This window comes from Chthonomonas sp. (assembly GCA_016788115.1).
In the GTDB taxonomy this organism is placed as follows: Bacteria; Armatimonadota; Fimbriimonadia; order Fimbriimonadales; family Fimbriimonadaceae; genus UBA2391.
Genome location: JAEURR010000005.1, coordinates 113924 through 229266, shown reverse-complemented (window position 1 = coordinate 229266; position 115343 = coordinate 113924). Strand labels below are relative to the sequence as shown.

General features: G+C 60.5%; 102 protein-coding genes and 2 tRNA genes (2 of these 104 running past the window's edge). 58 read left to right on the top strand and 46 right to left on the bottom strand.

Features of this window, described 5'->3' with window-relative positions; all coding sequences use genetic code 11:
• The 3 genes in view from pilO to JNM85_03665 are tightly spaced (at most 25 nt apart) and all read left to right on the top strand, a layout consistent with a single transcriptional unit that may run on beyond the window.
• Window positions 1-110, top strand: partial view of a type 4a pilus biogenesis protein PilO gene (gene pilO, locus JNM85_03675; GenBank protein ID MBL8087155.1) — the 3' end only. It extends 559 nt beyond the left edge of the window; only the last 110 of its 669 coding nucleotides appear in the window; its start codon lies off the left edge, out of view; the stop codon is at window positions 108-110.
• On the top strand, window positions 103-996 hold the full coding sequence (locus JNM85_03670) for a hypothetical protein (protein MBL8087154.1): 894 nt from the start codon (window positions 103-105) through the stop codon (window positions 994-996). Before pilO ends, JNM85_03670 begins: the two co-directional genes overlap by 8 nt.
• 25 nt (window positions 997-1021) lie before the next feature.
• Complete coding sequence (locus JNM85_03665; GenBank protein ID MBL8087153.1) at window positions 1022-3667, top strand: hypothetical protein; 2646 nt, start codon at window positions 1022-1024, stop codon at window positions 3665-3667.
• 69 nt (window positions 3668-3736) lie between these two features.
• On the opposite strand, the gene metG is transcribed toward JNM85_03665, so the two are convergent.
• The 7 genes from metG to JNM85_03630 all read right to left on the bottom strand — a co-directional run bounded on the left by metG (window position 3737) and on the right by JNM85_03630 (window position 14752).
• The gene (gene metG / locus JNM85_03660) at window positions 3737-5665 is read right to left on the bottom strand and encodes a methionine--tRNA ligase (GenBank protein MBL8087152.1); all 1929 of its coding nucleotides are present in this window, start codon (window positions 5663-5665) and stop codon (window positions 3737-3739) included.
• Between the two features lie 27 nt (window positions 5666-5692).
• Window positions 5693-7102 carry a hypothetical protein gene (locus JNM85_03655; protein ID MBL8087151.1) on the bottom strand — a complete coding sequence of 470 codons (1410 nt, stop codon included), beginning with the start codon at window positions 7100-7102 and terminating at the stop codon, window positions 5693-5695.
• A gap of 11 nt (window positions 7103-7113) precedes the next feature.
• The gene (locus JNM85_03650) at window positions 7114-8001 is read right to left on the bottom strand and encodes a hypothetical protein (GenBank protein ID MBL8087150.1); all 888 of its coding nucleotides are present in this window, start codon (window positions 7999-8001) and stop codon (window positions 7114-7116) included.
• A complete protein-coding gene (locus tag JNM85_03645; protein MBL8087149.1) occupies window positions 7998-10658 on the bottom strand; it encodes a hypothetical protein in 2661 nt (886 codons plus the stop codon). Before JNM85_03645 ends, JNM85_03650 begins: the two co-directional genes overlap by 4 nt.
• 41 nt (window positions 10659-10699) lie before the next feature.
• A complete protein-coding gene (locus JNM85_03640; GenBank protein ID MBL8087148.1) occupies window positions 10700-12007 on the bottom strand; it encodes a carboxypeptidase regulatory-like domain-containing protein in 1308 nt (435 codons plus the stop codon).
• A gap of 85 nt (window positions 12008-12092) precedes the next feature.
• A complete protein-coding gene (gene asnS / locus JNM85_03635; GenBank protein ID MBL8087147.1) occupies window positions 12093-13490 on the bottom strand; it encodes an asparagine--tRNA ligase in 1398 nt (465 codons plus the stop codon).
• Window positions 13491-13504: 14 nt separating this feature from the next.
• The gene (locus JNM85_03630) at window positions 13505-14752 is read right to left on the bottom strand and encodes a hypothetical protein (GenBank protein ID MBL8087146.1); all 1248 of its coding nucleotides are present in this window, start codon (window positions 14750-14752) and stop codon (window positions 13505-13507) included.
• Between JNM85_03630 and JNM85_03625 the strand changes: the two genes are divergently transcribed.
• Window positions 14753-16066, top strand: coding sequence for a CPBP family intramembrane metalloprotease (locus tag JNM85_03625; GenBank protein MBL8087145.1), 1314 nt, complete (start codon window positions 14753-14755; stop codon window positions 16064-16066).
• Window positions 16054-17187, top strand: coding sequence for a cysteine desulfurase (locus tag JNM85_03620; GenBank protein MBL8087144.1), 1134 nt, complete (start codon window positions 16054-16056; stop codon window positions 17185-17187). Before JNM85_03625 ends, JNM85_03620 begins: the two co-directional genes overlap by 13 nt.
• Here the strand turns inward: JNM85_03620 and JNM85_03615 are convergent.
• Window positions 17180-18046, bottom strand: a complete 867-nt coding sequence (locus tag JNM85_03615) for a polyprenyl synthetase family protein (GenBank protein ID MBL8087143.1) — start codon at window positions 18044-18046, stop codon at window positions 17180-17182. The two genes, JNM85_03620 and JNM85_03615, sit on opposite strands and share 8 nt — an antisense overlap.
• A 52-nt stretch (window positions 18047-18098) precedes the next feature.
• On the opposite strand from JNM85_03615, the gene JNM85_03610 reads away from it, so the two are divergent.
• The 3 genes from JNM85_03610 (at window position 18099) to JNM85_03600 (ending at window position 21272) form a co-directional block, all read left to right on the top strand.
• The gene (locus JNM85_03610) at window positions 18099-19373 is read left to right on the top strand and encodes a DUF1015 domain-containing protein (protein MBL8087142.1); all 1275 of its coding nucleotides are present in this window, start codon (window positions 18099-18101) and stop codon (window positions 19371-19373) included.
• Between the two features lie 14 nt (window positions 19374-19387).
• On the top strand, window positions 19388-20194 hold the full coding sequence (locus tag JNM85_03605) for a hypothetical protein (GenBank protein ID MBL8087141.1): 807 nt from the start codon (window positions 19388-19390) through the stop codon (window positions 20192-20194).
• 163 nt (window positions 20195-20357) lie between these two features.
• The gene (locus tag JNM85_03600; GenBank protein MBL8087140.1) at window positions 20358-21272 is read left to right on the top strand and encodes a tetratricopeptide repeat protein; all 915 of its coding nucleotides are present in this window, start codon (window positions 20358-20360) and stop codon (window positions 21270-21272) included.
• Here the strand turns inward: JNM85_03600 and JNM85_03595 are convergent, their stop codons facing one another.
• Window positions 21273-21656, bottom strand: a complete 384-nt coding sequence (locus JNM85_03595) for a hypothetical protein (protein MBL8087139.1) — start codon at window positions 21654-21656, stop codon at window positions 21273-21275.
• Between the two features lie 100 nt (window positions 21657-21756).
• Window positions 21757-22677, bottom strand: coding sequence for an NTP transferase domain-containing protein (locus JNM85_03590; GenBank protein ID MBL8087138.1), 921 nt, complete (start codon window positions 22675-22677; stop codon window positions 21757-21759).
• Between the two features lie 83 nt (window positions 22678-22760).
• On the opposite strand from JNM85_03590, the gene JNM85_03585 reads away from it, so the two are divergent.
• A complete protein-coding gene (locus JNM85_03585) occupies window positions 22761-23984 on the top strand; it encodes a hypothetical protein (GenBank protein MBL8087137.1) in 1224 nt (407 codons plus the stop codon).
• A gap of 1 nt (window position 23985) precedes the next feature.
• Here the strand turns inward: JNM85_03585 and JNM85_03580 are convergent, their stop codons facing one another.
• Window positions 23986-24522 (bottom strand): SRPBCC family protein, encoded by a 537-nt coding sequence (locus JNM85_03580; protein MBL8087136.1) that lies wholly within the window; start codon window positions 24520-24522, stop codon window positions 23986-23988.
• A 123-nt stretch (window positions 24523-24645) separates the two neighbouring features.
• Window positions 24646-25671, bottom strand: a complete 1026-nt coding sequence (locus JNM85_03575) for a PEP-CTERM sorting domain-containing protein (protein MBL8087135.1) — start codon at window positions 25669-25671, stop codon at window positions 24646-24648.
• 172 nt (window positions 25672-25843) lie between these two features.
• Here JNM85_03575 and JNM85_03570 point away from each other — a divergent pair, with 172 nt between their 5' ends.
• From JNM85_03570 to JNM85_03560, 3 genes are all read left to right on the top strand, one after another.
• Window positions 25844-27103: a hypothetical protein gene (locus JNM85_03570; protein MBL8087134.1), complete on the top strand. Its 1260-nt coding sequence runs from the start codon at window positions 25844-25846 to the stop codon at window positions 27101-27103.
• 443 nt (window positions 27104-27546) lie between these two features.
• Window positions 27547-29514, top strand: coding sequence for a hypothetical protein (locus tag JNM85_03565; GenBank protein MBL8087133.1), 1968 nt, complete (start codon window positions 27547-27549; stop codon window positions 29512-29514).
• 94 nt (window positions 29515-29608) lie between these two features.
• Window positions 29609-30112: a hypothetical protein gene (locus JNM85_03560; GenBank protein ID MBL8087132.1), complete on the top strand. Its 504-nt coding sequence runs from the start codon at window positions 29609-29611 to the stop codon at window positions 30110-30112.
• On the opposite strand, the gene JNM85_03555 is transcribed toward JNM85_03560, so the two are convergent.
• Both JNM85_03555 and JNM85_03550 read right to left on the bottom strand, forming a co-directional pair.
• The gene (locus JNM85_03555; protein ID MBL8087131.1) at window positions 30105-30533 is read right to left on the bottom strand and encodes an OsmC family protein; all 429 of its coding nucleotides are present in this window, start codon (window positions 30531-30533) and stop codon (window positions 30105-30107) included. The two genes, JNM85_03560 and JNM85_03555, sit on opposite strands and share 8 nt — an antisense overlap.
• Window positions 30534-30573: 40 nt before the next feature.
• On the bottom strand, window positions 30574-31845 hold the full coding sequence (locus tag JNM85_03550; GenBank protein MBL8087130.1) for a hypothetical protein: 1272 nt from the start codon (window positions 31843-31845) through the stop codon (window positions 30574-30576).
• Window positions 31846-31922: 77 nt separating this feature from the next.
• On the opposite strand from JNM85_03550, the gene JNM85_03545 reads away from it, so the two are divergent.
• Window positions 31923-32321, top strand: a complete 399-nt coding sequence (locus JNM85_03545) for a hypothetical protein (protein MBL8087129.1) — start codon at window positions 31923-31925, stop codon at window positions 32319-32321.
• On the opposite strand, the gene JNM85_03540 is transcribed toward JNM85_03545, so the two are convergent.
• Window positions 32318-32980: a response regulator transcription factor gene (locus JNM85_03540; GenBank protein MBL8087128.1), complete on the bottom strand. Its 663-nt coding sequence runs from the start codon at window positions 32978-32980 to the stop codon at window positions 32318-32320. The two genes, JNM85_03545 and JNM85_03540, sit on opposite strands and share 4 nt — an antisense overlap.
• 43 nt (window positions 32981-33023) lie before the next feature.
• Here JNM85_03540 and JNM85_03535 point away from each other — a divergent pair, with 43 nt between their 5' ends.
• Complete coding sequence (locus JNM85_03535) at window positions 33024-33962, top strand: ABC transporter ATP-binding protein (GenBank protein MBL8087127.1); 939 nt, start codon at window positions 33024-33026, stop codon at window positions 33960-33962.
• Here JNM85_03535 and JNM85_03530 read toward each other — a convergent pair.
• The 7 genes from JNM85_03530 to JNM85_03500 form a co-directional block, all read right to left on the bottom strand.
• The gene (locus JNM85_03530) at window positions 33959-34528 is read right to left on the bottom strand and encodes a TetR/AcrR family transcriptional regulator (protein ID MBL8087126.1); all 570 of its coding nucleotides are present in this window, start codon (window positions 34526-34528) and stop codon (window positions 33959-33961) included. The genes JNM85_03535 and JNM85_03530 overlap by 4 nt on opposite strands.
• Window positions 34529-34702: 174 nt before the next feature.
• Window positions 34703-35710, bottom strand: coding sequence for a SurA N-terminal domain-containing protein (locus tag JNM85_03525; protein ID MBL8087125.1), 1008 nt, complete (start codon window positions 35708-35710; stop codon window positions 34703-34705).
• Between the two features lie 121 nt (window positions 35711-35831).
• A complete protein-coding gene (locus JNM85_03520) occupies window positions 35832-35996 on the bottom strand; it encodes a hypothetical protein (protein ID MBL8087124.1) in 165 nt (54 codons plus the stop codon).
• Between the two features lie 75 nt (window positions 35997-36071).
• Window positions 36072-36851 carry a FliA/WhiG family RNA polymerase sigma factor gene (locus tag JNM85_03515; GenBank protein ID MBL8087123.1) on the bottom strand — a complete coding sequence of 260 codons (780 nt, stop codon included), beginning with the start codon at window positions 36849-36851 and terminating at the stop codon, window positions 36072-36074.
• 14 nt (window positions 36852-36865) lie between these two features.
• Complete coding sequence (locus tag JNM85_03510; protein MBL8087122.1) at window positions 36866-37132, bottom strand: hypothetical protein; 267 nt, start codon at window positions 37130-37132, stop codon at window positions 36866-36868.
• Between the two features lie 149 nt (window positions 37133-37281).
• Window positions 37282-38049: an MBL fold metallo-hydrolase gene (locus tag JNM85_03505; GenBank protein ID MBL8087121.1), complete on the bottom strand. Its 768-nt coding sequence runs from the start codon at window positions 38047-38049 to the stop codon at window positions 37282-37284.
• A 4-nt stretch (window positions 38050-38053) separates the two neighbouring features.
• Window positions 38054-38659: a hypothetical protein gene (locus JNM85_03500; protein ID MBL8087120.1), complete on the bottom strand. Its 606-nt coding sequence runs from the start codon at window positions 38657-38659 to the stop codon at window positions 38054-38056.
• 66 nt (window positions 38660-38725) lie between these two features.
• On the opposite strand from JNM85_03500, the gene prfB reads away from it, so the two are divergent.
• The 5 genes from prfB to JNM85_03475 are packed head-to-tail and all read left to right on the top strand — an operon-like array spanning window position 38726 to window position 43488.
• The gene (prfB, locus tag JNM85_03495) at window positions 38726-39841 is read left to right on the top strand and encodes a peptide chain release factor 2 (protein MBL8087119.1); all 1116 of its coding nucleotides are present in this window, start codon (window positions 38726-38728) and stop codon (window positions 39839-39841) included.
• Window positions 39842-39897: 56 nt separating this feature from the next.
• Window positions 39898-40812: an ABC transporter ATP-binding protein gene (locus JNM85_03490; GenBank protein ID MBL8087118.1), complete on the top strand. Its 915-nt coding sequence runs from the start codon at window positions 39898-39900 to the stop codon at window positions 40810-40812.
• Window positions 40809-41804 (top strand): ABC transporter permease subunit, encoded by a 996-nt coding sequence (locus tag JNM85_03485; protein MBL8087117.1) that lies wholly within the window; start codon window positions 40809-40811, stop codon window positions 41802-41804. Before JNM85_03490 ends, JNM85_03485 begins: the two co-directional genes overlap by 4 nt.
• A complete protein-coding gene (locus JNM85_03480; GenBank protein ID MBL8087116.1) occupies window positions 41801-42718 on the top strand; it encodes an ABC transporter ATP-binding protein in 918 nt (305 codons plus the stop codon). The genes JNM85_03485 and JNM85_03480 overlap by 4 nt, the downstream gene beginning before the upstream one ends.
• A 2-nt stretch (window positions 42719-42720) precedes the next feature.
• The gene (locus JNM85_03475) at window positions 42721-43488 is read left to right on the top strand and encodes an ABC transporter permease subunit (GenBank protein ID MBL8087115.1); all 768 of its coding nucleotides are present in this window, start codon (window positions 42721-42723) and stop codon (window positions 43486-43488) included.
• A 3-nt stretch (window positions 43489-43491) separates the two neighbouring features.
• On the opposite strand, the gene pheA is transcribed toward JNM85_03475, so the two are convergent.
• The gene (pheA, locus tag JNM85_03470) at window positions 43492-44577 is read right to left on the bottom strand and encodes a prephenate dehydratase (protein MBL8087114.1); all 1086 of its coding nucleotides are present in this window, start codon (window positions 44575-44577) and stop codon (window positions 43492-43494) included.
• An 89-nt stretch (window positions 44578-44666) separates the two neighbouring features.
• Here pheA and JNM85_03465 point away from each other — a divergent pair, with 89 nt between their 5' ends.
• The 3 genes from JNM85_03465 to JNM85_03455 are packed head-to-tail and all read left to right on the top strand — an operon-like array spanning window position 44667 to window position 47244.
• A complete protein-coding gene (locus JNM85_03465) occupies window positions 44667-45536 on the top strand; it encodes a TIGR00159 family protein (GenBank protein ID MBL8087113.1) in 870 nt (289 codons plus the stop codon).
• On the top strand, window positions 45533-46474 hold the full coding sequence (locus tag JNM85_03460; GenBank protein MBL8087112.1) for a hypothetical protein: 942 nt from the start codon (window positions 45533-45535) through the stop codon (window positions 46472-46474). The genes JNM85_03465 and JNM85_03460 overlap by 4 nt, the downstream gene beginning before the upstream one ends.
• Window positions 46471-47244 (top strand): GNAT family N-acetyltransferase, encoded by a 774-nt coding sequence (locus tag JNM85_03455; protein MBL8087111.1) that lies wholly within the window; start codon window positions 46471-46473, stop codon window positions 47242-47244. Before JNM85_03460 ends, JNM85_03455 begins: the two co-directional genes overlap by 4 nt.
• Here the strand turns inward: JNM85_03455 and JNM85_03450 are convergent.
• Window positions 47241-47744: a hypothetical protein gene (locus JNM85_03450; protein MBL8087110.1), complete on the bottom strand. Its 504-nt coding sequence runs from the start codon at window positions 47742-47744 to the stop codon at window positions 47241-47243. The genes JNM85_03455 and JNM85_03450 overlap by 4 nt on opposite strands.
• A gap of 72 nt (window positions 47745-47816) precedes the next feature.
• Between JNM85_03450 and JNM85_03445 the strand changes: the two genes are divergently transcribed.
• On the top strand, window positions 47817-49691 hold the full coding sequence (locus JNM85_03445) for a hypothetical protein (protein ID MBL8087109.1): 1875 nt from the start codon (window positions 47817-47819) through the stop codon (window positions 49689-49691).
• 52 nt (window positions 49692-49743) lie between these two features.
• Here JNM85_03445 and JNM85_03440 read toward each other — a convergent pair whose 3' ends face one another.
• Together JNM85_03440 and JNM85_03435 are read right to left on the bottom strand one after the other, a co-directional pair.
• The gene (locus JNM85_03440) at window positions 49744-52794 is read right to left on the bottom strand and encodes an SEC-C domain-containing protein (protein ID MBL8087108.1); all 3051 of its coding nucleotides are present in this window, start codon (window positions 52792-52794) and stop codon (window positions 49744-49746) included.
• An 80-nt stretch (window positions 52795-52874) separates the two neighbouring features.
• Window positions 52875-53234 carry a hypothetical protein gene (locus JNM85_03435; GenBank protein MBL8087107.1) on the bottom strand — a complete coding sequence of 120 codons (360 nt, stop codon included), beginning with the start codon at window positions 53232-53234 and terminating at the stop codon, window positions 52875-52877.
• Between the two features lie 107 nt (window positions 53235-53341).
• On the opposite strand from JNM85_03435, the gene JNM85_03430 reads away from it, so the two are divergent.
• The 5 genes from JNM85_03430 (at window position 53342) to JNM85_03410 (ending at window position 60146) form a co-directional block, all read left to right on the top strand.
• A complete protein-coding gene (locus JNM85_03430; protein MBL8087106.1) occupies window positions 53342-54961 on the top strand; it encodes a DUF1573 domain-containing protein in 1620 nt (539 codons plus the stop codon).
• A 1-nt stretch (window position 54962) separates the two neighbouring features.
• Entirely contained in the window at window positions 54963-56162 is a 1200-nt protein-coding gene (locus JNM85_03425) for a hypothetical protein (protein ID MBL8087105.1), read from the top strand.
• A 236-nt stretch (window positions 56163-56398) separates the two neighbouring features.
• Window positions 56399-57412 carry a hypothetical protein gene (locus JNM85_03420; GenBank protein ID MBL8087104.1) on the top strand — a complete coding sequence of 338 codons (1014 nt, stop codon included), beginning with the start codon at window positions 56399-56401 and terminating at the stop codon, window positions 57410-57412.
• A gap of 179 nt (window positions 57413-57591) precedes the next feature.
• Window positions 57592-58449 (top strand): diguanylate cyclase, encoded by an 858-nt coding sequence (locus tag JNM85_03415; protein MBL8087103.1) that lies wholly within the window; start codon window positions 57592-57594, stop codon window positions 58447-58449.
• 50 nt (window positions 58450-58499) lie between these two features.
• Window positions 58500-60146 carry an AAA family ATPase gene (locus JNM85_03410; protein MBL8087102.1) on the top strand — a complete coding sequence of 549 codons (1647 nt, stop codon included), beginning with the start codon at window positions 58500-58502 and terminating at the stop codon, window positions 60144-60146.
• Here JNM85_03410 and JNM85_03405 read toward each other — a convergent pair.
• From JNM85_03405 to JNM85_03385, 5 genes are read right to left on the bottom strand one after another with little or no spacing between them, the layout of a single operon-like run.
• The gene (locus JNM85_03405) at window positions 60139-61779 is read right to left on the bottom strand and encodes a hypothetical protein (protein ID MBL8087101.1); all 1641 of its coding nucleotides are present in this window, start codon (window positions 61777-61779) and stop codon (window positions 60139-60141) included. The genes JNM85_03410 and JNM85_03405 overlap by 8 nt on opposite strands.
• A gap of 27 nt (window positions 61780-61806) precedes the next feature.
• Complete coding sequence (locus JNM85_03400) at window positions 61807-62952, bottom strand: peptidoglycan DD-metalloendopeptidase family protein (GenBank protein ID MBL8087100.1); 1146 nt, start codon at window positions 62950-62952, stop codon at window positions 61807-61809.
• Window positions 62949-63821 carry an ABC transporter permease gene (locus JNM85_03395; GenBank protein MBL8087099.1) on the bottom strand — a complete coding sequence of 291 codons (873 nt, stop codon included), beginning with the start codon at window positions 63819-63821 and terminating at the stop codon, window positions 62949-62951. Before JNM85_03395 ends, JNM85_03400 begins: the two co-directional genes overlap by 4 nt.
• Window positions 63814-64503 (bottom strand): ATP-binding cassette domain-containing protein, encoded by a 690-nt coding sequence (locus JNM85_03390; GenBank protein MBL8087098.1) that lies wholly within the window; start codon window positions 64501-64503, stop codon window positions 63814-63816. Before JNM85_03390 ends, JNM85_03395 begins: the two co-directional genes overlap by 8 nt.
• A gap of 46 nt (window positions 64504-64549) precedes the next feature.
• Window positions 64550-65083, bottom strand: a complete 534-nt coding sequence (locus tag JNM85_03385; protein ID MBL8087097.1) for a hypothetical protein — start codon at window positions 65081-65083, stop codon at window positions 64550-64552.
• A 100-nt stretch (window positions 65084-65183) separates the two neighbouring features.
• Between JNM85_03385 and JNM85_03380 the strand changes: the two genes are divergently transcribed.
• Window positions 65184-65765 (top strand): DNA-3-methyladenine glycosylase I, encoded by a 582-nt coding sequence (locus JNM85_03380; protein ID MBL8087096.1) that lies wholly within the window; start codon window positions 65184-65186, stop codon window positions 65763-65765.
• Here JNM85_03380 and JNM85_03375 read toward each other — a convergent pair.
• Window positions 65762-66337 (bottom strand): response regulator, encoded by a 576-nt coding sequence (locus tag JNM85_03375; protein ID MBL8087095.1) that lies wholly within the window; start codon window positions 66335-66337, stop codon window positions 65762-65764. The two genes, JNM85_03380 and JNM85_03375, sit on opposite strands and share 4 nt — an antisense overlap.
• Window positions 66338-66442: 105 nt before the next feature.
• Between JNM85_03375 and gap the strand changes: the two genes are divergently transcribed.
• Together gap and JNM85_03365 are read left to right on the top strand one after the other, a co-directional pair.
• A complete protein-coding gene (gap, locus tag JNM85_03370) occupies window positions 66443-67450 on the top strand; it encodes a type I glyceraldehyde-3-phosphate dehydrogenase (GenBank protein MBL8087094.1) in 1008 nt (335 codons plus the stop codon).
• A gap of 51 nt (window positions 67451-67501) precedes the next feature.
• A complete protein-coding gene (locus tag JNM85_03365; protein MBL8087093.1) occupies window positions 67502-68575 on the top strand; it encodes a glycosyltransferase in 1074 nt (357 codons plus the stop codon).
• A 176-nt stretch (window positions 68576-68751) separates the two neighbouring features.
• On the opposite strand, the gene acnA is transcribed toward JNM85_03365, so the two are convergent.
• The gene (gene acnA / locus JNM85_03360) at window positions 68752-71433 is read right to left on the bottom strand and encodes an aconitate hydratase AcnA (GenBank protein MBL8087092.1); all 2682 of its coding nucleotides are present in this window, start codon (window positions 71431-71433) and stop codon (window positions 68752-68754) included.
• Between the two features lie 109 nt (window positions 71434-71542).
• On the opposite strand from acnA, the gene JNM85_03355 reads away from it, so the two are divergent.
• Window positions 71543-71983, top strand: a complete 441-nt coding sequence (locus JNM85_03355; GenBank protein MBL8087091.1) for a hypothetical protein — start codon at window positions 71543-71545, stop codon at window positions 71981-71983.
• Between the two features lie 143 nt (window positions 71984-72126).
• A complete protein-coding gene (locus JNM85_03350) occupies window positions 72127-72507 on the top strand; it encodes a hypothetical protein (protein ID MBL8087090.1) in 381 nt (126 codons plus the stop codon).
• Here JNM85_03350 and JNM85_03345 read toward each other — a convergent pair.
• Entirely contained in the window at window positions 72504-73148 is a 645-nt protein-coding gene (locus tag JNM85_03345) for a hypothetical protein (GenBank protein ID MBL8087089.1), read from the bottom strand. The genes JNM85_03350 and JNM85_03345 overlap by 4 nt on opposite strands.
• Window positions 73149-73203: 55 nt before the next feature.
• Window positions 73204-73953, bottom strand: coding sequence for a methyltransferase domain-containing protein (locus JNM85_03340; protein ID MBL8087088.1), 750 nt, complete (start codon window positions 73951-73953; stop codon window positions 73204-73206).
• 51 nt (window positions 73954-74004) lie between these two features.
• Here JNM85_03340 and JNM85_03335 point away from each other — a divergent pair, with 51 nt between their 5' ends.
• The 3 genes from JNM85_03335 (at window position 74005) to JNM85_03325 (ending at window position 77608) form a co-directional block, all read left to right on the top strand.
• Window positions 74005-74628, top strand: a complete 624-nt coding sequence (locus JNM85_03335) for a DedA family protein (GenBank protein ID MBL8087087.1) — start codon at window positions 74005-74007, stop codon at window positions 74626-74628.
• 41 nt (window positions 74629-74669) lie between these two features.
• Window positions 74670-75278, top strand: coding sequence for a DUF4230 domain-containing protein (locus JNM85_03330; GenBank protein ID MBL8087086.1), 609 nt, complete (start codon window positions 74670-74672; stop codon window positions 75276-75278).
• An 86-nt stretch (window positions 75279-75364) separates the two neighbouring features.
• The gene (locus JNM85_03325) at window positions 75365-77608 is read left to right on the top strand and encodes a hypothetical protein (protein ID MBL8087085.1); all 2244 of its coding nucleotides are present in this window, start codon (window positions 75365-75367) and stop codon (window positions 77606-77608) included.
• 1 nt (window position 77609) lies between these two features.
• On the opposite strand, the gene JNM85_03320 is transcribed toward JNM85_03325, so the two are convergent.
• Window positions 77610-78572 carry a lytic transglycosylase domain-containing protein gene (locus JNM85_03320; GenBank protein MBL8087084.1) on the bottom strand — a complete coding sequence of 321 codons (963 nt, stop codon included), beginning with the start codon at window positions 78570-78572 and terminating at the stop codon, window positions 77610-77612.
• 14 nt (window positions 78573-78586) lie between these two features.
• A tRNA-Ser gene (locus JNM85_03315) sits at window positions 78587-78677 on the bottom strand.
• Between the two features lie 105 nt (window positions 78678-78782).
• Here JNM85_03315 and JNM85_03310 point away from each other — a divergent pair.
• The 3 genes from JNM85_03310 to JNM85_03300 all read left to right on the top strand — a co-directional run bounded on the left by JNM85_03310 (window position 78783) and on the right by JNM85_03300 (window position 86058).
• A complete protein-coding gene (locus JNM85_03310) occupies window positions 78783-79394 on the top strand; it encodes an aminodeoxychorismate/anthranilate synthase component II (GenBank protein MBL8087083.1) in 612 nt (203 codons plus the stop codon).
• A gap of 14 nt (window positions 79395-79408) precedes the next feature.
• Complete coding sequence (locus JNM85_03305) at window positions 79409-80503, top strand: Mrp/NBP35 family ATP-binding protein (GenBank protein MBL8087082.1); 1095 nt, start codon at window positions 79409-79411, stop codon at window positions 80501-80503.
• 143 nt (window positions 80504-80646) lie between these two features.
• A complete protein-coding gene (locus tag JNM85_03300; GenBank protein ID MBL8087081.1) occupies window positions 80647-86058 on the top strand; it encodes a hypothetical protein in 5412 nt (1803 codons plus the stop codon).
• Window positions 86059-86365: 307 nt separating this feature from the next.
• Here JNM85_03300 and JNM85_03295 read toward each other — a convergent pair whose 3' ends face one another.
• The 3 genes from JNM85_03295 to JNM85_03285 are packed head-to-tail and all read right to left on the bottom strand — an operon-like array spanning window position 86366 to window position 88383.
• A complete protein-coding gene (locus JNM85_03295; protein MBL8087080.1) occupies window positions 86366-86863 on the bottom strand; it encodes a hypothetical protein in 498 nt (165 codons plus the stop codon).
• Entirely contained in the window at window positions 86860-87471 is a 612-nt protein-coding gene (locus tag JNM85_03290; GenBank protein MBL8087079.1) for a 2,3-bisphosphoglycerate-dependent phosphoglycerate mutase, read from the bottom strand. Before JNM85_03290 ends, JNM85_03295 begins: the two co-directional genes overlap by 4 nt.
• Before the next feature lie 33 nt (window positions 87472-87504).
• Window positions 87505-88383 (bottom strand): hypothetical protein, encoded by an 879-nt coding sequence (locus JNM85_03285; GenBank protein ID MBL8087078.1) that lies wholly within the window; start codon window positions 88381-88383, stop codon window positions 87505-87507.
• Window positions 88384-88516: 133 nt separating this feature from the next.
• On the opposite strand from JNM85_03285, the gene msrA reads away from it, so the two are divergent.
• The 3 genes from msrA to JNM85_03270 are packed head-to-tail and all read left to right on the top strand — an operon-like array spanning window position 88517 to window position 91790.
• Window positions 88517-89149, top strand: a complete 633-nt coding sequence (gene msrA, locus JNM85_03280) for a peptide-methionine (S)-S-oxide reductase MsrA (GenBank protein ID MBL8087077.1) — start codon at window positions 88517-88519, stop codon at window positions 89147-89149.
• Window positions 89150-89193: 44 nt separating this feature from the next.
• The gene (locus JNM85_03275) at window positions 89194-90900 is read left to right on the top strand and encodes a DUF1957 domain-containing protein (protein ID MBL8087076.1); all 1707 of its coding nucleotides are present in this window, start codon (window positions 89194-89196) and stop codon (window positions 90898-90900) included.
• Between the two features lie 5 nt (window positions 90901-90905).
• On the top strand, window positions 90906-91790 hold the full coding sequence (locus JNM85_03270; protein ID MBL8087075.1) for a hypothetical protein: 885 nt from the start codon (window positions 90906-90908) through the stop codon (window positions 91788-91790).
• On the opposite strand, the gene JNM85_03265 is transcribed toward JNM85_03270, so the two are convergent.
• Window positions 91787-93052 (bottom strand): MFS transporter, encoded by a 1266-nt coding sequence (locus JNM85_03265; GenBank protein MBL8087074.1) that lies wholly within the window; start codon window positions 93050-93052, stop codon window positions 91787-91789. The two genes, JNM85_03270 and JNM85_03265, sit on opposite strands and share 4 nt — an antisense overlap.
• A gap of 237 nt (window positions 93053-93289) precedes the next feature.
• Between JNM85_03265 and JNM85_03260 the strand changes: the two genes are divergently transcribed.
• The 4 genes from JNM85_03260 to rpmF all read left to right on the top strand — a co-directional run bounded on the left by JNM85_03260 (window position 93290) and on the right by rpmF (window position 95599).
• On the top strand, window positions 93290-95032 hold the full coding sequence (locus tag JNM85_03260; protein MBL8087073.1) for an Rne/Rng family ribonuclease: 1743 nt from the start codon (window positions 93290-93292) through the stop codon (window positions 95030-95032).
• Between the two features lie 25 nt (window positions 95033-95057).
• Window positions 95058-95131 (top strand) — tRNA-Gln (locus JNM85_03255).
• A 94-nt stretch (window positions 95132-95225) separates the two neighbouring features.
• Entirely contained in the window at window positions 95226-95393 is a 168-nt protein-coding gene (gene rpmG / locus JNM85_03250) for a 50S ribosomal protein L33 (protein MBL8087072.1), read from the top strand.
• A 23-nt stretch (window positions 95394-95416) separates the two neighbouring features.
• Window positions 95417-95599 (top strand): 50S ribosomal protein L32, encoded by a 183-nt coding sequence (gene rpmF, locus JNM85_03245; GenBank protein MBL8087071.1) that lies wholly within the window; start codon window positions 95417-95419, stop codon window positions 95597-95599.
• Between the two features lie 46 nt (window positions 95600-95645).
• Here the strand turns inward: rpmF and JNM85_03240 are convergent, their stop codons facing one another.
• Window positions 95646-96575 carry a cation transporter gene (locus JNM85_03240; protein ID MBL8087070.1) on the bottom strand — a complete coding sequence of 310 codons (930 nt, stop codon included), beginning with the start codon at window positions 96573-96575 and terminating at the stop codon, window positions 95646-95648.
• 77 nt (window positions 96576-96652) lie between these two features.
• Between JNM85_03240 and JNM85_03235 the strand changes: the two genes are divergently transcribed.
• Genes JNM85_03235 through JNM85_03215 form a run of 5 tightly spaced genes read left to right on the top strand, consistent with a single transcriptional unit; the run spans window position 96653 to window position 100951 of the window.
• Window positions 96653-96994 (top strand): DUF4870 domain-containing protein, encoded by a 342-nt coding sequence (locus JNM85_03235; protein ID MBL8087069.1) that lies wholly within the window; start codon window positions 96653-96655, stop codon window positions 96992-96994.
• Window positions 96995-97005: 11 nt separating this feature from the next.
• Complete coding sequence (gene recN, locus JNM85_03230) at window positions 97006-98664, top strand: DNA repair protein RecN (protein MBL8087068.1); 1659 nt, start codon at window positions 97006-97008, stop codon at window positions 98662-98664.
• 27 nt (window positions 98665-98691) lie between these two features.
• Complete coding sequence (locus JNM85_03225) at window positions 98692-99171, top strand: hypothetical protein (GenBank protein MBL8087067.1); 480 nt, start codon at window positions 98692-98694, stop codon at window positions 99169-99171.
• Complete coding sequence (locus JNM85_03220) at window positions 99171-100496, top strand: dihydroorotase (GenBank protein ID MBL8087066.1); 1326 nt, start codon at window positions 99171-99173, stop codon at window positions 100494-100496. The genes JNM85_03225 and JNM85_03220 overlap by 1 nt, the downstream gene beginning before the upstream one ends.
• Window positions 100487-100951: a hypothetical protein gene (locus JNM85_03215; protein MBL8087065.1), complete on the top strand. Its 465-nt coding sequence runs from the start codon at window positions 100487-100489 to the stop codon at window positions 100949-100951. The genes JNM85_03220 and JNM85_03215 overlap by 10 nt, the downstream gene beginning before the upstream one ends.
• A 54-nt stretch (window positions 100952-101005) precedes the next feature.
• Here the strand turns inward: JNM85_03215 and rpsT are convergent, their stop codons facing one another.
• Together rpsT and JNM85_03205 are read right to left on the bottom strand one after the other, a co-directional pair.
• Window positions 101006-101275, bottom strand: coding sequence for a 30S ribosomal protein S20 (gene rpsT / locus JNM85_03210; protein ID MBL8087064.1), 270 nt, complete (start codon window positions 101273-101275; stop codon window positions 101006-101008).
• A 111-nt stretch (window positions 101276-101386) separates the two neighbouring features.
• A complete protein-coding gene (locus JNM85_03205; GenBank protein MBL8087063.1) occupies window positions 101387-103210 on the bottom strand; it encodes a hypothetical protein in 1824 nt (607 codons plus the stop codon).
• 137 nt (window positions 103211-103347) lie between these two features.
• On the opposite strand from JNM85_03205, the gene glmS reads away from it, so the two are divergent.
• Both glmS and JNM85_03195 read left to right on the top strand, forming a co-directional pair.
• Window positions 103348-105177: a glutamine--fructose-6-phosphate transaminase (isomerizing) gene (gene glmS, locus JNM85_03200; GenBank protein ID MBL8087062.1), complete on the top strand. Its 1830-nt coding sequence runs from the start codon at window positions 103348-103350 to the stop codon at window positions 105175-105177.
• 217 nt (window positions 105178-105394) lie between these two features.
• Window positions 105395-106045 carry a sugar transferase gene (locus JNM85_03195; protein ID MBL8087061.1) on the top strand — a complete coding sequence of 217 codons (651 nt, stop codon included), beginning with the start codon at window positions 105395-105397 and terminating at the stop codon, window positions 106043-106045.
• On the opposite strand, the gene JNM85_03190 is transcribed toward JNM85_03195, so the two are convergent.
• The gene (locus JNM85_03190) at window positions 106042-106893 is read right to left on the bottom strand and encodes a glycosyltransferase family 2 protein (protein MBL8087060.1); all 852 of its coding nucleotides are present in this window, start codon (window positions 106891-106893) and stop codon (window positions 106042-106044) included. The two genes, JNM85_03195 and JNM85_03190, sit on opposite strands and share 4 nt — an antisense overlap.
• An 88-nt stretch (window positions 106894-106981) precedes the next feature.
• On the opposite strand from JNM85_03190, the gene JNM85_03185 reads away from it, so the two are divergent.
• The 5 genes from JNM85_03185 to JNM85_03165 all read left to right on the top strand — a co-directional run bounded on the left by JNM85_03185 (window position 106982) and on the right by JNM85_03165 (window position 113813).
• Entirely contained in the window at window positions 106982-107785 is an 804-nt protein-coding gene (locus JNM85_03185; protein MBL8087059.1) for a WecB/TagA/CpsF family glycosyltransferase, read from the top strand.
• An 86-nt stretch (window positions 107786-107871) separates the two neighbouring features.
• A complete protein-coding gene (locus tag JNM85_03180; GenBank protein MBL8087058.1) occupies window positions 107872-109959 on the top strand; it encodes a hypothetical protein in 2088 nt (695 codons plus the stop codon).
• Window positions 109960-109978: 19 nt separating this feature from the next.
• Entirely contained in the window at window positions 109979-110815 is an 837-nt protein-coding gene (locus JNM85_03175; GenBank protein ID MBL8087057.1) for a glycosyltransferase family 2 protein, read from the top strand.
• Between the two features lie 59 nt (window positions 110816-110874).
• Entirely contained in the window at window positions 110875-112263 is a 1389-nt protein-coding gene (locus JNM85_03170) for a hypothetical protein (protein MBL8087056.1), read from the top strand.
• Window positions 112260-113813 (top strand): lipopolysaccharide biosynthesis protein, encoded by a 1554-nt coding sequence (locus JNM85_03165; protein ID MBL8087055.1) that lies wholly within the window; start codon window positions 112260-112262, stop codon window positions 113811-113813. Before JNM85_03170 ends, JNM85_03165 begins: the two co-directional genes overlap by 4 nt.
• Window positions 113814-113874: 61 nt before the next feature.
• Here JNM85_03165 and JNM85_03160 read toward each other — a convergent pair whose 3' ends face one another.
• On the bottom strand, window positions 113875-115343 hold the 3' portion of the coding sequence (locus JNM85_03160) for a right-handed parallel beta-helix repeat-containing protein (protein MBL8087054.1). 652 nt of this gene lie beyond the right edge of the window; only the last 1469 of its 2121 coding nucleotides appear in the window; its start codon lies off the right edge, out of view — the gene reads right to left on this strand; its stop codon occupies window positions 113875-113877.

Here is a 115343-nt window from a genome sequence, read left to right as displayed (position 1 = left end):
CAGACGGTTCGCCTCAGCTAGAGTTGACGCTGACCCTGAAGGCGTACGCCTTCCCGGAGAAGGACAACGATCGATCCGATTCCACCAACGAGGACACGAACAATGAGTAATCCTGCAGACAAGAAGAAAGTCCTCATCGTCGGCGCCATGGTTGTGGTACTCGCTGGCATCGGCGCATTCCAGTTCATGGGCAGCGGTTCCTCGACCGCCGCCAAGGCGACGAAAAAGGTGACGAAGTCGTCCAAGGCCAATCACGTCAAGGCTTCGGAAGAGCCCAAGACGATCGCCGGCTCGGACGGCGCGCTGGACAATGCTGCCAATCCGGTCGCACCCGAAGCGGTTGACGAAGGGATCAATCCCCACAACGCAACCAATGTCGGGACGGACGAAGCCGGAACCCTAGGGACCACAGATGCGGATACCGCGCAGAATGTCGCGACTACTCAGGGAGTTGAATCGTCACTGAAGAGTGATGTAGCACTTTCCCCGCTGGACATACGGGATCCGTTTTCGGTTCCTGCACCAGCGCGAGACAAGGAACGAACCCGCGAGGGCAATAAACCGGCACTTGCGGTGACACAACCGAATACGAATCCAACGACGATGAAGGGACCTGGACGAAATGCGGAGATTGCGCGCAACGTGGCGGCGGGTGCCGCGCCGTTGCCACCGCTGGGGTTAGAGGGTCTACCTCCGGTGGTTCCAGGCGGCGCGATCACGGGACAGCCGACGGCCAAAGCTGGCGGCCCCAAGCTCGCACCTAGCACGCCCCTTCGAGTCCCAGATGAATATGCGTACAGCCTGATGGGGGTTGTCCAGGGTACGAGTCCGCTCGCGATCCTTCAGGACGACTCGGGCAGTCAGCGCATGGTCCGACTAGGCGGTGAACTAGGCGGAGGCAAGATCGTAGCTATTCGGGGTGATCGCGTCGTTGTCGAGCACAAGGGCAAGAAAGTGACACTACGGATAGGAGGCGGTTCTGGAAAGACTAATTAGATCTCGATGGGGATTAACCCTGAGTTTGGTCGCACTCGTGGCGGCCGCTCAGGCAGCCCCTAAGTTGGACGCAGTAACGTTTGAAAAGGTCGGTACATCCCTCAAGGTAGCCATTCGTGGCACTGAACTGGGTGAGCCGAAGCAGCTTCGCGTAAACAGCGGGCGCTCGTTCATTTTGGAGTTTGCCGCCTCGTTGGGCTCCGCGGTTAAGCTGCTGCGCGTCGATACGGCCGGAGTGACCACGGTGCAAACCGGTTGGTTCAGTGCTCGCCCGCCACGCGTGCGTGTCCACTTCCGCATGGACTCCGCGATCACGCCTACCGTTACGCCTGTCGAAGGCGGCGTTGATGTTTTGATCGGTACCGCCGCTGCGGGCAAGGTGCCGAGTCCGAAGGACGCGTTCCTCGAAGCCGCTGGCGTGACTGCCGGATCGGGCGACGGACGCACTCCGGTGCTGAATCCCGTCGAGCCGAAGAACTCAAATGGCGGAGACGGACGCCTCCCGTCGATTATCGATCCGCTGGACAAGCCGCAGGTCGATCAGCCGATGGACGGGGTGATCGCCGACGCTTTCACCGACCCCACAGAGAAGAAACCCGCACCGAAACCGGCCGACAAGCCGAATCCCAAAGACACGTCGAAGCCCGTGGTGAAAGCCTCTAACCCGGGAACTGATGCGGGAGTCTTTGCGGTTCGATCGGCGAGCAATGTCTCGATCGACTTCGTGAACACCGATGTCTCGCTCGTGCTGAAGGCGCTTGCCTTGCAGTCGGGGGCGAACATCGTCACCGCGCCGGACATCAAGGGCAACCTCACCGTCAAGCTCAGCAACGTCACCACCGAGCAGGCACTGGACATCGTCACCGCGATGGCCGACTTGCGATATGCATTGGTGGGCCGAACCTACGTCGTTGCCCAGAAGGACAAGTTCAACGATCTCCTGAAGGCGGTCAGTAAGACGGCCAACACACCTTCAGAGACTCGACTGGTCCCCATCTACAGTGGCGAGCCGGCACAGATTCGCTCGGCAGTCATGCGGGCCTTCCCAGCGGAAACCGCAGGCGGTGGATATGACATCTTGCTTGCGGGTGATGACGACGGTGAAAAGGCAACTCCTGCGGCCGGTCCTGACGGCAAGCCTGATCCGAAGGGTACTTCCGTACCCAAGACCTTTAGCACGCTCTACGTGATTCTGGTCGGCCCAACAGCGGTTCTCGACCGAACTGAGCCCCTGATCCACAGCATCGACAAACAGATCTGTGCGGTGAAGGGTGTACCGATCTCTGAGAACGCCGACATGGTTCAGGAGACGTACCTGATCACGTCGGAGTCCATGCCGGCGAAGAACCTGCTGGATACGGTCCGCAACCTGAAAGCCAGTGCGTTCCAGAACATTGAGATGTACCCCTCGCCGCTCGGCAGCGAGCGACAGGCGATCATCATGGTCGGCCGGAAGGAAGAAGTACTGCGCGCCAAGAAGCTCCTTGAGGAGTTTGACGGTGCGTCGGACGATTCCATCATCTACGACATCCGGTTCTCGGAGCCGCGGTCATTGCGTGATCAGCTGATGTCTGCGATCCCTGGTATCCGAGTGGATATTCCGCCTGGAGCGGTTAGCCAGCCGCGTATCTACGAAGCCCCTCCCAAGAAGTCGACGAAGTCGAGTTCGGAAAGTGGCAACGAGAACGTCAGCGAATCGACCGAGGGACCAAAGGTTCAAGAAGTCGGCGTGAAGACGGAAAAGGCCGACGTCGAGGGCATCACTCTCCCGTTCAGTGACACGGAGCGTGTCGCAAAGCCCATGCGACTGTTCCTGCGAGGGAACAAGAGCCAGCTGGACCGAGCGAAAGCGCTGCTGGACAAGCTCGACATCGAGCCCAAGCAAGTCGCGATCGACCTGCGAGTCATGGAGATGAGCAAGGAAGAGGCCCTAAAGGTCGGTCTTGACTGGAGCATCTTGACGGGTGGTGTGGTGAACCTGGTTCGCTTGAATCAGAATCCGGGCCTCTCCGCGGGATCCCCAGGCGCAATCTCGGCTGGTACGAGCGGAGTGGACAAGTACTCGGTACTCGGGACCCTCGATGCGCTGAACGGCAACCGCAGCCTGATCGCCCGCCCGAACTTCCTCGCGACCGACGGTCGCGAAACGGAGTACTTCGTCGGCGACGTCATCCGCTACATCGAGTCGATTCAGTCTTCGCAGAACGGCGTCACCGTCACGACCAATTCGGTCCGAGTCGGCGTGCGCTGCTCGATCCTCCCGAGGATCGGTGCAGACAATCGCATCTTCATGGATCTCCGTCCGGTCGTTAGTTACCTGCGCGGCTTCACCCCGGTTCCCGGTGGTGGTCAGCTCCCGCAGACCAGCGAGCGCATCGCTCAGAGCAATGTGATGATGGACGACGGCGAGACGATTGCTCTTGGCGGCCTCATCCGCGATGAAGATCGCCGAGAAGTCAGCGGTATCCCGATCCTGAAGGACATCCCGATCATCGGCAAGCTCTTCTCGCGCACGGATACTTCGCGCCAACGAACGGAGATCGTGTTCTTCATCACCGCCAAGGTGGTGGGTAAGGGCGCACGAGACGACGCTGCGATGCCGCGAGCCAATGTCGAGCGAAACGGTCCGGCTCCGACCGAGCGTTTCCCCGACCCGCACAAGAAAAAGTAAGGAGCTGCGCGGCTAACAACAGAACGTGGGCTACCCTGCAAAGGGTGGCCCACGTTGGTTTTTGGTTGCCTAGTGGACGCTCGTGCCTTCGGGCGCTTCTTGCTCTGGCTGGAGAAGGATTGCCTGACCATCGGGACCGTCCGCCGCCAAAATCATGCCTTGGCTCTCGTGGCCCATCAACTTCGCTGGCTTGAGGTTCGCGACCACGATCACCTGCCGTCCGACGAGGTCCAGTGGATTGTACGATTTGCGAATCCCGGCCAGAATCTGACGCTTCTCCGTGCCAATCAGGACTTGGAGCTTCACGAGCTTGTCGCTCTTCTCCAGCGTCTCCGCTTCGAGCACGCGGCCAACTCGCAGTTGGACCTTCATAAAGTCCTGGATCGTGATCGGCTCGGCGGTTTGCTCGATGGGAGCGGCGTCGACAGGGGCGGCGGGTGCAGCAGGTGTTTCCATGGCTTCTTGTTTCTTGGGGTCGATACGGGGGAAAAGGGGTGTAGGGGTGCCGAGCTGGGTGCCACCAGGGATGGTCCCCTCAGTACCGATGTCGCTCCAGCGGACCAGTGGAGGCAGCCCCAACTGCTGGGCAATGGCGTCGGCGGCCCAAGGCATGATCGGGCGGAGCATGCCTTCCGCGGCGCGTAGGGCAAAAAGCATGGAGCGCAGGACTCCGCCCAACGCTGGGTCTTCGCTCTTGGCAAGCGCCCAAGGCGCCCGGGTGTCGATGTATTTGTTCAGGAATCGGACGAGCCCCAGCGCGGCTTCGGTCGCGTGGTCGATGTGCAAGATGTCCATCGCCGCGTCAAAGTCAGTGACCGCGGTCCGGACGGCGGCGACCATCTCCGATTCGATCGGTGCTTCGGGCACCACTCCGCCTGCGAACTTGTGCGCCATCGACAAGCTGCGGTTCAGCGCATTGCCCAAGTCGTTGGCAAGGTCCGAGTTGTAGTGTTTGTCGACTTCGGCGCGGGTGTAGTTCGTGTCGCCGTCGTAGGGAAGCAGCCGGGCGAGCGAGAAGCGAACGGCATCGACCGCCATCGCGTGCTCAGCTCCAGTTTTAGCCTTGATCTCCTCAACGAGCTCTAACGGTGCAATGATGTTGCCCAGCGATTTGCTCATCTTCTGGTCGCCGAACACAAACCAGCCGTGCGCGATAATTGTCTTGGGCAGAGGCAAATCCATCGCCATCAGCATCGCGGGCCAAAAGGTTGCGTGGAATCGGGTGAAGATCTCTTTGGCCATCCAGTGGATCTCGGCGGGCCACAGGGCCTCCCATCCGTTATCGGGCCAACCGGTGCCGCTGATGTAACTGATCAGCGCATCGAACCAAACGTAGAACACCTGCTCTTCTTCGCCTGGAACCGGGATGCCCCATCCGCTGATCTTGCGGCTGATCGCCATGTCGCGTAGCCCTTGTTTGATGTACGCGACGACTTCGTTGCGGCGTGATTCCGGTAGCAAGAACTTGGGATTCGCCTCGATGTGCTCAAGCAACTGGTCGCCAAATGCGGAAAGCCGGAAGAACCAGTTCTTTTCGCTCACCCACTGGACCGGGTTGCCATCCGGGCTTTTTCCGTCCACGATGTCGGCTTCTTTGTAGAAGGTCTCGCTGCTGACGTCGTACCAACCTTCGTAGGTGCCCTCGTACACATGGCCGCGCTCGCGCAACGTGTTGAAGAACAGGTGCACCGCACGCTTATGGTGCTCGTCGGTGGTGCGTACGAAGCGGTCGTACTGCATGTTCATCGCGGTGAAGGTCTCGCGGAACCGGTCCGAAATCTCGGTGACGAATTCCATGGGATCGCGACCGCTCTTGATCGCCGCTTCCATCACCTTCGGGCCATTCTCGTCGGTTCCGGTCAGGTACGTCGCCTCGTTGCCGCGCATCCGTTCGTAGCGCATACACATGTCCGCCACCAAAGTCGTGAGGGTGGTGCCAATGTGCGGCACGCTGTTCACGTAGTAGATCGGCGTGGTGATGTAGGTTTGCTTGGGCATGAGTCGCCCTATTGTACTTGTCGAGCCTTAACGACCGATGGGGCCCCGCAGCCGTGGCGTAGTCCCGTCTGCTGGTGGGGGCTCAGTCGCGGGAGGGGAATCCTGTAAATCCTCGTCCTCAACCGATACTTCTCCGGCCAAGCTCTTGGCTTCGTAGCTATCGTCGCCGTCGCGCGTACTGACTTTGAACCACGAGGCGGTGAGGTCGTCCCCCAACGAGGTCTTGATCCGCACCCGTTGGTCACCGCTCTTCATCTCGAGCGTCTCGCGTTCGCGGTCGTAGATGGCTTCCGAGCACCAGGCCGCCCGCCACCGCCCGCCGGGCAGCTCTTGTCGCGCCTGCGGCGAGCCCGTGATGACCGCGCGTCGACTGCCGCGAGCGTAGTTGTAGTCGACCTTAGAGGCGTAAATCTGGATTGGATACTTGCGGCGGTTCGATCCGCTACGAACCTCATCATCCGCAGTTCGTTCTTCTTCCGTACGCGCCGCTGAGGGACGACTGCTAGCTATCGAGTCCGGCACGATGGGGCGCAGGGGCGGGATCTCGACGACCTCAAGCTTCTGGGCGTCCTGGGGTTTGACCAGCATGCTGACCTCCCCTTCCAACACCGCGCGCTTCTGCTTGCGGTACACGGTCGCCTTCTTGCAGGTCATGTTCGTCTCGCGGCTGTAGTAGCGGACGTTTCCGGTCGCCACGAGCACATCCGTCTTCACGTTGCGCTCGATTCGGTCCGCGCGGACAATGACATCCCCGTCCGTGGCCTGGGCGGTCGTCCAGACTTCGGTATCGCCCGCGCCGCGGGTCGCGCCGTCAGCCTTGATTGTCCAGCGCGTGCGCTTGAGCGACTTGTCGTCCTCCTGTAGCATGCCGACCCACTCGACCGGTCCCAGTTGGTACGTCTTGGTGGGGATGTGATACAGCAGGCGTTGCGCCTTCAGATCTCCTTTGAAGAACTTCCCAGCGATCTGCCCCGGAATTCGCAGGAGCTCACGCGAGCTCTCAAACAGTGCCGAAGCAGTTTTGAGGTCAAAGTCACCGCTGAATAGCCGCACTCCTTGGCTGAGCGAAAGCATCTTGGCCATCTGGTTCCACACGCCGACCGGAGCCTCAAAGCGGATGACTTGGTTCTTCTCGCCCAGGTACTCGCCCTTGTCGATGCCGCGCATGGTCACGCGCTCGCGAGATTGGGTGATGTCCATCTCGCGTACATGCCCGCGGGTGACGAGTCGGTCCCCATCGTAATGGCTGAAATCGACATCCCGCAGGAACGTCGTGGACTTGTCGGGGTCGAGCGCGCCGCTACCGCTGCGATAGGCGCTGAGCGTGTCGCTCTTGGCGAACTTCAGCAGCGCAGGTCCGCCGAAGTAAACAGTCGCAGCCACCAAGCCCAGACCGAGGGTCCAGCCTATCGAGGATTTTCGCTTGTTCGTCTGCATGCTTCGCCAGTCTACTGCAGCGTGAGCGTGGGTCGAACGACATCGGTCGGGCTCGTGAGCACCACGGTGACGTCACCAGAACTCTTGCCCGACGCGCTATTCGACGCGCGCAGAATGTAGCTGCCAACCGGCACCCAGAAACCAAACTTGCCGTTGCTGCCGACCGTCACCGATCGGATGACCGTGCCGCTATGCACGAGCTGAACAACGGTGCCGGTCCCGCCCACCACACCCGGGGTGACCGTCCCGTCCACGGTCGACGGCGTTCCTGGAGGCTCGACTCCGATATCCGCGGATAGGAAGATGTCGTCGATGGTCACGACTCCCGAAGACGGCCCCGCATTTGCGGAGAGCGTCGCGGGGAAGAAGCCGGATTTGATCACTGTCCCTTCGAGCGACAAGAACGCGGCCAAAGCAGTGGAGTCGAACGCGACGTCGGTCAGCGTGTAGGTACCGGAACTGTCGGTCGTGGTGGATCGGCCCGCGAACCGGACCGTCGCGCCGGGTACGGGAGCAGAATCAGCGGCGGCCAACGCCTTGCCGGTGACCGTCACCGTCTCCGGAGCAACAAAGAGTTCACCCAGATCGAGGTCCCCCGTCGCGGGTGCAAACGTGTACGTCATGGTTTGAGTACCGCCACCGGGAACCTGGAACAGGATGACGATGCTGCTGGTGCCCGACGCCGCCGACATGACAAAGCTCCCGTCGGAGGCATTCGACTTTGTGCTGCGACTTCCCGCCTGGATGGTCGCTTGGGGTGAAGGCGGTGCGCCCGTCGATAGGTAAGTCACGACGCCCGTGAGGTTGACAAAAGAGGTTGTGCCGCCTCCTCCGCCTCCACCACCGCATCCGGCGAGGACCAATACAAGAGTTAGGAGCAGTGCACCGATCCACTTCATTTCTTCACCCGTGGTACCGCCACCACAATGTTTGCGTCGGGCCGTTTGACGGTGAATTCAACGACCCCCGATTTTGTGAGTCGAGTCCGACCGCCGCCGGGCACGATGACCACCACCGAGCCGATCTTTCCTCGCAGGAATTTCAAGTCCAGCTTGACCTTCGTCCCCGCCGCCAGATTCTGAGTGCGGATCAGATAGTTCTCGGCCTTGCCGAATCCGCGCATGTCACGGTACAGGTTCTGCTTTCCGCCGAGCGAGATCTGGAGGCCACCCATCGTGGGGGGCAGTTCCACATCGTACCGATCGACCGTTCCCGTCGCGCCTTCTAGTCCGCCGATGCGAGCATTGGCGACGGCCGTGGTCGTCGACATTTGCAAAGCGATCTCCCATCGTGCGGGCTCAGAGTTGCCTCCGCGATTCGCGGTCCCGCTGGGGCGGAAGAGCAGCGTCGCGCCAGTGGACGCCAAGCACTTTACGTAGGCCGCTTGACCCGCGCCCAGAGTATTCGTGCCGAGCAGAGACCCCGCAAACTCGCCGGTCGGCGAGAAGCGGAAGAAGTCACCCGCGATCAGCCCACTGGAAACTGCGTCACTGAACGCGCGAGGGAAGTTCGACGCTGTCACCACTTCGATCTGCGTGTCTGCGGTCACGTCAACCGGCAATGGGTTCACGATCAGGTTCCAACCTGGCTTCAGCGCTACCGTAAGCGCGTCGCCATCCGCGACTCGGGTGAGGTAGCTTCCGGGCAGCGCCGAGGTGGACTGAACGAAGAACCCTTGACCCGTTCCAGCAACCCCAAACTCTGGGTAGTACTCGAACTTGGATTTCGTCGGGTTCCAGCGCGCGGCGAGGACTGAACCGCCGACCAGGTCCGGAATATGGCTCGTGTCCGGTTCGCCCATCGCACCGATCATTTGCAGCCCCTGTCGGATGCCGATCCCATCAAAACTGACCACTCGGTCGGTCCCGACATACAGGTTGAGGGCAATTGGCCCGGGCCCCTTGTTCACGAGTCGCGTGTTCAAAACAACGGTGGCACCGCTCGTGGGGATGCGGAGCAGTTCGACCAGCATCCGGCGCTGACTGAGTTCAAAGTTCGCGGTGTTGAGCGTCACACCGAAGGCCCCATGCGTGACCGGGACAACGACTTGTTCTGCGCCGAACGAGATCCGAACGGCATAGCTTGCATTCGGCCCCGGGTCTGGGCCGACCACACAGCCGTAGAAATTGTTCTCGGCCGGATTTGCGGCGGTGGCGACGGCTCCGGCGGGAAGCACGATGCGTGCGACCTGATCCCCAGCGGGGACGTCCACCGTCACCCGGTAGGGCTCGCCATTAAAGGCCGTTCCGGGAAAGTTTGGCGCGACCGACCCGTAGCCGAGGAAAAACGACATCTTGTCGTCCTGGCCTGACGTAAAAAAGCGGGTGTAGTCCGGCGACCAAAAGATCGGAAAGGCGTTCCCCGAGAGTAGCGTCTCGGTGCCGTCCTGGTTCGTTCGGAAACTGTGCGCCTCGATGCCAAAGACCCCAAACTCCGAGCCCTGAAGCCCGGATGTGATCGGGAACGCTTGGACGGCGAGCTTAGTGCCTGGCTGCAGGGTCGTGTCGAGTATCCGTTGCTTGGCGACCCATTGTGCGAAGGTTTGCCCTTCGACCAGCGAACCCGATCCCCCGAGCGCGTTGATGCTCGCTTGCCCTGCGGCAAGCAACGAAGCTCGGGAAGGGGCCGCACCTAGCAAGTAAGTGCGGCTCAAGAACTCGGAGGCGAATGCCGGGTACTCAACGAGCACCTTTTGGAATGCCGAGCCCGCCATTTGGTAGCGCAGCAAGTAAAGGCCGCCGCGGGACCCCCCGATGGGGAGCGCTTCGCTGACGAGGTTCGGAGCGATGAATTCGGGTCCGGCGAGCGCTCGTTGGTTGCCCCAATCGTAAAGCCCTCCGACCTCATACGAGCTTTGCAGCACTTGCTCCAGGGATGTGGAATCCAAAGTCGGCGGCATCGCACCGGGCGTGCGCGCGATCTGGAGAACCGCGGCTCGGACGATCCCCTCGTTCCAGCCGTCACCCGGCAGCGAGCGCGGACCGATGGTCGCGAGCAGCAGGCAGTGCAAGAAGTTGACCGCGGTGACCTCAAGCTTGTAGCCGATTGCGTCCGAATAGACTGGAAAACGAATCTCTTGTGCCGACCCATCGAACGTGTAGTATCCGCCCGCGATGGCGTCGCGGTCGCCCATGTCCACATCGTAGTTGGAGACGGTGACGTTGCCACCGACACTCGGTGCGCCAAAGGTAGCGTCGATGCGTGGCTTCAGACGGGTGTAGAGGTCTTGTAGAAACGCTTGGTAGTCGGTCGGGAAGGACCGTGCGCCGGAAGCAAACTGGAGGGTGATGTCGGTGCCGCCGCGAGTCGCCGATGGTGGCGGCACGGGCTGCCCGTTTCGGGTGAGCTGGACCCGAACCGGGATCGAAGCGAGGACCTGTTGGCCTTGGGTCCTCGCCCGGAGTTCGCGTTCGCCACGGGTGAGGATCGCAAGATTCCGAGTGAACGTCCGGACCGCATCATCCGAACGGCTCAGGCTGGAGTCGCGCCCCAAAGGGCTCGCCTCGACTTTGAGGATCGTGGCCGACGCGGGAAGGGCCGCCATGATCGCAATCATGGCGGCCCAGATGTTCCATTTCGAACTTGTGGACGTGGGTTTCATTCCTGGTAGATAAACGCACCAACCTCGCTGATGGTACGGCTAGAGTCCGAGTCCCCCAGCCCCAGCACCATGAAGTAGTACTGCTTGCCGGTGACGAGTCGGATCGAGCCATTGTAGCGCTTTGAGTTGCCCGTTGCTCGGTCGCTGGCGTTGTTCCAGATCGAGTCAACCCCAAAACCAGGGTAGCGGTCGAAGAGATAGACCACATAGTTGTCCGCGCCGAGTACTGGCTCCCAGGCGAAGGTCAGCGGAGCGAGCGTGGTGGATCGCAGGCGCATGTCGTCCAAGGGTGTGACGGCGACATCCGCACTCGGATCCGATTCGCTGCCATTGTCGTACGGATAGCGGGTGTTGCACGCCGTTACGTGGTACGAGTATTCGCTGTTCGGCGTGAGGTTCACGTCCGAGTCCAAGTAGACGCTGCCCAGCGGCTCGCGGAAGAAGTCCAACCCACTGAACGAACCGTTACTGCGGGCGCGATAGATCCCCCAGCCGTACAGATCGGGATTGGAAATCGAATCCCATTCGAGTTCGATCTCAACCGGGTTACCGCTGGACGAGAGGCGACCCGACGTCTTGGGTCGCTTCGGATCGACTAGGCGCTTAAGGTTCTCCACCGCTGCCGAAAGCGATTCGTCACGGCTGACGGGCGACGTCCACGCGATGGCGGACAAGTTCTGCGGCGGACCAAATACCGGCGATCCCGGATTACCGAGTACGAAACGGATGAACCGCTTCTCGCCGACGTTGAGCGTGACGCTCTCGGAGTCGCTACGGTAGTCGCCTCCTCCCGCGCTCACTTCATAGTTGACGTTACCGAGCAGGTATCGCAAGGTGAATTTCCCGTCCTTGTCGGTAAGGACGCTCGTGCTACTCAGTGCCCCTGCGCCGAGCGCGAAGACTCGAGCGAGCTCAAGCGGATTGCCATTTCGGTCTTCCACGACGCCTTCGACGGTGGCCGTCTGGTTCTGGGGGACGACCATGATATTCACGTTCGGATACTGCTCGCCTTCGTACGTGCGCGCCAAATTCTGCCCGATGTACTTCGTGCCGTTGTCGGTGATTTCGGCCTTGATGACCAGGTCGGCAGCGCGTTGACCGGTCAAAACAAAGCTGCCATTGGTTGTAGTAATAGCGCTACCATCGCGTCCTGTGACGACCGCACCCCGCGCGGGAAGCCCGTCCTCAAACGTGACCCGTCCACTGATGATCGACGTTGTGGTCTTGGGTGTCCCGCCACCGCAGCCCACGACCGTGAGTGCCAGTGCGAGTGCCCAAACGACAAAAATACGCGGCCATTGCATCGTGCTTAACTCCGGAGCCAGCCTGGGCCGGCTCTCATGCACGTTAACGATTCACGCCTGCGCGCGTGTCATCGGGTCCTAGGGCTCAGAATTCAGCGCTTCCGGGCGTGCGGTGGTATGGGATTACGTCGCGGATGTTCTTCATACCCGTAAGGTACATGAGCAACCGCTCGAACCCCAGCCCGAAGCCCGAGTGGGGTGCTGAACCAAATCGGCGGAGGTCCAGGTACCACTGGTACGGTTCCAATGGCAGCTCCATCTCCGCGATGCGCGATTCGAGAACATCCAATCGCTCTTCGCGCTGCGAACCGCCAATGATCTCGCCAATCCGTGGAGCAAGAACATCCATGGCCCGGACCGTCTTCCCGTCGTCGTTACCGCGCATGTAAAACGCCTTGATCTCGCGCGGATAGTCCGTTAGGATCACTGGCCGTCCGACTTTCACCTCGGTGAGCCACCGCTCGTGCTCGCTCTGTAAATCGATTCCCCAGCCCACCGGGAACTCCCACTTCTCGCCGCTCGATTCCAGATGCTTGACCGCCTCGGTGTAGGTCATTCGCTCGAACCCAGAAGTGACGACGTGCTCGAGCGTCTTCAGGAGCTCAGGCTCGATCCGTTGATTGAAGAACTCCAGGTCGGACGCGCAGTGGCTCAGCACATCGCCAATGACCGCTTTCAGGAACTCCTCCGCGAGGTTCATGTCCCCCTCAAGATCGCAAAATGCCATCTCGGGCTCGATCATCCAGAATTCGGAGAGGTGCCGGGCGGTGTTGCTCCGCTCCGCGCGGAAGGTCGGGCCAAAGGTGTAAACGTTGGTCATCCCCAGAGCGAACGTCTCGGCTTCGAGCTGACCGGAAACGGTGAGGAATGCGGGCTTGCCGAAGAAGTCCTCGGCGTACTCTGCGGTCTTTAGTTTCGCCTGTTGATCGTGCTTAGGCTCGTCAAGCATGGTTGTGACCGCAAACATCGCGCCTGCGCCCTCGCAATCGCTAGCGGTAATGATCGGCGTGTGGACGTAGTGGAATCCGCGGTCGTTAAAGAACTTGTGAATCGCGTACGCCGCCCGGCTGCGCACGCGGAAAACTGCACCGAACGTGTTGCCGCGCATCCGCAAATGGGCAATTTCGCGCAGAAACTCCATCGTCGCCCCTTTCTTCTGGAGCGGGTATTGCTCGGGATTCGCGGCTCCGTAGAGCGTGACTCCCGAAGCCTTGAGCTCGACCGCTTGACCCGAGGCGGGCGAAGCCACCACCTCGCCGGTGAACTTGGCGCATGCGCCGGTCGTGAGCGACTTCAGCAGTTGCTCGTCGATGGATCCGGATTCGATCACGACTTGCAGGTCTCGAAAGGTCGAACCGTCCGAGAGTTGGACGAAGCTGACTTCCTTGCTGTCGCGTCGTGTTTTGACCCAACCGTACGCTTCAGTTTGCGTTCCCGGTGCGAGTTCGAAGAGGTCCTTGAGATACGTTCGGCGGTAATCCATGCAATGGGCGGAGTTTACCGCTCGGGAGCTTGGCCAAACGGGGGTGCGAGCAGAGCGAACGGAGTCGTATCCATCGCCACGTAGAACCCGATCCCGCCGGGTTTGGTGTCGTCCTTGCGTCCGTTGAGTGGACCGCCGCCCCAGCGCGAGCCGACTGCGAGCATCTCGAACTGTGTCCAGGTCTGCGCGCGCCGATCGTATCGGGCTCGGCCCAGCACTTGCAGTTCGATCCCGCGATTCTGATCTGAGGGGGCCAAGCTGCCATCGTCCGCATCGAGACTCCACTCTCCACTTGCGGAGCGGGTGAGGGTACCGGCGATACGCCAGCGCACGGAATCGCTGTCTGCGCTTGACACTGTGCTGACGAACCGCCCGACTTGGATGGCATCGATGCTGAAACTGAGGGGCACCCCGCGCACCGCATCGAGCCAGAGCGTCGCCGCGGATCGCTGCAACAGCGCGGTGGGCCACACCGTCGCGGTCCCATCAATCGCGGTCTTCGGGGCAAAGGCGTCCAGATCAGCGGCGGTTAAGTCGAATGCCAGCGTGTTCACCGCCTTCTTGTGCCAATCGATGCTGGTCGTGGGTGTGGAAAGGTCTCGCACGACGGCCACCAGACGCATGGCCGGGGCCGGAGGGCGAGGCGGCTCCTCAAGCCAATCGCGAGCGGCGTTTGCGCCTGGCGCGGCAAAGCTCATCGTCTGTAGCCTTGCCAGTCGGTCGGCGATTTCGGCCGGGTCCGTACTTGCGATCCGGTCCACTACGGATCCGTCGGGAGCGACGATGACCAGCCCCTCAAATGGCTTGGTTGCGGCGAGCTTCGGAAAGACCGAACTCCAAAACTCGGTCTCGCCGGGTGTGCGCGGTTTGGGGGGAATCGACTCTGCAACCAGCACCGAACGTCCCAGATTCGAGCGCACTCGGTCCGAAGTGAAAACCTGAGTGCGCAGGACGACACCGTGCGAGGATGTCGTCCCGAGCGGGTGTCCGCGCTCAACCCAAACGATGAGCGGCTTGCGCTCGCGGATGCTCTTTCGTCGCGCTGCGGTCAGCGAGCTCTCCCAAGGGAGCGTTTCGAAGACGAGTTCGCGGGAAGTGGGAGCCAGCTTGGCGCGCCACGACTCGTAGCTCGCATCCGTGAGTTGGAGCGGTTGCGTTTGTGCTAGCGCGACCATGGCCAGTGCTTGAAGCATCACCTTGTACATTAGGACCGTCCGGCACCCGCAGAAGTTTCCTGCGCCCGAATCTCGTACAATCAGCACGTGAGCGATTCACCGTCCCCTGTGCAGTTTGAGGTGCCGCAAAGCACGCCCCGATTTCGCATGGGGTGGTACCTGCTGTTCTCGCTGATCGGCCTGCTCATCACCATGTCGGTGTGGTTTAGTTTCGTGCGTTCCGAAGACGGCACAGCGCTTGAAAGCAAGCAGTTGCTCTTCAATTTGGCGGGCGCGATGGCGCAACCCGACAGCGCCGCAAAGGACGCGTCGCTGGCCAAGCTTGTCCCGACTGGTGCGACCGCCCCAAACTTGGGTGCTGGCGATGCACTCATGCTGCTGGGAATTGAGCGCGAATCGAAGAAGCCGCTGCCCGCCAAAACGCGGGAGGCCGCGGTCAAGTGGCTCAAGGAGAGCTGGTACCCGGCGGACCGGATCGCCCTTGAGGTTTACGACAGCAAACCCACGACGGCCCGCGCGCTGCAAATCTCCCAACTGCTCCCTATGGAGAAGATCTACAAGCCCGCACGAGTTCACGCAGCGGAGATCGGAGGCGACAAGAAGCTGCGCCCTGCTCTGATGGGAACGATCGTGAGAACGACGATGATCTTCGGAGCGATTATCGTGTTCGCAATTGCGCTCGGGATCTTGGTTTGGCTGATTTACTTCATGTACGGCGACAAGGAGCCCCTGGCGACCAAGGCATTTCCCATAAGGCTTGCAGACCCGGGTGAGGCCGATTGGCTGGCATTCCGGGCGTTCCTTTGTCTGTGCCTCTTGATTGGCATGCAGCTTTTTCCGTTGCCAGAGTGGGTGATGGCATTCGCGGTCATCGGGTCGGTCATTGGGGTCGCTTGCCTCCGCCTGCCCGGGCCGAGAGTCGACCTAAAAACGCTCTTCGGCCCGTTCCGATCTCGCTATATCCTATGGGCGATCGGCGCAGAACTTGCGCTCGTCCCCCTTGCAACCGTGGCGGTCGTGGTTTCGAGCACTGTCAGCAAATACTTACCGGATCCGTCGCACCCGGCTACGGACCAGCTTGCTCAGAGCCAGTCCCTAACGGCGCTGGTTGGGCTCTTTCTATTAGCAGTTGTCCAGGCACCGATCGTGGAGGAGATTATCTTCCGGGGCATGCTAGCCCCTGCCATCGGGCGTGTTACCAGTGCGTCGCTCGGAATCTTGGCCAGCAGCCTCTTGTTCGCCAGCATCCATCCTCAGGGGATCGCAGGGTGGCTTCCGCTCATGGTCATCGGCGTCATGGCGGCCATGGCGTCCTATCACACCAAGTCGCTCTGGCCCGCGGTGATCATGCACGCCATCCACAACGGGGCCTTGATGATTTTTAACCTATGGCTGTTCTGAGCGATCGGATTTATCTGGATTACGCGGCCACCGCGCCGCTGCTGCCGGAGGTTCGTAGCGCCATGGAGCCGTGGTTGACCGGGCAACACGGAAACCCCAGCTCATTGCATGCGGAAGGGCGGGCCGCACGGGCCGCGCTCGACGAGGCGCGCGAGGTGCTGAGCGAGCGGCTAGGCTGCCTCTTTGGTGAAATCACCTTCTGCAGTTCGGGTACCGAGGCCGCCAACTTGGCGATTCTCGGAACGGCGCTCGGAAACGAGGATCGTCAGCGCAACCACATTCTCTTGGGAGCGGCGGAGCACCACTGCGTGTTGCACTGCCGCGAGCGGCTCGAACGCTACGGCTACCGCGTCTCGCTCATTCCGGTCGATGCGCAGGCGCGAGTGCGACCCGAGTCGCTGACGGAGAGGGTCGGCGAAGACACGGTCCTGGTGAGTGTCATGCACGCCAACAACGAGACCGGGGCGATCAACGGCATCCGCCAGCTCTCGGACATTGCACATGAGGCAGGGGCGCTGTTCCACTGCGACGCGGTCCAGACACTGGGTGCCCTACCCTGGACCGTGAACTCGCTGGACGCGGACCTTGTCTCGGTTTCGGCGCACAAGATCGGCGGGCCCAAGGGGGTGGGGGCGCTCGCGCATCGCGCTCAAGTCTCGCTCAGTCCGCTCATCTTGGGTGGTGGTCAAGAGCGTGAGATGCGCGGTGGGACAGAAAACGTCGCTGGCATCGTCGGATTCAAAGCGGCGGTCCAAGCACTCGCCGGACGCCTCTTCGGACCCGAGGCGCGCGACGCCTTTGCGGCTGGACTGGGCGTTGGGGTCGTATGGACTACTCCTGGCTTCGAAGATGTGCTGCCCGGCCACTGCCACATCCGCTTACCAGGCGTTCGGTCGGAGACCGCGCTGATCGCTCTGGATCGAGCTGGGATCAGTGCGAGTAGCGGCGCGGCCTGTAGCTCGGGCGCAGTCGAGCCGTCTCACGTCCTGCGGGCAATGGGGCTTAGCGAGTCGGAGGCCAACGAAGGACTCCGATTCACGCTGGGGCCGAGCTTCGGAATCGAAAACGCCCGGCACGCTGGTCAGCGCGTGGCCTCAGTGCTTGCCCCGCTCGCTACTTAGATCGCTCGATGGTGAACCAAGCCAGAGATCGTAGCCAATCCGTGTCATCCGGGAGATTGTCGAGCGCCTTGAGCGCCGAATGGACTGCCCGGCTCGCCAGCTCCCGGGAGTGCTCCAGACCGTACACTGCCGGATAGGTGAGCTTGCGCATGGCGGCGTCGCTGCCAGCAGCTTTTCCCAGCTGCTCCGACGTGCTGGTCTCGTTCAAGATGTCGTCCGCGATCTGGAATGCTAGCCCGAGACTCATGCCATAGTCGCGGAGTTCGACGATTCGTTCATGCGACGCCCCGGCGCACATCCCCCCGAGCGCGCACGCAGCGGAGAAGAGCGCACCCGTCTTCTCTCGGTGGATGCGCGTGAGCGTGCCTGCATCGTGCTCCGCGTTCTCGCTGAGAATATCAAGCGCCTCGCCGCCTACCACGCCACCGTAACCGACCGACTGCGCCAATTCCAGCACACCCGCGGCACCGCAAGGTGTTCGCGCAAGCGTCTCGAAGGCCAGTGCAAAGAGTGCGTCACCGGCCAAAATCGCCATCGGTTCGCCGTAGACGACGTGGCAGGTTTTCCTTCCGCGTCGCAGATCGTCGTTGTCGATCGCCGGAAGATCATCGTGGATGAGGCTGAAGCAGTGGACAAACTCGACCGCGCACCCGGCATCGAGTGCTTGCTCGGGTGCGGTACCGCACGCCGCGCAGCAGGCCATGGTCAGGGCGGGTCGAAGCCGCTTTCCCGGGCCCAGAACGCCGTAGCGCATGGCCGAAGTGAGGGGCTCGGGAGACAAGCCTTCTTTGGGCAACAGAGATTCTAGCCGCGATTCGATCTGCGGGACGTAGGTCCTCAGTCCTATCTCCACTTGCACAGATCGAGTTTACCAGTGAGTCTGAAGGACCCTTTGGTACACTCCATTCCGTATGGCAACGATCAGGCCTTTTCGTGGATTGCGCTACGGACCCGACGCGGGCCCTTTGGATAACCTCGTTGCACCCCCGTACGATGTGCTTTCGCAATCACAGCGCGATGAGCTTGCGTCGCGCAGCGCCCACAACGTCGTCCACCTGACGCTGCCTGAACAGGAGCCCGACGATCGGAGCAAGTTCGTCAAGTACGCGCGCAGCGCAAGCCGCTTGACCGGTTGGCGACAACAGGGTGCGCTCGCTGTCGAACCCGCGCCCACCTTCTACCGCTACCGACAGAACTTCAACATCCCGGGCAAGCCCGAAACGATGGAGCGACTCGCCCTGATTGCCCTGATCAAGGTTGAGCCCTATGAGAAAGGCGTCGTCCTTCCCCACGAGCAAACATTCCCGAAGCACAAGGAAGATCGACTGCGGATCCTTGAGGCGACTCGGTCGCACCTAGAGTGCATTTTCGGCCTGTATGAAGACGACGAGCGCGCCGTGCTCGACCACGTCATGAACTCGAATGGCGAATCCGTGGCCGATGTGACCACCGACGACGGCGTGCGCCACCGGGTTGAAGCGATCTCCGATAGCGCAGCCACGAAGAGTATCCAGGACGCCATCTCGACGAAGAAGATTTGGATTGCCGACGGGCATCATCGCTACGAAACGGCGCTCGCGTTCAGGCAGATGCTTGGCGAGCGAGACGGCGAGGTCGCCGAAGATTACATGATGATGGCGCTCACCAGCATGGCCGACCCGGGCCTCGTGCTTCTGCCGACCCATCGCATCCTCAAGCGGATGCCGTGCGACGCGGCGGAGTTGCGCGGGCGCATGTCAAACCACTTCCAGGTCGAGGATTGCGCGAACGACCAGCTGATGCCACGGCTGGAATCCCTGGCCGCCGACGGCAGGCGAGCGTTTGGGGTCGCGTTGCCAGGCGGGCAAGGCTTCCTCGCCCACTTTGACCCTGCGGTGCTAGCTGGGCAGGTGCACCCCGAGGGGAGCGAGTTGCTGCGCGAGCTCGACGTGACGATCCTGCATGACTACATTTTCGAGAAGCTACTGGACTTGACCGGGCTCGATTTCTTTGACTACACGAGGGACGAGCACGAGGCGGTCGATGCCGTCGAGGCGGGCGCACCCGCCGCATTCTTGATGAATCCACCCAGCGTGAACGACATGCGCCACATCGCTCTGGGCGGTGAGAAGATGCCTCAAAAATCGACGTTCTACTATCCCAAAATCCTCAGCGGCCTGGTGCTCTGGTCGCTCAGCGATTTCTGACCCAAGGGACCAACTTGAAGATTCAACTCCTCGGGACGGGCGCAGCCGATGGCATTCCAAGTGCCTATTGCGCCAGTCGGGTGAGTGACCATGCTCGCAAGGTGGGAAAGAAGGACATCCGCTCGCGCTCTGCGGCGCTGATTGACGATGACCTGAAGATCGATTTTGGTCCCGACACCTGGCACCAGGTTGTCACTCAGGATCTGAATCCGGCGGACTGGTCGGGGATCGTCTTCACCCATAGCCATGACGACCACTTGGCACGGAACGAGCTGCAGTACGCCTTGTATCCGTTCACTGAGGACCACTTCGCGCCCAGCACCATCTACGGCAACGCAACTGTGCTCTCCAAGATCAGCGACCGTTATCCCGACTGGCCTTTCGAACTCGTTGAGACTCACAGCTTCAAGCCGTTCCACCACGTAGGGTACAAGCTCACCCCAATTCAGGCGTACCATAAGCTTGACGAAGACAGCCAAAACTTGCTGATCGAACACGGAGGCAAGACGATTCTGTACGGGACCGATACCGGCATCTGGCATGAGCCGACTTGGGAATTCTTGCAGGGTTGGCACGTCGATCTGTTCGTCGTAGAGTGCACGGACGGCAAGAAACACTCAGACTTCTTTGGACACGTCGGCATCGAAGGGTGCCTGCACATCGTGAGCCGTTTGCGCAAGATGTCGGTCCTCGCGAGCGATACGCCGGTGGTCACCACCCACCACGCGCATCTAGGCGGTTGCACGCACGCCGAACTCGAAGAGGCGCTCGCTCCCCACGGCGTGACGGTGGGTTACGACGGCATCGTTTTCGAAGTCTAAGGAACCTGCATCGAACGCGCCCGCCCGCCCGTCTGTATTGGCGTCCCACGGAGTGGTGCACAAGGGGGCTATGGACGGCCAAACCCCACCCGGGATTTCCCACAGCATCTGCCCTATTTGATCGTGCATTCTTGCCGACAATCCGAGTAAGAACTCTATGGGCATGCTGTCAGTTCAAAAGTGGTATGGATTCGGTGGGCATGAAGCTTACGACCGCGCGATCCGGTGTTACGAAACGGGTCAGTACGAAGCGGCAATCGAAGCGCTGAACGAATTCCTGGCGTCGAAGCCCGATGCGGCGGGCGCAAAACTCGCGCGCCACTACTTGGCCGATTCGCTCAGCAAGATGGGCGATGCCGCGCTTGGTCAGGCAATCCCGGAGCGAGCGCTTGAGTTTTTCGAGCAAGCGGCCAGACTGTTCCCGAATTACGCCGACCTGCAGTTCAAGCGTGCTCGGTGCTACGCGGCAATCGGTCGGATGGAAAAGTGCAAAGCCGCGCTGGCATCTGCTCTCGATCTAAACCCGCGCTATGGTAAGGCAGCATTGCTGAAGGGGCTGATAGCCTATCGGGGTGGTGACGAAGATGAAGGGATGAGGCTGGTGCAGCTTGCATCTGAGTACGACGGCAGCCTCACCACCGAGCGGTACCGACTCGCATTGGAGTCGCTGGCGGCAGGCAACGAAGAGCGTGGACTCACGCTACTTGAGGCCATTGCTCACGATCAATCCTCAGACGCAAACACTCACGCCACGCTCGGCGACCGATTAGCCCGCGAGAAGAAGTGGGTCGAGGCGGCACAGGAGTACTCGATCGCGTTGCAGATCGCACCGAAGTTCGCAGACGTGCGGTGCCGCTACGCTCAGACGCTTTTGGAGCTAGATCAATTAGACGAGGCGGAAGAAGAACTGCGGGCGGCGCTGGAGCTGAACGACCGATACGCGGACGCGTGGGCATATTTGGGTGTGACCCTGCGCCGAAAAGGGGAACTGGAAGCCGCGCGTTCCGCATTTGCGCAAGCGGTGCAAGACAATCCCGATCATCCGGTGGCTGCTCCCGAGTATCGGCGCGCACGCTGATCAACTCTTGCGTCGGATAATCCGGCCAAAGCGCAAGGCGTCTCGAACTGTGCTGCTGACGACCACGAAGCGGTCGAATCGCAGAAGCTCGAGCATGCGGTTGGGTCTCGACCCGGCGGTGGAGACGATGCGCAGTCTGAGCCCCTTTGCTGAGCACAAGGCAGTGAGCTGCTCCAACCATTCGAGGTCTTGGGCAGCGAGCACCTGGGCATCACGTAAGTCGAGGATCGCCAGTCGGCGACGATGTTCGAGTGCGGCATTGGCAATTTCCAGCGGCGAAAGGCCCGCCGAGGCAAGACTGCCGCTGACGTGGAAGTACGCTGCCCGACTTCGATGGCGGATCGCGATGGATCCTGCTCCCTGATAAATTGACGTTGACACCATTGTCGACACGATTTGCTCGGAATGCAAGCTACAAATGACTGACAGTTCCGGGCACCCATTCGGTTCCTTCCATCGGAAAGATTCCGAAGGGCTGGCCAAGTTACTGGGAAACGATTTGTTCGATCAGGTCGCCGTCTGCATGCACGCTGCCCATCAGTATTGATCTACGTATCGTTCCGGTTACTTTGACGTCGGCGCCTGGCAAAATGACGCTGTCTTCGATCAACGCGCAAGTGACATGCGCGCCGTTGCCGATGACCACATGCTCGCCCGCTGTCCCTGCCAGGTCGGCCGAGTCGCCCAGTGTGAGGCCGTCTCCGGCGAGGAACTGGCTTGTTTCCAAAAACGAATCGAGGGTTCCGGTATCGAACCAGGTGTGGTGGTACAGACCGCCACGCACGTCCATGCCGCGATCGACCATCAGCTGGATCGCATCGGTGATCTCGTACTCACCGCGGGCCGAGGGCTGGAGGTCCGGCAGAACTTCCCAGAGTTTTGGGCCAAAGAAGTACAGGCCGCACAGCGCGAGGTTCGACTCGGGATTCTGGGGCTTTTCCACGAGCTTGGTCATCTTATCGCCCTCCAGATGGGCTACACCGAATCGACGCGGGTCCTCGACTTCCTTCAGCACGTTCAGGTTCGCACAGCCGCTTGATCGAAACTTCTCGGCAAGCTCCTGGAATCCGTGACTGTAGATTGCGTCTCCCAGGTACAGCACGAACGAGTCGCCATTCACAAACTGTTTGGCAAAGCTCACCGCATGCGCGAGGCCCTTCGGCTCCGGCTGTCGGACGTAGGTCAGTTCGAGCCCAAACCGCGAGCCGTCGCCGAGCGCACCGCGCATCGACTCTTCGTTTTCGCCCACCACAATGGCGACCTCGCGGATCCCAAGTTCTTTAAGCCGGTCGAAGGCGTACTCGATGGTCATGCGGTTCGCCAGCGGAAGAAGCGGCTTGGGGATGTGGTGAGTCACGGGGTAGAGCCGAGAGCCCTTGCCAGCAGCGAGAATGACGCCTTTCATCGTCCTAAAGATAGCACAGGCGGGGCTGCCTTCGGGGATCCTGCGGGGGCTCCTTAGCAGGTTCGCGGTGTACACTGAACCCCATGCGTTTTCGCCTGCTTGCTACCACCTGTGCCGCCCTTGCTCTCGCAGGTTGTGGAGGCTCAGGCGGATCGGGGGGCGGTGGCATCACGCCCGACACCGCGACCCTTCAAGCCCGGACTCGGTATGCCGAGCTGAACGGCACTTTTCCCACCGACACGATGGCTCTCGCGATCGACTCGCTCAGCAATCAGGTTGCGACGGTAGACGAGATTCATGGCATCTTGCTCTTCTGTGAATCCAACCGGTACCGGGTCACACGCGATCCTGTCGCCAAGGAACGGGTGGCCAAGGCATTCAACGCGCTTGTGGATCGGCAGAATCTCGACGGGGACGATGGACCAGGCTATGGTATCGGGCAGGCTTGGGACGCGTTCGGCGACGGTTCGGTCAATGGAGTTGATCATCCCTACACCGTCTCGACCGCCGTGTGTCTGGAAGGGATGCTCACCGCCCGGACGAGTGGCGCGCTCACTCCAGCCGAGGTGCAGGCCGCAGACGCACTCATAGCCGATGCCATCCGCTGGATCGTCAAGCACACGTATCTCCCGTTTGGCTATTACGCGTACAGCGCTGCTCCCGGAGACATGAACCCCGTGACAAACGTGTCTTCGTACACTTCGGGGATTATCTTGCGGGCTCTCGCCGAGATTCCGCGCGCGTTCACCGCCACCGAGATCAAGGAGTTCCGTGAGAAGTCGCTCCGAGCGGTCGAGGTCATCCTCGACGAACGCGTGATGGTTGATGGTGCGCCCCACTGGAACTACCACGGACCGAAGGGTGCCTTCTGGACTAAGTTTGCAAATCAGCCGAACGACTTGCGCCACCACGGGTACACACTGTGGGGATTGGAACTGGCGCGCAAGTACCAGCGCGAGATCCGGATTCCGTACACACAGGCTCAAGCAGCCGCGTCCCTGCGCCAGTATTTCCGTGGCGACCGCCTCGTGGGTTACCCAGACGCGTGGCCGTATCCACTCAGCAAGAGTTTTGACAAGCCGTCCCAGATCTGGGGTGCGGGGTATTGCATCGGCGTCTCGACGCTGCTGGGCGACACTGCCCTCGCCGATGAATTCGTCAAGCAGGTGAGTCAGGTGTATCCCAATTGGCCGACGCCCCAAAATTTCCCCGCCTGGTACGGTAAGTCAGACCCGACGTACTATCCGCGCTTTGGCGCGAACATCTTATGGGGCCTGACCACGCGGGCCTACGGTCCTGGGTTCTGAACTAGGCCTTCTCAGTGACCTTTTTGAGGTTGGCGAGGCCTTGCTCAAAGTCTTTGCCAACCATCTTGTCCATGTTCATGAGCATGTCGAACACCTTTGTCATCAGGCTCGCAGGCCCCTGCATGTGCCAGTTCACCTCGGTTCCGCCCCCCGTTGGGGTGAGTGTGAACGTCGTGATGTTCTTGGACGGGAACGGCTTGATGAAGCTCAGATCGATTTCGAGTCTCGAAGGTGGTTCGGACTTGAGGATTTCCATGCGACCTTCGCCCGCCCTCTTGTTGCCTGACCAAGCGTAGCTGGCACCGACCCCGGAGTCCGGACCGCCGTGCGTGCGAGTCATGTTTGGGTCAAGGTGTTCCCAGGGCGACCACTTGCCCCACTCGTGAAAGTCGTTCAAGAGTGCGAAGATGGTGTGCGGCTCCGCATGGATCGTCGCACGACGCTCGACGGTAAACGTGTCTGGGCGGCGCATTGCCGAGAACATCAACAGCGCGACGACGATGGCAACGACAACGGCAATGACTCCAACAACAAGCATGAGCACCCTCTTCGGTCTGGAATTGACCGATTGAACGCAATCTATCACAGTGCGCGATCGAATGTCAAAGAAAGAGCGACCGCCCCCTTGTCGAGGGACGGTCGCCCGGGATGCGTACTGTACTTAGCCTTTGGGTCGGCGTCGAAGCGCGAGGATCGACACTGCCAGACTAAGCGCCACAAAGCTCGCGGGTTCGGGGACGACGGTCGAGCATCGCTGATCGATCCACTTCTTATTGTCGTCCGTGATCCGAACGGCAAAGCCCTTGAATCCCCAATCAACGTCAAAACCTCCCACGAACGTGCGGCGCTCGAACGCATTGAAGACGCCGCGCAAGCTTCGGGTGAAGATCGTGTCGACTTTGGGTTGGTAGAGCGTGTCCGCGCCATCAAACAGGAGTGGCGAGCCGGAATCACCTGGCAATCCGGTTCCCTCGCCGGTCTTGGCAGCCGGATCGATGTTATCCAGCACCCACTCCAGGCCATCGTGAACGTAGCCTCCCGGAGCGGCGGTGTTGTTCGGCGCGAGGGTCATCCGATTATTCCAGAAGCGCTGCTTCTTGTCGTTGTGCGCGGGGTTGTTTGCGAAGTACTCATAGCCGGTGTCGATCGGTCCTCCGTTCTTAGTCAGATCTCCGGTGGTACCGAAGCCAGCAGAAGTGAAACTCAGATTTGCCCCGCCCCAGACATCCACGGAGTACCGCTGACCAGCCAGCAGGTCGTACTCGGTGTCGCGGAACCCCCAGTCGATTTCAAGAAGTGCAAGGTCCCACTTTCGCGCCCCGTTTCCTTGGGGACCGTCCTTGCCCTGACGGCCAATGACGGTCGCGTTGCGCGTCACCGGCGTGCCGATGCTGCCGTCCGGGTTTCGAGTCCCAATCTTGAGACCCCCGGCGATCCCGCCGCCCTGTGCCCCGGTCGTGCTGATGACGTGGTCCGCAGTCAAAACGCAAAGCTTGCCTTTAAGCCCGTTATCGTAAAGGAACCGACCGATCACCGATCCGGTGCCATAGCCGCCGTCTCCTCGCTCAATGCGGACGACGGGGCGGAAGTCGAAGGCGGATGTGACAATTTGATCCTTGGGCAGTCCGGCCAAGACCAGGGCCGGTGAGCAGGAAACCAATAGAGTGAGTGCTGTCCGTGATTTCATATGCGTTTCTCCCATAACAAAGCAAGGCAATACAGTAAATGTATCAGCAAACTTACTTTTCGCAGAAAAGTGTCACAATTTGTTTATCGCCTGGTCCAACTTCTGGTGAAAATACGGTGTGCTTGGCCCATGGTCAGACCGGCACCTTCAGTGCGCTGGTAGCATCTCACCTATGCGCACATGGGCGGTGTCCGGGGTCGGTTGTGGAGTGCTCCTTCTTGCACTGGTGGGATGCCGGAAAGCACCGGAGCCAGCGATCCGCACTTACAGCCCACCCGCCGAGCCGTTCGCGCCGAGCGCGAACAGCGGTAATGCGTACGATGGCTACGTTCTGGCCGGTCGAGCGGCTGCAGCGCTTCCGACCCGAATCACAAGCGCCTCGAATCCCGTAGGCAGGGCCCGCCAGGAGTTACTGTCTGCGCTGGGCCCAATGTTGTCGAAGGTCGCCACTTCGAGCAAGCTCCCCTGTAAGGTCAAATACGTCCCCACTAAGCCATTTTCGCTGAGTAGCGAGGCCCAAGGCTGGGCGCTCATCGGTCGGGCGCTGGCGTTGCAGATTCAGAGTGCGGTGCGCGAGAAGAACTATGGCCTCGCACTGGAGCACTACTCAGTCGCGATGAGGTTTGGGATGGATCTCACTGGTTCGGATGTGCTCGTGGCGGGTTTGGGCCTCACAATCGTCAACAATGCGCGCGCCGCACTTGCGTCAGGGCTGGATGGAATGGGTGCAGGTCAGCTGCAGCAGGTGGTGGCGACCACGAAGGGGGCCCTGGACAGGCGGCCCGCGTTTGAACTGTTATTGAAGAACGAAAGGGAATCGATGAACCAGTCGATCGACATGGTCCAAGCGGAGGTCGAACAGATTCGCAAGCTGAAGGACGACGAGCGGGAGAAGCGGCTGGAGGCATTCCAAGCGCGGCTCGGGTCGACAGGTCGCGAGGCGATGCTTCCGCTCACCAAGGTCTTTGACTCGCCCAATGAGCTTCGCTCAATCTTCGACGGGATGTCTCGGGAGGCGGATGCCCAGATCGAACTCGCAGCACAGCGAGCGACAAAGAGCACGGCGGATCGCGGCGAATGGCCGGAATCGGAGTCGCAAGGCAAACCCTGGGGCCGGCTGTCGAACATGTTCTTCGGCACCTTCGACGGCTACCAGCGCCTGGAGACTGCGACTCTCGCACGCTGCAGATTGCTTGCGGTTTACAGCTCGGCGTTGGCAATCGTCAAAGCGCAAAGAATTGCCCCAGCCCGGCTCGATGAGTGTCCGGAGTGGGCCCGAACCGATCCGTATTCGGGCAAACCGTTCATCTACTGGGCTTCGGGCAACGTGTTCAAGGTCTACTCAGTCGGCGCAGACTTGCAAGACGATGGCGGCAAGACAGACGATAGCTTCTCGATCCCGGACGTGACGCTCGAAGTCCCGGGCCAGTAAACACACAAGGCCCCGGAGAAGAATCTCCGAGGCCCTCATGTGGATTTCGTGCGGCGTTAAAGCGCCTTACGAGTGCTCGTAGTTACTTGGCAGCTTCGCCTTCAGCTGCTGGCTTAGCGGCATCTCCGCCCTCAGCAGCCTTGTCGCCGCCCGAGCAACCAGCGAGCACTCCGCCCATCACGCTCACGATCATCAGAAAAGTAAAGATCTTCTTCATAGTGTTGCAACACCTCCGGATTTGTTTTGTTTCCTACAGCTTCGCTGCAGGTGCAGGATGTCCCGCGAGCCGGGTTATACCCTAGTTCGCCCGAGGGTGGCCCGCGTTATCAGTGAAGACGTAAGTCATCGCCGATACGTTGCATCCCTTAAAAAAACCTTGTGCGCTCCCGAACCTCACCCTGAGCTTTAGGTTTTGCTATGCCGAGAACCTAGAGTGAAGCTTTATGGTTGAGTTCTTAACTCGCATCTTGGGTGGTGGCGCGCTGGTGGCGCTGAGTTTTCGCGGAATAGGCCTTCCGTTCGAGTGGGCCTGGCGCATCGGGGCGATCTACGCTTCCTTTGCGCTTGTCGTGGCTATCGCCCAGAAGCGTAGCCTCCGCGGACCCGGACTCTCGCTCCTCCTCGCGGGCATCGACGCAGGCTTGATTGCGCTTACCCTTGCCCGGCAAGACCTCCTGCTCCCATTTGGCTTTCTCGTTTTGATTCCGTGCGCACATGCGACTATTCGTCATCGAATTCACCCCGCCATGATGGCCCCCGTGTGCGCCGCACTTTTCTATGCCGCGACCCTCGTCGCCCGCACGCCGCTTGAGCCGCAACTCGCGATGCTCCAGTCGGGTGCGATCTTCCTGCTCGTGTTGATCGCCTGCCGTCCCGCCCCGGCGATCACCCAAGCCTCGGAGACCCCTGCCCTTGCGCCTGAGCCCATCACTGAATCGGCACCAACCCTAGACGAGGACCTTGCGCGCGCCTTGATCGATCTGCGCGAGAACTACCGCCGATTGCGCGATCACACCCAGACGCTGGAACGCAGAAGCCGCCGTGACCGCGTGAGTATGCAAGTCTTGGAGGCCGCCTTCGGAACCGGAGACCGCTTGCAGCAGCGCCTAACCGATAAGTTGCGCGAGATCACGGGTGCCAGCGGCGTCACGCTGTACACCGTTGCCCAGATGCGCGAAGTTCTGAGCGTCGTCGCGACGAGCGGCGACCAGCCCGATCGCGCACAGACCAGCGTTGTGCCCCTCACCGGAAATCTTAGCGAAGTCAGCCTACGCTCGCAAGTCGATTTGTGGCTGCGGTCGGTGAAGTCCCCCGCCATGCAGCTAATCTCCCGCAGCCTGGTTCTGAAAGATCGCGGTCGCATCCTGGGGGTCTTGTGCTTGCACGATTCGAACCCGAATCACCTCCAGCAGGCGTACGATCTTGCAGAAGAAGCGCTCCCGATTCTCAGCCGATTCGTTCGCGAAGAACTCGAGAGCGACGTTCTACGACGCCGATTGGCCGAAACGGAAACGCTCTATGCGATCGCCAGCATCACGACGGGATCGGACTCGACGGTTCACCTCGCTGCCCGTGTCGTGCGCGAGATGTGGACTACTCTGGGGCTAGACCACCTGGCGATCCATTTCCTCGATGACGGCGACTCGGTGTGCGCTGCCCGCGAAGGCGCGGCTGCCAGCCTGGTAGAAGCGATTCAGTTTGGAGATTCCCAAGGTATGCACGCTTGGCTTGAGGCGGGCGCGCCCGAAGTAGCGATGTTTGACACGACCGAGGACGATCAGATCGACCGCAAGATCGCCCTGCAGAAGCGCGTGGGTAGCTTTGCGCTCATCCCGATGCGCTGGAGCGAGGGCCCGATTGGATTTATCACCGCAGCGACCCATCGTTCGGGAGGCATCGACATTCCGCAATTGGAACGCCTGCGCATGATCGGTGCTGAATTGACCCAAGCGGTCGGACGTATCGAAGCCCGGTCCACCGCCGAAGGTCTTGTCACGCCACGCGAGTTCACCGAGCACATGAATGCCAAGCCCGACGGGTGCTTGGTTTACCTTGAACCGATTCGCAGGGAAGAGATCGTCGCCGAGTACGGTCCGCCTTCCTATGAGCACGCGACAACAGCGTTTGCCCGACGGTTGCGAGCGAGCCTGCCGCCGGGTGGGTTGCTGTGCCGCCGAGGCGAGGGCGACTACGTTGTATTCCTGCGCGATGTGGCCGAACCGTTTGCCCGAACATGGGCCAACGAAGCGACCGCGACCGCCGCAATGACCGCCGTCACGACCCCCGATGGACGCGCCCGAATTCCGCTGGCATTCAAGGCGAAGGTCAGTGTCCAAAAAGGGAATGAAAAATCACCCCCGCAAGAACGCCAGATTATTGCCATGAGCCCGTACGAAGAGGCTCAAACCTGAGAAATGTGCAATGGCAATCGCCACCGAAACCAGATACTCTGTGATGTCAGGGCTGGCCGGTGCGAACTGAGCCATTCATGGAGGAGAGCCCACAATGCGAAAAGCGAGAACCTATGGTGCGCAAGCACCTTTTGTTGATGCAATGAGTCGGATCCGAACGCTTCAGGATGAGATCACCGTGTGCGTTTCTGCACGGGAATGGACACAGGTCGTGCGCCTGGGCCGTCGCCTGCAGCGACTCGAACCCGGCAACCTCATCGCGCTTGAGGCCACGGCCCGCGCTCACTGGCACTTGGGGCAATACCCCCAGTCGCTGGAATGCCTGCGCCGACTCATCGCGCGCAACCCGCACGAACCAGGCTATTTGGGCCTCCAGGCCGCCTGCCACGAGCAACTCGGTCAGTTTGCTGCTGCTGGCGAATGCTTGCGGCGCGCCATTGGCGTCGAGACGCACGAACGCACTCGCGCAGACCTCCAAACAAGGTTGGACACGCTAGAGTGCGCGATTATCGCCACGATCGAGCAGAGCGCAGCTCAGCGCGAACTGCTCCTCGGGATGCGACCGCAATCGAGCCCGGGCCACGAGCGGCTCAGCTAACCGGCGAAGCGATTTCCCAAACGCTCTTGACTTCAGGAGCTGCACGCAGCGTGCTCACCACGGTGCAGTACTTCTCATCGCTGAGTTGAACTGCCCGCTCGACCGCAGCTGGGTCCAAGTTATCACCGGCGACGATGTGCCGCACCGTGATCGAGGTGTAGGGGCGGGGGTACGCGCCCTCGGGTGCACTGCGCTCGCCGTCAACCTCGACGCGGTACGAAGTCACCACCTGCTTCTTCTTCTCAAGGATCGATATAACGTCCATCGCGCTGCATGCAGCGATGCTGCTCAGCAGGGCTTCCAAAGGGGTCGGTCCGCGGTTGGCACCGCCGGCCTCGGGGTATGCGTCCATGACAAATCGATTGCCCGAAGGCGGGTTCGCTTCAAAGGCCATCTGGCCCTTCCATTCAACGTTAACCATCCCTTGTTTCTACTCCGCGGAGGGCACTTTCGGCTCGGGTTCAGAAGCGAATTTGGCTGCGGAGGGTGAGCATGCGGGTGCGTCCGGCAGGCTCTCGGAACCATTCGATGGCTGCCGTCAGGCGGGTGTTGGGATTCATGTCGTATGAGTAGCCCAACCCCATCGCACCGACCACATCGCGGCGCGTCAACGTGTTCGGGTCGAATTCCTCGAATCGTACGAACGCGCGCTGATTCGGGCGAGTTCGGTATGAAAGCAACGCATGCCAACCGTTCAGATTCGCCTTGTTGCGGCTCACGCTGGCCGAGTTGCTGCCGAGGTTGTTGCGGTCAGTACCGAACAGGTACTCGCCGCGGAGATCAATCTTTGAGTCCCAGACCCCGAGGGCCGATGCATCGACGAGTACGAATGACCGTCGAACGGCCGGAGCAATAATCTCCTTGCCGTTGGTGGCGGTGGTGCCGGTCGCGAATGCAGGACGGACGCCAGTGAACCCGCTCAGCCCCACCGAGAGCCCTCTGCCGTCGCTGTAGCGCACGCTTCCAATGACCGCTTGGCGACGTCCGGGACCACCCTGGGCGAGGTTGCGCTGCTCTGGATCGTACGTGGCGAGCGAATTCACCACCGCGCCGGTCACGGACAAGCGCTTGTCCACTGCGACGGTGCCAGAGACGCCGACCACAAACTCGGAATCGAAGAGCGTGCGGTTGATGGTCGATTGCTCAGGCATCTCGCGGTCCGCCGAAGAGCGCGGGATTTCGTAGCCCATCGGAGCGGCAAACTGCCCAAGCCGAAGCGTAAGAATCCCCCGCTGGTTTTCGATCGACGCTTCGCGGACCGTTCCCGTCACCGCACCGACGCCGGAAGCGAGCTCATACGAGAAGCGTCCGGTGGTCTGAGGATCGATCTGCACGCGTCCGCCAAGTCGAACACGGCGCAAGTGGAACGAGTTCTGCCGCGCGCTAGGGCGATCGCTATCACGGAACTGGAATTGGATGTATCCGTTCGGAGTCGTGATTGGGAATTTGGGGGCCGCGGGCTTGGGCTGCTGCGCAATCGTGGCTTCGAGCGCCCGAATCCGCGCGTTGACATCCTTCATCTGATCGACGAGCTCCTGCAAAAGCTTCATGCCCTCTTCGGTGCTCAGCACATCGCTTTTCTTGGTGAGATCGCCGAGCCGTGAGAGGATGTTGACGCTCTCGTCGCGCAAGCTCGCCAGCTGTTCGGCGGGATCCGGGGCAATAACTTCGCCCCAGGAAACATGGCATGAACACAGGGCAATCGCGAGAAGAGCAGCAAGTCGGGCGTGCATAAGAATGTTAAGAAGTATAACAGTTGGACATGGGTCCCCCTCTGAAACGCGTGTCGATTGCGAATCGTAAGGGCAGTATGATGACAAATCTGGTGAACGCCGAAGTATCGAGTCACGGCAAGGTCCTTGCTGCCGGCGCGTACCTGGTCAGCATCCCCGTACCGGTTTTTGGCCCACTGGTGGCGGCGATGGTGTTTCCCCGTGGGACGTACGAACGGCATCACGCGTGGCGTGCGTTGCGCGATGACTTGATTGTTTTCGGAATCACCGCGTTGGTGGCGCTTATCTTCATCGGCCACACCATCTGGACCCTGTGGAACGCCAGCCAGCAGGGGCTAGATTCCATCAACTGGTGGTCGGTCATCCTCAAGCCGGTTCTATGGTGGATTCTTGCCGCGATCTTTGGGCTCATCAACACGATCTCGTCGCTGCGGGCGGCGTACCTGGCGTACTTCCGCCCTAAGTGGACCGGTTAGTTATCCGCGACGAGCTTAGCGCGAAGCGCCTTCATCGCCGCCTCGGTGCGGCTGTTGACCTGAAGCGCCTTGAGAATATTGCTCACGTGGTTCTTCACCGTTTTCTCCGCGATGCAGAGTTGACTGGCGATTTCCTTGTTTCGGAGCCCTTTGGCAATCAGATCAAGGATCTCTGATTCGCGGTCGCTGAGGACGTACAGTTCGGTGTCGTCGGTGTCATCGTCCTCACGGACTCGCCGGAAATCGGCGAGCACTTGCGCGGCAATCTTCGGCGTGATCTTGGCCTCGCCGCGCTCGGCAAAGCGAATCGCATCCACTACATCGTTCGGCGTGGAGGTCTTCAGCAAGTAGCCTAACGCACCTGCGCGGATCGCGTCAAACACCGTGTCCGAGTCTTCTTGAACAGTCAGTACGACCACCCGGACATCCTTTTCTTGCTTAAGCAGGCGCCGGATCAGCTCGACCCCGTCCATCCGCGGCATGTTGATGTCCGTGAGCAGCACGTCGGGAGGATTCTGCAGGCACGTGTCGAGCGCCTCCTGACCATCCTTGCAGATCGCCACCAAATCGCATTCCGGCATCAGACTGAGGCACTTTTGCAGCGCATTACGGTACGCCGCCTCATCTTCTGCGACGACGATCTTGATGGGGCCACTCATAGACGCGAGTATACATGCGCTGGGTCGCCCATAATAGAGCCCGATGTCGGTGCTGGAAGTGAACGACCTGCGGGTCGCCATATCGCAGACGCAAATCCTGCGTGGGGTCAGCTTCGACCTGCAAGCAGGTCAGACCCTTGGGGTGGTTGGCGAATCAGGTTGCGGCAAATCGATGACGGGCCACGCCCTTATGGGCATGGTGCCAGCGCCGGGCGTGGTCACCGGATCGATCCGGCTTGCCGGGCGCGAGTTGATGAGTTTGCGCGAACGAGACTGGCAGCAGATCCGAGGATCAGAGATCGCGGTCGTGATGCAAGATCCATTCAGTAGCCTGAACCCCGTCATGCGCGTGGGGCACCAGATCGCCGAGGTCTACGAGCTTCACCGGGGAATGGGCCGCACCGAGGCCAGGAAGGCAGCCGTGACAATGCTTGAGCGCGTGGGGGTGCCGGAGCCCGAGAAGTCAGCGCGCAAGTTTCCCCACCAGATGTCCGGCGGCCAGCGCCAGCGTGTGGTGATCGCGTGCGCCTTCGCGTGCCAACCGAAGGTCCTGATTGCGGACGAACCGACCACCGCGCTCGACGTAAGCCTCCAGGCGCAGATTTTGCAGCTACTGAAGAGGTTGCAGGAGGAGAACGGTACCGCAGTGCTGCTCATCTCGCACGATATCGGAGTCATCGCCGAGGTGTCGCAGCGGATGGCGGTTTTCTACGCTGGACGCGTGGTCGAACAGGGAGTCACTGGTGAGGTTCTGACCAACCCAAGGCACCCCTACACCCGTGCGCTCCTGGCTTCCGTCCCCCGAGTTGGCGCGCATCGATTGGAATCGATTCCAGGTCAGCCACCCGCATTCAACGCCATGCCAATGGGATGCGCGTATGCGCCGCGATGTCCGCTAAGGGCTGAGCAGTGTGAGCAGGACCCCGCGCTCGAGTCAGATGGAAGTGGCCACCGCGTGGCTTGCTGGCGACCGAACGGTTAGTCCGGTTTGCGCTCAAAAACGGTGTCGACGATCTTGTCGATCCGGAAGCGGGTGTCGTCCAGGTTCTGGTGCAATTGCGCCATCAGCCCTAGCCCGAGCATCGTCGCAATGAACGTGTACGGCTCGGCGAGCGGTCCTTGGCTTAGCGTCGTGGCATAGCCCGCGAGGTTCTTCGTATCTGCGAACCGCTGGGTCCACACGTTGCTGAATCGGCGCAGTCGATCGCGCAGGACGTCGCTCGATTGGGCTGCAACGAATAGCGACGTCCAGACGCGAAAGAATCGGCTTGCGGGGCGGCAGTAGGCCTCGTACAAGGCAATCTCCGCCTCCATCTTCGAGATCGGATCGGATGCTCGCGCCAGGATTGCCTCACGGTCTTTGAGGAACCGCTCCTCGGCATAGTCCACGAGCGCCAGAAGCAAGTCGTTCCGAGTCGGGAAGTAGTAGTGCACGGTCGCATGGTTGATCCCGAGTTCCGACGCGACTGCCCGGGCGTGCAGCCCTTCGAGCCCATCACGCCCTACGATTTCGTAGGCGCATTTCAGTAGTTCGGTTCTTCGGTCCATAAGCGATTGTGCTCGGTTCAGCGGCCAGCGAAATCACTGGCGCTACTCATCTTGTTCCACGATTTTCTACCAGGATGAGGTCTATCTGCAAAAGTTCGTACAAAAATGCACATTGGCAAAGAGTGCGGCGTGACCCACGAGGAGTCACGCCGCATCGAGAGCCTCTTTGGAGCGTTAGCTGCCGGTCGCGCCGGACTTGGTCTCCTTCAGCTTTTTGTCGAAGTCGCCGTACAGAGCCTTGAGCGGGTCGTACTTGACGTCGATCTTTGCTTCCTTGAACTTGTTCAAGAGGGTCTTGTCGATTTCGCGAGCTTGCATACCCTTCTGGATGGCCAACTGGCGTCGAACGCTTTCCTTCTTGGTGTCGTCGATGGTCTCCTTCTTGGCTTCAGTCTTGTTGCGGACGTAGAACTTGACGAAACCGTCGTCCATGCGAATCCAATCGGTCTGGGTGCTGACCGCTGCCTTGACAATCGCGGCGCGGAACTGGACCGGCATGCGCTCAATGACGCGCTCCTGATACACATTGCTGCCGTCCGGGCTCTGATTCTGGCTGTACTGCGCCGCAACGGTGGCAAACGCCTGACCGCGAGCGAGCTCCTTCTCGACGACCGCCCTGCGGTCCTCATTGCGAGCGAAGATGTACAGCGTCTCAGCCATCGCTGGCGTGGTGAAAGCCTGGGGATTGTCCTTGATGTACTGGTCGATTTCTTCGGGCTTGACCGTGATGTTCTTCGTGAGCAAACGCTCCCGAGCCAAGTCGACCTTGAGGCGGACGCGAATATCGTCTACGGTGAGACCGATCCGGGTCATGTCGCTCATAAAGGTCGATCGAAGCTTCTTCTGGAACTCAATCTCCTTGATCAAATCGTCTTCGGTGGGCAGCACGCCCTCGTCCTTGGCCATTTGCAGAACGAGCTTCTGCTGGATCAAGTCCTGGAGCGACTGGAAGCCGACCGTGTCCGCGACCTGCGCGGCGGCGACCTGACCGTCACCGGTCACGACCCGCATCTGAGGCTTGTTCTCCATGTACCGCAAGTACTCGTCGAGAGAAATCTTCTCACCGTTTACGATGGCAAGGGTGTCGCCCTTCGAGGCAGCTGGGCCGCTCTTGCCGCAGCCTGTGAGGCCGACCGCGAGTGCCGCAAGGATGGGTAAATACTTTAAGGTTTTCACTTTCAAACTGTTTATCTCCGCAAGAATGCTGGCGTTAGGGTACCCCACGCAGGATTGACGAACCTACCGCGAGGGTTCAACACCGCGAAGGCAAGATTCGTGCCTGGCCCATTCAATCTTCGGTGAATCAGGCAGAAATGTCCAGGTGTCCGGGGGAAGCATCAGGCCCAAAGATGAGGTGGACCGCCGTCTCGGGTTCTTCGTCGGCGTGCAATTCCACCACATCCTGCGGGTCCTCCGGGGTGTGCTGCTGCGGATGGCGTCGTTGCTCTTCGCGCGCACGAATGACCAACCGATCGTGCGCTTGCTGATCAGACAGATGCGTGAGCGGACGTACAGGATCGATTTCGCCTATAGGGCACCACCGTTATGCGACCGGAGCGGCTCCCTGCTCGCGCATAAAGTTGCGCATGCGGGTCATCGCCTGGGTGTGCAGTTGATACACGCGCGATTCACTGACGCCGAGTACCTTGCCGATCTCTTTGAAGGTCAGCCCTTCAAAGTAATAAAGCGCGACGACAAGTCGTTCGCGCTCAGGAAGCCGATCGATGCCCGCCGACATAATCCGTCGGACTTCGCGTCCTTCGGTTTCGGCGGCCGTGCTCGCCCCCTGATCGACGATCATGTCCACGAAGTTGATGTTGTCGTCGCCATCGCCGGTCGAGAGTACGTCGTCGAGGCTGTAAACGTTGGTTCGGCCCAGGCGGACGAGGAGTTCGCTGACTTCTACGTCGCTGATGCCAAGGTTCTCGGCCAGCTCACGCTCCGTCGCCGGGCGTCCATTCTTGCTTTCGAGAGCCATCTGGGCGCGGTCGAGCGCCTTAAGCTTTTCTCGGATGGAACGTGGAACCCAGTCCTCGTCGCGTAACATTTCGAGAATTGCACCGCGAACAAGCGCGATGGCGTAGGTCTCGAACTTGACGTCGCGAGTAGGGTCAAACTGATCGACGCTCTTGATGAGCCCAATCACTCCAGCTCCGACCAAGTCTTCTCGGTCGAGGCCACCAGGGATCGAAGTGACCAATCGGCCAGCGGTGATCTTCACGAGGTAAGAGTAGTGGTTGATCAGCTCGACACGAGCATTCGGGTCTTTGTAGACCTTGAAATCAACCCAGGCACGCTTCAATTGTTCGGGCGAAAGAGCCATCCTTGTTCACCAACCTACGATGCTTTTGCTACCGGTTCGGTTATTTCATCCTGATCCGAGGGTTCCGGTTCCCCAGACTGTACCGCTTCCGCGTCCTCTGTTGCCAATTCAGATGCCTTCTGAACTCGTATTGTAAAGAAGACATACCATAGTTGGGTGAAAATCGAACCCACCCAGTAAGCAATGAGGCCTCGTGTCAGGCAGGTGATCGGGTCGACTTCGGCAAGCATGCTCGCGCCAAGTGCAATCAGAGCTAAGATTCCTCCGACAACTTTTGGCATACGAAATAACTTCCCCTCTAGAAGGCGACAGACCCCCTGTTAGGAATGCTATTGGACGATTCCACCCGAATGATTAGGCCAAACCTAAGAACTTTTCGAGAAATTTTAACCTAAGGGTTAGAAATCGACTTTCGCTTCGCGATTTCACCCTACAGAATGTCGATGCGCAAGCCATCGAAGGCTAACCGTATGGTGGGGGGCAACTCGTCCCGCTCGGTGATATCGTGATCGTAGTCGTGGCTCAGGTGGGTGAAGTAGGTCATCTTTGCCCCGAGTTGCTCGGCGACCTCGATGGCCCGTGCAAAGTGGAGATGGTTTGGGTGAGGGCGGCGCCGCACCGCGTCGATGACCAGAGTGTCCAGGTCGCAAAAGTGCGGCCAGACCTCCGCCGGGATCTCGCTCACGTCCGTGATGTAGCCGAAGCGGTTCACCTTCAGCGCGGCAACCTCCGTTGCGCCGTGCCGAACGCGGAAGCTCTGCACCTCCATTCCGCAAGTCTTTAGTACCGGGGGCAAGTCCATCAACTCGAAGCGCGGGACTTCGATGCCGGGCGGGAGTTCGGCGAAAGCATAGGCGAACACGCGACGGATATCCACCTGGTGCTCAGGGTAGGCATAGACGGGCATGTCGCGCCCCGTCTTCAGAACAAATGCGCGGAGGTCGTCCATGCCCATGATGTGGTCCGCATGCGTGTGCGTGATGATCACCGCGTCCACTTGGCTGACATCTTCGCGGAGAAGCTGCAACCGCATTTCAGGGCTGCAATCGACCAGCAGATTGCCCTCCGGACCCCGCAACAGCAGGCTGGAACGAGTGCGGTGATTCTTAGGCTTGGCGAGGAACTCCGCCGAGTACTCGACGCCGAGCGTCGGCACTCCATTGCTGGTTCCCGAACCGAGAATAACCGCCTCAACCATGTGGTTAGGACGGGTTTCGGTGCAAGAGATCGTAGGCGACCATTGCGCTGGGGATCTCGGTGTACTGGGCCACACGCTCGATGCACCGGGCGAAGTTACGCTCGTTTAGATCGTCTTCCACCGAGTGGGTTCTGAGCGCTTCTTTGAGCAATCGGATTGCCTCGTGGTAGAACTTGGAGCGGTTCTGGGGCAGCGACTTGTTGGGCATGCTCGCCCACTGCCGGCTGATCTGTTCGTAGATTCCTTCCCAGCTGCTCCGCGCCGCAACTTCGGCTTGCACACGCTGCAGAGCCGCCTCTTGCAGTCGCTTTGCCTCTTCGTCCTTTCGCTTGACGAGTTCCCAATCGTGCGAGCTGATCCCTTCGATGACGCGCAGGTGCACATTCTTCATCAGCACGTCGGCAAGCGACCGCTCGATGATCAACTTCGTGGACTGCATGCGCAGGTGACCGGCGAGATCACCGCTCTCGTGGGGGACTCCAATAACGAACTGGTCACCCTCGTACGCGACGGCAACGCTCTGGTTGAGCGCGGTCCAAAGACCCACACCCGTCACCCGATTCTTTACGTAGGGCATCACTTCCTGCCAAACGACTGCCGCATCCGCCATACCTTCCGATTATGACGCACCTTAGTTCAGCGGGTGGGGACCTTGCAGCGGTATCCTCTTCGGTTGATGCTGAACCTGGAACAGCAAAACGCTTTTGATGAAGCGCGGGCTCGGCTTGAGTCGGTAGCGGTTCACTTGGATCGACCGCGCCTGCAGAGTCAGATTGCGGAGTTGGAAGAGCAGTCCGCGAGCCCTACACTTTGGGACGATCCTTCTGCTGCCAACAAACTTCTTCGAAGACTGAGTTCTCTCAAGGGTCGCCTCACTCCTCTCGACAACCTGCTCAAGGCGGAGCAAGATGTGCGCGAGCTGTACGAAATGCTGCGCGCTGAGCCCTCAGAGGACATCGAGAAAGAGGCCGACCAAATGGCCCTTCAGTTGGTGAAGGACATCGACGCGTACGAGTTGCAGACGTTGCTCGGCGGCGAGTTTGACGACCGCAATGCACTCCTAGAAATCAACGCGGGAGCCGGAGGAAGCGAGGCGTGCGACTGGGCATCGATGCTCTACCGCATGTACCTGCGCTGGGCGGAACTCAAGAACTACAAGGTGGAATTGCTCAGCGAGACCCCGGGTGATGTGGTGGGTTACCGCGGAGTACAGATTTCGATCCAGGGTCCAAACGCCTATGGCTATCTAAAGGCCGAGAACGGGGTGCATCGACTGGTGCGCATCTCGCCGTTCGATGCCAATGCGCGACGACACACGTCGTTCGCCAAGGTCGAAGTACTTCCAGAAGTTGAAGAGAGTGAAGTCGACATCAACCCGGATGATCTCAAGGTTGAAACGTTGCGCGCGGGCGGTGCCGGTGGACAGCACGTCAACAAAACCGAATCGGCGATCCGCATCACCCACATCCCCACCGGAATCGTGGTGCAGTGCCAAAACGAACGGTCGCAGCACAAAAACCGAGCGTCCGCCATGTCGGTCCTCGCGGCGCGCTTGGCCGAAGTGCAGCGCGTTCAGTCAGCGGACAAGCTCAAGGAATTGAAGGGCGACGGGGGTCCAGCGGCGTGGGGTCGCCAGATCCGGAGCTATGTGATGCAGCCGTATACGATGGTCAAGGATCATCGAACGGGTCACGAGACCGGTAACACGATCGGAGTCATGGACGGCGACATCGATGGTTTCATCGAGGCGTTTCTCAAGCGCCCGCCGAGTGGCGACGAGTTCATCGAATAGGTCAACGGGACGTTCGCCGGAACTTGAATTGCCCTTAGGTTGTAAAGTGTCAAAGTATGCCGGTTGCCTCCATTCATAACCTCACCGTTCAGTACGGGCGATTCGTCGCTCTGAACCAGTTTTCCGTAGAGGTGCCGGAGGGCTGTGTTGGGCTCCTGGGACCCAACGGTGCGGGGAAGTCCACGCTCATCAAGACGCTTTTGGGGCTCGTGAAGCCCGCGGGAGGGACTGCCTCCGTTCTGGGGTTAGACATTGCCACGCATCCGGCCGATATCCGATCCGTCGTCGGCTACATGCCGGAGCAGGATTGCCACATTCCTGGCATGAGTGGAGTCGGATTCGTGGCTTACGCGGGCGAACTCTCTGGACTGAGCCCTTCCGAGGCGTTGCGCCGAGCCCACGAGGTGTTGGAGTACTCCGGCCTGGGGGAGGCTCGCTACCGACTGGTGGAGACCTACTCGACCGGCATGAAGCAAAGAGTTAAGCTCGCCCAAGCGTTGGTACACGGCCCAAAGCTTTTGCTGCTGGACGAACCCACCAACGGCCTCGACCCGAAGGGTCGCGACGAAATGCTCGATCTGATCATCGACATCACCCGCACCAAGGGGATGAACGTGATCGTCTCAAGTCACTTGCTCCCGGACATTGAACGGACATGCGAAAAGATCGTAGTCGTCCTGCGCGGCGAACTCCGGTCACAGGGCGCGATCAGCGACTTAACTTCGCTCGAAGGCTGGCCCGTGGACGTGGAGCTGCGCGAGTCGAACACGGCATTCCTGGATCTGGTGCGGCAGCGGTCAGGTCAAGTGATCCAGTCGGATGCCCATAGCACCCGGATCGTCGCCCCCGGAACCCCGGAGGAGGTGACTCGATTCCTGCTGCAGTGTGCGGCGGAGACCGGGTCACAGATCAGGAGCGTAAGGCTAGCGCACCGCTCACTTGAGGAAGTGTTCTTGGAGGTGCTTCGATGAGTTCACCGGTCTTTGATCTCAGCTATCGCAACGCGCTATCCAGCAAACTGCTGTCCCGCGGACCCTGGTGGGCGATCGCCCGGCAGATTCTCAAAGTCAACCTGAAGAAGCGGGGCCTTTGGGTGCTGACCGCATTCTCGGGCTGGTGGTATCTCATCCTGATCATCACCGTGTACGTGTTCGAGCAGATCGCGGTGCAGGGGCAAGGCAATGGAATCCATCGTGCGAACACGTTCTTCCAGCGCGTCCAATGGGGAGATCAAATGCTCCACGCCATGCAGTTCGGACAGATCTTCCTGCTGTTCATGGCGCTCATGTGCGGGGCGGGCAGCATCGCCAATGACAACCGCTCGAACGCCTTGCTCGTGTACCTGAGTAGACGATGCACGAAGGCCGATTACCTCTTCGGAAAGTGGCTCGGCATCTTCTTGTCCATTCTCATTGCGTACAGCGTTCCGCACCTATTCTTCTTGCTCTATGGGTCGCTGACCTATCTGGACTACGGGTTCATTTCCCGCGATCCGTGGGTCCCCCTGCGTCTGATCGCTGCGCTTCCGATCATCGCCGCGATCTATGCGAGTCTGGTTGTGGGGATCAGCAGCATGTTTAATCAGGGCCGCATCGCAGGTGCTGTGCTAGCAGCGACGTATTTCCTGTCGAACCTCTTCACCAAGGCCGTGCAGATGGTCTTGATGATGCAGATGTTCGGTCACGAGCCCGATCGTCCATCCCGTCGCCAGATGGCTCAGGACTTCGCCCCTGCCCAGGGCTTTGTGAACATGTTCCATCTGAGCATTGACGGGATCGTGAACGGCCTGGCCAAGCACGTGATGGGCTTCAAGGGCACCAACTACTCGCTCCTCCAGAATTCGGGACTCCCCGCGATCCACGCACCTACGTTAGGCATTTGGGTGGGGTTGGCCCTGGTCGTGGTCGTCGGGTCGTTGGGGATCGCCTGGAGACGGATCCGCGCGGTGGAGGTGGTCCAATGATCGAGTTCCAGAACGCGTCCCGTTGGTACGGCGAGGTCATCGGGATGAATGACATCACCTGCACGATCCCAGCGGGCGTGACGGCCCTGCTTGGCCAGAATGGGGCGGGCAAGTCGACGCTACTCAAGGTACTCACGGGCCAACTCCGACCCACAACCGGCAAGGTCCTCGTTAAGGGCATGGAGCCTTTTGCGAATCCGGAAGTGCACCGGATCATGGGCTACTGCCCGGAGATCGACAACTTCTACGAGGACATGACCGGCCGCGCGTTTGTGAACCACCTAGCACGGCTGCACGGCCTAAGTAAGGAAGTGGCCGAGAAGCGCACCGAGGAAAAGCTGATCATGGTCGGGATGGCCGAGCGTGCGGCAGGCAAGATTCGCGGGTACAGCAAAGGCATGCGGCAGCGGATCAAGCTCGCCCAGGCGATGCTGCACAACCCGGACATTATTCTCCTTGACGAGCCACTGAATGGGCTGGACCCCGTCGGTCGACGCGATCTGATGAACCTACTTGGTCAGCTCGGCAGCCAAGGCAAAGCGATCGTCGTCAGCAGCCATATCCTGTTCGAAGTCGAGCAGATGACTCGAAACATTCTGCTGCTGCACCGCGGCCGCCTGCTGGCGAGCGGCGACTTGCGCACGATTCGCGAACTCATCGATAAGTTTCCGCACCGCGTTTCCATCGAGACTGAAACGCCGAACGAGCTTGCCTCAGCTTTGGTACGACTTCCGTTTGTCACGAACCTGAGCTTTGAGCCAACCAACAAGTGTATCGAGATTCAAACCCGTGATCTGGACAAGTTCTTCACCGAATTGCAGCATGTGATTCTCGCGGGTGGGGTGCGCGTTACTGGGTTTACGAGCCCCGACAACAACCTGGAGTCGATCTACCAGTATCTGGTGGAGGCCTGAACATGATCGGATACATCTACAGTAGTTCCCTTCGATTGTTCACACGGCCTGGCCGGGTGATGACTTGGCTTGTCGTGGTGATGCTCCTTGCAGCTCTGAGCAGGTGGCTTCAGTCGGAGCTCACAGCAACCACCCCGGGCGAAACCTACGCTCAGCTGAGCAACCTGTTTTCGTACCGTGTCTTGGCGCTCGCGGGCGCCATCTTCTCGGCCGCTGTCACCAGCCAAGAAGTCGAGCAGAAGACCATCGTGTACTTGCTCACTCGCCCGGTCGCCCGGTGGAAGATGCTCACGGGAAGAATCCTTGCCGCCGCGACGATCACCTTCGTCATCGGCGCACTGTCTCTCATTCTCGTCAGCATCGTGATTCCCGGGGTCGGCCCGATGAGTTCGCTGGTACTACGAGACTTGGTGGCGTTTGCGGTCGGGGCATTGGCGTATGTAGTGCTGTTCGTGTTCGTTTCGCTGATCATCAACAAGTCGATGATCTTCTGCCTGCTCTTCGCCTTCGCGTGGGAGCTGGCGGTGCCGAGCATGCCCGGCTCGATCTACTTCCTCTCGATCACGACGTACCTGAACGGCATTGCTGGCCACGGTGATGGAGGCGTCATCCCCGCGCTCTTCGGCGGTTCGAATGTCCTCGGTGCGAGTCAGCAGATTGCGGTCTGGGTTGGCTGGACGGTCATGATTGGGCTCATCTCCGCGGTGGGCGGGCTGTCCCTGTGGTGGTTCAGCCGGTTCGAGTTCGTCCCGCGCGAAGATACCGAGTAGCGATTACTCGGCTGCGACCGGATAGCTGCCCAAGATTGTCGTTTCTAGCGCACAAAGCTTGAGGCTTTCGATTGCCATGTGGACGGTGCTGTCGCTGTGATGGCCCGCGCAGTCGCAATAGAAGATGTACTCAAACGTGGCGCGCTGCGCCGGGCGTGACTCGATCATCATCATGTTCACGCCGTGCGCCACAAACGCACCAAGCGATCGATACAACTCGCCGGGGCGGTTGCGTAGCGAGAACATGAGACTCGTCTTGTCGTTGCCAGTTTTGGCAGGTTCGTTATAGCCGATGACGATAAATCGGGTGCGATTGTGCGGGTTGTCTTCGATGTGCTCCACCAGAACAGGAATCTGGAACACCTCCGCCCCCAACTTGTTCGCGATCGCCGCGCCCTCTCGGTCCTCCATTGCGCGCTCGATGGCGCGCGTGGTGGGCATGCACTCCACAATTTCGGCGTGCGGGACGTTTCCGCGTAGCCAGCGCTTGCATTGGTTGGCCGGTTGGGGTCCGGCATAGACGCGCTTGACCGCGCTCAAATCGGGTGCAAAACTGCACAGGTGGTGGTGAATGTCCACGTTCGTCTCGGCGCAGATTTTCACATTCGTCTGCGGGAACATGTCGAGGGTCTCCGGCACCACGCCTGCGGTCGAGTTCTCAATCGGACAGACGCCGTAGTCGGCTTGTCCGTGCTCGACGGCGAGGAACACATCTTGGATCGACTCTTGCGGTACGTGGCTAGTACTGCTCCCGAACGTCTGCAGAGAGGCCATGTTTGAGAACGTGCCGGGCGGACCCCAGTAGGCGACGTCGAGCGGTTTCTCGGCGGCGCGGGCGGCACTGATGATCTCGCGGTAAATCGCCTGCAATTGCTGCGCATTGAGGGGACCAGGGTTGGACTCCTCCAGCTTCCGGAAGATCTGCCGCTCGCGCTCGGGGGTGAAGAACGGTGCGCGGTCTGCCCCCTTGACCCTGCCGACTTCTTGGGCCAGCTCCGCCCTCTGATTCAGCAGCCGAATGAGTTCTCCATCGAGCAAATCGATCTCAGTTCGGATCTCGTCAAGCTTGCGGAGCAGGTCGTCGGCCATAGGTTGAATTCTATTCTAACGGTCGAGTTTCTAACATGAACATTCTGTGCCGAGAAACTAGCTAAAATCGGATTCGACTACGGACTTTCGTGAACGAGATCATTAGCCGATTGCAGCAGTTGATGCGACCGAGCGTGGACAACCTGATCCACCTCGTCGATATCTTCGTTGTCGGGCTCCTGATCTACTTCATGCTCCAGCTCGTCCGATCGACGCGCGCATGGCGGATTTTCGTCGGGATCACCATCTTCGTTGTCGTCCTTTTCCTCAGCGAGTTCCTGCAACTGCGGACGCTGCATTGGCTGCTGGAGAAGGCGACGTTGCTCGGGCCCGTGGCGCTCGTCATCTTGTTCCTGCCCGAGCTGCGTCAGGCGCTCGAAGGGTTCGCCAAGTTCGGCTTGATCACGGACGGTACGCTCGCCCGGTCTGACCTGACCACCGCAGTCGCCGAGGAAGTCGTCTCGGCTGCGGCTGAGATGTCGAGCCTGCGCGTCGGGGCGCTCATCGTCTTCGAGCGTGGCAACAAGCTTGACGACATCGTGGGAACGGGGGTGCCGATCGGTGGCAACGTCACCTCAGCGCTCCTCAACGCGATCTTCTACGGCGCAAACCCGCTCCACGACGGAGCCGTGGTCATCCGGGGCAATCGTGTCATGGCTGCTGCATGCCGACTCCCGCTGAGCGAGTCGCGGGTCGTCGAGAAGGAATATCACATGCGGCACCGCGCGGCGATTGGGCTCAGCGAGCAATGTGACGCGTTCGTCGTAGTCGTCAGTGAAGAACGGGGCTCGATCAGCATTGCTGAGAATGGTCGTCTCGAGAAGCTGGCGGACCACCTCGCGCTCCGGACGCGCCTTCACCAACTGTTGAAGCTGGCGACGTCGAGCCCACGTCACGCCGAGCCGCAGACCGAACCGTTGGTTGAGGCAGTTGACCGAGACGAGGAGCTTGCGCCGTGACGAGACGTACCGCCGTTGAGCGGTTTGGCCTGATCGTATTCAGTGCTGTCTTGGCAGTCCTCTTGTGGCTCCAAGTCTCGGCGCTCGATGACCAAGTGGTGCAGCAATCGTTCCGTGTGCCATTGCAGCTTCGTGGTCTGCCTGAGAGCTTGGCGGCGGTGAACCCGCCGCTCGAAGTGGACGTCGTCGCCGAAGGTCGCGCGAGCTTGCTACGGGATTTCGAGACGGATGCCTACTCTGCAAACGTCGATCTGCGCAGTGCCAAACAAGGCGAGCAGCGGCTGCGCGTCAACCTCAGTGGCCCGACGCTTCAGGCGATCACGGTCGTGCTGAAGTCTCCCACCGCGCTGATCAATCTCTCCGCCGTGGTGCGCAAATCGTTCCCGGTCACCGTGGCCGAACGGGGACGATTGGCTTCCGATCTGGAGTACGGCGGTGCCGTCACCGAACCCGAGCACGTCACACTAAGCGGACCGGCTTCGTTGCTCGCTCGGGTCCGCGAAGTGCGGGTCTTCCTCGATCTCTCAAAGCTCCGCACGGGTGAGACGCCCGTCCAGCCAGTGGAGATCGTGGCGACTGACGGCGGCAACCTCAGCGAGGTCCGCGCCGAACCGGGGACGGTGACGATTCGACCGAGGGTGGCCGCAGCTCCCGCCACGCTCAATGTGCTCGTCGCCCCCCGATGGAAGGGGAATCCGCCGTTCGGCTATCAGGTCGATGGATTCGAGGTCGTCCCCAACCAGATCACGATCTCGGGCGAAGTGCGCGTCCTCACCGCGGTGCAGACGTTGTGGACCGAGGCGATCGATCTCTCGGGCCTGAGGCAAAGCAAGTCGTTCACCGTTCCGATTCAGTTCCCGAGCGGCATCCGACCCACGGAAGTTCGCGAAGTCCGCGTTAATGTGCGCATCAACCGCGTGGATCCCGCAACGCCATGATCGAGATTCGGACCATCCAAAAATCCGAGGCACCCGACTTCTTGCGCCTTTTGTGCGAGGTGTTTTCGCTTGACTTCCAGCGCGCCAGTTCGGTGTTCTTCGCCGAACCGCTTTACGATCTGAACCGCAAATGGGCGGCGTTTGAGGATGGCGTGATGCAGAGCATCCTTACGACGACTGCGCTGGAGTTTGGTTGGGGCGCAGCGATTGGAATTGCGGGCGTCGCAACCCGCCCTGAGCGCGCGGGCCAGGGGATCGGGACCCAGTTGCTGGAGCGTGTGCTCCAAGCGTCCGAAGACCGCGGCGAAGGGCCAGCGCTGCTCTTTGCCCACCGAGAGTCTCTCTACACCCGGGTCGGATTCGAGACGCTGGATAGGGTCTTGCGCGGCTCCGTCGCGGCGGAACCGGAAATGACCGAACTCGGCGAGATGTCCACGATTGAGATTCACGAACGCTATAGAGAGTGGGCGGAGGGCTCGCCGAATCGCATGCGCCGTAACGATGCCCGGTGGCGCTTCTGGAGTTGGGGATTGCGGGTGTGTGACCGCGTGGGCAACGGCTACCTGTGCCTCGAAGGCACGACCGTTCGTGAAGCGGTTGGGCAGATGCCCACCGATGTTTGGCCCGTGCCCAAGGGGACAGAGTGGATTGGGCTGAGCAGCTTGACAGAGAAGATCGGCGTCCCGCTGCTCGCGTCGAACGCCGATCTCTACTTCATGGGTCGCGGATTCACCGAAGTTCCGGAGATGTTCCTGACCGACCAGTTCTAGTCGACCATTGTCCTGAGCATGATCCTGGCCCCGAAGCCAAGGAGGGTGTACAGGATCCCGATGATCATGAAGATCTGCGAGCGCTGCTTTCCATTGGGAGTCACCGCCGTGAAGAAGGCCACAGTCGAGAGGATCGTCATGGGCAGCGCACAGCAGAGAAGCCCGAGCACAAGGAACGCCATGTGTGTCTGGAGCATCTGGCGCTCGGCCCAGCCCATTGCGGGCTGCGGTGGGTCCCGATAGTAGTTGCTACTGGCATTTTGGTACGGATTCTGGGGCACATCCATGGGTCCTGGGGGAGTCATCGGGGTCGGTTCAGGCGGCGCGGTCATCGGCCAAACAATGTCCGACACGGAGCCCGCCTGTATCCGTTGGCCCGTGGAGGCATCCTCCACCATCGAATCGCGGCTTAGCCGCCCCTCGGCAGCCCACGCGCTTAGCGTCTGAGCATCAGCGGGACCAAACTTCTGACCATCAGGCAAGACCACGAAATATTGCATAAGCACTCATCGCGCATCATACACCTTTGAAGCACCAACAGTGGTCAATGCGCGTCATAACAGTGAGTGGCGATGTCTGTTTGGGGTGCGTTGGCGGGGCTTCTGGTGCCGGTCGCATGGCGGGTTGAACCGCAAGTGGTGACCCTCCCTGAGCTATGTGCGCTACTCTCTACGCGCGACCAAGTGTTCACTTGTTCAGCTCCGCTGAAGAATCGGGTCGTTGCCGTGGCACTTCACGAACGAGCGCTCGACAAGACCATTGAGATCCTGTCGCAGGCGCTCGATGTGAGGTTTGAGCCCGCGGGGAGCGGTTTCAACGTAGTCGCCGCGCCCGAGGCGAAGGCCCGCGACTCTGCGCTCTACCGCGAGTTGACGACGACGGTGAACTCCACGTGGTCAAAGGTCTTTCGGGTGGCCGCACCATTCACGAACAACCTGACAGTCCCGCCAAATCTGGAGCCGATCACGCGGGCCCTTGAAGCGGCAAGCGGCAAGCCGAAGGCTTCGCCGGAAAGTCAATTGAATCGGTGGTGGACCAACGGCCTTTGGAAGGTCGATCTGCCCTGGGAAGAAAGGGCCGGGCTGGCAGTCGCGCGCGGCCTGCTCAGTAGCGACCTTGCCGAGATGCCCATGAGTGGACCGCTGTTCTACACGCTGCGGGCCACAGAGTCCGCAAGACTGCTGAATGAGGATCCCATCATCACTGGCGACGCCTACTGGTGGCGCGACAACACTCGGTGGCCCGCATGGGTGAACTGGTACGCCACGGCTCACATTCGCTCCTACGAGACCGAATTGAAGGCCTCCAAGCAGAGCCCGGAGGAGCAGCGCGCACGATTGGACCGCCGGGCGCGTTCAACGACGGTCACGCACCGCATCCATCTTGATCCGCTCGACCTTTCTGTTTACTACGAGTACTCCGTGCATGCCATGGACGGCACGACGACCGTCGAATGGTACGCTGCAGACTTGGTGCCGGGCCTCAGCATGCCCAGCGACGAGAAGTGGCTGGAGATGATCTACGAAGGTGCTGGATTCGCTGAACGGTGGGACCGCTGGGTAACCGGCCAACCAAAAAGCTGCCCTGCTAAGTTCAAGGCAGGGGTAAACCCCAAGTCGGTCGCATTCCTGCTAGTGGCGCTTGCTCAACAATCGGGCAGTGAAGTGGTCATGGAGGTCAGCCCAGTCCGCGATCTTGCGGCACCCGCCGGGCCAGAAGCGGAGCTCGCAAAGCTGGCACCGGCGATCGGGCAAACCGGGTGGAAAGCGCAATCGGTGGCGATGCTGGGTGGGTCAGTCGAGCCAGACACGGCGGTTGCAAACATCCCCTGGGCAGTGTACGAGAAGATCGACGGGGTTTGGGTCGTCCGTAATGTGTGGGCGTTTCTGGATCGTCGGTACGAGTTTGCGGGCGCATCCGAGTGGCTCACCCAAGCGAAGAAGCCGATGACGCTGCAGGAAGCGATGAACTGGGCCAAGGGGTTGAGCATCGCAAAGGTCCAATCCTTTGGGAGGGCGAAGCCGTCCGCTGGCATGGGCAATCTCCCTCGGGCGACCGTCATTCTCAGGTTCCTCGCCGCGCTCCCGGCGGACCTCCGCGCGAAGATTGAGGCTCTGCCGCCCGGGAGTTCGCTCACGATGGCCAGCGCGCAGATCCCGCCGTCCACGCTCCAGACCTTCGCTGCTGACCTGCGCTCCGCGAGCATGGCGTCCATTCCACTAAGCCCCAATCGCGGGGCGGCTCGGCACATTGTGTTTCGATCCGACCTGACGCAGTTGCTCAGCCGAAGTACGATCAACGTCTACCGCGACCGAGCAGGCGCAGAGTCCCGGTATCTGTTTGATGCGTTGCTGCCAGGACTTGGGGTCGTCGATCCGCTCCTCAGCGATCGAAGGCCCACTTCGCTCGTGAGCGACTGGATCGGACCGTTCGTGGGCCCCAAGTAACAGAGCCACAAACCGTTCGGTTCGTGGCTCTGCGGGATTCCGATGGACCGGCTTAGATCGTGCCAGTTTCGCGGAACTTGCCGTAGTGACAGTTCTTGAATTTCAAGCCGCTGCCACAGGGACAGGGGTCGTTTCGACCGATGAACTTCGGATCGATGTTGTCCGGCCAAGTGCCCGGTGTGCCAGTGGGTTCGGCAGTCGCGGCCATGGCAGGCGCAGCCTCCGACTCGTAGCTCTCCTCGGGAGACTGGACCTGGATATTCGCGCGGAAGACGAGTCTGACCATCTGGTCGCGGGTCTTGCGTTCAGTCGCCTGGAAGAGGTCGTACGTTTCTCGCTTGTAAGCGATCAAAGGGTCAACCTGACCATAAGCGCGCAGGCTGATGCCTTCACGGATGTAGTCGATGATCTGCAGGTGCTCCATCCAGTTGTCGTTGACTGACTGGAGCATGACCTTCTGTTCGAGCATCTCCATCATTTCGTCGCCGACGGCGGAGCGCTTGGTTTGGTAGGCCTCGTGCGCCTTCTCCTGTAGGAACCCGACCAGGGCCGGTCCCTCCACGGTGCGTACCTCTTCGAGTGTGGCGTAGTCGACGAGCGGGAAGATCGTGTTGATGCGATCGTAGAGTCCGTCGATGTCGAGAACCTGATGCCCATCGTCGTCAAGGACCCACGACTGGCTTACTTCGTCTTCGATGACCTCGTCGATACCCTTCAGGATGTCGTCGGTCACGTCCTTGCCCAGCAGGACTTCGCGGCGCATGCCGTAAACGTGCTCGCGCTGCGAGTTCAAAACGTCGTCGTACTCAAGAACGTTTTTACGCGCCTCGAAGAAGTGATTCTCAATCCGCTCCTGCGTTTTGAGGATCATCTTGCTGAGGAATCCAGCCTTGACTTCTTCCATCGAGGGCCAGGTCTTCAGCATTGGGTTCTCGAGCATCTTCGCGTTGAAGATCTTCCAGAGCGTGTCCTCCAGGCTCACAAAGAACCGCGACTCGCCAGGGTCGCCTTGGCGCCCCGCGCGGCCTCGCAACTGGTTGTCGATGCGGCGACTCTCGTGGCGTTCGGTACCGAGAATGTACAGTCCTCCAAGCGCGCGAACCTCTTCCGCGAGCCCGCGGCGCTCGGCGTCGTCGACGGGCAGCGGGGGAGCAGCGCGTTGCTTGCCACCGCGGCGGAACCCGGCCATGGTCTCTTCGTACTCATGCTTGAAGGCGTCGACACCGGCCTCATCGTCGGCGTCGCGTGCCTGCTGGATGATCTGGTCGGCGATGCGTCCGCCGAGCAGAATGTCCACACCGCGTCCAGCCATGTTGGTCGCGATGGTCACCGCGCCCTTGCGACCGGCTTCGCTGATGATGAGCGCCTCTCGCTCGTGGTATTTCGCGTTGAGGACGTTGTGTGGGATGCCGTGCTGCAAGCAATCCTCGAACGTCTCCGCGCAATCGGCGCTGATCCCGTTCTTGGCGAAGAACCAGTCGCGGTGCTCGGCGGCGAGCGGATCCCGGGCGATGCCGATCTCTTGGGCCAAGGTCTTCAGCGTTTCCAGCTTGGTGTCGATGAGCGAGAGGTCCATCACCGAGTTGATACTGCGACGCGTTTCCTTCGTGAGGTCCTTTCGGTTCTCGCGGGCATCGTAGAGGCGGTCCATGAGTATGAGCTTTTGCAGTGCTTCCGAGCTGAGCCGCTCCGAAACGACTTCGGACATCTCGATGGAGCGCGTACCGACGAGGACCGGCTGCAGGTGCGAATGCGCGCGGAGGAGTTCGCGGGCGATGCCGCGCCACTTGCCCTCGGCCGTTTTGTAAACGATGTCGTCCTGGTCCACACGCGTCATCGGGCGGTTCGTGGGGATGCTCACCACGTCCAGACCGTAGATCTTGCGGAACTCGTCCTCTTCGGTCTTGGCCGTGCCGGTCATGCCGGCGAGCTTCTCGTACAAGCGGAACAGATTCTGGAACGTGATGACGGCGACCGTTTGGCTCTCGCGTTGGACTTGGACCCCTTCTTTGGCTTCAAGCGCCTGGTGCAAGCCATCCGAGAATCGGCGGCCGAACATCATGCGGCCTGTGTTCTCGTCGACGATGACGACCTCGCCCTGGCGGACGACGTAGTCCACGTCCTTATCAAAAAGGGCATACGCCTTGACCGACGCATTCAAGTGGTGGAAGACCTTGGGGTCGAGCGCGATGTTGGGGATACCCAACTGCTCTTCGGCGAAGTCCATCCCCTCTTCAGTCAAGCTCGCCGAATGGTTCTTCTTGTCCGAGGTGTAGTGGGTCTCGGGCTCCATGCGGCGCACGACTGCGTCGACGATGCGGTAGTGCGAGACATCGTCGGCCGAGGGGCCGGAGATGATGTGCGGGGTGCGCGCTTCATCGATGAGGATCGAGTCAACTTCGTCAACGATGGCGAAGTGGAGTTCGCTCATCACAAGCTGCTCCTTCTCGAACGCCATGTTGTCGCGGAGGTAGTCGAACCCGAACTCGTGGTTCGTGCCGTAGACGATGTCGCAGAGATACGCTTCGCGTCGCGTCGCGGGTCGCAGACTGGCATAGCGTGGATCTTCGTGCTCGAAGCCGGGGTCATAGATGTACGAACCGCCGAGCTCATCGTTATCTACCGACTGGCCCTGGATGACGCCGATGCTCAGCCCGAGGAAGTGATAGACCGGACCCATCCAAACCGCGTCGCGTCGAGCCAGGTAGTCGTTGACGGTGACGAGGTGTGCGCCGCGGCCGGTAAGAGCGTTCAGGACCATCGGGCAGACGGCGACCAAGGTCTTACCTTCACCGGTCTTCATCTCGGCGATGCGGCCCTGGTGCAGGACGACGCCGCCGATCAGCTGGACGTCGAACTGGCGCATTTTCAGCAGGCGCTTGCTGACTTCGCGCACGACCGCGAAAACTTCGGGCAGGAGTTGGTCGATCGTCGAACCTTCGGCGAGGCGGCTGCGCCAAAGCGCGGGCTTGCCTTTGAGTTCATCTTCGCTCATCGTAACGATCGATTCTTCCAGATCGTTGATTCGCTCGATCGTAGGAAGGATCATCTTGACGTCCTTGTCGCTGGTGTCAAAAAACTTTCGGAGTAAGGTCTGTAACATAGGAATTTCGGTGGGAGAAAGGGGCACGCTTGACCTACAAAGAGGTCTGACCGTGCGGAGCAGTCGAGAGAAACTGGGGCTTAGGCCAGGGGGCCAGCGCGCACGATCAACGAAGAGGCGACCGAGCGTAGATCGGGCGGCGGGACATCGTTGGATGCGACGGGCGGCGGAGTGCGCTTGGTTACGACTTCCTCCGCATCCAGCAGCGGCGTCTCGGTCGGTTGCAGGTAGTAAGCGACGACCAGTCGGACGAAGGAGCGCTGCGAGTACGAGCCGAGCTCGGGCGAGCCAGCTTGGACCTGCGCATGGGCCAGAGCTTCGAGGCTCTGGACCGACATCGCATGGGGTGCGACTAACCACTGCGACGCACGATTCTGCTGCTCGGCTCCGAATGAGCCGTGCATCAAGAGAATCAGGAGCGCGGGCAGGAAGTTCAGCATGCGATCAGGTCTGGTCTCAATTATAGACGAATTGGTCCGTCGCTCCAGACCTGTGAAACATCGAGGTTTGGGTGAACGTCCGATGAGGGGGTACCTTCAATCTAACGATGTTCGGCACGGTTCTGTTCGGAATTGCGATCCTTAGTGCGCAAACTTCACTCAAAGTAGGACCGTCGGTCCCGCCCGGTGCTCACGCAGCCTTTGCGGCGACGTTTCTGGGAGTACAGCGCCACCTGGAGGCAGGCGACTTCGACGCCGCGAGCAAGCTCGCTTTGAAACTCCCGAAGAAGCAGTTCTCGATGCACTGGGAGGACAAGGACGTTCGCGCTCAAGACCAAGTTGAGTTCCGCACTGCCCGTGATGCGGCGATCTCGGAGTGGAAACGTTACGTCCCCGGACTCGAAGTGATCTTCCTGAATCAACGTGCGGACGTGGCATTCTCGTTTCAACCGACACTGCCACCGAATGCGGATTCAGCAGGGCCCGCAGGCGCGGTGTTCTTCGATTCGGACGCACCGACCGATCCACGATTGGAGGTCGTCCTTGCGCTTCGTCGCGGCGGCAGTCAGGTACCGATCACGAAGACCGAAATCCGGAACGAGGTGACGTACTCAATCGGGCGGTACTTGGGGCTTGAGCGCACCTACAAGACGAATTCGTGCATGGACCGCGGCGAAGGGTTGTATGCCATGGAGCATAAGATTCTGAACCTGAACACGAGCGCGACGACCGCGATTTTCAAGGCGGTTGACGATCTACAGAAGTCAGTTCGACTGCGTGAGCGACTGACGCCAGCGGTTCCGACCGCTGTGCTTGAACCACGTGTGGTCGACCTTGGGTATGTCAAGCAAGGCGATCGTCCGACTGCAACGCTGACGGTCACCAACACGGGCAACGCCGATTTGAACCTGACGCTCGTCCCCGACTGCGGATGCTTCGCGATCAAGAACCCTCAGACGATCGCCGCGGGGAGTACCGGACTAGTCACCGTCACCATGAGCACGCGTGACTTTATCGGACCTCAGGACAAAGCGATTTACTTTTACACGAGCGACCCCGAGCGTAGCGTGATCAAGGTCCCGTTCAAGGTCATGATCCAACCCAAGTACCGGCTGATGCGGCCCGAGTCGAAGCGAGTGTTCATCGCTGAGGAGAACGGCTTGGTCGTGGACTACTATCTGTTCGTGGACGATCCGAAGTTCGAGATCAAGTCCGCCACCGTTGCGGGAGTCGTCGGCATGGCGGATGTCGAGCCTTGGGGAGGGAAACTGGCCGACCCCGAGATGGGTGAAGGCTCGAAAGTGCGCGCTGGCTACCACATCAAGGTACTCCTGAGCCCCAACATCCCGACTGGTCGCGCGCTGGTTAATCTTTTGGTTGAAACGAACGATCCGGATTGGCCGACGCTCATCGGCCCGTTCGAAGTGCAACGAGGCATCGCAGCGTTTCCGTCTGCGGCCTACCTAGGGGACATGGTGGCGACGGGAGTGAGCACGACGGTCACCTTCAATCGTCCGGGAAAGCCGTTCAAGATCACCGCCGTCCAGACGAGCCACCCGTTTTTGAAAGCATCGTTCGTGAAGCAGCGAGCAGGGGACGAGTTCTTCGTAACGCTACGGTACGTCGGCGGAGCCCCGGTGGGCGACTTTGACGGGTGGGTGAAGATCGCGACCAATGACCCCAAGCAGCCGCAGATCACGGTGCCCGTGCTCGGCGTGGTTAAGTGAGATGAGGGGGCTGATCGTCGCAGGATGCGCGGTGCTGGCGAGCTTGCTAGCGCCGAGCGATCCTGAGACGACATTCCTGATCACGGGCAACTTTCGCGGCTACCTCTCGCCGTGTGGATGCACCAAGCCGATGTCGGGGGGCATTCGCCGCTTGGCAACGGTTGTGCGGGATTTGCGCCAGGAGAGCACGGTGCTCCTGTGCAGCGCGAACAGCGTGGTCGAGGCAGGACGCCAGAGCGAACTCAAGGTTGACGCAGTGCTCGACGTCATGAAAGAGCTTCGTGCCGATGCAATGGCACTCGGGAGCGGCGACGCGGTGTTGGGAACGGCCTACTGGCGTGGCGCCCAGACTCGAACCGGATTATTGATTCAGTCGGAGATCGACGAGGCGTCACTTGCGAATCCATCTGCCGAGGCCGCCGGGTGGCAGATCCTTGCGCTCGGTGACCGCGCGGGCTCGCTCCGCACGCGTTTGGGCGCGGGTCCCGGACTTGCGCTGGACTCGCATCCGCGGCAAGTGGTCCTGTTTGAAGGTTCGCTTGAGGCGGCGAAGGCTCGCAATGAGGACGTTAAGGCAGCGCTCGTGGTTTATGAGACCGATGGCTCGACTCCGCCCGCGACCGTGATCCAAGACGGCACGGCGTACGTCTCTCCGGGCAGCCAGGGCCGAAGTGTTTTGGTCGTACGGATGCGCGGCAATCGGTATCTGAGCGCGACTGCGGTGTCGCTCGGGCCGGACGTGGCGGACGATGCCGCGGTAACTCAGGTCTTCCAGCGGTACCTAAAGCGCGTCACAACCGAAGGGTTGTTGGATGCGATTCCCCGCAGCGGCTCAGCAGGTTACGTGGGAAATCGCACGTGTCAGAGTTGCCATTCCCCGGCCAAGAGCGTCTGGCAGCACTCTAAGCATGCACAAGCGTTGAAGACGCTGGAGGCGGTCAACCAGGACCGCGATCCGGATTGCGTCGGCTGCCACGTCGTGGGGTTGACCGCAAAAGACGGATTCCAATCACGCAAGAAAACGCCTAATATGACCGACGTCGGATGCGAGAGTTGCCACGGCGCGGGAAAGGCCCACGTGAAGAGCCCCAAACGCTCACCCATGCCCAAAGTTGGGTCCAAGAGTTGCGCAAATTGCCACACTCCCCCGCACAGTCCTAACTTCGAGTTCGAAGCGTACTGGAAACGGATCAAACACTAGGGATCGTGGGGATAACGCGGGGACAGCGGCGGGGAATTGAGTGCGCAAACTCCTTCGAAATTTACAATTATTGCGATTTGGTTCGCAACAATCCTATGTTTTGCCTAACCATCCGTTAACGTTCGAAAGTCAAGCCTTGACCGCCTGCAGACGCCCCATGGCACACTGACACAGTGATTTTCTGAGGGGCCTGGGCAACTGGGATGAAGATCAAGAGGGAAGTTATGGATGTTTCAATGACCACCACGTCGAGCCGCAGGATTCGGTCCCGGGTTACGCAAGGTGGCAAGCTGTCCGATGCCCTCTTTCGGCCTTCTGCCGTCGACTTTGCAAACTTCGCGGCACTGCCGAGTAACGTGCGTGCGGTCGAATCGAGCCTATTGTTCGCGAATGGTTTGCTCCCGTTCGTGGCCCTGGTTGGCCCCAGCGGGTGGGGAAAGACCCACTTGCTGGCGTGCGTCTCAGAGGTAAGCAAGCGTCGCTTCGGCTACGAGCCGATCACGCTCTCGGTCCCTGAACTTCAGCAGGACGATCCACGGCTGGAACTCCAAACTCCGCTACTCCTCGACAATGGGCAGGCCGTGCTCCGGAATCCCCGGGCGAAGCACCGGTTGAGGCTGGCTTTGGAGCACCGGATTCGTTCGGGCAAGCCTACGTTGATTGTTTTCGAGCAGGCCAAACTTTCCCGCTGGCTCAAGGCATTCTTGCCCTGCACTCGTCTGTGGTCGTGGAGCGAGATCGTCGAGCCAACTTTCTCCGAGCGAGCCCTGATTGTGCGGCGCATGGCGGCAAGTTTAGGCGTTATGCTCTCCGATCGGCTGATTTGGCTTATGGCGCGGTACTTGCCCGGCAACGGGCAGTCGCTGAGAGGCAACTTGCTTCGGCTGAGCATCGTCGACAGCGAGTGGCTGACCGAGGATCGTGAGCACAAGGCCCTAGGACTCGTGTTCGGGGCCGGTGTTGCGCTCGAAGGTTGGGACCTTCGGGACGTTATTCATGAGGCGGTCGAAGTCGCCGCACGTTCATTTCCTGAGATTGCTCCGAACGATGTCCTGAACCTTGCGGTCTACGTGATGGCGCATCGGTTCGGCATTCGCGAAGAGCACGTCGCGGGGTACTTTGGGTTGACCACAGGCCAGGCGTACTTCCGACACGATCAGATGATTGGGCACCCATTGACGGAGCGAGAGGACCTGGAAGACGCATGGATCGTAGCGTTTAACCATTTGGTTGACAAGGGTCATCATTGAACTGCAACGTTTCGGGCTTTTGGGGCGTCTGAGCGAACGTGCTGCTGAGTGCTCGTAGTTCAGCGGGATTCGCCCCGAACCCCGTAGATCGGTCGTTGCAACCGGCGTACAAACGTGGATATGAGGTTACAGCCGACATCTCGGCATTGCTTGGAATGAGAACTTTAGGAGAGCTGAACTTGGTACCGGTGTGGGTAAACGCTGGACACCGGGTCGATACTGCAAGAATGCTCACGCAGGGGCACCATCTTCGCGCGCTCGCGGTGATGGAAGGCCGCTTGGTGCTGGGCGTGGTCACCACGGATCAACTCTCCACTGCCCCCGCCGACATCGTTATGGACGCGCTCATGCAGCCCGCCAAGCTCGTCATGGAGGCCAGCACGCCGATCCACAAAGCGGCCCAGCAGATGCATGATGCGGATGTCGATTTCGCAGTCGTCATGGACGAAGACCTCTTCATCGGCATGGTCACCTCGACCATGTTGCTGCGACACCTCCTGCGTCCGTGGGATGCACGGACGAACCTAGGCTCCGGCGAGCGGCTGCGCGAGTGGGGCATTGAGATGCTACGCGAGGGACGCGAGATCTCCATCCTTTTCTTCGACCTCAACGATTTTAAGCACTACAATCGCGAGTACGGCCACGTCTTCGGGGACAAGGTTCTCCGGCGGGTGGCGAACCTATTGCGCGATTGCGTGGACCCCAAGCGCGACCTATTGGTTCGGTACGGCGGAGACGAGTTTGCGATTGGTTCGGTCCGTGAACGCAGCTCGGCCGAAGAGCTTGCCCACGTGATCAAAGAGCGCGCGGAAAACGACTTGACAGACGAAAATGGTCGCCCGATCACTTTTTGCATCGGCGTGAGTGGCGGACGACGTTCTGCGCTCCGCGACGGCTTGCACCCTGACGCGACGTACGATGACCTCGTGACGGCGGCGAGCAAGGCTTGCATGGCCGCCAAAGAAGAACTCAAACGACGCCGTCGACCGGCGGGTGTAGACGAGCCATACGAAGACGACCCCGAAGTTCGTCGTTGATCCATTGCCCAACCAGCGACCCGTGACCGCGATTCGGCGTAGAATCGGCTATGTCGGAACATGGTGATCAGCTAGAGAAGATCGTGCAGAAGCTCGAAGAGCTAGCTGGCCAAGATACCAAGGCCCGCGCGTACCTGGACGCCCTCCAAGAGCAGCTCAAGGCACAAGCGCGCCGTGCCGAAGAGCGAGACGAGCTGCTCGCCAAGTACGAAGAGGCTTACCAGAAGTTGACCCAGCCGGCGAATAGGATCGGCATTTTCCTCCGCGAGCTAGAAGGCGAGAAGATCCTCATCTGCCAGGGAGACTCGGAGATGGTAGCGCTGTGCGACCCGGCGGTCGATCGAGCAACTCTCAGGGCTGGTACGCGCGTGCTTTTGAACGAGGCATACGCCGTTGTTGGGATGATGCCGCCGAATGAGTCCGGTAACGTCGTCAAGGTGGCGGAAGCCCTCGCGGACGGTCGGCTGAGAATCAGTACCGATGGCCAGGGCCAGCAATCGCGATTCATTGGGCGATCCGAGAGCCTGCGCCAGACCGTCATCAAGCGCGGCGACGATGTCCGGATGGACCCAAGCGGGCGGCTCGCGCTTGAGCACTTCGCTCAGACCGAGACGCAGGACTACTTTGTCGAAGAGGTGCCGGTAACACCGTGGTCTAGCATCGGCGGGCAGCAAGAGGCGATCCAGCTCATCCGTGAAACCATCGAGCATCCCATGCTCTATCCAGAGCTCTATGCGAAGTTCGACAAGCGTCCGGTGAAGGGGATACTCCTCTACGGTCCTCCCGGCTGCGGCAAGACGCTGATAGGGAAGGCGATCGCATACAACCTCGCCAAGGAGTACTCCGAGCGGGTCGGACACGACGTGAAGGAGTACTTCATGCACATCAGCGGCCCAAAGATTCTGAACATGTGGCTGGGAGAGACCGAGCGGATGGTTCGTGAGATCTTCGACACGGCGCGGCAACGCGCGAAGGACGGCCGTCTGGTGGTGATCTTCATGGATGAGGCCGAGTCGGTGTTGCGTACTCGGTCCAGTGGCCGCTGGCTCAACATCAGTAACACCGTGGTCCCGCAGTTTTGTGCAGAGCTTGACGGGCTGGTGAGCTTGGACAACGTCGTCTTGGTTCTGACCAGCAATCGTCCGGACTACATTGATCCTGCGATTCTGCGTCCAGAGCGGATCGACCGCAAGGTTAAGATTCGTCGGCCCGACCGGGACAGCGCTCGCGAGATCCTCGGTATCTACTTGCACGAGAACTTGCCGCTAGATCCGGAGTGGGTTGCGGAGAACGAGGGCGAGCCTGCCTGCGCGCGCAAAGCGCTTGTGGAAGCCACCATCGCGGAGTTGTGGCGAGAGACCTCCGCGACGGAATTCTTGGAGCTTGGGCTGAAGAACGGCTCGAAGCAGACTCTGTACTACCACGACTTGGTGAGTGGGGCTCTGCTGAAGTCGGTGGTTGACCGGGCCAAGGACACTGCCATTCGCCGGGCGATCGAGAACGACGGCGAAGGAGGCGTGAACATGGCGGACCTGACCGAGGCACTGCGCGCCGAATACTCCGAGAATGAAATCTTCCCCAAGAGCGACGTGATGGACGATTGGCTGAAGCTGATCGACGTCGAGCCGGAGAAAGTATCGGTGGTCAAGCCGGTGGGCAGGATCGACCGCACTCGGGATCAGAAGTCCATCATTTGAGTTCGAGAATCAGCATTCCCCAGACGTTCAGTTCTGGCAGTTGAACCTCGCCATCGCGAACAGGAAGCTCCATGCGAATTCCTTGGCTGGTGTCAGGACTGGCCCACCACACCCGGTGGCACCGCTGCGGGACGGTCGCGTGCAGATGCGCTTGGGGCCGGATGGGCGGCTGAAGACCGTCGGTGTCGCGCCACTCGTTGCTCGTCGCGCTCACGAGGTTGATGCAATGGACGGTGGCGAACTGCCCGGTGCGCGTGGCGAACGCCCAAACTGTCCCCGGTTCGGCATCGCGGCTGAAGGCTCCCCCGCCTAACCGCACGGGTAAGTCGATGGATTCAGTGTCGGGCCCGCGCAGCAAGTTCTGGTAGGCGATAGCGAAGTGGATCTGGTCGCGCACGACCGCGAGTAGCCTCGGTGGGACGGCAAGATTGCGGTTGGGGAAGTACTCGTGGCAGAGCATGCGACCATCGTCACCGAGGGCGATCTGAAATCCGCCGCTTGCCAGGAGTGTCGCCTGGGTTAGCAGGACTCCCGAGGTGTTGAATTCTCCCTCGCCGCGCTGGGCCTTGCGGTAGTTCATGTAACCGGCGACGGTTCCTTGCCTCCCAGTCGAGCGGAGCGATCTAACCAAATGGTTAAGATCTAGATAGGTTCGCTGAGCGTCCTTATCCCAGCATTCCATGTAGGTCATTGCGGTTGGGCCCGAGGCGATGGCAGCCAAGCCATACCCCGCGACCGCGTTCATGACTAGGTCGCCCGAAACTCGCTGGCGCACTCCCCGCAGAAAGGCTGGGAACGTCTCATCAAGCTTGACCGCGGTCCCACCCGAGCGGTAGGCGGCTCCGGGGTCTCCGAGGGTGTCGATGTGCCACCCATCGAAGCTAAAACGGTCCATCACGCGCTGCTGTTCTCGGGCCAGGTGGTCGATGAGGCCAGGATCGTCGGGCGCGAAGAGCGCGATCGAGGGGGTTGCCCAGCCACTCGGCAGCGACGCAGTGATCTGCCGTTTGCCCAGAGGATCCGAGTAGAGCCCCCACGCTGGCGACATCCCGTGCTCGGCGTAGTCCGCGTATCCTCCGTAGCCCAGGTTGTACGCCATCGCGGCAATTCGGTTACGCTTGCAAGCTTTGACTAGGGCTTGGACAGTCGAGGCGCAGGTTGGACGGTTGGCGATGTCGGGCCAGATGGGTTGGTCACTCAGCGGTTGATCGTGGCGGAACTGGAAGTCGTAGAACTGCAGAACGTTGAGGCCGAGATCGCGCAAACCGTCAATGATGCCAGGCGCGCGGGTTTCCAAATCTGGACCGAAGTGAGCGAGGTAGCCGTACCGCGGGTACAGGGTCCAGCGGCTGGAGACATCGAGACCACATGTGGCGAGGCTCGTCCCGCGCCGGGCGATCAACAGGTATCCCGTGCCGTCGGGTGCGGGGGCCTTCCACCTCACGCGCGTCTCGGTCCCCGTGCCGTCAGCCCGGATGCGGATGACGCGGCCATCCCATCGCATCGCGTCCAGAGACAGGGCTGCTTGGGCATCTCCGCCGCGTACTTGAATTTCGACGACCTGACCCGGAGCTACTCGAGCGCAGTCCGTGGTGATGGTCATCGCCGCGGGAGTCGCATAGAGGAGTGGCATGCTTGGACGTTACTCGCTCGTGGTCGCTCAGAGCCGCCCCATCGGGTTCACGGGTGAGCCGTTTACGCGCACTTCGAAGTGGAGGTGAGGGCCGGTGGACAGTCCGGTAGACCCGACGGCAGCGATCTTCTGGCCCGAGCTCACCCGCTGTCCAGCGGAGACGAAGACGCGCGAACAGTGGCCATACAGGGTGGAAATCCCTCCGCCGTGGTCGATGATCACCGCATTTCCGTACCCGCCTCGGTATCCCGCGGAGATCACAACCCCGCTGGCGGCGGCCCAGATCGGAGAGCCGCTGGGAGCTCCGAAATCGATGCCGGTATGCATGCGGCGCTTCTTGAGGATCGGATGGAAACGTGAGCCGTAACCGCTGGTGATGGGGCCACTGGACGGTCGGCGGAACCGACCCGTGAACGGGGTACCACCGGTCGCTCGCTGGTAAGCGCGGATCTGCGCGGCAATGGCGTCGCTCTCCCGGTCGAGCTTGTTGTAGGCGGCTTCCAGTTCTTCCTGAGTCCCTTGGATCTCTTCGAGCAGCGCGCGCTTCGTGGCTTTCTTGGACGCAATCGAGGCTCGGGATGCGGCTTGCTGCCCGTAGAGCCCTTTGAGCTCGGCAACCAACGCCTCTTGACGTTTTCGGCGCTCCTCGACCTTGTCGCGAACATGCACGAGGGCATCAAACAGTTTTCGGTCCGCGGCAGCGACGAGTTCCATTACGGTGCGTCTCGCGGCAAGCTCACCGAGATCGCGGGAGGCTAGCAGCGCCAGGACTCCCGACTCTTCTCCCTGCATGAACATGGCGCGGATCCGTGCAGCAGCGGCCTTGCGTTTGTCCGCGAGATCGGATTCTGCGAGCTTGAGTTCGACGCCAATCTGAGCCTGCTCCTGCTTGCCCGCTCTCAAACGCGATTCCGTTCGGTCGAGCGAGTCCTCGACTTGGGTAAGTTGCACGTCCGTCGCGCGGATGTCGGCGGTCACCGCCGCAGCTGACCGCTTCACCTTTCGGATCTCGGTGGCAAGGCTCGACTTTTTGGCCTGAACGCTCTTGAGGTTCGTTCGGAGTTCTTTGACCGATTTGCCCTGCTTCTTAGTCTTGCTCTGCGACGAACCGGGAAGCGGGGTGCCGAAGAGCCCGACGGCAATCACCAGAGTGAGCAGGAGCGTTCTTCTCATCGGATCCTCTTGGGGTCGCGCATGGCGAAGAGTGAGCATAGGAAGCCGTAGGTTGCACCGAGCACGCACAGGATCAGGGTCGCCGGTATCACGGGGAAGGACGATTGGTTGACCTGCGAGGTGAGGTCGTTGCTGAGCCGCATAAATCCAAACCAAGACAGGTACAGCAGGAGGCCAGCCATTGAACCGCCGATTGCGCCCTGGATCGTCCCCTCGATGAGCATTGGGGTGACAATGGTGCTCTTGCTTGCTCCGACCAGTTCCATAATACGGATCTCGCGTCGCCGCGCCACGACCGTCATCCGGATCGTGTTGTAGATGAGAATACCGCTGGTGATGAGCATGACGACACCGAGCGCGATTCCGATCCAACGTAGCACGCGCATTCCGTCACTCACGAACTGCCGCGCGTCATCCATGTAGCGCACGCCGTTCGGCATGACGCCAGGCAGCCGCTGGATGCGCTTCGAGACTTCCGGCGCGGTCCGCATGTCGCGTAGCGAAACGTAGAGCATGTCGGGAAGCGGATTGGAAAGATCTTCGACGATGCGGGGGAACTTCTTCTTGTATTCCTCCCAAGCTTGGGCGCGCGGCTTGATCGCGACGCCACGCACCTCGGGCATCGTGGCGATGACGGCCTGGGCCCGTTTGGTGTCGGCTTCGGGGTTCTCCATCTGCATGAAGACCCGCATTTCGAACCGCTCGGTGAGCTTGGCCGCGCTGGATTGGAGCGACAGAACGGTGTAGATCAACCCGCCGAGCAGGAAGAGCGCCATCGTGACTGTAGTGATCGAGGCGAACGACATCCAACGCTTGCGAGTCAGCGCGTGGATCGCTTCGGAGAACAGGAACTCAAATCGATCAAACACTGGCAGCCTCCTGACCCACGATCGCACCGTTCTCCATGTGGACGATCCGCTTGCGCATCTTCTCGACGACCATTAGGTCGTGGGTGGCGACTAGAACGGTTGCGCCGCGGGCGTTCAGTTCCGCGAGCAGATTCATGATCTCCATGCTGTGGGCCGGGTCGAGGTTGCCGGTGGGCTCGTCGGCAAGGAGAAGCGAAGGGCTATTGATGAGCGCGCGGCCGATCGCCACACGCTGCTGCTCGCCACCCGAAAGTTGGTTCGGATAGGCGTCGGCACGCATGCCGATATCCACCTGGTCCAGGATGCGCGGGACGAGCTTGCGCACCTCGCGACGGGTTTTGCCTACCGCACGCATGGCGTAGCTTACGTTCTCCCATACGCGTTTGTCGGGTAGTAGTGCGAAATCCTGGGGCACGATCCCGAGCTGGCGTCGGTGGGCGGGGACTTCCCGGTCGCTGACGGTGCTGAGGTTACGCCCTTCCAGGACCACTTCTCCGGAGGTCGCGATCACTTCGCGGGTCAGGAGTTTCAGAAGCGTGGACTTGCCAGAGCCGGTCGGGCCACATAGGAACACGAACTCGCCCTTCTGGATGTCCAACGATGTATCGCGCAAACCAGTGACAAGCTCGGTGTAGCGCACAACGACGTTGCGCAAGCGAATAAAGGGGACGGGTTCAGCCATCTTATAGGCCCCCGACGGGGACCCCGATGCTACCCCAGCCGCCCGATTAGCTTGATCCGCCGGGGATGAGGAGCAGGTTCTCTCGCACGACTCTGAGGCAGAATGCGTAGTCGTCGAACCCTTCCGCGAGCTGGTAGTAGGTGGCCGCGTCCGGCGAGTTCTTGTGCTCTTCGTACGAAGCCACGAGCTGATACGATTGCCGCGCTTGCTTTGGGTAATCACACACGAGGTCAGCGGCATTGCTGAGTCGGACTCGGTTCAGAAACTGCGGATAGACCCCCTGCCAAAAGAGGATCACGTCTGCGATGTGCTGGTGCACCTGGCGCTCGCGCTCGAACGAGTCCGCGTTGGCTCGGATGTCGCCCTCGGCCATCATCTCGGCAATGGAGACGAGCGTTTGGCCTTCGCGGTTCTTGATCTTGAAAATCGCATCGGTGTGGACGAAGGTCACGAGCAGGCGCGTGAGATAGGCCGAGATCTCGTCTTGGCCGTGCGTCGCCACGTAACGATCCACAGCACCCTGCACCGATTCCCAGAACAGTGTGTAGAGCGGATGATCTTGATTCAAAGGTGCCTTCATGAGAAGTCTCCGTGTCCATGTTGACGAGTCACAGAATGGACTTGTTCTACTACATTCCACACCGGGCCACAAGATACACGGATTCGGTACAACCCGATCCATGACAGAACTTCGTACTTGTGCCTGGGCGACGGTCGAGCCTGAACTCTCCTACCACGATTCGGAGTGGGGAGTCCCCAGTCGCGACGAACGGTTCCTGTTCGAGAAACTCATCCTTGATGGTGCGCAGGCCGGGGTGAGTTGGCGGATCATCCTGAACAAGCGGGAAGGGTACCGGCGTCTGTTCGAGGACTTTGACGCGGTGAAAATGGCGGACTACACAGACGAACACTTGGAGACGCTACTCCTCGACCCTAGCATCATTCGGAATCGGCTCAAGGTCTTCGGTGCGCGAAAGAACGCGCGCGCTTGGCTTGCGCTGAAGTCGGAGCGCGATCCGGTGGAGTATCTGTGGTCTTTTGTGGGAGGCAAGCCGATCGTTCATGCTAGGAAATCGATGTCCGAGATCCCGGCGACCTCACCGGAGGGCGATGCGCTCAGCAAGGATCTCAAGCAGAGGGGATTCACGTTCGTCGGTCCGACGATCATGTACGCGTTCATGCAGGCGGCTGGGCTCGTCAATGACCACGAAGTCACCTGTCCCCGCTATGAAGTCTGCTGTGAGCTTGCGAAGAATTTTTAGACGCTCTTGGCGAGGATGATCGCTTCGGCGACTTCCCTCATGCTCTTGCGAGAGTTCATCGACTGGACTTGCATCCGGCGATAGGCCTCGGACTCGCTCACGTCGTGCTCCTGCATCAGTAGACCCTTGGCACGGTCGAGCAACTTGCGGGTTTCCAAGCGCTCCTTGACGTCCTCATAGTCTGCGACGAGAGCGCGGTTCTGCTCAAATCGGCTGCGCGCAACCTCGATGGCCGGGGGCAGGTCGCTCGGTTTGAACGGCTTCACCAGGTAGGCAAAGACGCCTGCACCTTTGGCGCGCTCGACCAACTCTCGATCGCTGTAAGCGGTCAGAAGGATAACGGGTGCGAGTCCCTGCTCAGCGACAAGGCTTGCGGCCTCGATGCCGTCCATCACGGGCATCTTTACGTCGAAGACACACGTGTCGGGTTGAACTTCCTCCGCGAGCGCGACGGCCTGCTTGCCATCGCCCGCTTCCGCGACGACTTCGTAGTCCAGGCTCTCAAGCATCTGCTTGAGGTCGAGCAAGATGATGGGGTCGTCATCGGCGATAAGAATGCGCATTTTTTCCATGGTTTTGATCCCGCCTAGGGGTTCTACGCACGGACGCCGTCGGCCGGTTGCGGACACGAGTTTACCCGGCGAGGCTACCAGCCCCCCCGGTACACTGGTAGGACCATGGCAGTAAAAGTTGGAATCAACGGTTTCGGCCGCATCGGACGGCTTTCCCTTCGCACGATGCTCGCCCGCTACAGGGGTCAATTTGACGTCGTGGCCATCAACGACCTGACGGACACGAAGACGAACGCCCACCTCTTCAAGTACGACACCACATACGGCCCCTATGCAGGCACGGTGACGCACGATGAGAGCTCGATCACCGTCGATGGTGACAAGCTTGCGGTCTTTGCGCAGACCGACCCAGCGCAGATCCCGTGGGGCGACTTTGGTTGCGACATCGTCATCGAAGCGACCGGCCGATTCACCGATGCCACGCTTGCCAAGGCGCACTTGGCCGGCGGCGCGAAGAAGGTGATCATCTCGGCCCCTGCCAAGAATGAAGACGTAACGATTGTGCTGGGGGTGAACGAGGGGATGTACGACCCGAAGAACCACCACGTGGTCTCGAACGCGAGCTGCACCACGAACGGTCTAGCCCCGGTGGCCAAAGTGCTCCACGATCGATTCGGCATCGACCGAGGCCTACTGACGACGGTGCACGCTTACACGAACTCGCAGCGCACCGTGGATACCGCGGCCAAGGATTTGCGCGACGCACGTGCCGCGGCCGAGAATATCGTTCCGAGCAGCACCGGCGCGGCCAAGGCTGTTGGTTTGGTCATTCCTGAACTGAAGGGCAAGTTCACGGGCATGGCGTTTCGCGTCCCGACCCGAACGGTGTCGGTCGTGGACTTCACGGCGATCTTGAACAAGGACGCTTCTCCGGAAGAGATCAACGCCGCGATGAAGGAGTACGCCGATGGCCCCATGAAGGGCATCCTGTACTACAGTGACGAAGAACTCGTCAGCAGCGATCTCGTGGGGAACGCGTACAGCTCGATCTTCAGCTCGGTTGACACGATCGGCATGGGCAATTTCGTGAAGGTCGTCAGCTGGTACGACAACGAGTGGGGCTACAGCTGCCGCATCGCTGATCTCGTCAAGTTCATGGGCGACCGACTCTAATCGCTCTTTCCGCCGCGCGACCTGCGGGCTCGCGCGGCGGCCACAACTTCCATGAGCCTGATCGCCTGCTGCATCTTCGCGGTTTTTTTGTTGGTTGGGCTCAGCAACATGCTGCTGATGCGCCGGGCTTTGCCTACGCCTGGTGAGCATCCTCCCGTCGCCATCCTCATTCCGGCACGGAACGAGGAACAGAACCTCGCAGAGTTGCTTCCCGAGTTGCAACGCCAAGGGGCAACAGCCTTCGTCTACGACGACGACTCCACTGACCAAACAGCGGCGGTGGCCAAGCAGTTTGGGGCTACTCTCATCCGCGGAGGGCCGCTGCCCGATGGGTGGACCGGTAAGAACCATGCATGCGCGCAGCTCGCGCGGGCGGCGTCCGAGGCGTTCGATGGCGAGTGGATGCTGTTCTTGGACGCCGATGTGAAGCCGAAACCAGGGTTCGTCCAGGCGGTGCGGAACATGGCCGCGACCCGTGGTGTGCGGAACCCTGTGCTGACAGGCATGCCCGAGCTGTTGGGGGCACGCGGCGACTTACTCGAAAACGCGTACCTCTTGTGGGTGCCGTGGATTTTGGGTTGCGCGAACCCACTTGGAATCGTTGCCCGGCTGGGTGTGGGACACAACCGATTCTTGAACGGGCAGTTTGTGCTGTGGCGGGCATCGACCTATTGGGACGTCAATCCGCACGAAACGCTGCGAGACGTGATTCTCGAGGACGTGCGAATTGGGCGGCTGCTGGCCAAGCGCGGCATCCGCGTCGAGGTGATGGATCTCTCGCAGGTGATGGCGGTACGCATGTACCACTCGTTTCGTGAGGCGCTCGACGGGATGTCGAAGAATTCGTACGAGATCACGGGCACCCTTGCGGGGACGCTGGCGATGGCGGCGTTCTTCTTTGGGCTGGCGGGGCTTTCGCTGACCCCGCCGGGCTGGGCGTACTTGCTGCTGATGGGTTCAGGGATCATCACTTGCTTGGCAGTCCGGCGGTCCGTCTGGCTTGCGCCGCTCATGCCGCTTGTCCTTGTGGCGGCGGGCTACACGTTCCTTCGTTCGGCGCACTGGCACCTGAAGGGGGCAGTGCAGTGGAAGGGTCGGACGTACGGAGGCCCCCCAGCCGAGTAGACAGCTACTGTCAGACCCAATCGTTATTAACACTTGCGGTACACTCGCCGCTCTCATGGTCTGGGAGTATCGGCACGTCGCAGGATGGATTGGGACCGAGGAAAAGGACTTCGCGCAGGTACTTCGAGCCATTGTCGATGCCTCCATACGGAACGCATAGGCTGGCGCGATGTCACTTAGAGGAGCGAGCGAAGCACGTACAGCAAGATGCCGCCGTGTCGGTAATACTCGATCTCCTGGGGAGTGTCGATTCGGCACTGAGTCGTGAACGACCGAGTCGATCCGTCTGCCGCAGTCGCCTTGACTTCCAGGTTGCGTCCGTTGGCAAAGCCGGTCGCAATCGCTTCGGTCAGACCTTGGACCTCAAACGACTCGAAGGCACCTAGATCGAGGCTTTCGACCGACTCGCCCGTCTGGAACTGCAGCGGAAGGATTCCCATGCCCACCAGGTTCGAGCGGTGGATGCGTTCGTAGCTCTCGGCAATGACGGCTCTGACGCCCTGCAGCATCGGCCCCTTGGCGGCCCAGTCACGGCTGCTTCCGCTGCCGTACTCCTTGCCCGCCAGGATCACGGTTCCGACTCCAGACTCCTGGTACTTCATCGCCGCGTCGTAGATGGACATGACTTCTCCGGTCGGGAGGTACGTCGTTACCCCGCCTTCCGTGCCGGGGGCGAGCTTGTTCTTGATGCGGATATTGGCGAAAGTGCCGCGCACCATGACCTCATGGTTACCGCGACGTGAGCCGTAAGAATTGAACAAGTGCGGTCGGACACCGTTTTCTGCCAGATACTGCCCTGCCGGCGAAGTCGCCTTGATGGATCCGGCCGGGGAGATGTGGTCGGTCGTGATCGAATCGCCGAGGATCGCGAGGCACTTCAACGAACCTAGTTCGCTGACGCGCTCGGGCGCGGTCCTGCTCATGCCCTCGAAGTACGGGGCTTGTTTGATGTAGGTGGAGTTGCCTTGCCACTGGTAGCGCTGGCCTTCGCCCACTTCGATCGCTTGCCACTTCTCGTCACCCTCAAAGACGCCTGCATAGGTGCGCTGGAACATCTCGCGATTGATGCTGCCTTCGACCACCTCAGCGACTTCGCGCTGAGTGGGCCAGATGTCGCGCAGGTAGACCGGGTGGCCATCTTGGTCTGCACCGATAGCGTCGTTTGCCAGGTCGATGTCGATGGTGCCAGCCAGGGAGTACGCGACCACAAGCGGTGGCGACATCAGGTAGTTCGCTTTAACCTCGGCGTTCACGCGCCCCTCGAAATTGCGGTTGCCGCTCAGGACGCTCACCACGGTCAGGTCTTGCGCCTGGACGACATCACTGACTTCCTTGGGAAGTGGGCCTGAGTTCCCGATGCAGGTCGTGCAGCCGTAGCCGACGGTGTTGAATCCGATGTGATCGAGATCAGCGGCCAGCCCGGAGTGCTCTAAGTACTCCGTCACGACCTTGGAGCCTGGTGCAAGCGAAGTCTTGACCCACGGTTTGGGCTTGAGACCACGGGCGGCAGCCTTGCGCGCGACGAGGCCCGCGGCGATCATGACGCTCGGGTTGCTCGTGTTCGTGCAGCTGGTGATGGCGGCGATGACGACGCTTCCGTGGCGGAGCGTGTCCGTCGCGGTTCGCTCAAGGACGGCAGTGCCGCCCGCAGCGGCGGTGGCAGGCGGGAGCGCGTCGGGGAAGAAGCTGGTGAAGCTTTCTCGCGCCTTGCTGAGCGTTACCCGATCTTGCGGACGTTTGGGTCCGCTCACGCTGGGCTCAACCACACCGAGGTCCAGTTCGAGCTTGCTGCTGAACTCCGGTTCGGGGGTGCCGGGCTCGTGGAAGAGTCCCTGCTCGCGCATGTACGCCTCGATGACGGCGATCAGCTCTTCGCTGCGGCCGCTGAGCCGCAGGTAGCGCAGAGTCTCGGCATCGACAGGGAAGAAGCCGCACGTCGCGCCGTACTCGGGTGCCATGTTGGCGATGGTCGCTCGGTCGGCCAGGGGCAGGCCGAAAAGCCCTTCACCGTAGAACTCGACGAACTTGCCCACCACGCCGTGTTTGCGGAGCATCTCAGTCACGGTCAGGACCAAGTCGGTGGCGGTGACTCCTTCGCGCAGCTTGCCGGTGAGCTTGAAACCGACGACCTGGGGAATAAGCATGCTGCTGGGTTGACCGAGCATGGCTGCCTCAGCTTCGATACCGCCAACGCCCCAACCCAGGACGCCCAGGCCATTGATCATCGTCGTGTGCGAGTCGGTACCTACGAGCGTGTCGGGGTATGCGACTCCATTGTCATTGATGAAGACGACGCGAGCAAGGTACTCAAGGTTGACCTGGTGGACGATGCCGGTGTTGGGCGGCACGACCTTGAAGTTCGTGAATGCCGTTTGTCCCCAGCGAAGGAACTCGTACCGCTCTTGATTGCGCTCAAATTCGAGATCCCGGTTGATTTCGAGCGCCGCGGCCGATCCGTAGGCATCGACCTGGACGGAGTGGTCAATGACGAGTTCGACCGGCTGCAGCGGGTTGATCTTGGTCGGGTCACCGCCGAGGGCGGCCATCGCATCGCGCATGCTGGCTAGGTCGACCACGCACGGTACTCCGGTGAAGTCCTGGAGCAACACTCGGGCGGGCATAAAGGCGATCTCTTTGCTCGGTTCGGCTTTGGATTCCCACTTGAGGAGCGCTTCGACATCCGTCTTGGTCACGCCGACCCCGCCGTCCTCGGCTCGGAGCAGGTTCTCGAGCAGGATACGAAGGGTGACCGGCAGTCGCTCAAGGTTGTGGCCCTGGTCTGAGAGCGTCTTGAGGCGATAGTACGAGTAGTTCTTGCCGCCGACGTTCAGGCTTGAAAGAGTGCCAAAGCTGTTCATGGATAAGGGGGGATCTCCTTCGGAAAAGTGAGGCTCAGTTTACCTCTCCGGGGTGAGTCGCCCCTTCGATACGGTTGGTCACCTGTGTCAGCCGTAGTATGATGGCGGGATGAAGTTCCGCTCTGCCTTGCCCCTTCTCGCATTGCCACTCATCCTCGCAGCTTGCTCTAAGATGTCGCCCGAACAGGCAGTCCTTGGCGAGTGGAAGGCTGCGGGTGCGACGCAGGCAACCGTCACGTTCACCTCGGACAAAAAGTGGACCGGATCAACTCAAATGGGTCCGGTGCCCGTCCCCTTGAAAGGCACATGGAGCGTGAGCGACAAAGTCCTGACCATGAAGTTTGAGTCCATCAACAACCAGCCGATCGCAGATTTCATCAAGATGGCGGAATCGGTGGGGAAGGCTGCGGCTACAAAGGACAAGGAGCTGGACAAGGTCATCAGTACGTTCAAAGCTGGCGCACGGATGACGATCTCGGACGATATGAAGTCCATGATCGAAGAGGGGGACCCGACCAACAAACTGATCAAAGTCGAATCCAAGAGTTAGGCTTATCGGTCGCGAGCCGGACGGTTCCTATTAGCGTCTTTGATGTGAGTGGCCCACCCGTTACGTGATATCCTGTCGCCATGAAATTTCGGTCGGCTCTTCCGTTTGTCGCTCTTTCTATCTTGGCTGCAGGGTGCTCCAAAATGTCCCCCGAACAGGCGGTCGTTGGCGAATGGACAGGAACGGACATAGGCGCGAACTTGACTATCAATTTCTCGCAGGATAAGAAGTGGTCAGGCTCAACTCAGATGGGCTCAGCGAGTTCCCCGATGAACGGCACCTGGAGCATGAGCGAGAGGGTCGTCACCATGAAGTTCGAATCCATCAATGGCCAGCCCGCCACGGAATACATCAACGTGTTGGAAAGAGTCCAAAAATCTATGCCGCAGAAGAGCAAGGAGCTTGACACCGCTCTAAAGGCCTTCAAAGAAGGTGCGCGGATGACGCTCTCGGACGATATGAAGACCCTGGCGGACTTGGACGACCCAAAGAAGAAGTTGTCCAAGGTCGAGAATAAGAGCTAGAGTACGTCGTCGAACTGCAACTGTCCGTTGCAGAATTCGAGGATCCAGTCGGATTCGTCTTGGCTACGCTTACCGGCGATCTCGGCGATCCTGTCAAACGACTTTCGCGCACTTTTGAGCAAGGAACGTGCGGCCTTGGAGCTGATCTCCGCATCCTTTGCCCGGTCCATTGCCTTTGAGTTGCGGCCGATCTGCGCATTGATGTAGTCGAAATTCTTCTCGAGCGCCACCGCAGTCCAGCGATTCTGAGGTCGGCAGCGGCCCAGTACCAGCGGTTGCAAAAGCTCTTCGACGTCGGCAACCACCCCCGCACGGATCGGAGCCCACATCGTTCCTCCGCCGCTGAAGCATGCCTTGAGGTCGATCAGGTTCATCTGAAAGTCGATCGCGTAGCGCCGCAGTCCACGGAGGGCAGCGCGAGTGGCAGCAGACTTGTTCTTGAGCTGGCTCTCGTTGAACTCGAAGAGGACCTCGCCGTAGGTCGATTGGGCGGTGACCAAGTCCGAGGAAGTCTTGCCAAAGTGGTTGACGTACGTTTCCACCCACTGCGATCGACCCATGCGAAGGATATCGGCGGAGCTCAGCCCCATCCGATTTACATCTTGCAGCACTATCGTAGCAAGCGCCAGACTCGCTAACATTTCCCTCAGTGTATCGGACGTGCTAAGCGACTCTAGGTCTCTTGGCAATCCGCGATCATCGCTTGAACGAAACGAACATCACTTCGACTTCGTCCAGCTTCAACTGCCGCTCGCCCCACTCGCCAGCGGTTCCGCCCCACACATGTTGAACGTCGAACCCCGCGTGGTGCATCATCGAAATCACCTCGGGCGGGATGAATCGCCGCTCTTTGATGTAGACGGTTGTGGAGCCGGTTGGGAGTTCGAAAGAATCGGCATATCGCGCCACCATCGTCGCCGGATCGAACGCCTCGGCCTCGATCTCCTTGTCTGTCATGCGCCGGATCATCGCGTAAGCATTGAGCGTCGTAAGAATGAACGGGGCCTGGGGCTTGAGCGAAGCGGCGATGTTTCGGTAGATGGATAGGTCGTGGGTCAGAGCGTCTTCGTCGTGGCCGATGAGCCCGATGGCACCCTCGCACAAGCAGATCGCGGCGTCGCAGGGGGTGGCGCAGATGTACTCGGTCGCGTTCGCTTCGATCCAATCAACGTTGACACCCGCGCTCTCCGCGTTTCGTTTGGCCTCGAAGAGCATCTGCCCCGAGAAATCGACTCCGACGACGGAAAAGCCGCGACGGGCGAGTTCAATCGCATGCCGGCCGGTGCCGCAGCCGACATCCAAAATGCGCGCTCCGGGCGCGAGGTTCATGTGGTCAAGCAAGAATTGAACTTCGACCAGGGTGTTCTTCGTGAATTCGTTCTGCTCGTAGGTGGGGGCAATGGCGTCGAAGAAGTCGCGCCAAGTCTCGAAGGGTCCCGTGCTCATTTCTCAGGTCAAGGTACCCGCGCGAGCCTGAGCCTGCCATAATCGGCTTGCATGTTAGAGCAGCTTATCGACCCGATCAAGGCCTGGGCCGAAGGCATCATTCTGAGCATTGGGACCCCTGGCATTGCGCTGCTCATGGGGTTGGACGCCGCCAACATTCCCATTCCGAGTGAGGTGATCATGCCGTTTGGCGGCATGCTGGCTCAACAAGGCAAGTTCAACATCCACGCGGTCGCGCTCGCGGGCACCTTTGGAGCGACCATTGGGAGCGGTGTGAGCTATTGGGTGGGTGCGCTCCTGGGGAAAGACTTCTTGATGAAGTACGGGAAGTTCGTCCTTCTGCGGCCCAAGGAAATCGAGCATGCGGAGCGCTGGTTCAAGAAGCACGGGCTCATCGTCACCTTGTGGGGTCGATTTATTCCGCTGGTGCGCACCTTCATTTCCCTGCCCGCCGGGTTCTTCCGTGCTGATTTCAAAGTGTTCATGCTCTATGCGTTCCTTGGGAGCTTGCCTTGGTGCTACTTCTGGGCGCTTGTGGGTTGGCAGCTGGGCGAGAACTGGCACGCGGTCGATAAGTACATGAAGTACCTCGACGTCGTCGTTCTGGCGGTGCTCGCGTTCTTCATCGGCAGGTTTCTGCTGTACCGATTCCGAAAAGACCCCAAGGCGGCCTAGGACCCGGGAACGAGTCGACACGCCCGCGCGTCACACGAGACATGAGGCTGAAACCATCATGGCTTTGGGCAGGTCTGGCGGTGACCGGAATCGCGGGGATCGTGCTGCTCTCTTCAGGAAGCCGTTCGCGAGGCGAGGGAGGCGTTATGGATCCCACACCGCTCATCCTCGATCGGGTCCAGGCACTGGGCGAGTTGCACACGGCTCGGCACGCCTACAATCAGGTCTTCACCTACGAGACTCAGCGAACGCCTGCCGAGTGGGCCAAATGGATCCCCGGGGCGGCGAGCGTCGTGGGTGCCACGACCGCCAATCGCGCGCTAGTGTCGATCACGGGAACGGTCGAAGCGGGGGTGGACCTAGGCCAGGTGCAGGTGCGTCGGTCCGCCACCGGAGTCGTGGTGCGCATACCGATGCCCACCGTGTACGAACCGCACATCCACGCGAAGATCCACTCGTACCGTCGCGGTCTGCTCTGGCAAGACGCGAATCTGCCGCTGAAAGCGGTCGACTCGGCCAAACGCACGGTCAGCGAAGCTAGTGTCCGAGCAGGGATCCTCGCTACCGCTCAAACCGAGGCGCGTCGTCGGGTCGAGACCCTGATCCGTGAGTCCCACCAGGTGCCGGTAACGGTCGAGTTCGGGACCTAATTGCGGGAGCGCGTCGAGTTTGCGCGTATAATGCGGTCAGGCTCATGGACGAGCACGACTAAACTTCAAGGAGACTGGTAGCAAGGATGCCCACCACAACGCGCCCGGTGGCAAGAAAGACCGCCGAAAAACCAAAGGCCCCACCGCCCCCCTCGCATCGCTCTGTCGATGTGCTTGGGATCGTGATCGTAGCGGTCGGATTGGTCCTGTTCATCGGGCTTGCCGTTGGACGAGCGGGCGTGCTCGGCGATGGTCTCCAAGCAATTTTCCGCAATCTGTTTGGCCGCGCTGCCTGGGTGTTCCCCCTTGCGCTTACCCTGCTTGGAGGCGGGCTCATCATGGGCGGCAAACGGTTCGAAATCGGACGCATGTCCTGGGGCATCACGCTCATCGCGACGGCTGTGGTCGGGGGTCTGGCGCAGACGCGGCAAGGCGACTTCTTCGATCCCGACACCGTTGCGGCTTCGGGCGGCTATCTCGGGGCGATCGTCGGCTGGGCGTGCAATGAACTGTTGGGACGCGGCTGGTGGGTTGGCATCGCGGTGCTCGCCATCGTTGGGCTGGTCCTTTGCATCGACCATCCGCTTAGAGACTTGCTTCGTGCCGTGTCGCCGCTACGCCGACCCTCGCCAGCGGCGGTCGCCGCTCCACGCGGCATCGAAGGGGACGAATCAGTACCGGACAAGTCACGAAGTGTCCGGCGTAGCGCGCTGCGGCAGGCGCTGGTCAATGCTCGCGCCGCTTCGGACGACGAGCCGCGCCCCGATCCCAAGGCGACCCAGGCACCACCGAGGACCCGAACCGCACCAACGGTGCGCGAGACCCGGTCGATGGAGACCGTCACCCTGGAGACGACCACCAAGGAAGGGTACGAACTGCCGCCAACGACGCTTCTTTCGAGCCCCGGTGAACGCAGCAAGCGCTCGCCGGACGAAATGCAGCGCAACATCGCGACACTAGAGCGCACCCTTGAGGAATTCGGTATCGATTCGAACGTTGTGGAGATTGCCACGGGACCGACGATTACCCGGTATGAGGTGCAGCTTGGCCCGGGAATCCGCGTCGGTCGCATCTCCGCGCTGGCCGACAACATCGCCATGAGCCTCGCCGCTTCGCACGTTCGAGTTGAAGCTCCGATCCCGGGGAAGAATGCAATCGGTGTCGAGGTCCCGAACACGAAGGCCGCGATGGTGACGCTGCGAGAGCTCTGCGAACAGAAGGAGTTTGTTGATGAGCCGCGCCGGTTGATCGTGGGACTCGGGCAGGATGTCAGTGGTCGACCGAAGTTTGCGGACCTCACGAAGATGCCTCACCTGCTTATCGGCGGCGCGACCAACTCGGGCAAGTCGATCGGATTGGCGACGATCATCACGAGCCTGCTGATGCGGAACACGCCGAAGGATGTGCGCATGGTGATGATCGACCCCAAGCGGGTGGAGCTTTCACTTTTCGACGGCATCCCGCACCTGATGTGCCCGGTCGTGAAAGACGTGAAGGAGGCACCAGGCGTCTTGCGTGCGGTGTGGCGTGAAATGGACATCCGCTACGACCTCATGAGCGAGCGAGGGGTCCGGAATATCGACGGATGGAACGAGAAGGCGACCTTTGCGGAAAAGCTGCCGTACATCGTCGTGGTGATCGACGAGCTTGCGGATCTCATGATCCAGGCCGCTGCCGAGGTCGAAACAAGCATCGTGCGGCTGGCCCAGCTTGCCCGCGCAGTGGGAATTCACTTGGTCATCGCCACGCAGCGACCTTCGGTTGACGTCATTACCGGCCTCATCAAAGCAAACATTCCGAGTCGTATGGCGTTTGCGGTCTCGTCGCACATCGACTCGCGCACGATTCTCGATCAAGCGGGCGCGGAGAAACTCGTTGGTAAGGGCGACATGCTCTTCTTGCCGATCGACGCCACGAAGCCTACGCGCATCCAGGGCTGCTACGTGAGCGAGATTGAGATCGAGCAGGTCTGCAAGCACTGGAAGGCCCAGGAGAAGCCGCATTACGTTCTCAACCCGATTGCTTTGGCGATTGCGGACAAAGAAGCCGAGATGGCCGACCAAGAGTCGGAGCCACTATGGGAAGAGTCAGTCCGATGGGTGGTCGAACGCGGTCAAGCGAGCACCTCCATGCTTCAGCGGAAGTTCTCGATCGGGTTCCAGCGCGCCTCGCGATTGCTGGACGCGATGGAGGAGCGAGGCATCGTGGGTCCGCGCGACGGCCCTCGCCCGCGCGAGGTGCTGGTCGATCCGATGGACGTGGAGTCGATCTTTGGTCGCAATACCTACTCCGGACCGGACCTGAGCGGGATGGATCTCGAAGAAGAGTGACCTAGTAGCCACAGAGTTGACGATAAACCTGGGTGACTTTGCGGACGTAGTTCTGTGTCTCGCGGTAGGGAGGAACCCCGCCGTGCCGCTTAACCGCCCCTGGGCCGGCATTGTAAGCCGCCAGGCTCAGGACCAGCGCTTCGAATCCGTCATCGGTCGTCTTGTTGTACTTGTCCAGGTGCTGGCGAATGAGCTTGACGGTGCCGTATAGGTTCTCGTTGGTGTCAAAGGAGTTTGAAACGCCCAGCGACTTGGCGGTGCCGGGCATGAGCTGACCCAGACCGCGCGCACCGGAGTGGCTCACTGAGTTGGGGTTGAAACCGCTTTCGCAGAGGACGATCGCCATGATGAGGCGCGCATCAACGGCGTACTGGATGCTGAAACCGATGACACCTCGGGCAATCTCTTCCGCCTGAGGAGCAGTGAGTCGCTTGTTGGTTTTCTGGATAAAGGCGGTGTAGTAGGGAAGCGCTTCGCTCGCGGGCAAATTCCAGTTGCGCGTGGCAGGAGCGGGGGTCATCGCTCCGCGGCTTGTCGGTTTCTGGGTGGGCCGACCGACTTTTTTCTCGGGCTGATCGAACCGGGCGACGGACTCGTCGGTCGCTGCGGCCAGAAGCTCGGCGGAGAGCGATCCATGCTCGTCCTTGCGTTCGGCATGGATGATCAGGCGCGCAGTGACATCGCCGCCTCGGAGCCATACGGGAATGGCGCTCGCCTTGACGGTGACATCGCCGCCGTCGGCGGTCTCAAGATAGAGGTAGCCACCTTCGTCGCTGGAGACGGTGCCCTTCACGATGCCGCGCACTTCCAGCGTCCGCTTCCCTACAAGTGTTTCCAGCGCCGCCGTCGTGGTCGATTGCGAGATCCCATACTGCTTGCGCACCTTGAGGTAGGCGTCGGTGGATTGCGCTGCGCCGTAGCTGGCGAAAGCGAGGAGCAGAGTCAGCGTCGATGTTGTCCTCATGATCGCTGGGAAGGTGGCGGAGAGATCGGGATTCGAACCCGAGAGGGGGCATAACCCCCTACCCACTTAGCAGGCGGGCGCTTTCGTCCACTCAGCCATCTCTCCGCAGATCGAACCATTGTACCTCTATGCGATCAGACGGAGGATGTTTCCCATACGGTTCTTTCCATGTTTCGCGCGGGAGCCGCGCGGTACTCTACCGGCTTCACCGTGATCCTGGTCATCGACAATTTCGATAGCTTCACGTTTAACCTGGTGCAGTATTTGGGAATGTGCCAGGCAGAGGTACGCGTCTTCCGGAACAATGCGATCACCGTCGAGGAGATCGAAGCGCTTAGGCCGGAGGGAATCATGCTCTCGCCTGGGCCGTGCACGCCGCGTGAGTCGGGGGTTTGCCTGAACATTCTGGAGACCGCGCTCGCCGGTGGGCATGCGGCATTGGATGTCCCGATCTTCGGCGTTTGCCTGGGCCACCAAGCAATCGCGCATGTCTCCGGTGGGGTTGTGGAGCAAGCAGGGCAGATCAAACACGGCAAGGCGAGTCTCGTCGAGCACGATGGCCAGGGGCTGTTTGCAAAGATGCGGAATCCGTTCTCGGCCATCCGCTACCACTCGCTCGTGGTGCGTTCGAGCACTGTGCCGGCCGGTTTCATCGCCACGGCGCACTCGCTGGACGATCACGAGATCATGGGCCTGCGTCACGAGCGCTTGCCGATAGAGGGGGTTCAGTTTCACCCCGAATCGGTGCTCACTGAGAACGGACTGCAGATCGTTCAGAACTTCGTTGACTGGACTCGGTCGTTTCGCGCGCAGAGGGCGTAGGTACCATCGTGGGTATGGCCGTCACCGAATCTCAAGTTCTCGATGCGTTGCGCAGTGTCCAGGACCCTGACTTGCATCGCGACATCGTGACGCTCGGTTTTGTTCGCGATTTGGTCATCTCGGGCCAGGAGGTCACGTTCCAAGTCGTGCTGACCACCCCAGCCTGCCCCGTTAAGGACCTACTGAAGAGCCAGTGCGAAGAGGCGGTCCGCGCAATTCCGGGTGTCACCGCGGTCGCGGTTGAAATGACGGCCGAAGTGCGCGCCCGCAAACCGAAGAACGAGGACCTCGTCCCCGGTGTCAAGAACGTCATCGCAGTTGCGAGCGGCAAAGGTGGGGTGGGCAAGAGCACGGTGGCGATGAACCTGGCGATCGCGCTCGCGCAGTCTGGCGCGAAGGTGGGGCTGATGGATGCGGACGTCTATGGACCCAGCATTCCGCTGATGATGGGATGTGCCGATGCACGCCCCTACACCCGGGATCAGAAGATCGTCCCGATCGAGAAATTTGGCATCAGCATGATGTCGCTCGGATTCCTGCTGGAAGAGGGTCAGGCCGTGCTGTGGCGCGGACCGATGGTGGCGAGCACTGTCCGGCAGCTCTTGGCTGACGTGGACTGGGGCGAGCTTGACTATCTGCTGGTCGATTTGCCGCCCGGCACTGGCGACGCCCCGATGTCGTTGGCTCAGCTTGCCCCCATCAGTGGCGTCCTGATCGTGACGACACCGCACCACGTGGCCTCAAACATCGCGGGAAAGGCCGCCGCGCTCTTTCGTCGGTTGAACGCGCCGCTGATTGGGGTGGTGGAGAACATGGCGAGTTTCGTTTGCCCAAGCTGCCAAACCGAGGCCCGCATCTTTTCGGGTTCGACAGGTGAAGAGCTGGCGAACACGCTACGCATCCCCTACCTGGGTTCGATCCCCCTTGATCCGGCGATCGGCGAGTGCAGCGATCGCGGGGAACCTAGCATTGTCTCGCACCCGGAGGAGGCGCAGAGTCGTGCGTTTCGGCAAGTCGCCAACAAGTTGGCCGCTCAAGCGAGCATCATGGCCATCGGCCGGGAGTCGTCTGAGGCGACAGTTCAAGAGGGCGAGTTCACCCCGGCCTAGGCGATTTTGCGGAGAAACCGCAAATTTCTGCAAAAGATTGCAACACGATTCAGGGAGAATAACCGTCAAACATGCGGCGCGCACTCTTGTGCGTTCCCATTTGCATTAATCTAGAGTTATACTGCGCATTCGAGGTGGAATTGGTGATCGGAATTCGTAAAGGACTTCTCGCGCTTGGTGTTGCGATGGGTGTGCTGGCAGCAGCCCCGTCCATGGCAGTGGCACAAGACGCATCGGTGGCCCCCCAGAAGGGTGGGAATTTGTTGCTGGACGCGGTCGGTGGCGTCAAGTCTCCGACGGACGCATTGCGCGCATCGCGACAAAACGTGTTTGTTCGCAATGACGGCCAATGGGATGAGCGAGCGCTCTTCCGCGCAGGCCGCCCTGGGATGACTTACTGGATCACCGAGCAGGGCATCCGACTTGACGTCTTTGTGAATCAGGACACGCAGCGAGTCGGTCAGGTCGTCGACATGAAGTTCACGGGTGCCGTTTCCGGCGCGCCTGTGGCCCGTGGCGTCGGTGAGCCAGCGCACAAGACGGATTACCTCTACTACCGTGGTAAGAACCACGTGGGCGTACCCAGCTTCAAAGAAGCGCAAATCACCAATCTGGGCCGTGGCATGGATGCGCGGTACTACTTTGACGGTTCCGAACCTCGATATGACCTCATCCTGAAGCCCGGCGCCGATCCCGCTGGAGCTTCGATCGTTTTTGAAGGTGCCTCGGGCATCGAAGTGGACTCCGCCGGTGACGTGCTCATCCGCACCTCGATCCGCACGGTCCGCCAAGCCGGCCTCAAGGTCTACCAGACGGTCAACGGCCGCAAGTCGGTCGTCAGTGCGCGGTTCCGCGTGACGGGCAAAAACTCGGTGGGCATCGACCTTGGGTCGTACGACCGCAACCTTCCGCTCGTGATCGACCCGGTCGTTTACGGCACGTACGTCGGCGGCGACTTTGGTTCGGACGAGGTTCGAGACTCGATCTCGAACAATAACGGTCAGGTGTACATCACCGGTTCGACCGAATCCGATTTCTTCCCGATAACCACCGGTATCTACAGTCTGAACCGAGCCGACCTGAACGACGCGTTTGTCGTTGCTCTGACCGGCGACGCTTATGACGTGAGCTATGCCGCTTACCTCGGCGGACTTCGCAACGACGTCGGCAAGTTCCTGCAGGTCGACCAATACGGCAACCTTTGGCTCGCTGGCGAGTCCAGCTTTGGGTTCAAGGGCGCCCCGTTCCAAATCGTCCAGGCAGGCGTGTACGAAGGCCCACCCACGGGTGGCAACTTCGTCATGAGCTTTGGCGGTGAGTTCACTCAGGCCATCGACTTCGACGCGACCGACGCGGAGATCCAGGCCGAGCTGAACACATTGGGCAGCGCACCCGCGGGTGGTTTCCTCGTGACCGGCGGGCAACTTCCGGACGATCGCTTGGTGATTACCCTCGCTTCGGGCGAGAACTTGGCCGAGCCGGTCGTGATCCACTGTCCGACGAAGCCGTACTCTATTGTGGATGACGGATTGGGCAATCTCGGCGTGGGTTGGGTTGCGGGCACTGACAACTCGGTCGATGCTGGCAACTTCTATGGCGACTTCGGGCTGAAGCCAAACGGCGGTCTGTTCAGATTTTCGATCACTCGAAACGGGACGGTGACAAAATCCCGCTGGATGGCCTGGAATGCTTCAGACGCCGCCATTCGTGCTGCCTTCACTCAGGCTCCAGTGAGCTTGCCTGGTGATAAGGTCAATGTGGATCCAGGCAACCTGCCGGATGACATCGTTACTTTCCAGATCAATCCTGATCAGAATGTGCAGCGCATCGCCATCGAAACTCGCGACGCGAACCAAACAGATCGGAGCGTCTTCGCGAGCGACTTCACTGCGCCGACCCGACTCTTGGGCGGCTACTACACGGGTTACACCGATGAGCGATCGCTTGAGATCGATGACACCGGTGCCGGTTTCTCATTTGCGGCGTATCCATCGACGAACACTCCGAACAGCAGATTGCTTGATCACCGGGCGATCTACCCGGACCTGAGCAGTCAGTCCCGCGTTTTCCTGATGCGCTTCGAGGCAAAGTCGGCGGGCCAGTTGGATCCGCTTACAACAGAAGTCGTCAAGTACGTCGACGGTAAGGATTCGTTTGCGACCGGACTCAGCAGTATGTTGGTTCGGCCGTTCCCAAGCGCCGCAGGTCAAGTTCAGATTACGGTTCTCGGTAACACGCTCGGCCCCATCGACTTGATGACTGCCGCTTCGCTGCCGCGACAAGCGGGTTACTTCACTCAGTTCACGTACACGAACGGGGCCAACACGGTTGCCGTGGACCAGCCGCGTTCGCAGTACATCGCAGGATCATTGGCGTCCGTGTTGGCTGGTGCAGCCATGGATTCGAATGGCGGGCTTTACGTCACCGGATCGGTTCTTGCCACGCAAAACGTCTCAACGGGCCCTGCCTCGACGACGTTTGCAACCACGACCGGTGTCTTCACCAACGGAAACCTCATCCGATTCCGCGATGCATTCGTGCGCAAGTACGATACGACGGGCCTGTTGGTTTACAGCGCAGTGCTTGGTGGCTCGGGCACGGACGATGGCTGCGCCATCGCAGTTGACGCTCTGGGGAACGCCTACGTCGCGGGCATCGCTCGCTCGTTTAACTTCCCGCGAACTGCCAGTGCCTTTGGCCAGATCTTCTCCGCAAACCGCGTGGTGACGGTGACGAAGATCAACCCGAACGCTTCTCAACTTGTTTACAGCACGAACCTGCAAACTTCGGGTTCGGTCCAGCCGCGGACCATTGCCGTGGACAGTCGGGGTAACGCGTACATCGGTGGCGTGGTTGGCATGGATTACGGTTCCGGCCAGACCATGCCGATTACGATTACTCAGGGCACCATTCGAACAACTCCCGTCGGGCCTGTGGTACCTAACCAGACGGCCGCAGATGACCCGACGTATAGCAATGGCACAGGCGCGGTTGCAGCCGCACTGCAGATGAAGCATCACTTCTTCGATGCCACGATGGGTACCGAAGGGTTCCTCAGCGTCTTGAACTCAGGCGCGACGGGGCTGCTCTACGGTTCCTATTTGGGCATGGATCGAAACGAGGACGTCTTCTCGGTTCGCGTTGATGCTACAGACGGAGTCTTCGTTGGAGGTAAGTACGAGTCCGGTGGATACCACCTGATGGATCTGACGAACCTCAACTTCTTCAGCGTCTTCTCCGGCTATAGCCTGTCCTACGGCACCGAAGCTGGCATGGGTTCGGTGGTAACTGCCAACAACCCAGAGAATCGGGTGTTCACAACTTTTGCCGACGTGCGATGGCCTGGACTGCAGGGCAATCCCGCAGTGCTGAACACGCACCCGGGTCAAGCAAATCTGCCCAACCGTGCAGTTGCCGGTCAGTCCATTGGTTTGCCTAACGGATTCATCACGAATCTCGGGTTCAAGACCAACGAAGACCTTTCGGGTGACGGTTTCCTCGTCAAACTGCGCATCGCGCTACCGGCGCTTGCCGACTTGACGTTGACCCCGGATCTCATCGCAGGCGGACGCGGTGCCGTGTCCAATGGGGCAGTATTCCTTCAGAATCCTGCGCCAGCGGGAGGGACCCAGGTTACTGTTCGTGTTCTCCAGCCATCGGTCGCCCGTCTTTCGGTGGGTGGCGCCACGAGCATTCGCATCACGATTCCTCAGGGCCAATCGGTAGGGACGTTCCAGGTCTTCTCGCGACCGGTGACGGTTCCCAGTTCGTGCGACGTACGCGCTGAACTGAACGGCGACTTCTTGGTGCGCCGCCTGAACGTTCGCCCATGGCTCGATAGCTTCACACTGAGCTCGAACGAGTTGCCCGGTGGCAACACGCTTCAAGGCACGGTGACGCTCTTCCAAGTTGCACCCACGGGTGGCATTACTATCAACCTGTCTTCGGACAGCACGCTCGTCAGTCTTCCGGCGACAATTACCGTTCCCGAAGGTCAGCAAAGCGTGACGTTTAACATCGATACTCAGGGCGTTGCAGCTCCGACTGACGTAAATCTCAGCGCGTCGCTCGATGGTATCGGGTTTGGCCAGGCGCTTCGACTACTACCCGCAACGGTAGTGGGGCTCTCGTTCTCGCCGGGCACGGTGAATGGCGGCGAGTCGTCGGTAGGCACCGTGTTCTTGGATGGTAAAGCGGCGGCTGGTATGTCCATCACGCTCAGCCAGGCTGGTGCACCGGTGACGATCCCTGCAACAATCCCGCTGACGGCGGGGGCGACGCAGGCGACGTTTACGGTGGGTACCTCGGCTGTAACGGGAACAAGCATCGCTGCTTCGATCACGGCATCGCTGAGCGGCACGTCCGTCACTCAGTCGCTCATCATCGAAGGGAACAACATCGTCAGCATCACGCTCAGTTCGAATAGCGTGCTCGGCGGCGCTTCGGTAACCGGTACGGTCACCCTCGCCCGTCCTGCAAGCCCGAGCGGAATCACGATTCCTCTCTTGAATTCGAATACGACTGCTGGAACGGTGACTCCCGCCAGTGTCTTCATCAGCCCGGGCGACGTTACCGGCACGTTTACGATCAATACGTTCGGTGTCAGTACGACGCAGAACCTGATCGTGACCGCGAACAAGCCGGGTTACGCGACGCCTTCGGCGACGCTCCAGGTCCGTGCACTGAGCTTTGGCTTGGTCATCAGCCCGAACGTCGTGACCGGTGGCTCGACCACTACGGGAACGATTACCCTTGCGGGTGTCGAGGTGGCTCCGGATGGTGGACTCACCATTAATCTGAGCAGCAACAACTCGGCGATCTTGGTCCCGACGAGCGTCGTGATCCCGGCAGGCACGAACACGGCCAGCTTCACGATTACAACGAATCGGGTCGGCGGCGACGTGGTGGGAACTGTCTCAGCGACCGCTGGAACGGGCTTCACCGCCCAAGCCAACCTGACCGTAAGAGCTCCAGAGCTCCTATCGGTCACGGTAGCCCCGACGAGCCCAATCGGTGGTTCAACGGCGACCGGTACGGTGACCCTCGGCGCGGCTGCGCCAACGGGTGGTCTGGTGGTCAACCTGTCGAGTAGCAACAGCGCGGCATCGGTCCCGGCAACGGTGACCGTGGCGTCTGGCGCTACGACGGCGAACTTCACCGTTACGACCCTGCCGGTGTCTGCGCCGGTGGCGGTCACTATCACGGCCACGAACGGATCTCAGTCGAAGAGCACCCAGATCACGGTCTCGGTCTCGACCATCGCGTCGCTGACCTTCAACCCGTCGATCGTCAAGGGTGGTCTGACCTCGACCGCGACTCTGACGTTGACCCAGTTCGCTCCTGCGGGCGGTCTGATCATTGACCTGAGCGCCGACAAGCCAGGCTTCGTCAGTATGCCGGCGTCAGTCACGGTCCCGGCTGGTACGAAGACGATCACGTTCAACGTGGGAACAGCCCAGGTCACGCGCCTCGTCGGTGTCGTGATCACGGCGACGGTTCGCTCGACGAATACGAAGATCACGAGTACCCTCTACATCGAGCGCAACCTGAACTAACTCAGGACCCGGCGATCGAGACTCGCGGCCTCCGAGCATCAAGCTCGGGGGCCGCGTTCATTTGAACCTTTTCCACCGCGGAAGCGTTATGAAAGGAAGAGGTTAGTAACACGGGTGACGAAGGGCATCACTTTTTTTGGAATTGGAGTTGTGGTCGGTGTGCTGATCGCAACATTCGCGTTGCGGTCCGACAGCAGGGAGCGCGAAGAAGAAGCGACCGACCAACTGACGGACACGGTCCGTTCGCGGTTGAGCGAATTGGAAGTACGTTCGAACGGGTTCGCCGCCTCGCGTAACTGAGAGCCCGTTACTTCAGCGCGGGGTCATCCCAGATCGCGCGCGTAAGCATCGCAAAGTTCACCAGCCGAGCGACAGCGTCGCGGTGAGTTGACGGACCCAAGTCCGAGGTTGGGACCGGCTCGCGGAGTTCCAGCCGCTTCTCGGCCATGCTGTAAGCGAAGTACGCCACGCCGTACTCGCCGCTCTCGATGAACAAGCGCAAGAGGTGGTCTCGGGTCAGCTTTTTCGGATCACGAATCACTGGCAGTTTGAGCGCGTAGAGGGCGATGCGGTCGTCCCGACTGAGGGTGACGCGCAGATCCAGAGTAGTCGCTCCGACTTTGGCTTGCGTGACGAGGTACGAGCGCCCAGCGGAGTCCTTGCCGCTCTTGGGTATCGCACCGCCGGATCGTAGGGCTGCCTCGGCCCTCTTGTACCCAGCGCTCTGGCCAGCCAACTGACTTTGAGCAATCGCCACGAATGTCGTCGCTACGCCAAGCGTGACCCAGAGAGGCGCGCGCTTCATGCGAGCGTCTGCTTGTGGGCGATGGTGCCGTCGTGCTCGATGTCGTAGACGAGAGGCACCCCGGTCTCAAGATTGAGTTCAAGCACTTCCTCTTTGCTCAGGTTCTCGAGCTTCATGACGATGCTGCGGTTGCTGTTGCCATGGGCGACGACGAGCACGTCCTTGCCCTGGCGGATGTCGCCCATGATGCACCGCTCGAAGAAGGGGACAGTGCGCTCGGCCGTGTTCTTCAAGGCCTCGCCGCCGGGGGGCGGAACGTCGTAGCTGCGCCGCCAAATCTTGACCTGCTCCTCGCCGAACTGTGCGCGCATATCGTCCTTGTTCATCCCTTGGAGGTCGCCGTAGTGGCGCTCGTTGAGGGCGACGTCTCGGATCGTGGGGACTTGCACTCCCATCTCCTCAAGGATGAGTTGCAGAGTCGTCTGCGCCCGGGTCAGGACACTCGTGTAAGCGACTTCAAAAGTCAGTCCCGCCGCGCGCATCATCTGCCCGGCTCGACGCGCTTCGGCAATTCCCTGCGCGGTGAGCGGGACGTCCACCCATCCAGTGAACCGATTCTCCAGGTTCCAAAGCGACTGGCCGTGACGAACGAGGACGAGTTTGGACATACCCAGGTTGTACCCGAGGGTCTGCAGGCGAGGCTAAGAGCCGTCGCGGACCGACTTGGGGCGTGGCGGGTCAATCGCCTTCCAGATATCGGCGAAGTGACGCGCTTGGGTGTTGTGGGCAGCGGCGTCAGACCCCCCGTAGTGCCAGGCGAAGAACCGGCGCGATTCGAAGTACCGAAGCAGGGGGAAGCTGGGGTCTTGAGAACACGGCCAAGTCGGGTCAGCATTTGCCCATGACCCTCCCACGCGCTTGACCAAGGCGTCCAGACACTCGCTACTGCTGGCATAAGTCGAGGTGGGCACACTGCTTACGCTGACCACAAAGGTCTTGTCGCCGCGCATAGCCGCTCGCGCCAGAGGCTCCCAAACTGTAATGTGCGCATCTAGCGGCACGCGGGGGTTAGTCGACTGGAGGCTGCCGTACATCGAGTCTCCCAGCACGACTTTGCGAATGCGTTTGAAAACGGTGGGCTGTTGCACCAGTTCGCGGATCGCACCATAACCCGCGCTGAAGCTCGTGAGGTCGTACGCGTTGAAGATGGCATTGCTCGGCGCGCCGCGCTCCTTGAGCTTAACCATGGCTGCCGCCAGCCACGACTCCAGCGTTCCGGGGGCGATCATCAGGTTCTTGTACACGGTGCTGCCCTCGCCGGCGTAGCTGCTGATGAGTGGGTCGGTGCTGCCACGATCAATGGACTCCTGGATCATGTGCCAGTCGGGACCGTGGAAGTGGACTTGGATGGAGAGGTTCTGCTGCGGTTTCCACGTGTTGGGGATGTACAGGGTGAAGGTGTTCACGCCCACGGTCATGGACAATTTTTCACCGGGGTAAGGGGTTGTCCACGGGGCGATGCTCCGCGTCGCCATGGTGGGCGGGATGACAACTATGAGAGCAGCGAGCAGCGCGGTCATGCCCTCATTATAGGGATCAGCGGCGGTTTGGAACGCAATTTGCACAGCGGTCGTAGCAGATTTCATGAACCGACGACTGTCTTGGGCTCCCTCTGGCATCCTGGCGGCGGTCGCGCTGTGCGGATGCATGCTCATGTCGAATCAAGCGAACTCCTCCCCCACCGAAAAGACGACTCCGCCGGCGCAGAAGCCAGCCAACGCAAAGGAGTTGGTTCTTGGCGCAGGTTGCTTCTGGTGTGTCGAAGCCATCTTCGAAGACTTGATCGGGGTGAGCAGCGTGGAGAGCGGCTACGCCGGTGGAGAGAACCCGAACCCCACCTACGAAGAGGTTTGCTCAGGTCAGACCGGCCACGCAGAAGTCATCAAGATCACCTACGATCCAAAGCTCATTACCGCCGACGATCTGTTGCACATCTTCTTCACCGTGCACGATCCGACCACATTGAACCGGCAGGGCGGTGACTCGGGCACCCAGTACCGAAGTGTGGTGTTCTACGCTGACCCGGAAACCAAGGCGCTGGCGGAGAAAGTGAAAGCGGACATCGAGAGGGAGAAGATTTGGCGCGACCCGATTGTCACGACCCTGGAACCGCTGAAGAACTATGCGACGGCGGAGGCGTACCACCAGAACTACTTCGAGAAGTTCGAGAAGGCAGGCACCATGGAGCGCATGAAGATGAACTCGGGCTACTGCAGCGTCGTGATCGAGCCTAAGGTCCGCAAGTTTCGAGAGAAGTACGCCGCCAAGCTGCGCAAGAAGAGCTAGTTCAGACTCTCGAACCTGAGGCGCGGATCGGTACAATAGCGCCAATGGCCGTCGGTCGATTCCTCCTTTGCCTGCACTCTCACATGCCTTATGTCCTATCGCACGGCAAGTCGCCGCACGGCACAGACTGGCTGAACGAGAGCGCGGCTGAGTGCTACTTGCCCATTCTCGATGCGCTCGACCGGCTACGCAACGAGGGGATCCGTCCGCGCTGGACGATCAACATGACCCCAATCCTTGCCGAGCAGTTGGACGACCCCAGCTTCAAGGCCGGGTTTGAGGATTACTGCCAAGAGAAGATCGACTGGGCGCTCAGCGATCAGAAGAACTTCCGGGCGCAGGGGCCGATGTGGATGGAAGGGGTCGCCGCCATGTGGCAGCGGTACTACACGCGGGCCCTGGTCTCGTTTAAGCACCAATGGGGACGAAGCATCTGCGATGCCTTCAGGTTCTTCCAAGACGAGGGTTGCATCGAGATCATTACCTGCGGGGCGACGCACGGCTACTCTGCGCTACTCGGGACTGACGAGAGCGTGCAAGTGCAAATCAAGCTTGGTGTCGAGAACTACAAGAAGCGGTTTGGCCGACAGCCGCGCGGGATCTGGCTGCCCGAGTGCGCCTACCGACCCATGTACGACTGGAAAGCGCCGGTTGGGGATGACGCTCCGTGGCCGCGAAAGGGCGTCGAGCAGTTCCTTGAAGAAAACGGTGTTGAGTACTTCTTCGTGGATTCGCACATGATCCGCGGGGGCGAGCCGTTGGGTACTTATGCCGCCAACTTCCCGCAGCTAGCCGAGATGTTCGCGCGCAGCAAGAAGATGTTCTCGCCGCCGAGCGAATTCCGCAGCGAGTACGAGCACTACGCACTGGAGAACGGCGTCGTGTGCTTCGCGCGCGATCCGGAAACGACGGTGAAAGTGTGGTCGGGCGACGTCGGTTACCCTGGCGATCCGGACTACCTCGAATTCCACAAGCAGCTGTACCCGGGCCGTCTGCGCTACTGGCGCATCAGCGAGAACAAGGCCGATCTCGGGGCGAAGCAGCCGTACAACCCGTGGGACGCATTCGAGAATATCCCGCAGCATGCCGAGGACTTCGTGAACACCATGAAGAGTACGCTCGCCCACTACAAAGGCCAAGCGAATCGCACGGGTTGTCTGGTGGCGATGTACGACACCGAGCTCTTCGGCCACTGGTGGTTCGAGGGTCCCGAGTTCTTGTACGAAGTCGGGCGTCGCATCCACCACGACCCCGACTTGGATTCGGTTTCCGGCGGGGACATGCTCGACATCGAGCCTCCACGGCACAGCATCCACCTGCCCGAAGGGTCGTGGGGCGAAGGCGGCTACCACTATATTTGGCTCAATGATGGCAACGTCTGGACCTGGGAGAAGCTCTACCCAGCAGAGCGAAAGATGGTGCAAATGGCGCGCAACTACGCAACCGGTCCTGCGAAGGAGATCGTTGAGCAGTGTGCGCGCGAATTGTTGCTTGCCGAAGCCAGTGACTGGCAATTCTTGATCTCAACCTTTGCTGCCCGTGACTATGCTGAGATTCGGTTCGATGATCACATCGAGCGGTTCTTCAAGCTCGCGGAAATCGCCGAACGAGCCCATTTCGGTACGCCGCCGAGCGCTGCCGATCGGGAATTCTTTGAAGACTGCCAGCGCAAGGACGCTCCGTTCCCGGAGATCGATTTGAGCATGTGGGCCAAACTTGATCGACCCATCATGCCTTCCGGAGCGTTATGAGTTCGATGCGTCGCCTCCTAATTCTTGCGTTGCCCATTGCGCTGGTCGTGGTGGGGTGTCAGTCTGCGAAGGACGCACCGATGCCAGCGGCTCCGCAGACGGCTTCGACCGCAGGGGCGACTGCGACAAAGCCAGGAACACCGCAGACGCCTTCGACTCCGCAAGGTCCGAAGCCCTCGACCACACCGCAAGAGCGGCCTTACGAGGTCACAAAGCCAGGGACTGGGGGGTGGAAACCCGCTCCGGTCAGCGATTGGAAGGTGTTCGCCAATTCTGCCGATGCCGCTGTTCCGGATGCCTCCAACCTTTACGGCGAAGGGGACCTATTCGTGGATACGGCTCAGGGGAAAGGGAACATCACGGCCTACTTCAACTACGGCGACAGCAAGAACTACCACCTTGAGTTTCAGGAGATAACGGACCCGACACAGACTCGCGCCATGATCTCGTCCGCTGGCAAGAGGATGTGGGTCGCCGACGGCAAACCCACTGTGGGGTCGCTGGAAATGCCGGGGAATGCGGACCTGCTCAAGGGTTGGAAGCAGGGATTAACACGGTTTGTCACCACGAACTGGGCTACGGGCCAGCCGGTTTGGGCTCCGCTCTGGACGACGCTGTTTGATCCGACCGGTCCGATGCAGAGTACATTTGAGCGGCAGACAGTGAAGAACGACGGACGTTCGATGGAGTTCGTGCGCGTCGTCGCGACGGACCGAAAGAACCCGAACGTCATGTGGGAGTTCCGATTCGATGGGAACCGGAAACTGCCGATCACGCTCAAGGTGTCCGATTTGGACGCCCAGGGACGACCGTGGAACGTCCAGTGGAACTTGCGCTGGAGCTTCAACAAGGGTGTCGATCGCTCGAAGTTCACCGTCTCGACCCCTTAGTGGCCGATGACGAGCGCTTCCGAGGGCTCTGCGCCAGCAGCCGGTTGCTTGAATCGGAATGCGAGGAGCACTGGTACCAGCATCATCACCGCAGCGGCCACGTAGGGTGCCACCGGCGAAAACCCAAAGAGCCAATTGCCGAGCGCGGGGCCGAGGATGCGCGCAAGAGCGCCTAGCCCTTGAGTGATTCCGAACACACCGCCCTGCATATCAAGCGGTGCCGAACTACTGATGAGACTGCTGAGCACGGGCTGAGCCATGCCAGTGGCCAGGCCAAGCGAGACGGCACCCAAGAGCGCGGGGGCCCACGGCAGTGCGAATGGGATCGCCAAGAGCAGCGGTGCTTGCAACAGGTACGAGACGCGCAGGAGCTGCTCCTGGGGGTACCGCCTCAAAAGCTTGCGGATGAGGTAGCCCTGCATGAAGGCAGTGGCGACTCCTACGGCCACGAGCATGATCGTTCCTTGCTGCTGGCTGAGCCCGAACCGGGCATCCACGAGCCGGAAGTAGGTGCTCTCCAGGTTCGAGAACGAGAATCCCGCCGCGAAGAAGAGGATGAGCAAGTGGCCGAGACCCTGGGTCGAGAGCGCCTTGCGGAGCGAGGCCATGTCCATGCCGCCACTTGCCTTCGCGCCGCGGCTTTCAGGCTCGGGCACGCTAGTCCAGATAAAGACGAAGTTCACGAGCGACAAGAACGAGGCCGTGAGCCCCATGATGAGCGGCTTGCCGTGGAATGCGAGTGTGCGCAGGTTCTCCGCCGTAACGGGGAGATCGTTCGCCATCAGGTAAGCGCGGTGATCAAGGCTTGCGAGCGCGGCCCCGGCCGCGGGTCCGATGATGAAACCGACGCCAAACGCTGCACCGATTCCGCCCATCGCCTGGGCACGTTCTTCCGGCTTTGTTACGTCGGCAACGTAGGCGAACGCGACCCCGAGGTTGGCCGCGCCGAGCCCCCCGATGATCCGCGCAAGGAGCATCATGTTTGCGTTGTCAGCGAATGCGTAGACCGCCATGGAAGCGCAACTGAGTGCGCTGGTGATCAAAAGGATCAGGCGGCGACCTCGCTGGTCGCTAAGACGGCCTAAAAGCGGGGAGAAGAGCAGTTGGGCGGCGCTGTAGGCGGCGATCATCCACCCCACCATCCAGCTCGCTTGGACCAGCTGTTGGCCGCGAAGCTGAATGTCCGGGATGACCAGCCCGAAGCTCAGTAGATCGATGAAGACCGTCAAGTAGATCGGCCAGAGCTTCGCGCGGGAGGGCATGCGACATTTTAGCTTGGATCCGGTGTACTGGTAGGTATACTCTCATGCATTGCCGGAACCTGTACTCACGTAAAGGGTGCGGGCCACCGATTCCCGTGAATCGGAAGTGCCCCCTGGAAGTGTGAACAGCCGCGCGCCGGCAACGATGACCGCACAGTGAGGCGCGCCTTGAAATCACCACAACGAAGAACGAATTCTAGAACTAAATCATCGCCCCTTAAGACTCCCGCCCGCGGGGTGAATCGAACCGAAATCATTGTCAATTGCAGCGCTCGCGAAACGCGCATTGCGATGCTTGAGGACGGACAGCTCCAGGAGTACCGCGTCGAGCGCGAAGAGCGCGTCGTCGGCTCTATCTTCAAGGGGATCGTCCAAAACGTCCTTCCGGGCATGGATGCGGCGTTCGTCGATATCGGCTTGGAGCGCAATGCTTTCCTGTACGTGGCCGACATTCTGCCGGAAGATTCGGCAACGGACAATACACCCGCCAGCATCAAGCGTGGGGAACTGCGCCGTCGCAAGATCAAGGACCTGCTCAAACCGGGCCAAGAGATCATGGTGCAGGTCACCAAGGGGCCGCGCGGCACCAAGGGTGCTCGCGTCACAACGCGCGTCGCTCTACCGGGCCGCTACGTCGTGATGATGCCGGAAGGGAACCACGTGGGCGTGAGCCGGAAGATCGAAGATCGATCGGAGCGCGAGCGCCTGCGCAAGATCGGCGAAGCGATCCTTCCTGCAGGGTTCGGACTGATTCTGCGGACCGAGTGCGAGTCGCGCACCGCGCAAGAGCTCCACGCGGACGTTCAGTTTTTGCAGCAGCTCTGGGGCCAGGTGCTCCAGTCGGCCAAGCGTCAGCGTGCTCCAGCCTGCGTGCATCGCGACCAGACGCTGCTCTACCGCACCATCCGCGATGTCTTCGGCGAAGAGATCGACCGCCTGATTATCGACGATCCGGACGAGTACGAGAAGGTGCACTTGGTCGCGCGCGTCGTTGCGCCCAAGCTCAAAGACAAGATTGACCTCTACGACGAAGAGACTCCGATCTTCGACAAGTACAACATCGAGCGCGATGTGGACCGGCTGCTGCAGCACAAGGTGTGGCTCAAGTCGGGCGCGTACTTGGTCGTGGATGAGATGGAGGCGCTCACCGCCATCGACGTGAACACGGGCAAACTCGTGGGATCGACTTCGCTGAACGAGACGATCCTTAAGGCGAACATGGAGGCGGCCGAAGAAGTCTGTCGCCAATTGCGATTGCGCGACATGGGCGGCATCATCGTCATCGACTTCATCGACATGGAGTCGGCGGAAGACAAGAAGCAGGTCCTCGACCACTTCACCTCGCGTCTCAGCCGAGATTTGGCGCGCACCCGAGTCGGGCGCATCAGCAGTTTGGGCCTGGTCGAGATCACGCGCAAGCGGACGGGCGAATCGGTTACCGAAGCGCTCACCGAGCTCTGTCCTACGTGCCAGGGCCGTGGCCGAATCCCGTCACAAGAGACCGTTTCGCTGTGGATCGAGCGCGAGATGCGCCGACGCCTGGCCGATCCGGGCAATGCGTTCCTGATCGAGTGCCACCCAGCGGTTGTCGAGACGCTGATCGGGGCGGACGGCGAAAGCGTCGAGGAACTCGAGCACGACTTGAACCGGGCGATCTACCTCCGCGCGAACTTCGACTACCAGTTCGACGAGTGGGAGATCACCTCGGGGACCATCGAGCAGTTTGACCGAAGCGTCATGGGTTACCGTCGCGCCCAGGTATTGGAGTGCAACGTGCGCTCCAGCAGCTTCGAGCATCTGAACAAAGTCATCGGCTGGACCGACACCGGTTATTACATTGAGCTGCTTGATGGCAACAGCTACGTAGGGCACCGCGTGAAAGTGAGCCTGCAAGACCTACGCAGATCGTTCGCCGTAGCGGACGTGATTCTGTCCGGCGGGGCCTCGGCCGGGCTCGTGAGTCGGCAGTCTGGAACCTAGTGGGATCGAGTATAATCTGGCCCGTTGCCGGATCGTCTAAGGGCAGGACAACGGTTTTTGGTACCGTCAATCAAGGTTCGAATCCTTGTCCGGCAGCCACATCATCTCACGCTTTCCGGTGGGTACCCTTGAACTTGAGTTCTCCAAGGTGCTATCATAGAGGGCCGCGAGCGAATTAAGGACCAGAACGACCATGGCAAAGAAAGGCGAAAAGCGCGAGATCATCCGGCTGGTATGCACGGAAGACGGAAAGAATTACTACACGACCACGAAGAATAAGGTCAACACGAAGGACAAGTTGGAACTCATGAAGTTCAACCCGAACCTTCGCAAGATGACTCTGCACCGCGAGAAGAAGTAAGCGGATTACTCTGAGGACCCCCGATGCCGAACCCGAAACGACGATTTAGCCAGCAGCGAACGGCCAAGCGCCGAACGCACTACACTACCGACCTTCCGGAAATCACCGCGAACAAGCAGGTCGGCGGTCAGCCTTTCCACCTGCGCCACCACGCGACGCCGGAAGGGTACTACAAGGGCCGACGACTTCCTGGTTACAAAGACTAACCGACCGAGTCGGGAGCGTTTTCGATGGGGTGTGTGATCACAGCGATCACACACCCCATCTCTTGTCTCCATGCTTTTCTGCGCGGTGCGCCATCTCGGCTTCGTACGGTTCGTAGTGGATGCTCACGGTCGCGCCACCGAGGGTAGCGCTGAGGTCGGCTTCCAAGTGCTCGGCCATGTCGTGCGCGCGAACGAAACTTAGGTCGTCATCGAGCAGGACGTGCAGTTCCACGTAGCGCGAAGTGCCCAGCGCGCGCGTTCGGACGTTATGGAACCCGCGCACGTCGGGATGGGTGCGCAAGACCGCCTCCATCGCCTGGATCTCGTTGTCCGGCAGCGCACCGTCCATGAGCGTGTGGATCACCGAGATCATCTGACGGATTGCGGCGACGATGACCACGAGGGTGAAGACGATTGCAACCACGGGATCCAGCCAGGCAGCGCCGGTGAGCCGGACGAGAGCGAGACCCAGCAGGACACCGATCACGGAGAAGAGGTCGCCCCGCAGGTGTAGCACCTCGGTCCGCAGCCCGGAAGAGCTCGTCTGGGCTGCGACCCGCGCCAGGTATGCAGAAATCGCCACGTTGATCAATGCCGTGACTCCGAGCGTGAGAAGTCCAATGTCGACTCTGAGCGGCTCGGGGTTCGTGAGGCGCTGGACAGCCATGAGCAAGATGAACCCCGAGGCACCGAGGATGAGCACGAGTTGGGCGGCGCTCATGAGCACTTCCGCTTTGCCATGGCCATAAGGGTGGGTGTCGTCGGCAGGGCGGCTTGCGACTCGGATCGCCTGCCAGATGCCAAACGAAGCGATGACGTCCACGCTGCTCTGGAACGCTTCGGCGAGGACGCTCGCGGAGTTGGACATCCATCCTCCGACAAGTTTGATGGCGACGACCACGACCGTGACCACAAACGACAGGCGCGCCCCGTTTTCGGCGCGACGTGCAGCGTCGAATCCTACCCGCTCGCTCATGCGTACTATCATTCTAGACGGACGCCGCCTCAATCGTTGGGGTGCTCGCCCAGTTGCGATGAGGTAAACGGAACGAGATGGTGAGTCAAGAAGATCGAACGATGGGAACGCTGGTCTGGGTGCTATCCTACTTTTTCCCCGTTTTGGGGCCGCTGGTGATGTTCTTCGCGTTGCCTGGCCGTCCATTTGTGAGGCGACACGCGGCGATGGCGCTGGCGGCGTGGGTCACGTTCCTGGTTTTTGGAGCGATAAGCGCGCTCCTAACGCTGGTGCTCATTGGCTTTCTTCTTCTGCCGGTGCTCGGGGTATGGAGTCTCGCGGTGGTGATCATCGGGGCCGTCCGTGCCTACTCTGGCGAGGAGTACAACCCAGCCGTCATCTACCCGGTCTACCGGATGCTATTCCGTGCCACGATCTAGATACTCCCTTGTTGCTCGAACTCACTGTCGAAAACGTCGCAATCTTGGACCGATGTCAGCTACGGCTCGGACCCGGTTTCACGGCGCTTACGGGCGAGACCGGCGCGGGCAAATCGCTCCTCATTGACTCGATCGGGCTTGCGCTGGGCGGACGGGCTGATAGCGACCTCGTTCGGACCGGCGCGGCGCGCGGCGTGGTGACGATGTCGGTCGACCTCAGCGAGAACCAGGCGGCACGTGATCGGTGCGCTGATCTGGGGGCAGAGTTGGAAGACGGCGTTCTGTTTGTGCAGCGCGAAGTAAGCGCCGAAGGTCGGTCAAGCTGCCGGATCGGTGGGCGGTTGGCACCCGTCAACATGCTCAAGCAGATCGGTGACCTGCTGGTCGACCTGCACGGCCAACACGATCACCAAACTCTCTTCGACGATTCGCAGCACTTGAGTTACCTGGACCTGTGGATCGGGGAACCTGCGCGCGTTTTAGTCGAGCAGGTTGCCCAGCAGTACGCTGCAGTAGAGTCTTTGCGCCGCAAGCATGCCCAGCTCCGGGCGAGCCAGCGCGATCGCTCGCAGCGGCTCGACATGCTTGAATTCCAGATCCAAGAAATCGAGGCAGTGGACCCGAGGCCTGGCGAGTACGAAGAGGTCGAGGCGAACCTGCGACGGTTGCAGCACGCGGGCACGTTGGCGCAGCTCACGGGCGAAGTCGGAGAGCTGCTCGTGAACACCGAGGGTGCAGCCCTAGAGCGAGCCACGCAGTCGGTCAAGACTCTGGAGTCGGCAGCCCGACTGGATCCGACCCTGGAGGACCCGCTGGAGCAGTTGCGCAGTGCGGTGTACGCGCTGGAGGAGGCGAGCCGAACGGTCGCACACTACTCTGACGCCATCGAGGCGTCGCCGGACATGATCGAGCTCGCCGCAGAGCGGCTTGAGGCGCTGAAGCGCTTACGCAGGAAGTACGGCGATGACGAGGCCGAAGTCTTGCGCACGTTGGAACTTGCCCATGAGGAGCGGGCGCTGCTCGCCGATGCGGACTCGAACCTCGGGGACCTGGAGTCGCAGATCGAGGAGCAAGCGAAGGCACTGCGGGGGTTCGCGGCGGAGCTCACAAAGCTGCGCACTGACCGGAGTCACGAGTTTGCTAAGCTGGTGACGGCGGAGCTGGGCGAGCTTGCCATGGAGAAAGCGGTCTTCGAGGTCCGGCTGAGTTCGATCGAACCCGGGCCCGTGGGTGCCGACGCGCTCGAGTTCTACTTTTCCTCGAACGTGGGGGAATTTCCCCGTCCGCTCAGGAAGATCGCCAGCGGCGGCGAAGTCTCGCGTGTGATGCTGGCGCTCAAGGTCGTCTTCGCAGGCCGCGCCGGCGTCCCGACGCTCATCTTCGATGAAGTGGACGCGGGTCTCAGCGGGCGGGCGGCGGCGGTCGTCGCGAACAAGCTCTCCCAACTGGCGCACCACTACCAGGTAATCGTGATCTCGCACTTACCCCAGATTGCGGGTCGTGCCACGACGCACTTTCGGATCGAGAAGGGCGAGCGGTCAGGGCGGGTTGCCACAAGCATCACCGCGCTCTCCGGGGAAGATCGCGTCGTTGAGATCGCGCGAATGCTCGCGGGCGAGACGGTGAGCGAAGCGAGTCTCGCAAATGCCCGGGACCTTCTAGGCGTTTGAGCGAATCCATGCTGTCACAATAGGGGAATGGCACCCAAGCGACTTCTACTTTCGCTCGTCCTCACCTTCGCATTGGCGGTGATGGCCTTTGCGGCACCCAAGCGAGTTAGTACCTACGCGGATCTGGTCAAAGCGCTCGAATCGGGCAATCAGGTCCGGATCGTAGCCGAGTATGCGAAGACCAAGCTCATCATGGACGGTAAGGAAGAGGCCGCCCCAAACGCGACCGGTGGCACCCAGATGGAAAGCTGGGAGCGCTTTGGTCGCGAGTTGAGCCGTGACAAGCGAGAGTGGATCTCCACGTCACACACGGTGCTCATCTCGCACCCGCGATACGGGCACGTCTACAACTACGTTCGGTTCCGCATCTACGAAGACGGCAACGTCGAAGTGACGGCACGTTACCTGACCGTCGACAAGTACGAAGTGGTGATGGACGAGAAGTTCATGGGCAAGATTTCGACCGGCAAGGACAAGGAAGGGATCCACTTCTTCATCGAACCCTGATGGTCGATCTGATTCTGCGCGGAGCGATGGTCGTGACCCCTGGTGGAACGACCATCGCAGATATCGCGATTCGGCGCGGCCGTATTGACGCCGTCGGTGACCTTCGCGGTCGCTCGGCATTACGGGAAATCGACTGTGCTGGAAAGCACGTCTTGCCAGGGGCCATCGACACGCAAGTCCATTTTCGCGAGCCGGGGATGGAGCACAAGGAAGACCTTGAGAGTGGTTCGCGGGCGGCCCTCATGGGCGGCGTAACGACGTACTTCGAAATGCCCAACACCCGACCGACGACTTCGACCGGGGACGCCCTGGCGGATAAGCTCCGGCGCGCGACTGGCCGTTCGTGGGTGAACTTTGCGTTCTTTGTCGGGGCAACTACTGACAACATCGAAGCGCTTGGGCACCTGGAGATGCTGCCCGGAACTCCGGGCGTGAAGATCTTTATGGGTTCTTCCACTGGCTCGCTGCTAGTGCAGAAGGACGAAGACGTCCGTCGCGTGCTTCAGAATGGCGTGCGCCCTTGCTCCGTTCATAGCGAGGATGAGCCGCGACTGCGCGCGCGCCAAGCTCTGATCAGCGCCGAACCGCACGTTCGGGAGCACCCGTTCCTGCGCGACGCCGAGGCGGCGAGATTGTGCACCGAGCGACTGCTCGCCCTATCGGCGGAGACCGGTCGGCCCGTCCACGTCTTACACATCTCGTCCGCGGACGAATTGCCATTGCTCCGTGCGGCCAAGGATGCGGGCCAGCCTGTGACATGCGAGGCCACGCCGCAGCACCTGATGTTAAACGCGGAGCTTTACGAGACGCTTGGTTCGCACCTGCAAATGAACCCGCCGGTCCGCGATGAGTCGCACCGATCAGCGATCTTTGCCGCGTGGCAGGGAGGGCTGTTTGACGTCATCGGGAGTGACCATGCTCCGCACACGCTTGGCGAGAAGGCGCAGCCGTACCCGAAGTCCCCGAGCGGGATGCCAGGAGTGCAGACGCTGCTTCCAGTGATGCTGACGTTGGTGCACGACGGGGCCATGAGCTTGGAGCGCTTGGTGCAGATGACGAGCGCGCGCCCCGCGGAACTCTTCGGGATCCGGGATCGTGGACGCATCGAGCCGGGATGTTGGGCCGATCTGGTCGTGCTGGACCCGAACGAGCCGTTCACCGTCGGAGAGGACTGGCTGCAGAGCAAGGCGGGCTGGAGCCCGTACACCGGTCGCACGCTTTATGGCAGGCCCGAGCGCGTGATCGTGAACGGGCGAATGGTAGTGGAGGATGGCGAAATCGCGGATACACCCGCGGGGCGCATTGTGGAGTTCGAATGGAAGTAACAGAGCTGCAAGCGGTGGTGCAGGCGGAACGCGATCGCCTGATCGAAGGATTCGAGTACGAGCAGTGGGCGAACGGCCTGTGGTCTCCCGTCGTGCCACACTTGGGCGCGGCTGGTAAAGAAGTGTGGGAGCACATGCTTATTGTCCAGGTCATTTGGTACCGGCGAGCCCTGAATCACGACGAGCTACCGGACTTACCTTCGGACACCTCCGCGGCGCTCCACATGGTCGGCACGATGTGGATTGACCTGATTCGCACCAGCGATCCGACGGCCTACGTGTCGTACACGAACTCGAAAGGGGAGAGCTACTTCGATCTTCTTGGTGACCTTGCACGGCACGTGGTGAACCATGGGACCTATCATCGGGGCCAACTCCGTGCGCTGGCCGGGGCGGCCGGCGTGGAGTTTCCGGAAACGGACTTCACGCTCTGGAAGCACCAGAAGAACAAATAGGCCCGCGTCGAACGCTAGTTCGACACGGGCACTTGTCCGCTGTTCGCGGAGTGTTTACTTTGCGGCGGCTTTGTTCGCAGCCTTCGCTGCGCGGCTCGTGCGACGAGCAGCCTGATTCTTGTGGATGATGCCCCGCTGCAAGGCCTTGCCGAGCGCGCTCTGCGCTTCGGTCAACGCCTTGGCAACGTCGGCGGCCGTACCCTTCGCGGCGAGCGTTCGCACTTTTTTGATGCGGGTCTTGAGACCGCTCTTAACGCCGAGGTTCACGGCGCGTCGCTTCGCATTGCGACGCAAATCCTTCTTCATTGACTTGATGTTTGCCATAGAAATCTGGTTCCAACTGACTCTGAGCCAATGCCCAGAAGCCGCGAATGAATACTATACCCGGTGGGCTGCTTCCAGGTCTACCACAGGCAAACCTGGAAGCGGTGCGCACTAGCGCTTGACGACGAACTTACGCTTGGTCTTGTCGAAGCCCTGCTCCACCTTCTTGGCGTCGTAGTGCCAGACCGGCGAACCGCTTCGCTGATAGAAGCAAGCGTAGCTGCTGAGAAGCGAGGCGACCAGACGGCGCGAGCAGCGTCGGATCACGTTCATTTCCCAGAGGATGGTGAGGAAGTCGGCACCCTTCGGCCAGTGCGCCATGACAGCTTGCAAGATGCTGAGCGTCGGCATTTCGGCCGCGCTGCCCGCAATCTCTCGCAGCTCTTCCATGCGCTGGCTGGTGATGAAGACGACAGGGTCGGTCTGATCCAACCAGTGGAATTCGAGCACGTTCGGCTTCGGCGTCTTGACGAGGCTGAAGACTGCGCCCGACTCGACTGGCTGCTCATAGAACCAATCGACGAGGCCAAAGATCAGTCGCTCCTTCATATTCGCCCAAGCCTGGAGCTCGCGGCCGTTTTCGTCGATGAGGAGCAGCTCCTGGATGTCGGGAGTGGCATCGAGCCATCCGGTTGGGAACTGGCAGAGCGGGAACGTACCGAGCTCGCGGTGGATCGGCTTGAGAACCAATCGGATCGTGTCTTGGTACTGTTTCGGCGCAGGGAGGATGTCTTCGTCGAGGACGTCCGTGGCGAGCGGGTGCGTGAGGAGCTTGCGCAGTGTGCTGCTAAGCCCTTCGTCGTTCAGCTCGGCGTCGATGAGTTCGCCTTCATCGTCGGTGAACTCGGTCTGCTCGTACTGGAAGATCTCGGGGATCGTTTCGACGTAGTCGGGCAGTGTCGTAGCCTTGCGGAATCGGTCTCCACCGACCCACACGATGTCCTGCTCGCCCTTGAGCGCGGCCATTAGGTTGGCCAAGTCGTCGGGGAAGGTCTTCACGCTTGGTGTGATCTCGAACATCTCCTCCAACAACTTGATGGCGGAGATGCTGTCCTCACTGCCAACCACTCGCTTGACGATCGTGCTGACGTCTTCCTTCTTGACTTCAATCGGGGCGGCGTCCTCGATCTCAACGAGTGGGGCGATGCGCTCGGCAAACTTGACGGCACTGGTGATCCACTTCTTGGCGTCTGATTCCGCAGCGAGGTTGCCCGCGCCGTCGAATTCGTAGCCCTCCACGGAAAGGATTGCGGCCCCATAGGCCTTCCAATCGTAAAACTGCGCGGCGTGTGGATCGACATCGTACAGGACGGTGGCGATGGCGGCACCGAGGAGCTTGGTATTGATTGGAGCGGTGACCTTGAGTGCTTCGGCGACGCTGCTCGCGTCCCGAAGATTCAGCTTCGCAATCTTGGAGGCGGCCTCGTTGACCTGCTCCGTGGTAAATCCGTTAACGGCCAGAGCGCGGTCAAGCGTCTCGTGCGGCCCCTGGACGAACACCCAGTCGCTCAGGGCGACCTCGTCTCGGTCCGTGATGAAGCACACGTCGCTGGAGACGGCAATGCGCCGAACCAGTTCAAGGCCCTGCTCTTCGTCCATGCCCCGGACGTAGGCAAATTCCTTCGCGACGAGGCGAATCGGCATCGGCCCGCCAAATCGATCGACGAGCAGTCGAATCGCTTCGTAGGCGGGGCGTCCCTCGGCTTCGATGCGGGCGGCAGGTACCCAGCGGCGCTCTGCGTACGCAAAACGGTCGGGGTTGGAGGCGAGTAGCGAGCGGATGGCGGCGAGACCGATGCCGGTCGATTGCAGCTGCTCTGCCAATTCGCTCAGCTTGACCGCTTCGTGGAGCTCGGTGAGCTTGCCCAGGATCATGCGATCTGCATACGCGCGTGCGGTAATCTCTTCGGGTTTGAGTTCGATAGCTTTGGCCAAAGTGGGTCCACCTTGCGCCCTTGAAAACAGAGAGTAGTGAGGGCGCGAACCTTCATTATGGCACGTGAAGACAGTCGCAGGCTAGGCTTACGACACGGTTTTTAGCATCGTCGAGACCAAAATGCTACCATCTAGGTATGTGTGGGATCGCTGGATACGTTGGGCCGAAGAACGCCGTGGAGATCGTGTACGACCAACTCAAACGGCTGGAGTACCGGGGTTATGATTCCGCCGGAATTGCGTTCCTCGATGGGGGCGTGATCCAGATCACGAAGCGTGCGGGCAAGTTAAGCGAACTGGGCAAGCTCATGCCCGACCTTCCGACCGACGCCCACATGGCGATCGCCCATTCGCGCTGGGCGACTCATGGTGCGCCGACCGACCTCAACGCGCACCCGCACTTTGATCAGTACGAGCAGATTGCGCTCATCCACAACGGGATCATCGAAAACTATCTGGAGCTGAAGGAGCACCTGAGCGCGCAGGGTCACACGTTCCAGAGCGAGACTGACACCGAGGTGGCGGCTCATGTGATCGGGGCGGAACTTGCGGCAGGTGTAAGTCTGGAAGAGGCCGTACGCCGCGCGGCATTGCAGTTCCGAGGAGCCTACGCGCTGGTGGTTGTGAGCAAGCGCGAGCCGGACAAGATTGTCTGCGCACGCAATTCCAGCCCGCTTGTGATCGGCTTTGGCGAAGGTGAGAACATGCTGGCGAGCGATATCCCTGCGCTGCTGCCGTACACCCGGCAGGTCCTGGCGATGGACGACAACCGCGTGGCGATTTTGACTCCGGAAGGGGTGGTGCTCACCGATCTTCACGGCATTGAGCAGCCTTACGTGCCGATGCACATCGATTGGGACCTGGATGCCGCGGAGAAGGGCGGCTACGACCACTTTATGCTCAAGGAGATTCACGAGCAGCCGTCGGTTATCCGCCAATGCCTCGCGGGTCGGCTGGACGAAAAGGGTGCGGTGCGACTCGACAACGTTTTCAGCGAGCACGTGTGGGGTGAGATCGACCGAGTGGTGGTGATCGCCTGCGGAACCAGCTACCACGCGGGCCTGATGGGCAAGTACCTGTTCGAAAAACTGTTGCGGTTGCCGACGGACGTCTTCCACTCCAGCGAATTTCGATACGGCGACCCCGTGCTCTCGCCGCGCTCTTTGGCGATTTTCATCTCGCAATCGGGCGAGACGGCGGACTCGCTTGCTGCACTCAAACTCTGCCGCGAGCGGCGCATCCGCACGCTGGGAATCGTGAACGTGATCGGCAGCTCGATCGCGCGCGAATGTGACCGGACGATCTTTACACAGGCGGGCCCGGAGATTAGCGTCGCAAGCACCAAGGCGTACACCGCTCAAGTGATCGCGCTGATCCTGCTGGTCCTCCACGTGGCGCAGGTCAAAGAGATGCCGGGCGTCCGAGTGGAGAGCGTGGTGCAAGAACTGAAGCGGCTCCCTGAGATGGCGGAGGACGCTCTGATGCTCGAGCAGCAAGTGATTGAACTGGCTCAGCGTGCGCGCCAAGCCAAGCTATTCTTCTTCCTCGGCCGGGGCGCAGATGCCTATGTTGCGCTCGAAGGCGCACTCAAGCTCAAGGAGATCGCATACATTCCGACGCAAGAGTCGCCCGCTGGCGAGATGAAGCACGGCCCACTCGCCCTGGTTGAAGAGGGGGTCTTCGCGATGTTCGGCGCGACCGAGGCGCACCTCCGAGACAAGCTCATCAGCAACATGAAAGAGATCCAGGCGCGCGGTGGGTTCGCGGTGGCGGTCACCACGGAGGGGGATGATCTGACTCCCAAGGCTGCCGAGATCACGCTAAAGCTTCCGCAGGTTCAGCACACCTATCTCGGGGCGCTGCTCTCGATCATCCCGTTGCAATTGCTGGCTTATCATCTGGCCCGATTGAACGATCTGGAGATCGATCAGCCTCGAAACTTGGCCAAGTCCGTGACCGTGGAATAACCCTCTACAGAACCAGAACCAACTCTTAACGTCCAGTAGAAGAAACAGTCTTGGGGATGCAAGGGTCCATTGGTATAATGTTTGTAACGATTCTGGTTTGCGCGAGGGGCGACGTTGCTTCCCGAGCAGTTTTTCTTAAGGGAGCAGACGATTGGTTGACCCGATCCTTGAAGCAGAGGCAAAATCCACGGAGACCGTTCGGTCTGGGCCGCGCACTTTGAAAAGCGGCCGCCTGGATTGCTGTGTCCACCTCAAGGCTCATCGTATCCGGTATGCGGCCGCCAAGCGGCTGGTCGATATCATCGGCGCAGTCATTCTGCTCACACTTCTGGCTCCGTTCTTTGTGATCATCGCGATTGCGGTGGCCGCCACGAGCCCAGGCCCGATCTTCTACAAGTCCACCCGAATCGGCCTTTGCGGTCAGAGGTTCGCGTTCATCAAATTCCGCTCGATGCGGGTTGATGCTGACAAGGTCCTTGAGGATCTGAAGGCAAAGAACGAGAAGGACGGCCCGATCTTCAAGATCAAGAACGATCCGCGCATCACCTCAGTCGGGCGATTCTTGCGCAAATTCAGCCTCGACGAACTACCCCAGTTCATCAGCGTCCTGACCGGCGAGATGTCGCTGGTCGGCCCGCGCCCGCCAATTCCGGCTGAAGTCGAGCAGTACGATGCCCAAACTCTCGAGCGTCTGACCATCAAGCCCGGCATCACCTGCTACTGGCAGATCATGGGCCGCTCGAACCTCACGTTTGACGAGTGGATGGAACTGGACCGTCGGTACATCCAAGAGATGTCGTTCTGGACGGACATCTCAATAATGCTCAAGACCCCTGCCGCCGTTCTGCGTGGCGATGGCGCGTACTAACTGCGCCGAATGATCTTGGGGAGGCCGAGCGTCCAGCGCAGGCCGAAACTCACCACGAACGACACCACCGCGATCGGCAACGGCAAGTGCTTGCGCCGCAATCGCCACATGATCGGGATGCTCTCAGGGGCAAATGGGCTCGTCATACGGTGCCAGAGCGTGCTTGCCAGTGAGCGACGTCGCTGGCGGTTGAATCCTCGACGATTGCGCACGCCCCCACGGGGCGTCACCCACAACTCCCAACCGCGTTGGGCGAGCTGCAACCAGAAATCGTGGTCGGCAGCGTACTGGGGGAAGTTCTCCAGGTCCATGCGCGCCGCGCGGAGCGCGGCTGCGGGAATCATGACCCCTTGTCCGCCGATCAGATCGGTTCGGTATGGCGCGGAGGGGGCGTCCGATGGACGGCTCCAGCCTCGCACGAGCTTGCCGTATAGTAGAAATCCCCACGAGTCCTGGCGGCTGTAGAGAAGGTGTTCGGACTCGTCGTAGGCGGGAACACAGGCAATGGCCTGCGCATTTGACTGAGTAGCTTCAAGCAATGCCGCCAGCGTGCCCGGCATGAACTCGGTGTCGGCGTTGGCGAGGACGACGTAGTCAGCTCCGGATTCGAGAGCCCGGTCGATGCCTGCTTGAGTGGAGGCCGCCCAAAAATGATCGCTGGGAAGCTGAAGTTGAGTGACGCTTGGATTGAGGTCTGGGATCGCTTCGCCCGCGTTGGCGACGATCACTTCGTGGCTGACGCCCAGCGACTCTAAGCTCCTAAGGCAGGCGACAACCAGGTCGGGCTCATTGAAGGTGGGGATCACGACCGCAATATGGGGGCTTCGCTCGGTCACCGCCTCGTTCATGGTAGATTCATGTCGACGTCTGTCGCACCTTAACCGTAGAGCATACTGAATTCAACGGTGACTCGATGAAGAGTCGATCCAATGTTTTATGTCTGAAGACGCAACGCCGCGCGCCCTAGCTGACCGAATCACACCGCTGTGCGGGTTTAACATCAGTGCCCTGTCGTACGCGGACAGCCTGAGCCTGATGCAGGACCGCTTGCGGTCGGGGAAGGGTGGTTGGGTGCTCACCGTCAACTTGGAGATCCTCTCAACGGCGCGTCTGGATCCCGACTACCGCCGACTCATTCAGGGGGCGGACGTTGTGGTTGCTGACGGCATGCCGTTCGTGTGGGCAAGCCGCCTCAAGCGCGGCGTCTCGCCGATCCCCGAGCGGACCACCGGGAGTGATCTCTCTGGTGATCTCATTCGAAATCACCCCTTGGATCGGATCGCAATCATTGGCGGTGCCAACCCACCGCAGGCTTTGCGCGCGCTTCAGATCGAAGAGCATGATGAAATGTTTATCTTCGATCAAAAGGTGGACATGCGCGATGAGGCGCTCGACGCGCTGATCGGGAAGGTGCGCGATCACGGGGCCGATTTGATCTTTGTGGCTCTCGGGGTGCCCAAGCAAGATGTGGTCGCAGCCAAGATCCGAGAACAGATTCCGAACGCGCTGATCCTGGGAGTCGGAGGCACATTTGAACTCATCGCAGGCTTGAAACCGCGTGCACCCATGTGGATGCGCATGAGCGGCTTGGAGTGGCTCTGGCGCTTGTACGTGGAGCCGCGGCGCCTATGGCGGCGGTACTTGCTCCTCTACTGGGTCGGGCTTGGGTTCCTGGTAGATGACGTGCTTCAGGGGCCAAAAGCGCGCGCATTGGCACGATCCGCGCAACAGCGACGTTGAGCCTTTCGGTGACTGTATTTCGTCATGGGTGTGGGGACCGTGGCATCGAGTTCCGAGAATCTGATAAGATCACCTGAGCTGCAACTATGATTAGGGCCCATATTTTTCGCACGCTGCTATGCGGCATCTTCGGCATTATTGTCGCGGTCGTCGCATACGTCCTTTCGAAACCCATCTACGAGGGCCGATTGGAAATCCTTTTGGGCGACCAAACGCGGCAGCAGCAGACCAACAGCACGCTGTTCACTCAGGACGTTGCTCAGATTTTGAACTCGGTTGCAGCTTCGAGCCTTACCACCGAGCGTCAGCTCCTCAGCTCGAACGCAGTCTTCTTCCAAGCGGTGGACGAGGTCTCTCGCCAGCGCAATGAGCGTGAACTCGTCGACAACTGGGCGCAACTCTACCGGATGTACGACATTGAAACGGCTCGAACCACCAACCAACAGGTGGACGCCGGTGTTGCTCTGCTCAAGGTTCGCGCTTACAACGCTGAAGTGGCGGCGGCCATCGCCAACGCGATTGCGACGAAGTACAACGAGATTCGCCAGCAGAATGCGCGTGAGTCGGTTCAGCAGGCTCTGAGCTACCTCGATACGAACCTGCAGGCAACCGAGCGCGAACTCCGCGAAAAGGAACGCGCCCTCCAAGATTTTAAGAAGAACCAGGGCTTTGCCGATCTGGCCAAATCTGCCTCGGACGAATCGAATGCGCAGGCCCAGTTGAAGCTGCGTGTTCAGGGATTGAGAGGATCGCTCATGGCTGCCGACGCGCGCATTGCGGCCCTGCAGTCGTCGATCGCGCAGACGCCCAAGAAGGCTGACTTGAATACGACCGAGTCGCGAAACCCGGTCGCAGCCGCTTACGAACAGCAACTGGCGACGCTGCGCGCCGAACGGGCTCGACTTCTCGGTGTCTATCTCGAAGATGCGCCGAGGGTCAAGGACATCGACAAAGCGATCTCTGAAGTCGAACAGCTTCTGAAGAAAACGAGCCTCACCAAGTCGCAATACGCACAGAGCAACGAAGGAATGAACCCGCTGTGGCAAAGCCTCCAGCAGTTGCTCGGCCAAGCCAAGGCAGACCGCGATGCGATCAAGGCTGAACTCGCCTCGAACGAATCAAGCTTTACCGAGCAGTCGGCGACCGTCGCCGCGATTCCGACGAAGGAAGCCAGTTTCCTTCAGCTGACCCGCGACTACAACCTGGCGGACGAGCGATATCGGCGACTGAAGTCTCAGGCGGACGACCTTCGCAACCGTTCGGAGACGGCAACCCGCGCAGCACTCGTTCTGAACATCGCAACCCCCGATACAAACCCAATTGCACCGGACCTGATGAAGTTCCTGCTCATCGGTACGATCGGTGGTCTCTGTCTAGGCATGCTGTACAGCTTCGTTCTGGAATCGCTCAAGCTGCGGATCCAGAGCTCAACCCAGCTGACTGCTCTGACCGGTCTCCCAGTCATCGCTTCGATCCCGGCGGGTCAGCGAACGGGTGCCAAGGGCCTGCGCGCGATCGCCAAGCCGGGCGCAAATCCACCGGAGTCGCTGCGATACATGGCATTCAGCATGGTCACGAACAATACGAAGACCATGCGGACGTTCATGTTCACCGGTATCAAGACCGCGATGACCACCTATGCCAGCGCCGCTCAGTTTGCGGTTGCTGTGGCCAAAGGCGGAACGCGTGTGCTGCTGGTGGACGCCGACATGTTCCAGTCGCCGATCACAAAGATCTTTGAGGCGACGGGCAAGCCGGGCATGAGTGATCTGTTGGCTGCGGATAGCTCGCAGAAGGTCGAGGACCTGGTCGTTCCGACCGTCCACGAGAACCTGATGCTGCTGCCAGGTGGTACCGACACGACGCTGCGATTCTTGACCAATGCTCCTCAGCCCAAGCTTGAGGCGATCTTCCAGGCTCTGCGGCTGTATTGCGACGTCGTCGTCGTCGCGATCCCGCCGTGCGACGTGCTTGCGGACGCAAGCTGCATCGCGCGCCTGGTGGACGATGTTGTGCTCGTCGTTTCGGCCGCCCAGACGAACTACCGTGCGGTGCCGCTGGCTCAAGATCTCTTGAACAAGGCCGGTGCCAAGGCGATCAGTATCGTCATGGCCGACGCCCAAGCGGACGAAGAGCCGTTCGCAACCAAGAGCGCCTATCTCCGCCGCACCTGAAACAAATCCGGGTTCCCGGATGAAGGTCTCGGTCATTGTGCCTGCGTACAATGCCGAGGCCTTTTTGCATGCTGCGCTTGAGAGTGCTTGGAATCAGACGATTCCACCGGACGAGATCATCGTCGCGAGCGACGGCAGCACCGATGGGACCGCCAATGTGGCACGGGGCGCGGGCGCTCGCGTGCTGGAGCTACCGAAAGGCAACGGGGCTATTGCACGGAACGCGGCTGCCAAGGAAGCCATCGGGGAGCGGCTGTTCTTCCTCGACGCCGACGACCTTTGGGTGCCGACCAAGATCGAGCGACACTTGGCAGTAGGAGCTCCGCTCATCTTAGATAACGCCCAGCCGTTCACGGATTCCGGCGAGTCGTTCTCTTGGCTCGGAGGATTACCGGTGTCGGGGGAACTCCCTTGGCGCAGGTTGTTGAATCACAAAGCGTGGCCGAGCGGCTCAGGGTTCTCGGTCTTACGCGAGGCCTATTGGGGGGTCGGAGGATTCAACCCGGAACTTACAAAGTTCCAGGACGTTGATTTCTGGGTACGGTGCGCCGCACACTGCGGCACCTTCATCAATCTGCCAGAAGTATTGACGCGCTACCGAATCGTGCGCGGGAGCGTCTCGAAGGTAGTACGTCGCCACGAACAGAACCTGGAAACAATGCTGAGCGGATGGGACTTCGCCGCCGATTCTGATAAGAAGAAGATGCGGGCACTGGCCGATCTGCTGGCCGCAGAGTTCTTGCCGTGGCCTGACGCGCTGCGGCACCTGGTCCGAGCGCGATCAATGGTGGCGAATCGGTACTACTGGAAGTGCGTCCTGGGTTCGCTACGGCGTACAATAGGGCGGACTGCCTAAGACGGAACGATATGGAAACAACGCTCCAAGAAAGGAATATTCGGGCGAGGCTAGATGCTATGGGTCGCGACCGGCTCGCGCCCGCGCACAAGACGCTTTACTACTGGGGCGTCGTCAACTTGTTTTTCGCGTTGGGTCAGCAGTTCTTGAACTACATCCTGAGCCCCATCGGTGCGAACAAGTTCACCTACTCCAGCATCCTTGTGTGGCTCGTGGTGGCGGTCGTCTCGAAGCGCGCGACGCTGCGCTTTCCCCTTTTCTTGGTCATCATGCTCGTCTTGGCGGTGTGGTTTAACATCACCACTCTTTATGCGGAGACGCAGGTCGCGCGATTCACGATTTTTACCGCTATGGATACGATGCTGTACGTGTATGCGCTTGCCTTTTTGCAGGCCGCGGCGCTCGTATGGTTCGCCCCCGAGGTGCGTCGCGTCTATGGCAGGGTGATGGTCGTCATCGTGGTGCTCTCGTCCGTCGTGGCACTAACGCAGTTCTTGAACTTCCAACCGACGATCGCGTATGCGAACATGGTGCGGCAGTTCGATATCGTCTTCACCACGGGCGAGCGAGAAGAGACCATCCGGTCCCCAGGGCTGTTCTCGAACATCGGTACCGCCGCCGTCTACGGCATGATCGTGAGCATCATGGTCACCACGGCGCTGGAGTTCCGCAAGATGAAGTGGTACGAATACACGGCCGTAGCGTTCATGATGCTTTCGACGCTGCTGGTGCAGGTCCGCACGCTACTGCCGTTCATCCTGATCTGCGCCGTCTATCTCTTGGTCCGCTTCATGCGCCTGTACGGCGCGAAAGGGCTCGGCGTGGTGGTGCTGGGCATCACCGCGGTCCTCGGTTTCGTGGCGTACAAGGCGGATTCGTTCGAGTACCTGTTTAGCTCCAGCAATGCGACGATGGCTTACCGCAAGGAAGTCTTGTGGACGCAGGCCTATCAGATTCTCGATGAGTACCCGCTGACGGGAATCGGAATCGAGCCCGCATTTGCCGGTTGGACCACGCAGATTTTGCCCAACAAATGGGTGGAGACCCCGCTCATTGACTCCGGTTTCTGGATCGCCGGTTGCTACGGCGGCTGGCCCGCGATTGGTCTGATCATCATGTGTCTCATCGCGGCGCTCCTGGGGGCGATACGCCTCTTGCGGGCTCCCGACGAGGATGGTTGGCACCGGGCGTTCAAGCTCGGGGTACTGTGGCTTGTCATCCTCTTTACGGTCGCCATGTATTGGGGCAGCCAGTGGGTGAACCCCGCGATCTGTACCGTGTACTTCGTCTTTGCGGGTCTCAGCCTGCCGAGTGCGCGCTCCGAGGGGATTGATCCCGAGCGTCAGGCGAAGCAGACGGCTGCGCTGGGCGAACGACTGTGGCGCGCGCTTCCGGGGACGATGACCGAAACGGGGGACGTGAAGGCGATCAACAAGATCTACAAGTGAGCGAAACACCTCCCGATGCCAGCGATACGCTCGCGGCTGACTCGGAAGAGGGTCGCTCACGTGGGTCTGTCGTCCTCATTGCCGCGCGACTCGCGGCGCTCGCGATCCAGGTCATCACGCTCCCAATCGTCGTACGCGCGGTAGGGGACACGGGCTTTGGCGCGGCCAGTACGGCGCAGGTCATCGCGACGTTCGCCATGTTGCTGGATTTCGGTTTTGGCGAGGGTGGGTGGACGTCACTGCTCCGGGCGGGTACCGACCCCTCTGGGCGCGAGATCGTGCGCATGCGTCGAACGCATATGCTGCTATGGCTTTCGGTAGGGATGTCGGGCCTGGTCGTCGTGACGCTGCTGGGGCTGGTGATTCCGCTGTCGGACTATAAGGGAGCGTCGTTCCCCATCTTCGCGGCCGCGGGATTCTATTTCCTCTGGTGGTCGATGCACATGGCCACCGGCCACTTCTTCATGGCGCTGAAGCGGTTCTCGCAGCTTGCGCTCGTGAATAGCTGCAGTACGATTCTGGGTCAGATCATCTCCTTGGCGATGACATTTACGACTCGCCGTCCCGAGTGGATTCTGCTTGGACCAGCGGTGGGCTGCATCGTCTCAACTTCGATCGGCATGGTCGTCGCTCGCCAGATCCGCCGCAAGCTGGAGATTACGCCCAGGTTCGATCGAGAGTTGGCCAAGTCGTTTTTCCGCATCGGGGTCAAGAGCTACTTCAATCGGTGCCTCACCTACATCATGGGCGGGGCGGACCGGATCATCGTGGGTTTGGTTAGCCAAACGCAACTGGGCATCTACGAGAAGACGACGCGTGTGACCAATGGCTTGCACGATGCCACCACCCAGATCCGGAACACGCTGTACGCGGACATCACGCGCTCGCACATGACCGATCCGCAGAAGTTCGCGCGAGACCTGGATCGCCTGAGCCGCATGTCCCTCATGATTGCGTTCACGTTCATCGTGATTCCGAGCGCGTTTGGAACCTCCATCCTTCACATCTTGTTCAAAGAGGGCGCGTACTCTGGAGGGACCATTTTGATGCTGTGCCGCGCGACCTACTGCGCGTTTGAGCAGTACTATGCGATCTTCGCAATCGGCATCTTGGCGATGATCAAGCCCCATCTACACCTGCGGGTCACGATCTGGAATGCTGGCGTTACCGTGCTCGCTACGTACCCGATGTTCCAGGCGTTCGGTGTCTTGGGCGTGGGGTACATGAATGTTGGTTTGAACGTGCTGCTGCTCATTCCTTACTTGATCATGGTGAAGCGGCGGGTCTCGACCGAATTCCCCATTCGTGCGCACTTCCGGGCGGTTCTGACGTTGTTCGCCGTCGCGGGAGTCATGGTCGCGGTGTGCATCCTGGTGTCGGCTTGGCTGGTGAACATGCACCTCGCTTGGCTAAGCATTGCTGTAGCTCCTTTGCTGATGGGGGTGGGACTGCTCGCTTTCTTGGCGACCGGGCAAGTGGCTGCACCGAGCCCGCTCATGCGGGTGCTCAATCGACGAATGCCCGCGTTTGCGCGCCGGGTGATGCCCTAAAACCGCGGATCCCCGCGCCCTCGGGACGAGGGCACAGGGATCATTCACGGCTGCCGGAGGATCAGTAGTTGATGCGGCGTGCGGTTCCCCACAGTGGCGACACGGCGTCGCGTCCTGCGGTTACTTTGAGTCCGATGTCCGAACCGTTCACTCCGGTGAAGCCCACGCTCTCAGCGTTCGAGCCGGGCAGTGGACGGAAATCGTCCGCAGCAGGGTTCACGAAGCCCGGGTTGTTGCCGATGTAGTTCGACGTCACACCGATGGCGGCTGCACCGCCAGGGCTAGCGAGCGTATCGACGTTGTGTCGCCACCAGAACGCGTTGGTCAAGTTGTTCGAGACGTTGTTTCGGAACGTGTTGCGCTTCGGATAGGTCGGGTCGTCGCTCATCAAGTTGGCCAGGTTCGGGTATGCGGTGCTGTAGGGTGCCTGGTTGTAGTTCACTTCCGAGAGCATCCCGGCCAAGTTCCAATCGTTGAGCAGGTTCGGATCGGCGACCATGCGTGCATCCATGTGCAAGTCCACTTGGTTGTCCCAGAAGACGTTGTTTCGCACCGCGTTGTCCCGGCCACCACCGATAAGCACCCCGATGGCGCAGCGTCGGAAGATGTTGCCATAGACCTGGACGCCGGAAGCACCATCGTCCATGTACATGCCGACCACGAGACCCTTGGGTCGTCCCGTCTGGGCATCGGTCACCGTCGAGACCAAGTCTTGAATCAGGTTGTTGCGTACGATGTTGCCTTGGAACGTCGGGTTGCGACCGATACCGATGGCGGACACATCATCCATGTCCTTACCGATTCGAGCGATCTCGTTGTTCTCAATCGTGTGGTTGTTGCCGTTGATGAGCACCGCCATGCTGCTCGCGTCGTGAATTCGGTTGTACGAGATCTCGGTGCCCACGCCGTGGACCCAGATACCGGGTCGGTGAGCGCGGTTGATGCGAGAATAGTTCGTGATCTCGTTATTCGTGATCACGTTGTCACCCGAGACGAGAGTAAGCCGGTCACCGCCCGAGACGCGAATGCCCATTTCGCCGACGTTCTCGATGTTGTTCGAATCGATGGTGCAGCTTTTACCGCGGGCGATGGCGATGCCATTTACGCCCATGTTGCTGACGGTGCATCCGATGATGGCGATGTTCTGGACATCGGCCATATCGAACGCGCTGCGCTGACCGTTGATGAGCTTGATGCCTTCGAATCGGACGTACTTCGTGAGATAGGCCTTCACGAGCGGGTCGCTCGAAATGGACACGGTGACGCGCTTGCCGATCTTGTCCGCTGGCGGATAGAAGTAGACCATGCCGCGCTTGGCGTCGATGTAATACTCGCCCGGCTGATCGAGCTCTTCAAGCACGTTCTGGAATCGGTATCGACCATTGGCCGCGATCCCGTACTCATTGGGAGCGACGAGGCTGACGACATTAGTGCTCTTGTTCGCGGTGGCCCGCTCGGTTGCGTCGGCCCACTCGTACTTCATGAAGCCGTTCACCCAAAATTCGTCGTCCCAACTCCAGTTCCGAACCT

Coding starts and splice junctions, on each gene's coding strand:
- JNM85_03670 (MBL8087154.1), top strand. CDS start 103: ATGAGTAATCCTGCAGACAAGAAGAAAGTCCTCATCGTCGGCGCCATG.
- metG (MBL8087152.1), bottom strand. CDS start 5,665: ATGCCCAAGCAAACCTACATCACCACGCCGATCTACTACGTGAACAGC.
- JNM85_03655 (MBL8087151.1), bottom strand. CDS start 7,102: ATGCAGACGAACAAGCGAAAATCCTCGATAGGCTGGACCCTCGGTCTG.
- JNM85_03650 (MBL8087150.1), bottom strand. CDS start 8,001: ATGAAGTGGATCGGTGCACTGCTCCTAACTCTTGTATTGGTCCTCGCC.
- JNM85_03645 (MBL8087149.1), bottom strand. CDS start 10,658: ATGATTGCGATCATGGCGGCCCTTCCCGCGTCGGCCACGATCCTCAAA.
- JNM85_03640 (MBL8087148.1), bottom strand. CDS start 12,007: ATGCAATGGCCGCGTATTTTTGTCGTTTGGGCACTCGCACTGGCACTC.
- asnS (MBL8087147.1), bottom strand. CDS start 13,490: ATGGATTACCGCCGAACGTATCTCAAGGACCTCTTCGAACTCGCACCG.
- JNM85_03620 (MBL8087144.1), top strand. CDS start 16,054: ATGGCTGTTCTGAGCGATCGGATTTATCTGGATTACGCGGCCACCGCG.
- JNM85_03610 (MBL8087142.1), top strand. CDS start 18,099: ATGGCAACGATCAGGCCTTTTCGTGGATTGCGCTACGGACCCGACGCG.
- JNM85_03600 (MBL8087140.1), top strand. CDS start 20,358: ATGCTGTCAGTTCAAAAGTGGTATGGATTCGGTGGGCATGAAGCTTAC.
- JNM85_03595 (MBL8087139.1), bottom strand. CDS start 21,656: ATGGTGTCAACGTCAATTTATCAGGGAGCAGGATCCATCGCGATCCGC.
- JNM85_03590 (MBL8087138.1), bottom strand. CDS start 22,677: ATGAAAGGCGTCATTCTCGCTGCTGGCAAGGGCTCTCGGCTCTACCCC.
- JNM85_03585 (MBL8087137.1), top strand. CDS start 22,761: ATGCGTTTTCGCCTGCTTGCTACCACCTGTGCCGCCCTTGCTCTCGCA.
- JNM85_03580 (MBL8087136.1), bottom strand. CDS start 24,522: ATGCTTGTTGTTGGAGTCATTGCCGTTGTCGTTGCCATCGTCGTCGCG.
- JNM85_03575 (MBL8087135.1), bottom strand. CDS start 25,671: ATGAAATCACGGACAGCACTCACTCTATTGGTTTCCTGCTCACCGGCC.
- JNM85_03570 (MBL8087134.1), top strand. CDS start 25,844: ATGCGCACATGGGCGGTGTCCGGGGTCGGTTGTGGAGTGCTCCTTCTT.
- JNM85_03565 (MBL8087133.1), top strand. CDS start 27,547: ATGGTTGAGTTCTTAACTCGCATCTTGGGTGGTGGCGCGCTGGTGGCG.
- JNM85_03560 (MBL8087132.1), top strand. CDS start 29,609: ATGCGAAAAGCGAGAACCTATGGTGCGCAAGCACCTTTTGTTGATGCA.
- JNM85_03555 (MBL8087131.1), bottom strand. CDS start 30,533: ATGGTTAACGTTGAATGGAAGGGCCAGATGGCCTTTGAAGCGAACCCG.
- JNM85_03550 (MBL8087130.1), bottom strand. CDS start 31,845: ATGCACGCCCGACTTGCTGCTCTTCTCGCGATTGCCCTGTGTTCATGC.
- JNM85_03545 (MBL8087129.1), top strand. CDS start 31,923: ATGATGACAAATCTGGTGAACGCCGAAGTATCGAGTCACGGCAAGGTC.
- JNM85_03540 (MBL8087128.1), bottom strand. CDS start 32,980: ATGAGTGGCCCCATCAAGATCGTCGTCGCAGAAGATGAGGCGGCGTAC.
- JNM85_03535 (MBL8087127.1), top strand. CDS start 33,024: ATGTCGGTGCTGGAAGTGAACGACCTGCGGGTCGCCATATCGCAGACG.
- JNM85_03530 (MBL8087126.1), bottom strand. CDS start 34,528: ATGGACCGAAGAACCGAACTACTGAAATGCGCCTACGAAATCGTAGGG.
- JNM85_03515 (MBL8087123.1), bottom strand. CDS start 36,851: ATGGCTCTTTCGCCCGAACAATTGAAGCGTGCCTGGGTTGATTTCAAG.
- JNM85_03510 (MBL8087122.1), bottom strand. CDS start 37,132: ATGCCAAAAGTTGTCGGAGGAATCTTAGCTCTGATTGCACTTGGCGCG.
- JNM85_03505 (MBL8087121.1), bottom strand. CDS start 38,049: ATGGTTGAGGCGGTTATTCTCGGTTCGGGAACCAGCAATGGAGTGCCG.
- JNM85_03500 (MBL8087120.1), bottom strand. CDS start 38,659: ATGGCGGATGCGGCAGTCGTTTGGCAGGAAGTGATGCCCTACGTAAAG.
- prfB (MBL8087119.1), top strand. CDS start 38,726: ATGCTGAACCTGGAACAGCAAAACGCTTTTGATGAAGCGCGGGCTCGG.
- JNM85_03490 (MBL8087118.1), top strand. CDS start 39,898: ATGCCGGTTGCCTCCATTCATAACCTCACCGTTCAGTACGGGCGATTC.
- JNM85_03485 (MBL8087117.1), top strand. CDS start 40,809: ATGAGTTCACCGGTCTTTGATCTCAGCTATCGCAACGCGCTATCCAGC.
- JNM85_03480 (MBL8087116.1), top strand. CDS start 41,801: ATGATCGAGTTCCAGAACGCGTCCCGTTGGTACGGCGAGGTCATCGGG.
- JNM85_03475 (MBL8087115.1), top strand. CDS start 42,721: ATGATCGGATACATCTACAGTAGTTCCCTTCGATTGTTCACACGGCCT.
- pheA (MBL8087114.1), bottom strand. CDS start 44,577: ATGGCCGACGACCTGCTCCGCAAGCTTGACGAGATCCGAACTGAGATC.
- JNM85_03455 (MBL8087111.1), top strand. CDS start 46,471: ATGATCGAGATTCGGACCATCCAAAAATCCGAGGCACCCGACTTCTTG.
- JNM85_03450 (MBL8087110.1), bottom strand. CDS start 47,744: ATGCAATATTTCGTGGTCTTGCCTGATGGTCAGAAGTTTGGTCCCGCT.
- JNM85_03445 (MBL8087109.1), top strand. CDS start 47,817: ATGTCTGTTTGGGGTGCGTTGGCGGGGCTTCTGGTGCCGGTCGCATGG.
- JNM85_03440 (MBL8087108.1), bottom strand. CDS start 52,794: ATGTTACAGACCTTACTCCGAAAGTTTTTTGACACCAGCGACAAGGAC.
- JNM85_03435 (MBL8087107.1), bottom strand. CDS start 53,234: ATGCTGAACTTCCTGCCCGCGCTCCTGATTCTCTTGATGCACGGCTCA.
- JNM85_03430 (MBL8087106.1), top strand. CDS start 53,342: ATGTTCGGCACGGTTCTGTTCGGAATTGCGATCCTTAGTGCGCAAACT.
- JNM85_03425 (MBL8087105.1), top strand. CDS start 54,963: ATGAGGGGGCTGATCGTCGCAGGATGCGCGGTGCTGGCGAGCTTGCTA.
- JNM85_03420 (MBL8087104.1), top strand. CDS start 56,399: ATGACCACCACGTCGAGCCGCAGGATTCGGTCCCGGGTTACGCAAGGT.
- JNM85_03410 (MBL8087102.1), top strand. CDS start 58,500: ATGTCGGAACATGGTGATCAGCTAGAGAAGATCGTGCAGAAGCTCGAA.
- JNM85_03405 (MBL8087101.1), bottom strand. CDS start 61,779: ATGCCACTCCTCTATGCGACTCCCGCGGCGATGACCATCACCACGGAC.
- JNM85_03400 (MBL8087100.1), bottom strand. CDS start 62,952: ATGAGAAGAACGCTCCTGCTCACTCTGGTGATTGCCGTCGGGCTCTTC.
- JNM85_03390 (MBL8087098.1), bottom strand. CDS start 64,503: ATGGCTGAACCCGTCCCCTTTATTCGCTTGCGCAACGTCGTTGTGCGC.
- JNM85_03385 (MBL8087097.1), bottom strand. CDS start 65,083: ATGAAGGCACCTTTGAATCAAGATCATCCGCTCTACACACTGTTCTGG.
- JNM85_03380 (MBL8087096.1), top strand. CDS start 65,184: ATGACAGAACTTCGTACTTGTGCCTGGGCGACGGTCGAGCCTGAACTC.
- JNM85_03375 (MBL8087095.1), bottom strand. CDS start 66,337: ATGGAAAAAATGCGCATTCTTATCGCCGATGACGACCCCATCATCTTG.
- gap (MBL8087094.1), top strand. CDS start 66,443: ATGGCAGTAAAAGTTGGAATCAACGGTTTCGGCCGCATCGGACGGCTT.
- JNM85_03365 (MBL8087093.1), top strand. CDS start 67,502: ATGAGCCTGATCGCCTGCTGCATCTTCGCGGTTTTTTTGTTGGTTGGG.
- acnA (MBL8087092.1), bottom strand. CDS start 71,433: ATGAACAGCTTTGGCACTCTTTCAAGCCTGAACGTCGGCGGCAAGAAC.
- JNM85_03355 (MBL8087091.1), top strand. CDS start 71,543: ATGAAGTTCCGCTCTGCCTTGCCCCTTCTCGCATTGCCACTCATCCTC.
- JNM85_03350 (MBL8087090.1), top strand. CDS start 72,127: ATGTCCCCCGAACAGGCGGTCGTTGGCGAATGGACAGGAACGGACATA.
- JNM85_03345 (MBL8087089.1), bottom strand. CDS start 73,148: ATGTTAGCGAGTCTGGCGCTTGCTACGATAGTGCTGCAAGATGTAAAT.
- JNM85_03340 (MBL8087088.1), bottom strand. CDS start 73,953: ATGAGCACGGGACCCTTCGAGACTTGGCGCGACTTCTTCGACGCCATT.
- JNM85_03335 (MBL8087087.1), top strand. CDS start 74,005: ATGTTAGAGCAGCTTATCGACCCGATCAAGGCCTGGGCCGAAGGCATC.
- JNM85_03330 (MBL8087086.1), top strand. CDS start 74,670: ATGAGGCTGAAACCATCATGGCTTTGGGCAGGTCTGGCGGTGACCGGA.
- JNM85_03325 (MBL8087085.1), top strand. CDS start 75,365: ATGCCCACCACAACGCGCCCGGTGGCAAGAAAGACCGCCGAAAAACCA.
- JNM85_03320 (MBL8087084.1), bottom strand. CDS start 78,572: ATGAGGACAACATCGACGCTGACTCTGCTCCTCGCTTTCGCCAGCTAC.
- JNM85_03305 (MBL8087082.1), top strand. CDS start 79,409: ATGGCCGTCACCGAATCTCAAGTTCTCGATGCGTTGCGCAGTGTCCAG.
- JNM85_03295 (MBL8087080.1), bottom strand. CDS start 86,863: ATGAAGCGCGCGCCTCTCTGGGTCACGCTTGGCGTAGCGACGACATTC.
- JNM85_03290 (MBL8087079.1), bottom strand. CDS start 87,471: ATGTCCAAACTCGTCCTCGTTCGTCACGGCCAGTCGCTTTGGAACCTG.
- JNM85_03285 (MBL8087078.1), bottom strand. CDS start 88,383: ATGACCGCGCTGCTCGCTGCTCTCATAGTTGTCATCCCGCCCACCATG.
- msrA (MBL8087077.1), top strand. CDS start 88,517: ATGTCGAATCAAGCGAACTCCTCCCCCACCGAAAAGACGACTCCGCCG.
- JNM85_03275 (MBL8087076.1), top strand. CDS start 89,194: ATGGCCGTCGGTCGATTCCTCCTTTGCCTGCACTCTCACATGCCTTAT.
- JNM85_03270 (MBL8087075.1), top strand. CDS start 90,906: ATGCGTCGCCTCCTAATTCTTGCGTTGCCCATTGCGCTGGTCGTGGTG.
- JNM85_03265 (MBL8087074.1), bottom strand. CDS start 93,052: ATGCCCTCCCGCGCGAAGCTCTGGCCGATCTACTTGACGGTCTTCATC.
- rpmG (MBL8087072.1), top strand. CDS start 95,226: ATGGCAAAGAAAGGCGAAAAGCGCGAGATCATCCGGCTGGTATGCACG.
- rpmF (MBL8087071.1), top strand. CDS start 95,417: ATGCCGAACCCGAAACGACGATTTAGCCAGCAGCGAACGGCCAAGCGC.
- JNM85_03240 (MBL8087070.1), bottom strand. CDS start 96,575: ATGAGCGAGCGGGTAGGATTCGACGCTGCACGTCGCGCCGAAAACGGG.
- JNM85_03235 (MBL8087069.1), top strand. CDS start 96,653: ATGGTGAGTCAAGAAGATCGAACGATGGGAACGCTGGTCTGGGTGCTA.
- JNM85_03225 (MBL8087067.1), top strand. CDS start 98,692: ATGGCACCCAAGCGACTTCTACTTTCGCTCGTCCTCACCTTCGCATTG.
- JNM85_03220 (MBL8087066.1), top strand. CDS start 99,171: ATGGTCGATCTGATTCTGCGCGGAGCGATGGTCGTGACCCCTGGTGGA.
- JNM85_03215 (MBL8087065.1), top strand. CDS start 100,487: ATGGAAGTAACAGAGCTGCAAGCGGTGGTGCAGGCGGAACGCGATCGC.
- rpsT (MBL8087064.1), bottom strand. CDS start 101,275: ATGGCAAACATCAAGTCAATGAAGAAGGATTTGCGTCGCAATGCGAAG.
- glmS (MBL8087062.1), top strand. CDS start 103,348: ATGTGTGGGATCGCTGGATACGTTGGGCCGAAGAACGCCGTGGAGATC.
- JNM85_03190 (MBL8087060.1), bottom strand. CDS start 106,893: ATGAACGAGGCGGTGACCGAGCGAAGCCCCCATATTGCGGTCGTGATC.
- JNM85_03185 (MBL8087059.1), top strand. CDS start 106,982: ATGTCTGAAGACGCAACGCCGCGCGCCCTAGCTGACCGAATCACACCG.
- JNM85_03180 (MBL8087058.1), top strand. CDS start 107,872: ATGATTAGGGCCCATATTTTTCGCACGCTGCTATGCGGCATCTTCGGC.
- JNM85_03175 (MBL8087057.1), top strand. CDS start 109,979: ATGAAGGTCTCGGTCATTGTGCCTGCGTACAATGCCGAGGCCTTTTTG.
- JNM85_03170 (MBL8087056.1), top strand. CDS start 110,875: ATGGGTCGCGACCGGCTCGCGCCCGCGCACAAGACGCTTTACTACTGG.